This is a genomic window from Enterobacter sp. RIT418, assembly GCF_003057745.1.
Classification (GTDB): Bacteria; Pseudomonadota; Gammaproteobacteria; order Enterobacterales; family Enterobacteriaceae; genus Enterobacter.
This window is the reverse complement of sequence record NZ_QBJD02000003.1, coordinates 225,215-320,422: the sequence shown is the minus strand read 5'-3', so window position 1 is coordinate 320,422 and position 95,208 is coordinate 225,215. Positions and strand designations below refer to the sequence as shown.

General features: G+C 57.4%; 86 protein-coding genes and 4 pseudogenes (1 of these 90 running past the window's edge). 54 read left to right on the top strand and 36 right to left on the bottom strand.

Annotated features, from left to right (window positions below; all coding sequences use genetic code 11):
• The 10 genes and pseudogenes from vgrG to DBY73_RS22295 all read left to right on the top strand — a co-directional run.
• A partial coding sequence (vgrG, locus tag DBY73_RS05310) for a type VI secretion system Vgr family protein (RefSeq protein ID WP_146745748.1) occupies positions 1-1,454 on the top strand: 1,454 nt, incomplete at its 5' end.
• Positions 1,454-2,335, top strand: coding sequence for a DUF6402 family protein (locus tag DBY73_RS05305; RefSeq protein ID WP_112010148.1), 882 nt, complete (start codon positions 1,454-1,456; stop codon positions 2,333-2,335). The genes vgrG and DBY73_RS05305, both read left to right, overlap by 1 nt.
• Positions 2,332-2,763 carry a DUF6201 family protein gene (locus DBY73_RS05300; RefSeq protein ID WP_112010147.1) on the top strand — a complete coding sequence of 144 codons (432 nt, stop codon included), beginning with the start codon at positions 2,332-2,334 and terminating at the stop codon, positions 2,761-2,763. The genes DBY73_RS05305 and DBY73_RS05300 overlap by 4 nt, the downstream gene beginning before the upstream one ends.
• Before the next feature lie 116 nt (positions 2,764-2,879).
• Positions 2,880-3,185, top strand: a complete 306-nt coding sequence (locus DBY73_RS05295) for a hypothetical protein (RefSeq protein ID WP_258458376.1) — start codon at positions 2,880-2,882, stop codon at positions 3,183-3,185.
• Positions 3,175-3,405: a hypothetical protein gene (locus DBY73_RS05290; protein WP_112010146.1), complete on the top strand. Its 231-nt coding sequence runs from the start codon at positions 3,175-3,177 to the stop codon at positions 3,403-3,405. Before DBY73_RS05295 ends, DBY73_RS05290 begins: the two co-directional genes overlap by 11 nt.
• Positions 3,368-3,733: a hypothetical protein gene (locus tag DBY73_RS22065; RefSeq protein WP_146745747.1), complete on the top strand. Its 366-nt coding sequence runs from the start codon at positions 3,368-3,370 to the stop codon at positions 3,731-3,733. The genes DBY73_RS05290 and DBY73_RS22065 overlap by 38 nt, the downstream gene beginning before the upstream one ends.
• A gap of 105 nt (positions 3,734-3,838) precedes the next feature.
• Positions 3,839-4,222, top strand: coding sequence for a hypothetical protein (locus DBY73_RS05280; protein WP_112010144.1), 384 nt, complete (start codon positions 3,839-3,841; stop codon positions 4,220-4,222).
• A gap of 86 nt (positions 4,223-4,308) precedes the next feature.
• Positions 4,309-4,707 carry a hypothetical protein gene (locus DBY73_RS05275; protein WP_112010143.1) on the top strand — a complete coding sequence of 133 codons (399 nt, stop codon included), beginning with the start codon at positions 4,309-4,311 and terminating at the stop codon, positions 4,705-4,707.
• A 383-nt stretch (positions 4,708-5,090) separates the two neighbouring features.
• Positions 5,091-5,419, top strand: a pseudogene (locus tag DBY73_RS05265) (type VI secretion system baseplate subunit TssE).
• 23 nt (positions 5,420-5,442) lie between these two features.
• Positions 5,443-5,669 (top strand): annotated as a pseudogene (locus tag DBY73_RS22295) (hypothetical protein); the annotation flags it as partial.
• Positions 5,670-5,926: 257 nt separating this feature from the next.
• Here the strand turns inward: DBY73_RS22295 and DBY73_RS22055 are convergent.
• The 3 genes from DBY73_RS22055 to DBY73_RS05255 all read right to left on the bottom strand — a co-directional run bounded on the left by DBY73_RS22055 (position 5,927) and on the right by DBY73_RS05255 (position 9,506).
• The gene (locus tag DBY73_RS22055) at positions 5,927-6,067 is read right to left on the bottom strand and encodes an Ecr family regulatory small membrane protein (RefSeq protein WP_146745745.1); all 141 of its coding nucleotides are present in this window, start codon (positions 6,065-6,067) and stop codon (positions 5,927-5,929) included.
• A 72-nt stretch (positions 6,068-6,139) separates the two neighbouring features.
• Positions 6,140-7,360: a sensor domain-containing diguanylate cyclase gene (locus DBY73_RS05260; RefSeq protein ID WP_112010141.1), complete on the bottom strand. Its 1,221-nt coding sequence runs from the start codon at positions 7,358-7,360 to the stop codon at positions 6,140-6,142.
• A 16-nt stretch (positions 7,361-7,376) separates the two neighbouring features.
• Positions 7,377-9,506 (bottom strand): bifunctional diguanylate cyclase/phosphodiesterase, encoded by a 2,130-nt coding sequence (locus tag DBY73_RS05255; protein WP_112010140.1) that lies wholly within the window; start codon positions 9,504-9,506, stop codon positions 7,377-7,379.
• Positions 9,507-9,959: 453 nt separating this feature from the next.
• Here DBY73_RS05255 and DBY73_RS05250 point away from each other — a divergent pair, with 453 nt between their 5' ends.
• From DBY73_RS05250 to dbpA, 4 genes are all read left to right on the top strand, one after another.
• Positions 9,960-11,114, top strand: a complete 1,155-nt coding sequence (locus DBY73_RS05250) for a methyl-accepting chemotaxis protein (protein WP_112010139.1) — start codon at positions 9,960-9,962, stop codon at positions 11,112-11,114.
• Positions 11,115-11,258: 144 nt separating this feature from the next.
• A complete protein-coding gene (zntB, locus tag DBY73_RS05245) occupies positions 11,259-12,242 on the top strand; it encodes a zinc transporter ZntB (protein ID WP_112010138.1) in 984 nt (327 codons plus the stop codon).
• A 278-nt stretch (positions 12,243-12,520) separates the two neighbouring features.
• Entirely contained in the window at positions 12,521-12,655 is a 135-nt protein-coding gene (locus tag DBY73_RS22290) for a hypothetical protein (RefSeq protein ID WP_258458377.1), read from the top strand.
• A 57-nt stretch (positions 12,656-12,712) separates the two neighbouring features.
• Positions 12,713-14,086: an ATP-dependent RNA helicase DbpA gene (dbpA, locus tag DBY73_RS05235; RefSeq protein WP_112010136.1), complete on the top strand. Its 1,374-nt coding sequence runs from the start codon at positions 12,713-12,715 to the stop codon at positions 14,084-14,086.
• Between the two features lie 44 nt (positions 14,087-14,130).
• On the opposite strand, the gene ttcA is transcribed toward dbpA, so the two are convergent.
• Positions 14,131-15,066, bottom strand: a complete 936-nt coding sequence (ttcA, locus tag DBY73_RS05230; protein WP_112010135.1) for a tRNA 2-thiocytidine(32) synthetase TtcA — start codon at positions 15,064-15,066, stop codon at positions 14,131-14,133.
• Positions 15,067-15,340: 274 nt separating this feature from the next.
• Here ttcA and DBY73_RS05225 point away from each other — a divergent pair, with 274 nt between their 5' ends.
• The 3 genes from DBY73_RS05225 (at position 15,341) to DBY73_RS05215 (ending at position 17,340) form a co-directional block, all read left to right on the top strand.
• Complete coding sequence (locus tag DBY73_RS05225; RefSeq protein WP_112010134.1) at positions 15,341-16,591, top strand: mechanosensitive ion channel domain-containing protein; 1,251 nt, start codon at positions 15,341-15,343, stop codon at positions 16,589-16,591.
• A 129-nt stretch (positions 16,592-16,720) separates the two neighbouring features.
• Positions 16,721-16,918 carry a hypothetical protein gene (locus tag DBY73_RS05220; RefSeq protein WP_112010133.1) on the top strand — a complete coding sequence of 66 codons (198 nt, stop codon included), beginning with the start codon at positions 16,721-16,723 and terminating at the stop codon, positions 16,916-16,918.
• A gap of 2 nt (positions 16,919-16,920) precedes the next feature.
• Positions 16,921-17,340 (top strand): GFA family protein, encoded by a 420-nt coding sequence (locus tag DBY73_RS05215; protein WP_112010132.1) that lies wholly within the window; start codon positions 16,921-16,923, stop codon positions 17,338-17,340.
• Here DBY73_RS05215 and DBY73_RS22285 read toward each other — a convergent pair.
• The 4 genes from DBY73_RS22285 to nifJ all read right to left on the bottom strand — a co-directional run bounded on the left by DBY73_RS22285 (position 17,337) and on the right by nifJ (position 22,898).
• Complete coding sequence (locus tag DBY73_RS22285; RefSeq protein ID WP_258458374.1) at positions 17,337-17,462, bottom strand: hypothetical protein; 126 nt, start codon at positions 17,460-17,462, stop codon at positions 17,337-17,339. The two genes, DBY73_RS05215 and DBY73_RS22285, sit on opposite strands and share 4 nt — an antisense overlap.
• Before the next feature lie 31 nt (positions 17,463-17,493).
• On the bottom strand, positions 17,494-17,706 hold the full coding sequence (locus DBY73_RS05210; protein ID WP_112010131.1) for a KTSC domain-containing protein: 213 nt from the start codon (positions 17,704-17,706) through the stop codon (positions 17,494-17,496).
• A gap of 134 nt (positions 17,707-17,840) precedes the next feature.
• Positions 17,841-18,986, bottom strand: coding sequence for a porin OmpC (ompC, locus tag DBY73_RS05205; protein ID WP_112010130.1), 1,146 nt, complete (start codon positions 18,984-18,986; stop codon positions 17,841-17,843).
• A 387-nt stretch (positions 18,987-19,373) separates the two neighbouring features.
• On the bottom strand, positions 19,374-22,898 hold the full coding sequence (gene nifJ, locus DBY73_RS05200; protein WP_112010129.1) for a pyruvate:ferredoxin (flavodoxin) oxidoreductase: 3,525 nt from the start codon (positions 22,896-22,898) through the stop codon (positions 19,374-19,376).
• A gap of 269 nt (positions 22,899-23,167) precedes the next feature.
• On the opposite strand from nifJ, the gene DBY73_RS05195 reads away from it, so the two are divergent.
• Complete coding sequence (locus DBY73_RS05195; protein WP_112010128.1) at positions 23,168-23,434, top strand: DUF333 domain-containing protein; 267 nt, start codon at positions 23,168-23,170, stop codon at positions 23,432-23,434.
• Here the strand turns inward: DBY73_RS05195 and hslJ are convergent, their stop codons facing one another.
• From hslJ to DBY73_RS05175, 4 genes are all read right to left on the bottom strand, one after another.
• Positions 23,435-23,872 carry a heat shock protein HslJ gene (gene hslJ, locus DBY73_RS05190; protein WP_112010127.1) on the bottom strand — a complete coding sequence of 146 codons (438 nt, stop codon included), beginning with the start codon at positions 23,870-23,872 and terminating at the stop codon, positions 23,435-23,437.
• 125 nt (positions 23,873-23,997) lie between these two features.
• Complete coding sequence (locus DBY73_RS05185) at positions 23,998-24,126, bottom strand: DUF2474 domain-containing protein (protein WP_112010126.1); 129 nt, start codon at positions 24,124-24,126, stop codon at positions 23,998-24,000.
• A complete protein-coding gene (gene cydB / locus DBY73_RS05180; RefSeq protein WP_112010125.1) occupies positions 24,126-25,136 on the bottom strand; it encodes a cytochrome d ubiquinol oxidase subunit II in 1,011 nt (336 codons plus the stop codon). Before cydB ends, DBY73_RS05185 begins: the two co-directional genes overlap by 1 nt.
• Positions 25,136-26,536 carry a cytochrome ubiquinol oxidase subunit I gene (locus DBY73_RS05175; protein WP_112010124.1) on the bottom strand — a complete coding sequence of 467 codons (1,401 nt, stop codon included), beginning with the start codon at positions 26,534-26,536 and terminating at the stop codon, positions 25,136-25,138. Before DBY73_RS05175 ends, cydB begins: the two co-directional genes overlap by 1 nt.
• Positions 26,537-26,928: 392 nt before the next feature.
• On the opposite strand from DBY73_RS05175, the gene DBY73_RS05170 reads away from it, so the two are divergent.
• The 7 genes from DBY73_RS05170 (at position 26,929) to patD (ending at position 34,228) form a co-directional block, all read left to right on the top strand.
• Positions 26,929-27,117 carry a cold-shock protein gene (locus DBY73_RS05170; RefSeq protein ID WP_112010123.1) on the top strand — a complete coding sequence of 63 codons (189 nt, stop codon included), beginning with the start codon at positions 26,929-26,931 and terminating at the stop codon, positions 27,115-27,117.
• Positions 27,118-27,199: 82 nt separating this feature from the next.
• Entirely contained in the window at positions 27,200-28,609 is a 1,410-nt protein-coding gene (locus DBY73_RS05165) for a PLP-dependent aminotransferase family protein (RefSeq protein WP_112010122.1), read from the top strand.
• Positions 28,610-28,867: 258 nt separating this feature from the next.
• Positions 28,868-30,013 carry a putative ABC transporter substrate-binding protein YdcS gene (gene ydcS, locus DBY73_RS05160; protein ID WP_112010121.1) on the top strand — a complete coding sequence of 382 codons (1,146 nt, stop codon included), beginning with the start codon at positions 28,868-28,870 and terminating at the stop codon, positions 30,011-30,013.
• A 16-nt stretch (positions 30,014-30,029) separates the two neighbouring features.
• Complete coding sequence (locus tag DBY73_RS05155) at positions 30,030-31,043, top strand: ABC transporter ATP-binding protein (RefSeq protein WP_112010120.1); 1,014 nt, start codon at positions 30,030-30,032, stop codon at positions 31,041-31,043.
• 1 nt (position 31,044) lies between these two features.
• A complete protein-coding gene (locus DBY73_RS05150; protein WP_112010119.1) occupies positions 31,045-31,983 on the top strand; it encodes an ABC transporter permease in 939 nt (312 codons plus the stop codon).
• Complete coding sequence (locus DBY73_RS05145) at positions 31,973-32,779, top strand: ABC transporter permease (protein ID WP_112010118.1); 807 nt, start codon at positions 31,973-31,975, stop codon at positions 32,777-32,779. The genes DBY73_RS05150 and DBY73_RS05145 overlap by 11 nt, the downstream gene beginning before the upstream one ends.
• A 24-nt stretch (positions 32,780-32,803) precedes the next feature.
• Positions 32,804-34,228, top strand: coding sequence for an aminobutyraldehyde dehydrogenase (patD, locus tag DBY73_RS05140; RefSeq protein ID WP_112010117.1), 1,425 nt, complete (start codon positions 32,804-32,806; stop codon positions 34,226-34,228).
• A gap of 37 nt (positions 34,229-34,265) precedes the next feature.
• Here patD and DBY73_RS05135 read toward each other — a convergent pair whose 3' ends face one another.
• Genes DBY73_RS05135 through DBY73_RS05125 form a run of 3 tightly spaced genes read right to left on the bottom strand, consistent with a single transcriptional unit; the run spans position 34,266 to position 35,157 of the window.
• Positions 34,266-34,448 (bottom strand): DUF1869 domain-containing protein, encoded by a 183-nt coding sequence (locus tag DBY73_RS05135; protein WP_063449914.1) that lies wholly within the window; start codon positions 34,446-34,448, stop codon positions 34,266-34,268.
• A gap of 3 nt (positions 34,449-34,451) precedes the next feature.
• Positions 34,452-34,805 carry a DUF1971 domain-containing protein gene (locus tag DBY73_RS05130; protein WP_112010116.1) on the bottom strand — a complete coding sequence of 118 codons (354 nt, stop codon included), beginning with the start codon at positions 34,803-34,805 and terminating at the stop codon, positions 34,452-34,454.
• A 19-nt stretch (positions 34,806-34,824) separates the two neighbouring features.
• Positions 34,825-35,157, bottom strand: a complete 333-nt coding sequence (locus DBY73_RS05125) for a DUF1971 domain-containing protein (RefSeq protein WP_112010115.1) — start codon at positions 35,155-35,157, stop codon at positions 34,825-34,827.
• Positions 35,158-35,402: 245 nt separating this feature from the next.
• Between DBY73_RS05125 and DBY73_RS05120 the strand changes: the two genes are divergently transcribed.
• Entirely contained in the window at positions 35,403-35,576 is a 174-nt protein-coding gene (locus tag DBY73_RS05120; protein WP_112010169.1) for a GhoT/OrtT family toxin, read from the top strand.
• Positions 35,577-35,662: 86 nt separating this feature from the next.
• Positions 35,663-36,427: an alpha/beta hydrolase gene (locus DBY73_RS05115; protein WP_112010114.1), complete on the top strand. Its 765-nt coding sequence runs from the start codon at positions 35,663-35,665 to the stop codon at positions 36,425-36,427.
• A 104-nt stretch (positions 36,428-36,531) separates the two neighbouring features.
• Here DBY73_RS05115 and DBY73_RS05110 read toward each other — a convergent pair whose 3' ends face one another.
• From DBY73_RS05110 to DBY73_RS05100, 3 genes are read right to left on the bottom strand one after another with little or no spacing between them, the layout of a single operon-like run.
• Positions 36,532-38,706: a virulence factor SrfC family protein gene (locus DBY73_RS05110; protein ID WP_112010113.1), complete on the bottom strand. Its 2,175-nt coding sequence runs from the start codon at positions 38,704-38,706 to the stop codon at positions 36,532-36,534.
• Positions 38,703-41,684 carry a virulence factor SrfB gene (locus DBY73_RS05105; RefSeq protein ID WP_112010112.1) on the bottom strand — a complete coding sequence of 994 codons (2,982 nt, stop codon included), beginning with the start codon at positions 41,682-41,684 and terminating at the stop codon, positions 38,703-38,705. Before DBY73_RS05105 ends, DBY73_RS05110 begins: the two co-directional genes overlap by 4 nt.
• A 4-nt stretch (positions 41,685-41,688) precedes the next feature.
• Positions 41,689-43,050, bottom strand: a complete 1,362-nt coding sequence (locus DBY73_RS05100; RefSeq protein ID WP_112010111.1) for an SrfA family protein — start codon at positions 43,048-43,050, stop codon at positions 41,689-41,691.
• A gap of 282 nt (positions 43,051-43,332) precedes the next feature.
• Here DBY73_RS05100 and DBY73_RS05095 point away from each other — a divergent pair, with 282 nt between their 5' ends.
• Both DBY73_RS05095 and DBY73_RS05090 read left to right on the top strand, forming a co-directional pair.
• Positions 43,333-44,931 (top strand): ABC transporter substrate-binding protein, encoded by a 1,599-nt coding sequence (locus tag DBY73_RS05095; RefSeq protein WP_112010110.1) that lies wholly within the window; start codon positions 43,333-43,335, stop codon positions 44,929-44,931.
• 49 nt (positions 44,932-44,980) lie between these two features.
• Positions 44,981-45,214: a DUF2526 family protein gene (locus DBY73_RS05090; protein ID WP_112010109.1), complete on the top strand. Its 234-nt coding sequence runs from the start codon at positions 44,981-44,983 to the stop codon at positions 45,212-45,214.
• On the opposite strand, the gene DBY73_RS05085 is transcribed toward DBY73_RS05090, so the two are convergent.
• A complete protein-coding gene (locus DBY73_RS05085) occupies positions 45,211-45,660 on the bottom strand; it encodes a DMT family transporter (protein WP_112010108.1) in 450 nt (149 codons plus the stop codon). The genes DBY73_RS05090 and DBY73_RS05085 overlap by 4 nt on opposite strands.
• On the bottom strand, positions 45,657-46,175 hold the full coding sequence (mddA, locus tag DBY73_RS05080) for an L-methionine sulfoximine/L-methionine sulfone acetyltransferase (protein ID WP_112010107.1): 519 nt from the start codon (positions 46,173-46,175) through the stop codon (positions 45,657-45,659). Before mddA ends, DBY73_RS05085 begins: the two co-directional genes overlap by 4 nt.
• 72 nt (positions 46,176-46,247) lie before the next feature.
• Here mddA and DBY73_RS05075 point away from each other — a divergent pair, with 72 nt between their 5' ends.
• From DBY73_RS05075 to DBY73_RS05065, 3 genes are all read left to right on the top strand, one after another.
• A complete protein-coding gene (locus tag DBY73_RS05075; protein WP_112010106.1) occupies positions 46,248-46,823 on the top strand; it encodes a helix-turn-helix domain-containing protein in 576 nt (191 codons plus the stop codon).
• Between the two features lie 65 nt (positions 46,824-46,888).
• Positions 46,889-47,917: an NADP-dependent oxidoreductase gene (locus DBY73_RS05070; protein WP_112010105.1), complete on the top strand. Its 1,029-nt coding sequence runs from the start codon at positions 46,889-46,891 to the stop codon at positions 47,915-47,917.
• 267 nt (positions 47,918-48,184) lie between these two features.
• Positions 48,185-48,853, top strand: a complete 669-nt coding sequence (locus DBY73_RS05065; RefSeq protein WP_112010104.1) for a GntR family transcriptional regulator — start codon at positions 48,185-48,187, stop codon at positions 48,851-48,853.
• Between the two features lie 103 nt (positions 48,854-48,956).
• On the opposite strand, the gene pqqU is transcribed toward DBY73_RS05065, so the two are convergent.
• Positions 48,957-51,071 (bottom strand): TonB-dependent receptor PqqU, encoded by a 2,115-nt coding sequence (gene pqqU / locus DBY73_RS05060; RefSeq protein ID WP_112010168.1) that lies wholly within the window; start codon positions 51,069-51,071, stop codon positions 48,957-48,959.
• A 244-nt stretch (positions 51,072-51,315) separates the two neighbouring features.
• On the opposite strand from pqqU, the gene DBY73_RS05055 reads away from it, so the two are divergent.
• On the top strand, positions 51,316-52,377 hold the full coding sequence (locus tag DBY73_RS05055; RefSeq protein ID WP_112010103.1) for a YncE family protein: 1,062 nt from the start codon (positions 51,316-51,318) through the stop codon (positions 52,375-52,377).
• Positions 52,378-52,468: 91 nt separating this feature from the next.
• Here DBY73_RS05055 and ansP read toward each other — a convergent pair whose 3' ends face one another.
• A complete protein-coding gene (ansP, locus tag DBY73_RS05050; RefSeq protein ID WP_112010102.1) occupies positions 52,469-53,965 on the bottom strand; it encodes an L-asparagine permease in 1,497 nt (498 codons plus the stop codon).
• Positions 53,966-54,391: 426 nt separating this feature from the next.
• On the opposite strand from ansP, the gene DBY73_RS05045 reads away from it, so the two are divergent.
• Entirely contained in the window at positions 54,392-55,375 is a 984-nt protein-coding gene (locus DBY73_RS05045; protein ID WP_112010101.1) for an aldo/keto reductase, read from the top strand.
• A gap of 1 nt (position 55,376) precedes the next feature.
• On the opposite strand, the gene DBY73_RS05040 is transcribed toward DBY73_RS05045, so the two are convergent.
• Positions 55,377-56,267 (bottom strand): LysR family transcriptional regulator, encoded by an 891-nt coding sequence (locus tag DBY73_RS05040; protein WP_112010167.1) that lies wholly within the window; start codon positions 56,265-56,267, stop codon positions 55,377-55,379.
• A 112-nt stretch (positions 56,268-56,379) separates the two neighbouring features.
• Here DBY73_RS05040 and DBY73_RS05035 point away from each other — a divergent pair, with 112 nt between their 5' ends.
• From DBY73_RS05035 to DBY73_RS22210, 11 genes and pseudogenes are all read left to right on the top strand, one after another.
• Positions 56,380-56,778, top strand: a complete 399-nt coding sequence (locus DBY73_RS05035; protein ID WP_112010100.1) for a cupin domain-containing protein — start codon at positions 56,380-56,382, stop codon at positions 56,776-56,778.
• Positions 56,779-56,945: 167 nt separating this feature from the next.
• The gene (locus tag DBY73_RS05030) at positions 56,946-57,947 is read left to right on the top strand and encodes an LLM class flavin-dependent oxidoreductase (RefSeq protein WP_112010099.1); all 1,002 of its coding nucleotides are present in this window, start codon (positions 56,946-56,948) and stop codon (positions 57,945-57,947) included.
• Positions 57,944-59,065, top strand: coding sequence for an amidohydrolase (locus DBY73_RS05025; RefSeq protein WP_112010098.1), 1,122 nt, complete (start codon positions 57,944-57,946; stop codon positions 59,063-59,065). Before DBY73_RS05030 ends, DBY73_RS05025 begins: the two co-directional genes overlap by 4 nt.
• Positions 59,066-59,081: 16 nt before the next feature.
• Positions 59,082-61,345, top strand: a pseudogene (locus DBY73_RS22280) (NtaA/DmoA family FMN-dependent monooxygenase).
• A gap of 9 nt (positions 61,346-61,354) precedes the next feature.
• On the top strand, positions 61,355-61,864 hold the full coding sequence (locus DBY73_RS05010) for a GNAT family N-acetyltransferase (protein WP_112010095.1): 510 nt from the start codon (positions 61,355-61,357) through the stop codon (positions 61,862-61,864).
• Between the two features lie 9 nt (positions 61,865-61,873).
• Positions 61,874-62,800, top strand: a complete 927-nt coding sequence (locus tag DBY73_RS05005) for an amino acid ABC transporter permease (protein ID WP_112010094.1) — start codon at positions 61,874-61,876, stop codon at positions 62,798-62,800.
• The gene (locus DBY73_RS05000) at positions 62,784-63,557 is read left to right on the top strand and encodes an amino acid ABC transporter ATP-binding protein (protein WP_112010093.1); all 774 of its coding nucleotides are present in this window, start codon (positions 62,784-62,786) and stop codon (positions 63,555-63,557) included. Before DBY73_RS05005 ends, DBY73_RS05000 begins: the two co-directional genes overlap by 17 nt.
• 9 nt (positions 63,558-63,566) lie before the next feature.
• Entirely contained in the window at positions 63,567-64,454 is an 888-nt protein-coding gene (locus tag DBY73_RS04995) for a transporter substrate-binding domain-containing protein (RefSeq protein ID WP_112010092.1), read from the top strand.
• A gap of 41 nt (positions 64,455-64,495) precedes the next feature.
• Positions 64,496-65,113, top strand: a complete 618-nt coding sequence (locus DBY73_RS04990; RefSeq protein ID WP_112010091.1) for a glutathione S-transferase family protein — start codon at positions 64,496-64,498, stop codon at positions 65,111-65,113.
• 37 nt (positions 65,114-65,150) lie between these two features.
• Positions 65,151-65,381, top strand: a complete 231-nt coding sequence (gene pptA / locus DBY73_RS04985; RefSeq protein ID WP_112010090.1) for a tautomerase PptA — start codon at positions 65,151-65,153, stop codon at positions 65,379-65,381.
• 144 nt (positions 65,382-65,525) lie between these two features.
• The gene (locus DBY73_RS22210) at positions 65,526-65,696 is read left to right on the top strand and encodes a YnfU family zinc-binding protein (protein ID WP_309300350.1); all 171 of its coding nucleotides are present in this window, start codon (positions 65,526-65,528) and stop codon (positions 65,694-65,696) included.
• Positions 65,697-65,787: 91 nt separating this feature from the next.
• Here the strand turns inward: DBY73_RS22210 and DBY73_RS04980 are convergent, their stop codons facing one another.
• From DBY73_RS04980 to DBY73_RS04970, 3 genes are all read right to left on the bottom strand, one after another.
• Positions 65,788-66,087: a helix-turn-helix domain-containing protein gene (locus DBY73_RS04980; RefSeq protein WP_112010089.1), complete on the bottom strand. Its 300-nt coding sequence runs from the start codon at positions 66,085-66,087 to the stop codon at positions 65,788-65,790.
• Between the two features lie 194 nt (positions 66,088-66,281).
• Positions 66,282-67,241 (bottom strand): hypothetical protein, encoded by a 960-nt coding sequence (locus DBY73_RS04975; RefSeq protein WP_112010166.1) that lies wholly within the window; start codon positions 67,239-67,241, stop codon positions 66,282-66,284.
• A 90-nt stretch (positions 67,242-67,331) separates the two neighbouring features.
• On the bottom strand, positions 67,332-67,946 hold the full coding sequence (locus DBY73_RS04970; RefSeq protein WP_112010088.1) for a recombinase family protein: 615 nt from the start codon (positions 67,944-67,946) through the stop codon (positions 67,332-67,334).
• A 159-nt stretch (positions 67,947-68,105) separates the two neighbouring features.
• Here DBY73_RS04970 and DBY73_RS04965 point away from each other — a divergent pair.
• A pseudogene (locus tag DBY73_RS04965) lies at positions 68,106-71,134 on the top strand (Tn3 family transposase).
• A 160-nt stretch (positions 71,135-71,294) separates the two neighbouring features.
• Positions 71,295-73,394, top strand: coding sequence for an elongation factor G (gene fusA / locus DBY73_RS04960; RefSeq protein WP_112010087.1), 2,100 nt, complete (start codon positions 71,295-71,297; stop codon positions 73,392-73,394).
• Between the two features lie 37 nt (positions 73,395-73,431).
• Here fusA and DBY73_RS04955 read toward each other — a convergent pair whose 3' ends face one another.
• The gene (locus DBY73_RS04955) at positions 73,432-74,004 is read right to left on the bottom strand and encodes a flavin reductase family protein (RefSeq protein ID WP_112010086.1); all 573 of its coding nucleotides are present in this window, start codon (positions 74,002-74,004) and stop codon (positions 73,432-73,434) included.
• A gap of 107 nt (positions 74,005-74,111) precedes the next feature.
• Between DBY73_RS04955 and nhoA the strand changes: the two genes are divergently transcribed.
• A complete protein-coding gene (nhoA, locus tag DBY73_RS04950; RefSeq protein ID WP_112010085.1) occupies positions 74,112-74,957 on the top strand; it encodes an N-hydroxyarylamine O-acetyltransferase in 846 nt (281 codons plus the stop codon).
• Between the two features lie 120 nt (positions 74,958-75,077).
• Here the strand turns inward: nhoA and narI are convergent, their stop codons facing one another.
• From narI to DBY73_RS04920, 6 genes are all read right to left on the bottom strand, one after another.
• A complete protein-coding gene (narI, locus tag DBY73_RS04945) occupies positions 75,078-75,758 on the bottom strand; it encodes a respiratory nitrate reductase subunit gamma (RefSeq protein ID WP_112010084.1) in 681 nt (226 codons plus the stop codon).
• Positions 75,755-76,450: a nitrate reductase molybdenum cofactor assembly chaperone gene (gene narW / locus DBY73_RS04940; RefSeq protein WP_112010083.1), complete on the bottom strand. Its 696-nt coding sequence runs from the start codon at positions 76,448-76,450 to the stop codon at positions 75,755-75,757. Before narW ends, narI begins: the two co-directional genes overlap by 4 nt.
• Positions 76,450-77,994 carry a nitrate reductase subunit beta gene (gene narH / locus DBY73_RS04935; RefSeq protein ID WP_112010082.1) on the bottom strand — a complete coding sequence of 515 codons (1,545 nt, stop codon included), beginning with the start codon at positions 77,992-77,994 and terminating at the stop codon, positions 76,450-76,452. The genes narW and narH overlap by 1 nt, the downstream gene beginning before the upstream one ends.
• Positions 77,991-81,731: a nitrate reductase subunit alpha gene (locus DBY73_RS04930; RefSeq protein ID WP_112010081.1), complete on the bottom strand. Its 3,741-nt coding sequence runs from the start codon at positions 81,729-81,731 to the stop codon at positions 77,991-77,993. The genes narH and DBY73_RS04930 overlap by 4 nt, the downstream gene beginning before the upstream one ends.
• A gap of 65 nt (positions 81,732-81,796) precedes the next feature.
• The gene (locus tag DBY73_RS04925) at positions 81,797-83,182 is read right to left on the bottom strand and encodes a NarK family nitrate/nitrite MFS transporter (protein ID WP_112010080.1); all 1,386 of its coding nucleotides are present in this window, start codon (positions 83,180-83,182) and stop codon (positions 81,797-81,799) included.
• Between the two features lie 210 nt (positions 83,183-83,392).
• Positions 83,393-83,968: a TetR family transcriptional regulator gene (locus tag DBY73_RS04920; protein ID WP_112010079.1), complete on the bottom strand. Its 576-nt coding sequence runs from the start codon at positions 83,966-83,968 to the stop codon at positions 83,393-83,395.
• A gap of 115 nt (positions 83,969-84,083) precedes the next feature.
• Here DBY73_RS04920 and DBY73_RS04915 point away from each other — a divergent pair, with 115 nt between their 5' ends.
• Positions 84,084-85,571, top strand: coding sequence for an MFS transporter (locus tag DBY73_RS04915; protein ID WP_112010078.1), 1,488 nt, complete (start codon positions 84,084-84,086; stop codon positions 85,569-85,571).
• A 56-nt stretch (positions 85,572-85,627) separates the two neighbouring features.
• On the opposite strand, the gene yddG is transcribed toward DBY73_RS04915, so the two are convergent.
• Positions 85,628-86,515 (bottom strand): aromatic amino acid DMT transporter YddG, encoded by an 888-nt coding sequence (gene yddG / locus DBY73_RS04910; RefSeq protein ID WP_112010077.1) that lies wholly within the window; start codon positions 86,513-86,515, stop codon positions 85,628-85,630.
• Between the two features lie 220 nt (positions 86,516-86,735).
• On the opposite strand from yddG, the gene fdnG reads away from it, so the two are divergent.
• Genes fdnG through fdnI form a run of 3 tightly spaced genes read left to right on the top strand, consistent with a single transcriptional unit; the run spans position 86,736 to position 91,328 of the window.
• The gene (fdnG, locus tag DBY73_RS04905) at positions 86,736-89,783 is read left to right on the top strand and encodes a formate dehydrogenase-N subunit alpha (protein WP_112010076.1); all 3,048 of its coding nucleotides are present in this window, start codon (positions 86,736-86,738) and stop codon (positions 89,781-89,783) included.
• An 11-nt stretch (positions 89,784-89,794) separates the two neighbouring features.
• Positions 89,795-90,679, top strand: coding sequence for a formate dehydrogenase subunit beta (fdxH, locus tag DBY73_RS04900; RefSeq protein WP_112010075.1), 885 nt, complete (start codon positions 89,795-89,797; stop codon positions 90,677-90,679).
• Positions 90,672-91,328, top strand: a complete 657-nt coding sequence (gene fdnI, locus DBY73_RS04895) for a formate dehydrogenase-N subunit gamma (RefSeq protein ID WP_112010074.1) — start codon at positions 90,672-90,674, stop codon at positions 91,326-91,328. Before fdxH ends, fdnI begins: the two co-directional genes overlap by 8 nt.
• Positions 91,329-91,363: 35 nt before the next feature.
• Here the strand turns inward: fdnI and ppk2 are convergent, their stop codons facing one another.
• Positions 91,364-92,182, bottom strand: coding sequence for a polyphosphate kinase 2 (gene ppk2 / locus DBY73_RS04890; RefSeq protein ID WP_112010073.1), 819 nt, complete (start codon positions 92,180-92,182; stop codon positions 91,364-91,366).
• Between the two features lie 144 nt (positions 92,183-92,326).
• Here ppk2 and araJ point away from each other — a divergent pair, with 144 nt between their 5' ends.
• Positions 92,327-93,502, top strand: coding sequence for an MFS transporter AraJ (gene araJ, locus DBY73_RS04885; protein WP_112010072.1), 1,176 nt, complete (start codon positions 92,327-92,329; stop codon positions 93,500-93,502).
• 11 nt (positions 93,503-93,513) lie between these two features.
• Here araJ and DBY73_RS04880 read toward each other — a convergent pair whose 3' ends face one another.
• Entirely contained in the window at positions 93,514-94,716 is a 1,203-nt protein-coding gene (locus DBY73_RS04880; protein ID WP_112010071.1) for an NAD(P)/FAD-dependent oxidoreductase, read from the bottom strand.
• Positions 94,717-94,916: 200 nt separating this feature from the next.
• On the opposite strand from DBY73_RS04880, the gene DBY73_RS04875 reads away from it, so the two are divergent.
• Positions 94,917-95,208: the 5' portion of an Rrf2 family transcriptional regulator gene (locus tag DBY73_RS04875; protein ID WP_112010070.1), read on the top strand. The gene runs 215 nt beyond the window's last position; only the first 292 of its 507 coding nucleotides appear in the window; it begins with the start codon at positions 94,917-94,919; the stop codon falls past the right edge of the window.

Here is a 95,208-nt window from a genome sequence, read left to right as displayed (position 1 = left end):
GAGATTCCCGGCTGCACGTGTCGGTCCGGGGCATGCCCTACACCGAACGTTACTGCTTCCGTCCGGCGGAAATCCCGCGCCCTGAAATCCACGGCACGCTTCCGGCACGCGTTGAGAGCCGGGAGAAGAACGACATTTACGCGCACCTGGACGAGCACGGGCGCTACCGGGTCAGGCTGGACTTCGACCGCGAAGGCACGGAGCAGGGCTTTGGGTACCTGTGGCTGCGGATGGCGAAGCCGACCGCAGGCGATACGCTGGGCTGGCACACGCCGCTTACCGACGGCACCGAGGTGGCGATAGCGTACAGCAACGGCGATATAGACCTGCCGTACATCGCATATGCCCTGCACGACTCCGAACACCCTGACCACGTCACGCGCGACAACCACACCCGGAACATCCTCAGAACCCCGGCGAACAACAAGCTGCGGATGGAGGACCGGCGCGGCGAGGAGCACGTTAAGCTCGCCACGGAGTACGGCAAAACCCAGCTCAGCAGCGGGCACCTGGTGGACGCGCAGGGGCAGCCTCGCGGCACGGGTGCCGAGCTGCGCACCGATGAGCACGGGGTTATTCGCGCCGGGACGGGGCTGTTTGTCAGCGCGGACGCACAGCCAAAGGCGCAGGGCGAGGCGCTGGACATGAGCGCCGCCCTGCAGGAAATCGAGCGGCTTAACCAGCAGCTGCAGCAGCTGGAAATGGCAGCAGAACAGGCGCAGGCGCTGAAGGCTGACGTGGATAGCCAGATAGCGATGTTTGCGCAGCGGCTGAAGCCGCTCAATGAGGCGCTGCTGATGTCCGCCCCGGAAGGGATGGCCCTGACCAGCGGGGAACATCTGCAAATAGCCGCAACCAAAAACGTCGCCATCAATGCAGGCGGGGATATCAGCGCCGGCGTCATGGGCAACATGACGGCCCTGGCGGGAGAAAAACTGGGGCTGTTCGCGCGCACCGGGCAGCTGAGCCTGAAGGCCAGCGAGGGCCCGGTGGAGATGCAGGCGCAGAATGCCAGCCTGCGGCTGTTTGCGGAGAAGAAGCTGACGATGAGCTCGGCGAATGACATCTCCTTTGCCGGGAAAAAGCGTGTCACGCTGATCGGCGGGGGCAGCTACCTGCGTCTTGAAGCAGGAAAGGTGGAGTACGGTACGACAGTATCGTATATGCGCAAAGTGAAGCGGACGATGGCAGCAGGAAGCAATACCTTGGATCAGGGACCGGCTGAAATGCCCGCTCCATTACCAAATTTATCATGTGGTCTGAATACCGCATGTTTCAGGGTCATAGATTCCTTAACAGGAACTGAAGATATGGAGTTTGCATATCAAGTTCAGACATCTACAGGCAAGGTGCAGGGAAGAACTGATTCAGCCCTAACGCATACAGTTAATTCAGACTTAGAAGAAAACGTAAACCTGGATTATGTTTTCCAGATCAGAGCGGGGACAAGGTAATGGCAGTTTCATCAACGACCACAACTAAAGAGCAGGAGCATAAGGAAAAGAAAGTCAGTGTTGATTTCTTCCACATTGATATGATCCCCAGTGCAATGAGAAAAATGGGCTGGGAAATGGCACCCAAATTAATGGAGCATTGGTTCAGCATTTCCCCAGCTTACTCGTTTAACAAAGAATCAAAAACTGAATTTCTTAACTGCGATGCAAGAAATATCCCCCTATCTAAGGTGAATGATAACATCGTGAAAATGGTATGGGCGAATCAGTTTCCCCAAGTGAAAAATGGCATCAATGAGCTTAGGTCATCGTGGAACACCATAAATAGCAGAAAGGTATTAAAGAAGCATATTTTCAATATAAAGCTTTCGGAAGGCGAAACTGTTAAATTTGGGTTTTCGGATGATGTAAAAGAATTAGATGCAACAACGCAAGCCAACTTTCTTATAATTGGCAGCAAGTTCGATACAGTTAATGATTGGTATGGCGCGATTGGAAACTGTAATTTAAAGGTATGTGTCCGTGGAACAGTCAACTTGCTCAATGGTGTACATACTCTCACCATCGAGTTTTTAGGGTTTTATATTAAAGATACATATGACTTTTTAGATGATGATAAATTCGGCATCGACATACCGGAATCATTAGGTGTTTGGGGGAAGGACCGAATTCTAAATAAGGCGGAAACGCTATCGTATATGTCATCGTATGGATCAGGTGCATTTGGTTTATTAGTGCGAATGTTTTACGGCTTTGTACCGGTTTTTAACTCGGATTTTAGAAAGTGGCAAAATAAACATAACACTGGCGGTGACTATATAGTTTTTTCTGATGTACTCTGGATGCCTCCATTAGATAAAGACCGACTGGTGATTCTATGATGAAAATGAAAAAGTTGAAATTAGTCCTAGTAATCATCCCAATTTTAATATTGTGGATGATTCTATCACCTACAGCCTTTTTTGGAGATTTCAACAAAGCACACGAACAAATTAGTGAAGATGGGAAATACAAAACTGTGGCTTACTATGTCTTGCCCACCACTCCAGTATCGTTTTTCCAATGGGCTATCGAAGGCGATGTTTTTTTGGTATTGTATGATGCAGAAAATAAATATTTAGGACAAAGCTCACCATTTGTATTTACAGATCAATATACTATCTTTGGAAATGATATACTCTTCCCTGATGATGCGGATGGTACAGAAAAATCACTATCCCTTAACGGGGTTAATGATTTCACCGAAGGCTACACAATTCCAGTAAAAAATAAAAAATGGTGGAGTGTTTTCTACTCATTTTTTTACTGAGTAGTAAATATAATTTTTTGTATAAAAATGGAATGAACTCACTGAAAGTTATGTGCGAATTTTTTTAGAAAAAATATAGCAAAACTAACGATAGCATTCCTTAATTTGCAAAAGGTATGGCGAAAGCCGGTCGTGTTGTTCAGGTTGTAGGTATAGTATTAACAGCATATGATCTTGAGCAGGCGACTGAAAAATCCATAAAAACTGGAAGTGTAAAACCTATTAGTGCAGAAGTTATTCGGCAAGCTGGTGGTTGGGGTGGATTTGTTGCTGGAGCAAAAATAGGCACTCTTGCTGGAGCCGCTGTGGGGGTGGAAACAGGACCAGGTGCAGTCATCACTGGACTTGTTGGTGGGATAATATTCGGTGCGGCTGGATATTATGGGGCAGACTGGGTTGCGGATTACATTGATGAAAATTAATTTATTAAGTTTGTTTACAAAGAAAAAGATTCAGAGTGATTTTCCCATTGGTCAGTTCAGTGCTTTGCCAAAGGAGGAGGGAGGCTATCCGTTATTTTTACCTATGGAGAAAAGTGATGTACATGCTCACTCAGCTCAATTTATGATAAAGCCTGAAGATCTGTCAGTTATTGAGCATCTTATTGAATTATTTTTTTCATGGAGCGCTAAGAATAAATGAGGAAAAAGAAAAAATTGTTTATCACAATAAAACTCTCATCTGTTATAGATTTACAGAATTTGGGCAAATCATAGTAAAAGTCATCACAAATGATAATGATTTTGTTAAATGTCTTTGTGATAAAGGCTTAGAACCTCCAGAACCAGAAAGTGTTTTCCCTGATAAGGACTTTGGTAATTATGGTAGTCTGCAAGGAGATATAGCGTTCTGGTGGGATGTATATTGGGAACCTTTTTGGAAAAGTTTGAATGAGAGAGAAAGAAATGAATACCTCGGACGAAGCAATTTTTCGGATGATATCATTGAATTTTTGAAGTTCCACGGTTAACTTAAAGACATACAACATCATTTGCTTCGAATATCCGAAATTCTCTATATAAACTTTACAAGTTAAATATGGATGAATATTCATTCTGGAAGGGGTAGGATATAAGTGAATAAGCACTTGCAAAAAGTATTCCTCCTGATCTTTATCTTAGCCATCATCCTTTCTGTGATTTTGATGGCTGTTAAGATCTTGGCTTATAGGGGCGCAATAAAGAATGATTCAGTATGGAGTCGAGATAAAAAGTGCGAGCTAGTCACTTATATTCCTGATTATCGCCCATATGGTGGAATTGGACGAGTATTGAGGTTGTTTTCTAATCAATCCTTCTTTATTGTGTATGACCAGAATGGAAAGAAAATAAAAAGCTCTGCATGGTACTTTTGGCAGTCTCAATTTTCTGATTTAGTGGCGCCAGAATGGCATGGACAGAACGCAACTTATCCTACAAGTGATGGATGGGACGGATGGAATATTCCTGAATGCGGTTAACATTATAGCAATTCATGTTTAAAACAATCAAATCACCAGATGTGACAATATTGGCATTGAAGAATATTCATTGATGGATTAAAAACATGCTTAGCTCAATCAAGTTCATAGTGAAATTGACACTCTGTTTATTTGTATCAATATCCATTATTCTCCTGTCAATAAAGACACTGGCTTATAAGAAAGCTACACCCAGCGAAAAAATATGGAGTGAAGACAGCTCTTGCTATGCCATTACTTACATTCCTAACTACAAGCCTTTTGGCGGGGTGGGTCGGGTATTGCGTCTTTTTTCAAATCAATCATTTTTCGTCGTCTATGACAAAACTGGAGAAAAAATTAAAAGTTCAGCTTGGTATTTTTGGCAATATCAGTTCTCTGACCTAGTTGCGCCTGAATGGTCAGGCATCGACTTTCTTTATCCTTCGGACAGTGGTTTTTCAGGCTGGACTTTACCTGAATGCAAGAAAATAAAAACATTATAGCAAAACTGATGATAGCCTTCCTTGGGTGCATCACCGTCCTGGTAGTTCACAATTTTGGTTACGAATGGTATAGGACATATTTTACACCAAGGAGTAGGGGGGTAGGGCTTGGATTTGTAATGTTCTACATGAGATATGTTATCATTCCTACTACATTCCTGTCTGCATTTATAAAACCAAAGCACTCTTCAGTAATTTTTGGCTTGGTTACTGTCTTCATGATTTATTTATGGCATGAAACCAATCCTCTCAGGATTATATTAATGCTTATCTCCTGTTCGGCAGGATATGTATTAGTGATTTTATTGAAGTATGTTCAGGAAAAAGCAGAATAAACCGGTCCAAAGCATAACTAGCGTAAAGTATTTGGAAACCCCATAAGCATGAGATATAAATCACCGTCTCTATACGAAATACTTACTGGCAACTTTACAGGGGATCTTCCCCTTGAAGTTGTAAACGAAGACGACCAGGTCATTTTATCTGCACTGGATAACATCCAGCGTATTTTAAACGCCCGGGCCGGTACTGTATCCCATCTACCAGATTATGGTTTACCCGATATGACCAAAATTCAGTTGCGCTACGCCATTGACGCGGAACTGGGTGGTGTCGGGCTGGTGCGGTATGGCACCGAGTTTATGACAGAGGGAAAGTCATGCTCAGGCATCTGAAACAACAGCAGTATCTTGACGCCCGTTCTGCAATGTAGCGCTTACCCTGGCGAAAACTGTGATGACAATACAATCTGAATACCACTTCTAAACCGGTGGCGACCCGCGGACGTTAGCGGATTATGCTGCATTCTGGAAGCGCTGCTCTCCCGGCAGTGGGGAAACCTCTGGACGCAGCCGGTCCATGCGCAAATGGAAATTCTCAACACCCTCAGCACACGACTTCAGCAGGTGATGAGCACGCTGACCCTGACGTACGCCGATTTGAGCCAGTTGTACCAGGCGGAAGCGCCCGAAGAACAGCCCTGGCTCTACTGTCAGTTCGCTATGACCTGCTGAAACAAAAAACGGTGGAATAGTCCTGTTATACTCCTCGCTTATTTTCATCTGACGCGAAACAGCGATACAGTCCCGCACCTGTGAATCATTCCCGCGACCGTAACCACCGGACCCCATGGATCTTTCATGAACTGTCTTTTGTAGAAAAATACTTTATAAGCGAGGACAATCTTATAGCACGTTAAGAAAATATTCGTGTGCCGGTATTACGGTGCCTCAATAGTCGGATACAGGCTATTTTCAAGATAACTTACCCAAATCCATATCTCACCGCTGAAGATAAACCATAGGCCGAAAATAATCAGGCAGGTAATGATTAAGATGAGTATTAATTCGGTTTTGCCCATTTAACGCTTTACCCACCTTAAAGTATTTTTTGAGTGGGGCATTGTAGCGGGGCTTCAATCAATACTCCAGCGTCATGCGGCAAGGACCTTATTACGGCCGTCATTCTTCGCGCGATACAGTGCGTCATCCACGCGTTTGAAAAGCTCGTCAATGCTTTCGCTTTGTTCATGCCGCGCGACGCCAATGCTGACGGTAAAACGCGGCAGGCCGGGGATTGTGATGCGCGCGACGGCGGCGCGGATCGTTTCGGCGATATGTATCGCCGCATCAAGAGGCGTACACGGGAGCAGGATCACGAACTCCTCTCCGCCCCAGCGAAACACATAGTCCTCTTCACGACAGCAGGCTTCCAGCGTGCGTGCGAGGGAGATTAGCACTTCATCCCCCTTCAAATGGCCAAAGACATCATTGATGTTCTTGAAACGATCGGTATCGACCAGCAGCAGGCTGAGCGGCTGCGGGCTGGGTATCTGGGATTCGATGATGCTGTAAAACTGTCGGCGGTTGAGCAGCCCGGTCATCGCATCATGCTGCGCCGCATGCTCAAGCTCGAGTTCAAGCCGCTTTTGTTCGGTGATATCGTGGACGATGCACAGCATCAGCTTATCGCCGTAGATCTCTATCGGCCCTGCATAGGTTTGAACGTGCCGGGTTGCTCCATCAGCAAGACGATGGACGAAATTGAGCGGTTTATGCCCACCGGGCAGGCGCGATATCTCGGTCATAATCGGCAATATATCGCGCCCCATCGTGTTAATTTCCCAGGTATGTTTGCTGCACATTTCGTCATGGGAATAACCGTAAAAATTCAGCGCCGCAAGATTTGCATCTACAATTTGGCCTTCCCGGGCCGGGTCGATTAACAGCATTGGGGCAGTGTTGGTGAAAAAAAATCGGGCGTAGAAACCCTGCTTTTTACGCTGATAGCTTGCTGAACGGCTGGCTTTCAGCCCGGTCTGTGCTCCCCGTTCAATACCTTCAAAAACGATGACCTCGCCGTAAGGCGCAAGCTCGGAAAGCGTTAAGCGACAGCTGAGGGGAGCGAGCCGCGCGTCGCGGCACACCGTCCAGATTTCAACGATTTCGCGGGCATTTTTTAAATCAGGCACATACATTGAAAGCGACGTTTGCGCGCTGGCGGAATAATGTCCACCGCGCATTTCTTCAAGCGTGCGGTTTCCCATGATCCGTGTGGCCGCCGCATTCGCAAAAAGAATGCGTTCGCAAACGGGTGAAATCACCCATACCGGCGTATGAATCAAGTTCAGCGCATCGAAGTCATGTTGCGGCATAGGTCATTCCTTTTCTTCAGCCATGATTTTTCTGCGAAACGGCAGGCGATTCGGTAGGCACTTTACCAATAGGTATAATTTGTTTATCGGAATTTTTCTGCAGCAATAGCCACGGAATTTGCTCAGCAGGCAAAGGGCGGGAGAAAAGATAGCCCTGTAAAAAATCACATCCCAGCTCCGTGAGGATGTCCCGCTGCTGCTGCGTTTCGATACCTTCCGCGACAACGTTCATTTCCATCGTCCTTGCAATCGTTACAATGGTTTCCACCAGTTTACGGTTTTTAGAATTATCAAGCATTGAGCTGATGAAGGACTTATCGATTTTAAGCTCTTTTGCAGGCAGCACGCTCAGCATCAATAAGTTCGAATAGCCTGTGCCGAAGTCATCAATAGAGACGGTAATCCCGTCCCGGTTAAACGCATTAAGCAACTCAATGCTGCGGTCGAGGTTTTTAAGCGCGGTACTTTCGGTGACTTCCAGAATCAGCCTGGAGGGGGAAAGGTTATATTTCTGCAGCGCCGCGGAGACAATCTGGAAGATATCCTGCTGCTCGAACTGTGCAGAGGATAAGTTAAGCGATAGCGTCCACTGGCTAAAGCCCTGTTCCGTCCAGAAGTTCAGCTGTCGGCACGCCGCTTCAATGGCCCAGTTCCCTACGGGGATAATTAAACCGGTTTGCTCGAGCGAGGGTAAAAACAGGTTCGGCAGCAAAACGCCTTGCTCCGGATGGCGCCAGCGAAGCAGGGTTTCGAAGCCGTGTATGGCGTTTTGTTCGGCATGCCAGATGGGTTGGTACCACAGTTCAAACTGGTCTCGCGCAAGCGCCTGCGACAGCTCCTGCAAAAACGCCGGTTCGGTGGGGGCCGCGGTGGACATCTCAGGGCGATAAACCGACCAGCCGTTACGGCCTTCGCGCTTGACATGCTGCATGGCAGCATCGGCCTTGAGCTTCAGCTCATGCAGCGTTTCACCATGGTCCGGGTAAAGACTGACGCCCGCGCTGAGCGTGCAGGTCAGCGCATGTCCGCAAAGCGTGTACGGCCTGCGCACATCCTCAAGCAGGGAAGGAAGCAGCGAGTTCAGCGTTTCGCCGTCGGCGTCTGGCAGAAGTAATATAAACGCATCACCGCCCAGACGCGCCAGCGTCATGTCGCGGCTCAGCCCGGCGGTGATGCGCTGCGTAACGTTAACCAGCAGTTCGTCACCCACCTGATGCCCCCAGGTGTCATTTACGCGCCTGAAGTGGTCTATGTCCAGAAAGGCCAGGCCAAACTGCTTCTTATTCAGCAGCGCATTATGCAGGCAGTCCTGGAGCTGCTTGTCCATCTGCTGGCGATTCACCAGCCCCGTCAGGGTATCAAAATTCGGCTGTAGGGCGAGCTGCTGGTTTAGCTGCCGCAGGTTGTCCGTCAGCCGACCGGTGCGCCAGTGGGAATCTATCAGCGAAATAATCAGCATGATCCCAAGAAGGCACAGGGTAGTGACGGACACCCAGATTGAAAGGCCCAGCTCGCTAATTCCGCCCGGCAGCGTACGGGACATATCGTGGAAATGCGCGGCGCTCATGCCGGTGTAGTGCATGGCACAAATGGCGGCGGCCATGACCAGCGCCGCCGCGATGCGGTTGATAAATACGCCTTTGTGTTTATCCCGCAGGTGAAACGCCATCCACAGCGCAGCGCCTGAGGCAACAATCGCAATCACGACAGAGAGCAGAACCATCCGTTCGTTCCAAATTATTCCCTCATCAAGCATCAGCGCCGCCATGCCGACGTAATGCATGGATACCACGCCCGCGCTGAGTATCAGCGTGGAGAGGAGAAGGCGAAGGCGTGAAAGGGATTTTCCCGGCACGACGATATTAATTGCCAGGGTAGAGGCGAGCACCGCAACGCCCAGCGAGGCCAGGGTAAGCCAAAGATGATAGCTCACGATCATCGGCATTTTCATCGACAGCATGCCGATAAAATGCATAGACCAAATTCCGATGCCTAACGTGACGCCGCCGGCTACGCGCCAGAACAGCGCGGCCCTGCGGCTGGAAAGGCGAATCTTGCCCGCGCTGTCTAACGCAACGAACGAGGCGATAAACGCCACCAGAAAAGAGATGGCTATTAAAATAGGGTCCCACGATACGTTAAGCATTATGCAATCCCGCGCCAAAAGAGTCTGAGTAGGTTTATCGGGCATGTCGGATGGCAGGAGATGACATGCTCGCTCAATAAGATTAGTGATTTATCGTTTAAAATGACCAGCACAAGAACAGATATTATGCGGGTCCTCACTATACGATATATTTTGCGTGCCCATCATTAAGCGTCGCTAAACTCTTTTCGGAGAAAGTTGCAATACGCCTTAAATAATCGCGACGTCGCATCGTATGGCTAAAGTGGAGAGTATCTCGTCTACATTATCTGAGCCAGCGGAACGGAGGAAGGTGAAAGGTATTTCTGCTAATACGATGCTTTATCGCGCCCTAAGGTAAATTGCGCCAATCAAGCAGCGAAACGAAAAACAGGCGTCGAACGTGAGGACAAACTTCTGGCGTGGTGCTATAAAACCTAATGCCGATCAAAATATAAAGTCGTGGTAACGATCATGCTTAGAAATATGAGCGTCAGAACCTTTATCGTCTATTTTTTGCTGTTTGGCTTTTTGATAAATGCGGTAGTGTTAGCTTTATTTTCAAATAACGCCGTGCTTGCCATTTCAATCAATGTGATAGACTTCACTATGTTATTCCTGCTTTGGGTATACATGACAAAATATCTTGTGACGCCGATCAATACTGTGAAAAAAAGTATTGAAGAAGTCACCTCCGGTAATCTTGCCGTTTCGATTCCAGAGTTTGGAAATAACTGCGCTGGCCGTTTAATCCCGGGAATTAATAGCTTATCCAGCAATATCGCGACGCTGGTGCGCGAGATCAGGGCCTCATCCCAAACGGCCATGACCCTCTCAGAGCAGCTTTCTTCGCGCAGCGCCCAGCTTTCGGTTAAGACCGAGCAGCAATCAGCTTCGCTCGTACAGACGGCTGCCAGCATGGAACAAATGGCGGCGAGCACAAAAAACAATGCGGATAACACCCGCATGGCCAGCGAGCAGGCAAGCGCGGCAACGCTTCAGGCGCGAAAAGGCGGCGAGCTAATGGGGCAGGTTGCGCATAACATGCAGTCCATTACCGAGTGCGCTCAGCAGATGACGGAGATCATCTCCCTCATCGACGGCATTGCTTTTCAGACCAACATCCTTGCTCTCAACGCAGCCGTTGAGGCTGCCAGGGCGGGCGATCACGGTAAAGGGTTCTCGGTTGTCGCGGGCGAGGTTAGAAGCCTGGCACATCGCAGCGCAGAGGCGGCTAAAAATATCAAAACGCTTATCGACGTCACCAGCAATAACGTGACGCAGGGGGTCACCGTGGTGTCGCAGGCTGAAAAAAATATGCAGGAGATTGTGGCGGGGTCGAGTAACGTCAGCAAACTGATGGACGACATTTCGGCCTCAACGTTTGAACAGGAGAAGGGCATTTCGCAAATTACCCTTGCGCTGTCTGAACTCGAGCGCGTTACGCAGAGCAATGTTGCGATGGCGGAAGAGCTTAACGGTTCGTCCGACGTCCTGCGTAACCAGGTAATTGAGCTGCAGAGCCGGACGCGAAACTTCCACCTCGGCAGCGACGTTCCGCAAGTTGATTTTTCACCCCGCGTTGCGCCGCAACCGCGGCTCTCCACCCCTTCACCATCCTCATTCTGATAAAGAGAAAGCCGGGCTACGCCTGGCTTTTGCGTTTCCCCGCGGTCAATTTCTCAACCTATTCAGCGTGATGCCCACATAATTATTGCTTAACGTTGAGCGAAAGCTAGACTGACACCGTAAGAGATGAAAGGTGGAGGCGGTGTGGAAAGCATTAAAGGATCTGAAGTTAACGTTCCTGACGCGGTTTTTGCGTGGGTGTTTGACGGGCGGGGCGGCGCGAGGCCGCTGGAAGACGGTGATGACATTGACGGTGAACATCCCTGCTGGCTGCACCTGAACTATACGCACCCTGAAAGCGCGCAGTGGTTAGAAACGACGCCGCTGCTGCCGAATAACGTTCGCGACGCGCTGGCGGGCGAAAGCCTGAGGCCGCGCGTCAGCCGCATGGGCGACGGAACGCTGATCACCCTGCGCTGCATTAATGGCAGCACCGACGAACGCCCTGACCAGCTCGTAGCGATGCGTCTCTATATGGATGAAAGGCTGATTGTCTCTACGCGCCAGCGCAAGGTGCTGGCGCTTGATGATGTGGTCAACGATCTGAAAGAGGGGACAGGCCCTACCGATGGCGGCAGCTGGCTGGTGGACGTGTGCGATGCGCTGACCGACCATGCCAGCGAATTCATCGAGGAACTTCACGATAAAATCATCGATCTCGAGGATAATCTGCTCGATCAGCAAATTCCGCCGCGCGGCTTTCTGGCGCTGCTGCGTAAACAGCTGATCGTGATGCGCCGCTACATGACGCCGCAGCGCGATGTTTACGCGCGCCTTGCCAGCGAGCGTCTGAGCTGGATGAATGACGATCACCGCCGCAGAATGCAGGATATTGCCGACCGTCTCGGACGCGGTCTGGACGAAATTGACTCCTGTATCGCCAGAACCGCGGTGATGGCCGATGAGATCGCGCAGGTGATGCAGGAATCGCTGGCGCGACGGACGTATACCATGTCGCTGATGGCGATGGTGTTTTTACCGAGCACTTTTTTAACCGGGCTTTTTGGCGTCAATCTGGGAGGGATCCCCGGCGGGGCTTATCGGTACGGTTTCTCCGCCTTTTGCATCATGTTAGTTGTTTTGATTGGGGGTGTAACGTGGTGGTTGCATCGCAGTAAATGGTTGTAAAATTGTGCTTTTTCGCCGCTGTACGCGCCTCAAAACGACATTTTAATTGAGCGAAGTCAATAAACATCCGCCCCGTAAGGTGCAATATTGGTCCCGCAGGTGAATGCAACGTCAAGCGATGGGCGTTGCGCTCCATATTGTCTTACTTCCTTTTTTTGAATTACTGCATAGCACAATTGATTCGTACGACGCCGACTATAATTAGTCGGCTTTTTTTTGCCTCCAGCCCGTCAGCGTCTACCCTAAAAGAGCACTTCCCAACGCTGGAGGAAATGAGAATGCTGCACTTGAACGTCCGTCAGTCCGATCCGGTACCCACCGATCCGACGCCAATGCCCGATCCCATCCCGCGTCCGCAGCCAATGCCGGACCCGCCGCCGGATGAAGAGCCGATTAAAATGTCGCATCGTTAGCGGAGATCTGCGAGGATACGCGCCATCTGTCTGCGCTAATGACCACGAGAGACTATTGTGACCGCTTTTTCTACGCTTAATGTTCTGCCTGCCGCCCAACTTGAGAACCTCAACGAGCTGGGCTATCTCACCATGACCCCCGTGCAGGCTGCCGCTCTGCCCGCCATTCTCGAAGGACGTGATGTCCGCGTGCAGGCCAAAACGGGCAGCGGGAAAACGGCCGCGTTTGGTCTGGGCGTGCTGCAACATATTGATGCTGGCTTGTTCAAAACGCAGTCCCTGATCCTGTGTCCGACCCGCGAACTGGCCGATCAGGTGGCGGGCGAGCTGCGTCGGCTGGCGCGTTTTCTGCCCAACACTAAAATTCTGACGCTGTGCGGCGGCCAGCCGTTTGGCGCGCAGCGTGATTCTTTACAGCACGCGCCGCACATTATCGTGGCAACGCCGGGCCGTCTGCTCGATCACCTGCAGAAGGGCACCGTCTCGCTCGACGCGCTGCACACGCTGGTGATGGACGAGGCGGACCGCATGCTGGATATGGGCTTTAGCGACGCCATTGATGAGGTGATTCGCTTCGCTCCGGCAGATCGCCAGACTTTGCTGTTCTCTGCCACATGGCCAGATGCCATTGCCGCCATCAGCGGGCGCGTGCAGCAAAACCCCCTGACCATCGAGATCGACAGCGTTGATGCGCTGCCGGCGATTGAACAGCAGTTTTTTGAAACGTCACAGCACGGCAAAATTCCGCTGCTGCAAAAGCTGCTCAGCCAGCACAGGCCCGCCTCCTGCGTGGTTTTTTGCAACACCAAAAAGGACTGCCAGGCGGTATGCGACGCACTGAATGCGGCCGGGCAGAGCGCGTTATCGCTGCACGGCGATCTGGAGCAACGCGATCGCGATCAGACCCTGGTCCGCTTTGCCAACGGCAGCGCGCGCATTCTGGTTGCCACGGACGTCGCGGCGCGGGGGCTGGACATTAAATCCCTGGAGATGGTGGTAAACTTCGAGCTGGCCTGGGACCCGGAGGTCCACGTTCATCGCATCGGACGTACCGCGCGCGCCGGTAACACCGGCCTGGCGATCAGCTTCTGCGCTCCGGAAGAGGCTCAGCGCGCCAACATTCTGTCTGAAATGCTGCAGCTCAAGCTTAACTGGGTCAATGCGCCTGTCGGCGTCAACGTTGTTCCGCTGGAAGCGGAAATGGCCACGCTTTGCATCGACGGCGGCAAAAAGGCCAAGATGCGTCCGGGCGACGTGCTGGGTGCACTAACGGGAGACATTGGTCTGGACGGGGCTGACATCGGAAAGATTGCGGTACATCCGGCCCACGTGTACGTGGCAATTCGCCAGCCTGTTGCGCATAAGGCCTGGAAGCAGCTGCAGAGTGGGAAAATTAAAGGCAAAACCTGCCGCGTTCGACTGCTGAAATAAGCCTGAAAAGGCGTCTCAGAGACGTATTCTGAGACGCTTTCGCATTATTTCACTTCAACAACGTTCAGACGCAGTTCGTCGAACTGCGCCTCATCGTCTTCCGGCTGCCAGCCGGCTGGCTGCATCGGGATCTCTTCGCGATCGAACGCTAAATCCCCGCCGTTTACTACGTCTGAATCGTGATTAATGCCTTTAAAGTCAAACAGCTCGGTATCCGCAAGGTGTGAAGGGACCACGTTCTGCATCGCGCTGAACATGGTTTCAATGCGGCCAGGATAGCGTTTGTCCCAGTCGCGGAGCATATCGCCGATGACCTGACGCTGCAGGTTTGGCTGAGAGCCGCACAGGTTACAAGGGATGATCGGGAATCCTTTCGCCTGCGAGAAGCGCTCGATGTCTTTCTCACGGCAGTAGGCGAGCGGGCGAATAACGATGTGCTTTCCGTCGTCGCTCATCAGCTTCGGCGGCATGCCCTTCATTTTTCCGCCGTAGAACATATTCAGGAACAGCGTCTGCAGAATATCGTCGCGGTGGTGGCCAAGCGCAATTTTGGTTGCGCCCAGTTCCGTCGCGGTGCGGTACAAAATGCCGCGGCGCAGGCGAGAACAGAGAGAGCAGGTCGTTTTCCCTTCAGGGATTTTCTCTTTAACGATGCCGTAAGTATTTTCTTCAACGATCTTATACTCAACGCCCAGCGTCTCAAGATACTCCGGCAGAATGTGCTCCGGGAAGCCCGGCTGTTTCTGGTCAAGGTTGACTGCCACCAGGGAAAACTTCACCGGTGCGCTTTGCTGAAGATTGCGCAGGATCTCCAGCATCGTGTAGCTGTCTTTACCCCCTGACAGGCAGACCATGATGCGGTCACCTTCTTCAATCATGTTGAAGTCTGCAATGGCTTCGCCAACGTTACGGCGCAGTCGCTTTTGCAGCTTATTCAGGTTGTATTGATCTTTCTTTTTAATCTCTTGATTTTGCGACATTTATAATTTACTCAAATCTCAAATGGGGCACCGGCAGGGCGCTTTGGACCGCTAAGGCGCCAACTTCGCATTATGGTACGGATTGCAGCGACGAATACCAGCACGTTTTTAGCTTAATGGCACATACCCTTGTTACGCAGCGCGGGCCACGGCGGATGCCGGGGCGTGGACTTGCTTATTCGTGTTATACCATGATGCGAATGAGTTAAATTTTTGTATAATAAATTTCGGGTTACAGATTATACAGAACGACAGGCAAAGCAGGCGAGGGACGATGGCATATCTGGACTATTTATTAACGTTTATTGAAAGCAACCCCGCGCTGGCGATTGGTTTCAACATTATCCTGCTGATTATCTCCGGATTCTTTGCGCATATTATGTGCAAATTTCTGCTGATTAAGGTCGTAAGAAGGGTATTCTTTGCAAGCCATAAGCAGGACGTACCGCTGGAGAAGGATCGCCGAATTGCTGAAAAGCTTTCCAACTTCGTTCCCGTTATTATCGTCTATTACGTTCTGCAGTTCATGCCGAATATGCCTGCGTCGCTGGTTACGGCAATAAATACCATCTGCGGGATATTGTTCTTTGTTTTTCTGTCCGTATTTTTCAACGAGATGCTGGACATTGTTAATAGCTCCTATCTACGGAAAACAAAAAGAAAAAACCACTCTATCAAAGGGTATATCCAGATCGGAAAAATTCTGGTGCATATCATTGCGGCAATAATGATTATCGCCGTGATGTCGAACAAATCACCTGCGATCATTATTTCCAGCCTCGGCGCGGTGGCCGCGGTGCTGATGCTGGTGTTCCAGCACACCCTGCTTTCCCTGGTCGCTAACGTGCAGCTTTCATCCAACGACGTACTTCAGCTGGGTGACTGGATTGAAATGCCGGACAAGGGGCTGAGCGGGGAGGTCACCGATATTGCGTTGCACACGATCACAATACGCAACTGGGATAATACGATTTCGCGTATACCAACAAAGAATTTCCTGACCGAAACCTATACCAACTGGCAGGCCATGTTTTCGTCCGGCGCGCGCCGGATTATGCGCAGCACAACAATCGATCAGCACTCCGTCACGTTTCTCACTCAGGAGATTCTGGCCCCTATGCTCGCAATACGCGGCGTGAGCGAACCGCTGGCAAAGCTGGTCGACGGGCGCGATCCGCTGGGGATCCCGGACAGCTGGTTTATTGATAACGGGCTGACAAACTTAACGCTGTTTCGCCACTATATGATGGCTTATCTCGCCGAAAGGCCGGATATCATCAAGGACATGTATATTGTCGTACGAACATTAAAACCTTCGGCGTCCGGTATTCCGCTGGAGATTTACTGCTTTACCTCTTCAACGCTCTGGATGGACTATGAAAATACCCAGTCGGCCATCTTTGAGTACATTACCGCTATCGCTGAAACATTCTCGCTCCGTTTATATCAATATCCGGCCGGTCATGATTTCTGGCGTCTTTCACGGGAAAGCATTGCCCATAAAAGCGTGCAGGCGGATGAGTAAAGAAATGCGGCCATCTGCTGAAATCAATTCAGCCTGTCATTCCTGAATGAATGCAGGGAAAAGCGGAGATGACGCGGGCATTTTACGTTACGCCTGCTACGCTTTTGTTGGGTATCAGGGAGCTTTCGCATGAAGAATAAAGATGAACAAACAGGATTAGTCGGACTGGCCATTGGTGCCGCGGTCATTGGACTCGTTGCGGCGCAAAGGCCCATCAGCTGCGAAAGTATCGTGGCGGAATTGGTCAGGCTCGGCAGGCAAAAGGGCGATGGCGTCGAGGACGAGGTATATCTGAAGGCCGCCGAACTGGTTAGAAAAGGGGTATAGCAATGACAGAAAAACGCAATGCGCAGTGCCACTGCGGTTCGGTGACGTTCACCGTGGAGTTGACCGACGGTTTTAATACCGCACGTCGATGTAACTGTTCTTACTGTCGGATGCGCGGGGCAATTGCCGTTTCAGCGCCGTTGACGGGAATCACGGTCACGCAAGGTGAGGATAAGCTCACGGAGTATCGCTTTAATACCCAACAGGCGCGCCATTTCTTTTGCTCGGTATGCGGGATTTATACGTTCCATCAGCGGCGGTCGAACCCCGATCAATACGGCGTGAACGTCGCATGCTTTGAAAATGTATCGCCCTTTGATTTTTCTGAAGTCGTAGTGACGGATGGCGTTAATCACCCAATGGATGGAGCCAGCAGCGGTATTTTGGGCTATCTGACATTTCGGAAAAAGGAAGCGAACTAGTCATCATCAAGAAGGTTAAGCAGTTCGCCGAGATGCTGAACTACGTCCCCAAAATCAAAGATCAGGGCAATCCAGACGCAGCTTAACAGTGCCAGCAGGGCCAGTGATAAACGGGTGAACACACGTACATCCTTATCGTATGAGGGGCTGCTGTTACTGTAATATGTTTTCCTTAAACTTTCCCTTAACAACCCCATCGTAAAAGCGGCCTTTTGAGACCACGCGCAAAAAATCAGAAAAAACACGGGCGGGAACGTGCTGATACTGCACGAGAGTACGATCGCGAAAGCGGATTTCCAGAGTGGCGCTGCGTTCGTCATAGCCAATCGAGGCGATACGGGAAGATTTAACGGGATGATGCACCATAGCGATGGCCTCTTACGACAAGGGCAGAACACGTATCATGTTACAGAATCGTCGAAACAGGCAAGCTGAAACAATCGGATGATGCTGTTTTACGTATATAAAGAGATAGCCCGCAATAATGCGGGCTATTGACATCAGAACTGATAAACCAGACCCAGCGCGACAACGTCATCGGTACTGATACCGTTGTCCTTGTAGAACTGTTTATCTTCGTCAAGCAGGTTGATTTTATAATCCACGTAGGTGGACATGTTTTTATTGAAATAGTAGGTTGCGCCAACGTCAGCGTATTTAACCAGATCCTGGTCGCCCTGGCCGTTTGCCAAATCTTTGCCTTTAGACTGCAGGTAGGAAATGGCAGGGCGGAGGCCGAAATCAAACTGATACTGCGCGGTGACTTCGAAGTTTTGCGTTTTATTCGCTACGCCGTCACCGTCGCCGTATGGCGTCATATTGCGGGTCTCAGAATACATGGTCGCCAGATAGATATTATTGGCGTCATATTTCAGACCGGCAGTCCAGGCATCGGCCTTATCGCCACCCGCCGTGCTGTGGATGATCTGATCGTTGGTACGGTCAGAGGAGGTGTAGGCCGCACCCGCGCTGAAGCCCATGCCGATGTCGTAAGTGGAGGAAATGCCCCAGCCGTCGCCATTGTCATAGCGATAGTCGTTGCCCGTGCTTACGCCATACTGGTCGTAGGTGTTTGCGCTGCGGCTCGCAGACCCTTCTTCGTTATTGCTGCCGCCTTCGTTAGTGCCCTGATACTGAACGGCAAAGTTCAGGCCCTGCACCAGACCGTAGAAGTCGGTGTTGCGGTAGGTCGCCACGCCGTTCGCGCGGTTGGTCATGAAGTTATCGGCTTTGCTGTAGGAGTCGCCGCCGAACTCAGGCAGCATATCGGTCCAGCCTTCCACGTCGTACAGCACGCCGTAGTTACGACCGTAATCGAATGAGCCATAGTCGCCAACCTTCACGCCTGCGAAGGCCAGACGGGTCCAGGACTGGTTGTCAGAACCCTCGGTGTTGTTGGCCTGAATGTTGTATTCCCACTGGGCGTAGCCGGTCATCATGTCGTTAATCTGGGTTTCGCCTTTGAAGCCCAGACGCATGTAGGTTTGATCGCCGTCGGCAGAGGCGTTGTCAGAGAAGTAGTGCAGCCCGTCTACTTTTCCATACAGATCCATCTTATTGCCATCTTTGTTATAAATTTCCGCAGCGTGTGCCGCGCCGGCCATTAAAATAGCCGGGATCATCAGTGCCAGTACTTTTCTTTGCATTTTGTTATTCCTTGCAGTTTTATTATTTAATTGCGTAGTGAACTTTCCTGGCTGGAAAGTTGTCCCATGCTAAATCACTCACGCGGAAGAACAATAAAATATAATTGTTACCGATTGAGTAAAACCTCAAGGAATTGCGTATTTAGAAATAGTGATAATTTCAATGAATGGTTTGAGCTTAATTATACGAAATTAAAATTATTCAACAATTACGTAAAGGAGTAATATCCCTCCCGTTATATGCCTTTAAGATTTCTTCATCCATAACAAAAATGAATATTGTTCTTATAACTAAACAGTATTCATGATTAATTTGGATTAGCCCGAAGCTGAGACTTCGGGCTTTTTTTTGTCCAAAAAATGCCCGGACTGGCCGGGCATAGACGATTATTCGCTTGCGGATTTTTCCGCTTTACCGGCCATTTGCGCCAGGAAGTCATACCGTTTTTGCAGATCGGCCGCCGCATCCTTCCAGAGCTGCTCGGCCACGTCCGGTTGCTGCGCGTTAAGGCGGCGGAAGCGCTGCTCCTGCATTAACGTTTCTGCCAGCGCGTCGGAAGGTGGACGCGAATCCAGCGCCAGCGGCAGCTTGCCTTCATCAGCGCGGCGAGGATCGAAGCGATACAGCGGCCAGAAGCCGGTTGCGGTGAGCTGGCGCATCTGATCGTGGCTGAGCGCCAGATCGTAGCCATGCTCCTCGCACGGGCTGTAGGCGATGATCAGAGAAGGCCCCGGATAGGCTTCCGCTTCCTGAATGGCTTTCACCGTCTGGTTTAGCTGCGCGCCCAGGGAGATCTGCGCAACATAAACGTGCCCGTACATCATCATGCTCACGCCGAGATCTTTACGTGCCTTGCGCTTACCGTGTTCGCCAAATTTGGTCACCGCGCCCAGCGGGGTTGCTTTCGACGCCTGGCCGCCGGTGTTGGAGTAGCACTGCGTGTCCAGCACCAGGATGTTGACGTTTTCGGTCAGGCTCATCACGTGGTCCAGCCCGCCAAAGCCGATATCGTACGCCCAGCCGTCGCCGCCAATCAGCCAGATGGATTTTTCCACCAGCGCGTCGGCGTCGGTCAGCAGCTGTTCCGCGCCGTCCACGCCCTGGAGGGCAGCGCGCAGCTCGGAAACCTGTTCACGGCGAACCTCCGGCGTCGCGTCCGCGTGCAGCGCGTCGTTCAATTCTGCCGGGATGTTATCAGCGAACTGTTCCAGCAGGCGCATGACCCGCGCGCGGTGCTGGTCCACCGTCAGGCGGAAGCCCAGGCCAAACTCAGCGTTATCTTCGAACAGCGAGTTCGCCCATGCCGGGCCGCGACCGTTTTCGTCGGTCGTGTACGGCGTGGAGGGCAGGTTACCGCCGTAAATCGATGAACAGCCGGTGGCGTTAGCAATCAGCATGCGGTCGCCGTAAAGCTGGGTCAGCAGCTTGATGTACGGCGTTTCGCCGCAGCCGGAGCAGGCGCCGGAGTACTCGAACAGCGGCGTGATCAGCTGCGAGGTGCGAATATCAATGCGCTCCAGCCTGCTGCGGTCGATTTCCGGCAGGCCGAGGAAGAAGTCGTAATTCACTTTCTCCTCTTCAACGTGCTCCAGGCGCGACATCATATTGATGGCTTTGATTTCCGGGTTTTGACGATCTTTCGCCGGGCACACCTCGACGCACAGGTTACAGCCTGTGCAATCTTCCGGCGCCACCTGCAGAACGTATTTCTGGCCGCGCATGTCGCGGGACTTCACGTCCAGCGAGTGCAGGCTGGCCGGCGCGGTTTCCATCTCGTCAGGAGAGACCACCTTGGCGCGAATGGCCGAGTGCGGGCAGGCCGCCACGCAGTGGTTGCACTGGGTGCACAGTTCCTCTTTCCAGATGGGGATCTCTTCGGCGATATTGCGTTTTTCCCAGCGCGTGGTGCCCACGGGCCAGGTGCCGTCCGGCGGCAGCGCGGAGACGGGGAGGGCATCGCCCAGCCCGGCCAGCATCGCGGCGGTCACGGTTTTCACAAAGTCTGGCGCCGCGTCGGAGACCACCGGCGGGCGATTAGGGCTCGCGGCATTAACCTGCTGCAGCGGCACTTCGAACAGCGATTCGCGGGCCAGCGCCAGCGCCTGCCAGTTACGTTCAACCAGCTCCTGGCCTTTGCTGCTGTAGCTTTTCGCGATTGCGCCCTGAAGCTCCACCAGCGCGCTGTCGCCGGGCAGAATGTGGGTCAGGTGGAAGAACGCCATCTGCATAACGGTGTTAATGCGCGCGCCAAGGCTGCATTCGCGCGCAATCTTCGCCGCGTTAACCACGAACAGTCGTGCCTTTTTCTGGTTCAGAACGGCCTGCACTTCCTGAGGCAGGCGGCTCCAGACCTCGTCCGCACCGTACGGCGTGTTGATCAGGAAAATGCCGCCCGGCTTGAGGCGCTCCGCCATCTGGTATTTATCGATAAACTGCAGCTGGTGGCAGCCGACAAAATCGGCCTGCGAGATCAGGTACGCCGAGCGGATAGGCTGCTCGCTCACGCGCAGGTGGGAAACGGTCAAGCCACCGGCTTTTTTGGAGTCATAGACGAAGTAGCCCTGGGCATACCACGGCGTTGAATTGCCGATGATCTTGATATTGTTCTTGGTTGCCGAGACGCTGCCGTCGCTGCCCAGGCCGTAGAAAAGCGCCTCCAGCTTTGCCGTTGCGGGCAGGGTATTTTCCGGCAGAGGCAGGGAAAGGTTGGTCACATCGTCGTAAATACCGACCGTGAAGCGCGGCTTCGGCTTCGCTTCGTTCAGCTCGTTGAACACGGCGAGCACGCAGTCCGGCCCAAACTCCTTGGAGGACAAACCGTAGCGGCCGCCGATGACGCGCGGCAGCGTTTCGCGCTCGCCGCTGTTGAAGGCTTCCGCCAGCGCGGTCATCACGTCGAGATAGAGCGGCTCGGCGTGCGCGCCCGGCTCTTTGGTGCGGTCCAGTACCGCTACGGTGCGCGCGGTTTCCGGCAGCGCGGAGAGCAGGTGCTTCGCTGAAAACGGACGATAGAGGCGGACCTTCAGCACGCCCACCTTTTCACCGCGGGCTAGCAGTTCGTCCACGACCTCTTCGCAGGTGCCGATCGCCGAGCCCATCAGGACGATGACGCGTTCCGCCTGCGGATGGCCATAATATTCAAACGGCTTATATGCGCGCCCGGTAGCGGCGGCAAAATCGTCCATCGCCTGCTCAACGTGGGCGTAAACCGCGTCGTACCACGGGTTGGTGGCCTCGCGGGACTGGAAATAGGTGTCCGGGTTGGCGGAGGTGCCGCGAATAACAGGATGTTCGGGGTTCAGCGCGCGCGCGCGGTGCGCGTCGATCTCCGCCTGCGGGAGCAGGTTCAGGATCGTGTCGTCGGCAAGGGGAACGATTTTGTTGATTTCGTGAGAGGTGCGGAAACCATCAAAGAAGTGAATAAACGGCACGCGGCTTTTGAGGGTTGCTATGTGCGAAATCAGCGCGAAGTCTTGTGCTTCCTGCACGCTGCTGGCGCAGAGCATCGCGCAGCCCGTCTGGCGTACGGCCATCACGTCGGAATGATCGCCAAAAATGGAGAGCGCGTGCGTGGCCACGGTACGGGCGGCAACGTGAAGAACGAACGGCGTCAGTTGCCCGGCCAGCTTGTACAGGGTCGGGATCATCAGCAGCAACCCCTGCGACGAGGTAAACGACGTCGACAGCGCGCCGGTCTGCAGCGCGCCGTGAACGGTGGCGATAGCCCCCGCCTCGGACTGCATTTCCACCACGCGTGGGACATCTCCCCAGACGTTTTTTAGCCCATTCCCGGCCCAGGCATCCGCCTGTTCGGCCATGGTTGAACTTGGCGTAATTGGGTAGATGGCGATAACTTCGCTCGTGCGAAACGCGACTGACGCGACTGCACCATTACCGTCGATAGTTTGCATAGGACAATACCCTTACATTGCGCAAAAAGAGGGGCCTGCATCCGTCCGCAGACCCTGAATATTATCCCTCTATTCTAGCAAAGCGCGGTTTTTCCGATTTTCGCTTTTGTGTCCTGGGTATTCTCGGCATCAATGAGTAGATCAAACTTTTGGCAGAAAAATTGCGAGAAATTGTTTCTAAAGCGCATAAATACGCACCTGCGCTCTCGACGGCGCGGCGGGTGATGCCTATGATGCATAGGTTTCGCACTTTTTATGGGGGAGAAGTCATGCGTTCAGCGTTTTGGGTAGGGTGTGCCGCGTTATTATTGTCAGCATGCAGCAATGAGCCCGTTCAGCAGGCCACCGCGGCGCACGTTTCGCCGGGCATGAAGGCGGCGATGTCCAGTTCGGGCCAGGCGAACTGCGCCATGATTGGCGGTACGCTGTCAGTGGCTCGTCAGCTCGACGGCAGCGCGACCGGCATGTGCGCCTTGCCAAACGGCAAGCGCTGCAGTGAACAGTCGCTCGCCGTGGGCAGCTGCGGTAATTACTGATTACTTCGCGCGCTTAAAGACCAGCGACTTATCGGCGGTTGCCAGCGTGAGCTGATCTTCAGTCAGATCGACCTGCGCTCCTTTACTCAACATGTCGCTGAGCGTCTGATCGAGTTCGTTTAGCTGCGGCTCCGTGCAGAGCCTGCGGGTCATTGCCAGGTTTTTAACCTTGAGTTCGCCCTCGGACAATTTGCCCTGTCCGGTGAACCGGTTACACATGACGCCTGAGACGGCGATGTTCTTAATCAGGCTCAGATCGTGCTCTGCACTGAAGCTGATTTCAGGCTGCGCTGACGCGGCCTTTACGGCTTTCCCGTTAACGTTTTCCAGAACAAAACGGTGGTTCTGAAGCTGGTCAGGCTGAACGGACGCTTTGCCCGGATTGACGCAGCCCGCAACGATCAGGCTGAATAAACTTACTGCAACAAGCTTTTTCATTTTTCTTCTCAAACTATTTATATCGTGAATCTTTTACCAGTGTAACGATACTCTCCCGGCTGTTAATGGGGTTTATCCGAATGTGCGAGAAGTGGCCGGGCGGCACCTGGCCGCCGGGCCCAGGCTCAGTGGGACTTAAAGCCTGCCGCTGCCATCAGCATGCGGAAGAAAAGACTTACGCCAGCCAGCGCCAGCACGCTGCCGCCCCAGATGATCGCCAGCCACATAAGCCGCTTCCAGACAGGCTGTTTCATCAGTGATAACCCTCCCCATGCCGTACTTTTCCGCGAAAAACGTAATAGCTCCAGTAGGTATAGACCAGGATGACGGGAATAATCAGCAGCGCGCCGACCAGCATAAAGCCCTGGCTCTGCGCGGGTGCGGCAGCCTGCCAGAGCGTTATGGCCGGAGGAATAATGTATGGCCAGATGCTGATCCCAAGGCCGCTGAAGCCGAGGAAAATCAGGCCGAGCGTCAGTATAAACGGCAAATTATGGCGATTCGGGTTATCCAGGCTTCGCCACTGGTACAGGCTCAGAACGACGACCAGCGCCGGGACGGGCAGCAGGAAATAGAGGTCGGGCAGCGTAAACCAGCGGTCGGCAATGGCCGGATGCGCCAGTGGGGTCCAGATGCTGACTATCGCTATTATCCCCAGCAGAACAACCAGCAGCGCTTTCGATAGCTGGCGCATTCGCTGCTGCAGCCGGTTCTCGCTTTTCATCACCAGCCAGGTCGACCCTAACAGCGCATACGCAACAACCAGCCCCGCGCCGCAGAACAGCGTGAACGGCGTAAGCCAGTCAAACGGACCGCCGCTGTAGGCGCGCCCGGTGACGGAAAAGCCGTTTATTACCGCGCCGACCGTCACGCCCTGGGCGAAGGTGGCCACAATCGAGCCGCCGATAAAGGCTTTGTCCCAGAAAGGGCGGTGCGCCGGCGTTGCCTTAAAGCGAAACTCAAAGGCCACGCCGCGAAAGATAAGCCCGATCAGCATTAAGGTCAGGGGAACGGTGAGGGCGTCAATAATGACCGCATAGGCCAGCGGGAATGCGCCGAACAGCGCCGCGCCGCCCAGCACCAGCCAGGTTTCGTTCCCGTCCCAGACCGGCGCGACGCTGTTGACCATCACGTCGCGATCGCCAGCGTCCTGAATCGCGGGAAACAGAATGCCAATCCCAAGGTCAAAACCGTCCATGACGATATACATCAGCGTGGCGAAGACAATAATCACAAACCAGATAATGGAAAGATCGATACCCATTACGGCTTCTCCTCAAGGTGTGTGGTGACGGCGGAAAGCGGGCGAGCGGGACGTCCGTCGGCTTCGGTGGCGAAGGTTTCATGAGGCTGCGGGCCTTTTTTGATCAGCCGCACCATGTAGCTGTACCCCACGCCGAATACCGAGGTGTACACCACGAAGAAAGCCAGCAGGCTGATGCTCATATGCAGGTCGCCGTGCGCCGATACGGCATCCTTCGTGCGCTGAAGCCCATAAACGACCCACGGCTGACGGCCCACCTCGGTCGTCACCCATCCGGCAAGGATGGCAATCAGCCCCGATGGCCCCATCAGCAGCGCAAACCACAGGAAGGGGCGAGAAGAGTACAGGCGCTTTTTGTAGCGAAGCCACGCGGCGGCGACGCCCAGCGCCAGCATCAGCATGCCGAGCCCCGCCATAATGCGGAACGACCAGAAAACGATGGTGGCGTTGGGGCGATCCTCTTTCGGGAACGCCTTAAGTGCAGGAACCTGCTTGTCCAGGCTGTGGGTCAGGATCAGGCTGCCGAGCGCGGGAATTTCCAGCCCGTAGCGCGTGCGCTCCTGTTCCATATCCGGCCAGCCGAACAGTAGCAGCGGAGTCGGTTCGCCCGGCGGATTTTCCCAGTGCCCCTCAATGGCCGCAATTTTGGCCGGCTGATGCTTTAGGGTATTCAGCCCGTGCATGTCTCCGACCAGCGCCTGCAGCGGCGCGACGATGAGCGTCATCCACAGCGCCATCGAGAACATGGCGCAGATCGCCGGAGTGTTGTTCCCGCGCAGCAGATGCCACGCCGCCGACGCGCCGACAAACAGCGCGCTGCTCAGAAACGCGGCGATGGACATATGCAGCAGGCGGTAAGGGAAGGAGGGATTAAAGACCACGGCAAACCAGTCCACGGGGACAACCTGCCCGCTGACGATTTCATATCCCTGCGGGGTCTGCATCCAGCTGTTGGAGGAAAGTATCCAGAACGTTGAAATGATGGTCCCGAGCGCCACCATGCAGGTCGCAAAGAAGTGCAGCCCCGGCCCAACCTTATTCCAGCCGAACAGCATCACGCCGAGGAACCCGGCTTCGAGGAAGAACGCGGTGAGCACTTCGTAGGTCAGCAGCGGGCCGGTAATGCTGCCCGCAAACTGGGAGAAACCGCTCCAGTTGGTGCCAAACTGATAGGCCATTACCAGGCCGGACACCACGCCCATGCCGAAGTTAACGGCAAAGATTTTGGACCAGAAGTGATAAAGCGAACGCCAGACGGGGTTCTTAGACTTAAGCCACAGGCCTTCCAGTACCGCGAGATAGCTCGCCAGGCCGATAGTAATCGCCGGGAAAATAATGTGAAAGGATACGGTAAACGCGAACTGTATCCGCGCAAGGTGAAAAGCATCTAAACCAAACATGCACAGCCTCAATGTCAAACGGTGTGCTGTTATGGTATAGGGCCTCCGAAAAGCGTATCAGAAGCAGAAAGGGGAAATTTAGGTATAACAGTTGGCAATGAGCGGCTTTTTTCTTTATCTGATATACATCTGTGAAACGAATAAAAAAATTCTTTTTATGATTTTTACGCATTAAACCGCTTGCTTTGTCACCACCCCCGTGCGTTAATGGTTCTCTGGTTTTGATTTCAAAAGAATATCTGACGTAGTTTTTTAAAAGCAGTTCTCATCACGTTGTGCCTCTCCGCAGCCTCTTGGGTCTTTTTCTACACTCCGATTCATTTTTGTTTCAGACCACTATCGCCTGATAGGCCCATTAGTAATTTACGTTTTTACGTTTACAGGAGAATCTTATGACTTCTAATATCCATTTCCGCTGCCCATGCTGTCATGGCTCGCAGTATCGTATCTCAGCCTTTGATGTGTCTGAGAAGAATCCTTTCGGTGCGAAATGCATTTTTTGCAAATCGTCCATGATTACGCTCGACCATTTGGCCGCCGTGCGTTTTGCCGCCAACGCGGTAACCGAGTACCGTAAGTAATTCGCAACCCCAACCATAACAGTTAGCAAAATCTTCTCTTTTTCTCCTGCTGATATAGACTATCGTGCATAAGGAGAATCTGATGAAAAAATACCAGCGTCTGGCGCAACAAATCATTTCACAAATTGAGCTTGGCGTGTGGTTGCCGGGCGATAAGCTGCCCTCGCTGCGAGAGCAGGTGGCAAGCAGCGGCATGAGCTTTATGACCGTTGGCCATGCGTATCAGATGCTGGAAAGCCAGGGGCACATTGTCGCCAGGCCGCAGTCGGGCTATTACGTTGCCTCGCGCCCGACGCTGCAACTGCCTTCTCCCCCCGCGCAGGTTATCCGCGACGACGTGGTCGATATCAATACCTATATTTTTGATGTCCTCCAGGCCAGCCGCGACGCCTCCGTGGTGCCATTTGCCTCCGCGTTTCCCGATCCCCGCCTCTTTCCGCTCCAGCAGCTCAACCGTTCGCTCGCCAACGTGAGTAAAACCGCCACGGCGATGAGCGTGATCGAAAACCTGCCGCCCGGAAACGTCGAGCTCCGCCACGCCATCGCCCGCCGCTACGCGCAGCAGGGGATGAATATTTCCCCCGACGAAATCGTGATCACCGCCGGCGCGCTTGAGGCGCTCAACCTCAGCCTGCAGGCCGTCACGGAGCCTGGAGACTGGGTGATTGTGGAAAATCCCTGCTTTTACGGCGCGCTTCAGGCGCTTGAGCGCCTCAAGCTAAAGGCGCTGTCGGTGGCCACCGACGTGCGGGAAGGGATTGACCTCAACGCGCTCGAGCAGGCGCTGAACGAGTATCCGGTAAAAGCCTGCTGGCTCATGACCAACAGCCAAAATCCGCTGGGCTTCTCCCTGAGCGCTGAAAAAAAAGCGCGGCTGATTGCGCTGTTAGCCAGCCATAACGTCACGCTAATTGAAGACGATGTCTACAGCGAGCTTTACTTTGGCCGCGAAAAGCCGCTCCCGGCAAAGGCCTGGGACACGCAGGACATGACGCTTCACTGCTCGTCCTTTTCTAAATGCCTGGTGGCGGGCTTTCGCATCGGCTGGGTGGCGGCGGGAAAACATGCGCGGCGCATTCAGCAGCTGCAGCTGATGAGCACGCTTTCGACCAGCTCACCGATGCAGCTGGCGCTGGTGGACTATCTGGCGACCAAACGCTATGACGCCCACCTGCGCCGACTGCGGCGCACGCTCGCCGAGCGCAAACAGCAGGCCTGGCAGTCGCTTTTGCGCCACATGCCCGCGGGCGTCAACATTCACCACAGCGACAGCGGCTATTTTTTGTGGCTGGAGCTTCCCGCGCGGCTTGATGCGGGCGCGCTAAGCGAAAAGGCGTTAGCTCACCATATCAGCATCGCGCCCGGTAAGATGTTTTCGACTTCAAACGTCTGGGCGCCGTTTTTCCGGTTTAATACGTCATGGGCCTGGGGAGAGCGCGAGGAGCTCGCGGTGCAGCAGCTGGGAAAATTAATACGCGAGATGATGGAATAACCGTTACGCCGTCTTCCCCCCGTTTTGAATAATGTCCGAAGGGGCCATTGCGGCCCCGTCATACGAAATCATGATGTCCTCTCTCCTGGCTAACCCCTTGTCTATAATCCAGTTAACGGGGAATGCGCCCTCGGTCACACCTTGACGAAATTTCCTTGAGCCGCCCATCGCGGCGCATTGGCGCGGGCTACGTTTAATTCAGGAGATATTTTTACGGCACGGCTGCCGCCAAATTTCATTGCGACAGGAGTAAACCTTATGAGCAAAAAATTTGCCCGCAGCAGCCTGTGCGCGCTCGCGATGACGATCGTCACCGCACACGCCGCGGAACCCCCAAAAGCGATTGGCGACGGCGAGGGGCGGCTGGATATTATCGCCTGGCCCGGATACATCGAGCGCGGGCAGACCGACAAAAGCTACGACTGGGTCACGCAGTTCGAAAAAGAGACCGGCTGCGCGGTCAACGTCAAAACCGCCGCCACCTCGGACGAGATGGTCAGCCTGATGGCGAAGGGGGGCTATGACCTGGTGACCGCCTCGGGCGACGCCTCTCTGCGCCTGATCATGGGCAAGCGCGTTCAGCCGATTAACCCCGACCTGATCCCCAACTGGAAAACGCTCGACCCGCGCCTCGTCAAAGGCGAGTGGTTCAACGTCGACGGTAAAGTCTACGGCACGCCGTACCAGTGGGGGCCAAACCTGCTGATGTACAACACCAAAACCTTCCCAACCCCACCGGACAGCTGGAGCGTGGTGTTCGTTAAGCAGAACCTGCCGGACGGCAAAACCAACCAGGGACGCGTACAGGCCTACGACGGTCCGATTTACATCGCCGACGCCGCGCTGTTCGTCAAAGCCACCCAGCCCGCGCTCGGCATTACCGACCCGTACCAGCTCACGGAAGCACAGTATGGCGCCGTGCTGAAGGTGCTGCGCGACCAGCACGCGCTGATCCACCGCTACTGGCACGACACCACCGTTCAGATGAGCGACTTCAAAAACGAAGGCGTGGTGGCCTCAAGCGCCTGGCCGTACCAGGCGAACGCGCTGAAGGCGGAGAATCAGCCGATCGCTACCGTCTTCCCGAAAGAGGGCGTGACCGGCTGGGCGGACACCACCATGCTGCACGCGCAGGCTAAGCATCCGATGTGTGCCTACAAATGGATGAACTGGTCGCTGACGCCAAAAGTGCAGGGCGATCTGGCCGCGTGGTTCGGCTCCCTGCCGGTGGTGGCGGAAGGATGCAAGGCCAGCACGCTGCTGGGCGATAAGGGCTGTGAAACCAACGGCTACACCTATTTCGACAAAATCATGTTCTGGAAAACGCCGATAGCGGAAGGCGGCAAGTTTGTGCCCTACAGCCGCTGGACGCAGGATTACATCGCCATCATGGGCGGGCGCTGATTGCCGGGAGCAGAGCATGACCTACGCGGTAGAGTTTTGTGACGTTTCCCGCCTGTACGGCGACGTGCGGGCGGTGGATGCGGTCACCATTGGCATTCATGACGGAGAGTTTTTTTCCATGCTGGGGCCTTCGGGCTCCGGCAAAACCACCTGCCTGCGCCTGATCGCCGGGTTCGAACAGCTAAGCGGCGGCGCTATCAAGATTTTCGGCCAGGAGGCCAGCGCGCTTCCCCCGTGGGAGCGCGACGTCAACACGGTGTTCCAGGACTATGCGCTGTTTCCGCATATGTCGGTCCTCGACAACGTTGCCTACGGCCTGATGGTTAAAGGCATCGATAAGAAAACGCGCCGCGCCCGGGCGGGTGAGGCGCTGGAGAAGGTCGGCCTGAGCTTTGCCGCCGCGCGCAAACCGTCGCAGCTGTCGGGCGGCCAGCGCCAGCGCGTGGCGATTGCCCGGGCGCTGGTCAACGAGCCCCGCGTGCTCCTGCTCGACGAGCCGCTGGGGGCGCTCGACCTGAAGTTGCGCGAGCAGATGCAGGTTGAGCTGAAAAAGCTCCAGCAGGATCTCGGCATCACCTTTATCTTCGTCACCCACGATCAGGGCGAAGCGCTCTCCATGTCCGACCGGGTTGCGGTCTTCAACAACGGCCGCATTGAGCAGGTCGACACGCCGCGCGAGCTGTATATGCGCCCGCGCACGCCGTTTGTGGCGAGCTTCGTGGGGACCTCGAACGTGTTTGACGCCGCGCTCTCGCACCGCGTCTGCGGCATGGAGGGCATGTACTCGCTTCGCCCGGAACATATCCGCCTTAACGAAGGCGGTGAGATTCAGGTTCAGGGGGTAATCCAGGCGGTGCAGTATCAGGGGGCGGCCACGCGCATAGAGCTTAAGCTGAGTGATGGCGCAAAGCTGCTGGTGAGCCAGGCTAATCTCACCGGCGCTCTGGTTTCTGACGGGCTGGCACCGGGCCTGCCGGTGCAGGTGGCCTGGTCGCGCGAGGCCATGGTGCCGCTGCACGAGGAGCGGTGAGATGACGATGCGCCTTTCGTCCGCACCGCGCGGCACCCTAAGCCGCGCCTCCGCGCTGTTCTGGCGCAGGCCGTCGCTTGGGCTGTTCCTGCTGCTGCTTGCCCCGCTGATGTGGTTCGGCATTGTCTACCTGGGATCGCTGCTGACGCTCCTGTGGCAGGGCTTTTACACCTTCGATGACTTCACCATGTCGGTGACGCCGGACCTGACCTTCGCCAACGTGCAGGCGCTGTTTAACCCGGCCAACTACGACATCATTCTGCGCACGCTGGTGATGGCCATTGCGGTCACGGCGGCCAGCGCGGTGCTGGCCTTTCCTATGGCCTGGTATATGGCGCGTTACACAACCGGCAAGTGGAAAGCGTTTTTCTATATTGCCGTCATGCTGCCGATGTGGGCGAGCTACATCGTCAAAGCCTACGCGTGGACGCTGCTGCTGGCGAAGGACGGCGTGGCGCAGTGGTTTCTCAGCCATCTGGGGCTGGAGCCGGTTCTACTCTCCGTGCTTACGCTGCCCGCCGTTGGCGGCAACACGCTCTCCACCTCGGGGCTTGGGCGCTTTCTGGTGTTTGTTTACATCTGGCTGCCGTTTATGATCCTGCCGGTTCAGGCGGCGCTGGAGCGGCTGCCCCCGTCGCTGCTGCAGGCCTCTGCCGATCTCGGCGCCCGGCCGCGGCAAACGTTTCGACACGTGGTTCTGCCGCTTGCCGTGCCGGGCATTGCGGCGGGTTCTATTTTCACCTTTTCGCTGACGCTGGGCGATTTTATCGTGCCGCAGCTGGTCGGCCCGCCGGGGTACTTCATCGGCAACATGGTCTACGCCCAGCAGGGCGCCATTGGCAACATGCCGATGGCCGCCGCGTTCACGCTGGTGCCGATTGTATTAATCTCTCTCTATCTGGCGTTCGTGAAGCGCCTGGGAGCCTTCGATGCACTCTGAGCGCGCGCCGTGGTTCCTGAAGATCGCCGCGTGGGGCGGCGTGATTTTCCTGCACTTTCCGCTGCTGATCATCGCCATTTACGCCTTTAATACCGAGGATGCGGCCTTTAGCTTCCCGCCGCAGGGCTTCACCCTGAAGTGGTTTAGCGTGGCGGCGGGGCGCGGGGATATTATCGAATCCGTGACGTTGTCACTTAAAATTGCCGCGCTCTCAACGGCTATCGCGCTGGTGCTCGGCACGCTTGCCGCCGCCGCGCTGTGGCGAAGCTCGTTCTTCGGCAAAAACGCGATCTCGCTGCTGCTGCTATTGCCGATTGCCCTGCCTGGCATCATCACCGGCCTGGCGCTACTCACGGCGTTCAAAACCGTCAACCTTGAGCCGGGCTTTTTCACCATCGTTGTCGGGCACGCCACCTTCTGCGTGGTGGTGGTGTTTAACAACGTCATCGCCCGGTTCAGGCGCACCTCCTGGAGCCTGGTGGAAGCGTCGATGGACCTGGGCGCAGACGGCTGGCAAACGTTTCGCTACGTGGTGCTGCCCAATCTGGGCTCCGCGCTGCTGGCGGGCGGCATGCTGGCCTTTGCGCTGTCGTTTGACGAAATTATCGTCACAACGTTTACGGCAGGCCACGAGCGCACGCTGCCGCTGTGGCTGCTGAACCAGCTGGGCCGCCCGCGCGACGTGCCCGTGACCAACGTGGTTGCCTTGCTCGTCATGCTGGTGACCACGATCCCCATTTTGGGAGCCTGGTGGCTCACCCGCGACGGCGACAACACCGCCGGGGACGGGAAATAACCTTGATTTCAACAGGATAAAGCTATGCAAACTCAACTGCTGATTAATGGTGAACTGACTGCCGGCGAAGGGGAAAAGCAGCCGGTCTATAACCCCGCTACCGGAGAGGTGCTGCTGGAGATTGCCGAGGCCTCTGCGGCGCAGGTTGATGCCGCCGTACTTGCCGCCGATCGCGCGTTCGCCGAATGGGGGCAAACCACGCCGAAAGCCCGCGCCGAATATTTATTAAAACTGGCGGACGCGATTGAAGAACACGCGGAAGACTTCGCGCGCCTGGAATCCCTCAACTGCGGCAAGCCGCTGCACTGCGCGCTGGGGGATGAAATTCCGGCGGTGGTGGACGTATTCCGCTTCTTCGCGGGCGCGGCGCGCTGCCTGAACGGGCTGGCGGCGGGGGAATACCTCGAGGGACACACGTCGATGATTCGCCGCGATCCGGTGGGCGTGGTGGCCTCTATCGCGCCGTGGAACTACCCGCTGATGATGGCGGCGTGGAAGCTTGCGCCCGCGCTGGCGGCAGGCAACTGCGTGGTGCTCAAACCCTCGGAGATCACGCCGCTGACGGCGCTGAGGCTGGCGGAGCTGGCAAAAGACATCTTCCCGGCTGGCGTGCTCAACGTGCTGTTCGGGCGGGGGGAAACCGTGGGCGATCCGCTGACCGGTCATGAAAAAGTGCGGATGGTCTCCCTGACGGGCTCGATTGCCACCGGGGAGCACATTATCGGACACACCGCGTCGTCGATTAAGCGCACCCACATGGAGCTGGGCGGCAAAGCGCCGGTAATTGTCTTCGACGATGCGGATCTGGACGCGGTGGTGGAGGGCGTGCGCACCTTCGGCTTTTACAACGCCGGGCAGGACTGCACCGCGGCCTGCCGGATTTACGCTCAGAAGGGGATTTACGCCCAGCTGGTGGAAAAACTGGGGGCCGCCGTCGCCAGCCTGAAGATGGGCGCGCCGGAGGATGAATCGACCGAGCTTGGCCCGCTCAGCTCTGCGGCGCACCTGTCCCGCGTTTGCAGAGCGGTTGATGATGCCAAAGCGTTAGGGCATATCCAGGTGGTGACCGGCGGCGATAAGCGGGAAGGGCAAGGCTACTACTTCCAGCCAACTCTGCTGGCGGGCGCCCGGCAGGAGGACGCCATCGTGCAGCGGGAAGTGTTTGGCCCGGTGGTGAGCGTCACCGAGTTTGACGACGAGGCGCAGGTGCTGGCCTGGGCCAACGACTCCCGGTACGGGCTGGCGTCTTCAGTCTGGACGAAGGACGTGGGCCGCGCCCATCGGATGAGCGCGCGGTTACAGTACGGCTGCACCTGGGTAAACACGCACTTTATGCTGGTCAGCGAAATGCCGCACGGCGGGATGAAGCTGTCGGGCTACGGAAAGGATATGTCGGTTTACGGACTAGAGGATTACACGGTCGTTCGCCACGTGATGTTGAAGCACTGACGCAAAAGCCCGGCAGCGCGCCTGCCGGGCAGGACGTTTACCAGCCGCAAACGTCGTGTTCATTTTCTGTGTCGTAGGCGCGCACGGTGTTCACCAGATCTTTCACCACGTCGGCGGCAACGTCCGGTATCAACAGCTCCATTGGGGCTTCCGTTTCATAATCCACCGACACGCCGTTGCTGTTATTGGTAACGGTGACGGTATAGGTTGCTTTGCCCATGAGTTACTCCTTATGCGTGTTAACCACTTTTCCAATACCCGCGCCCTGAAGCGTCACGTTCGGATCGGCAAAAAAGTCGATGTTGAAGTAGGTATCGTCGGTTAACAGCTCAATGCGGTGCCACTTCTGCGGCGGGGAAATGCCAAACGAACCGGCTTCAATCACCAGCTCAAGGTCGGGTTCGGTTGCGTCGGCGTCCGGAAAGCCAAAATAGCGCACGGCGCCCTGCATCACGGAAAGACGGCCATAGACGCCAGCTTTGGTGTTGTGGTGGGTAAAAAGCGCTTTCGGCGCGCTCTCTTTGTTCCAGAACGGCGTGGCGCGGGTGTGAACAAAATTCTCAGGAATAGGTAGCATAGGGGTTTCCTTCTTAGCGTCAGAAGCTCATAGACTTCAGCACGTCAGGTTCGACAAAGAAGTCGATATTGAACAGCGTATCGTCGGTCATCACCTCAATGTGGTGCCATTTCTCAGGTGGAAAGACGCCGAAGTGACCGGCCTCGATAATCAGCTCGCTGTCGGGCTCGGGCGTAAACTGATCGGCGTAGCCTAAGTAACGCACGGTGCCCCGCATGACGGAGAGGCGCGGATAAACGCCGGGGCGCGTGCCCTTGTCGAGATGGCGCTGAAAAATCCCTGCGGGGGCGGTGTCTTTATTCCAGAACGGCGTGGAGCGGGTGTGAATACAGCCTTGCGGAATGCGCAACATGTCTTATCCCTCTTGAAGTCCTGCCTTATTAAACGCCTTTCTCTTAGCGTCAATTTATCAAAAAGTGCATTTATAATGCATCTTATCAATAAAGGTAAGGTGAGCTCCTCCAGGGATGTAACGTGAATTACCTCGTTGTTATTATCCTTGTTATTTAAGTGGTTATGATGTGACAAAAAAACTTGATCTGTATCAACATATGGCGCATATTGCGCGCGGTTATTTTTTCAGCCTGGGTAATAGAAATGACGTTGTATCAAAAGATGCTGGTGTTCTACGCAATTATGGCCTTCATCTGCGCGCTTATTACCTGGTTCCTCTCTAAAGACCGCAAGCGCATCCGCTTTCTGAGCGCGTTTCTGGTCGGATCGACCTGGCCGATGAGCTTCCCCGTCGCGCTTCTGATCTCGCTTTTCTGACGCACGCTTCCATTTTTAAACGTTGAATATGGCATTCCTGATACGATAACTGTATAAATAAACAGTATCTCGTAAATGGAGTGCTTATGAACAGCTTTTATTCACAGCAGGCCGGTTGCAACGTTCGCTGGCATGATTTGCCCGGCTGCGGCGATCCCGTGGTATTCATCCACGGGTTGGGCTGCGCCTCTTCCTATGAATATCCCCGCGTCGTTCGTGACCCGCTGTTTGGCGCGCGCAGAGCGATTCTCATTGATTTGCCCGGCAGCGGTTACAGCGATAAGCCCGAGCGTTACAGCTACAAAACGACTGACCAGGCGCGCGTTGTCGCGGAGCTGATTCGTCATCTTCATCTGGATGCTTTCTGGTTATACGGCCACAGCATGGGCGGAAGCATTGCTATCGAGACGGCGGGGCTGCTGGCACCGCACGTGAAGGGGCTGATGGTGTCGGAACCCAATTTTCACGCGGGTGGGGGGATGTTCAGCCGGTCTATTGCGGCACAAACCGAGCAACAGTTTTTATTGCAGGGCTATGACGCCTTGCTCAGCGCAGAAAAAACGGCGTGGGCGGGGTGTTTACAAAGCAATGCCCCGTATGCCGTCTGGCGCGCTGCAACGAGCCTCGTGGAGGGCGTTTATCCTGACTGGGAGGCGCAATTCCTCTCGCTAACTTGCCCCGTGACGTTGATTTTCGGCGAGCTTTCACTGCCTGATAGCGATGCCGAACGTCTGAAGCAAAAGGGCGTAGAGGTGAAAATTATTCCTGCCGCAGGGCATTCAATGTCGTGGGAAAATCCCGCCGCACTGGCGCAGACCTTAGCCGGGTGCATAGCGGAAAGTGGATGTTAAGCGTATCGCCCGGCGGCGCTACGCCAGCACGGGCCGACAGTGTTGCAAAATGACGAACGCAGGCCGGGTAAGCGCAGCGCCACCCGGCAAGAAAGACAGCGGCTTCAGCGCAATATCGCGCTTAGAGCCTTGCGTGCGGCGGGCTGCACGTCGTGCGGGTGCTGATAATCGATATTCTCAATCGCGCGGGTGTAGAGCGCGACCAGCCAGTCGTAAACATAGCTCGTCGCCGCGTGTACCGGCTGCTCGCCCAGGCGCGTCAGGCGCGGTGAGGCGCTGCTGACAATCGGCGTGACGAAGATCGCCTGGCCTTTACGCACGCGGCTGGCGGGGCGCTGCTCCACCGGCGTCTGCTCGTAGCCCAGCCAGCCGATAAAGTTCCCCATCACCGCGTGCAGCTGCGCCGCGCTGCTTTTGTCTGCCTCAACGATGCGCCGCAGCTGCTGGACCAGATCCAGCCGGTAGCTTGCCGTTACCAAAACGTCGGCAATCTGCTGGAGCGTTGCGGCGTCCAGGCCTAAGCGGGCTGCGGCGGCGTCGCTGCGGCTCCACTGGCGAAGATGGTTGATCCACACGCCGTGCGCCAGGCGGGCCTTATCTTTGGTCTGCGGCGCGCCGGGCGCGTCCGCTGCGCTATCGGCAAACAGGTCAATCACGTCGGTAAACAGCCCGCTGACGTGCTCCTCGCGCGGCTGCTGGAAGGCGAGCAGCGTCTCAAACGCCTTCATCGGCGGCAGAAGCCCTTCAAGTATTTCACCGTGGCGCGACGCGCAGCCCTGCAGGGCCCGCACCATGCTTTCGGCCTGCGCGCGTTGCGCTTCCGGGGTTTGCGTCAGGGGCGCAGTCCACGGCTGCATCAGCGTGGAAAGCTCGAGACGCAGATTCGATTTCAGCGTCTGTAGCCGCTTCTGGCGCAGCGCGGGCAGCGTGGCCTGGGAAAGCCACTCGATAACGCGCTGCAGGCTGTGGCTGTCCAGCGCCTGCAGGGTGCCCCAGCGCGCGCCGGGATGGCCTAACAGCTGCTGCACGGCCTCGTCGAGATTGCGTTTGGTGGAGAACCGCGCGTCCTGCGGGGTGATTGCCCACACCAGGCCCGGCAGGGCCGCCTCTTCCGCCGGCTGCGTCTCTTTGGCCCAGTTGAGCAGCGCTTTTGCCGTTTTGGTCGTCTGCTCCGGCCTGGCGGTGGCGTTACAGATAACCAGCACGTCCGGCTGGAGCTGCTGGCGGTAATGCTCCAGCAGCCACTGGCTCTTGGCCTGCGCCAGCAGCGGCGCGCTATCGTCAGTTAATGCAGGAATATCAATGATATCAACCGTGTCCAGAACGCAGCTTTCGACCGGCAGAACCAGCTCGCGCGTCAGAAACGCCAGCACGTCCACCGGGATGCTGACGGCGTTAAGCATGTCGCCGTTGTTCAGCGGGTGAAGCAGGAACGCCTGTGCCCGATCCGATTCGAACTCTCCCTGCGTCAGGAAGCCTTCTCCCGGCAGGCCAAAATTATCGACCAGCAGGCTGAGCGGGGCGGCTAGCTCCTGCGCGTGGCTGGTCTGATGCAGCACGTGCGCCAGCTTCAGCCACTGCTGGGTCAGTTCCTGCTGTTCGCCCCACAGCAGCGACCAGACGCTGGCGCGGGAGCTGAGATCCAATGACGGCACCAGCTGCGCCAGCTGGTGCCACAGCACATCGTCAATTTGCTGGCGGGCGGCGGGCACCAAACTTTGCCAGAAGCGGGCAATCGCGCCAACCTCCCGGGCCGTCATCCCCGGCACGCCCTGCGGCTGGCGCAGCGCGCGCCATTTTTCCAGACGGCTTTCCACCACCGATTTTTCAACCGGGCGGATCTGCGGGTGAAGCGCGGTGCGGGCGATAAACAGCTGCACCAGCTCCGCCTCGGTTATCAGGCGCAGGCGCAGGGGAAACGCATCGTCGGTAACGTCAGCTTGCGCGGTGCTGAAGCGAATCGCCATATTCGTCGCCGCGTGCCCGGGATTGACGTGCGAGAAGTAGTCGAAGGTTCGCTGCCCCAGCGCGACGTTTAAGCGTCCGCTGCCGCTCCCGCAAAGCGTAGAGAGCAGGTGGGCTTTCGCCGCCTGGGCGTGGCCGTACAGGCCAATTGCGCTGCGCCCGGCAAGCGCGCGTTCGATTGCCTCTTCGCGCGCCTGTAGGGACGTAATCCGTGCCAGCAGGGCATCGGCGTCGTTATCCAGCATTGGAGCGTGCTGTCGCGTCTCGTTAATCCACCCGATCAGGGCCCGGGTGGTGGTCATCGTCGCACTCATTTCAGGTATACGCTCCCGCTGTCGATCCAGTAGTGGCTGCCGCTGTGGCGGCGATCGGCCAAAGTATTCAGTTTAAAGGTCAGGGCGTCCGGCGGGACCGGGGTACCGTCCTGCAGCCAGGCGTCGCTCAGTTCGAAGGCTTCAGGTCCTTCCTGCCTGCTGCCGCCGCAAAGCTTCAGCCGAACGTTAAGCACGCCGTCACCGGCGATCGCCTTCGCCAGCTCGGCGGAGTTGATGCTGAGGGTGTAAAGCGGCGTCGCGGGCCAGCGGGCGTTCTCCAGCTGGCGGAAGCCGAGCGTGACGTTGCCGCGCAGCGGGAAGTGCAGGCGCGCGTCGAGCTTCGCGCCCGGCTTGTCCAGATCGATATCCTGATACCAGACGTTTTCATCCCGCAGGGTATTCACCGTATTATCGAGCACGCCCAGATAGCGCACGGTGGAGTAAGCGCCAATATCCGCCGCCTTAAAGTTGAAGCGCGGCAGGCGCAGATCCAGCGCCAGGCTGCACAGCATCGCGCCCACGGCGGCGGTGGATTTCGGGTTACCGATGCGCCCCTGCTGGCTGAACGGATACCATTCATGGACCTGATATTTATCGAGCCAGACGATGCGGTTAACGGGCACCGGCTGCAGGTGGCGAATCAACGCCTGCACGCCCGGCAGGCAGCCGGGGCGGCCGGTAATCAGCAGGATATCGCAGCCGTAGTGGGATATGGCTTCGCATACCGCGTGCAGCGGCGCGGTCAGCGTAAACTGCCCGGCCAGCATCGCGTCCTGCATCTCGCGGAAGCTGACCTGAACCGGCACGGCGAAGAGGTCGAACGCGTCGGACCCGGCGGGCAGCGCGTGATCGATCGCCTGCTGGAGGTAGTTCATCACGTTGCGGGTCGGCCTGCCTGTCAGCAAATCGCCAAAGGTGGCGTGCAGCCCGGCAAGCGGATCGTCCACGTCGCTGGCTTCCCAGGCCGACAGGATCGCATGGCCGATCGGCATAAAGAGCTGCAGCGCCGTTTGCTGGCGCAGCACCGCCTGGGTATCGATGCGGCCCGAATCGCCAAACAGGGACGCCATCAGCAGAGACGCGTCGGCGATGCCGGATTTTTGCAGCTGGGTTTGCAGCGCGGGGAGCACGTAGCGCTGGATCACGTCGAGGAGCATGTCGTCGCCTGCCACCTTAAACCCTTCGCGGAACAGCAGCTGCGGAGTGATTTTGACGTTGTTGCCGGAGCCGTCGTCCAGCTGGTAGTGGGTGATCGCCATGTCCGTCGTGCCGCCGCCGATGTCGATAGAGGCGACGCGCAGCGCGCGCCCGGGCTGCACGCCGGGCTCAGGCTCGCGGTCCGGGCGGGCGAGGGAGGCAAAAAAGGCTTCCGTCTGGCCGCCGAAGTGGGAAATGGCTTCGTTATAGAGCCAGACCAGCTGGCCGCAGCTGGCTTCGTCCCACTCCATCTGGATCTCAGGTACCGGCACCACGCTTTTTTCCTGCTGCTTGCGGGTGGCAAAATCCTCGTCCTGCGGGTGCCAGCCCATCGCTTTCCAGACGATGGCAATCGCCTCGAACATGCGGCGGCGGAAGATCTCGCGCTCCTGTTTCGGCATCGCCGACGGGAGCGTCAGGATCAGCGTGCGCAGCTGTCGCGGCGAGGCCGGAAAGCCGAGGCGCAGGCGGGTGGCGACGCTGTTGATCTGCCCCAGCGCCTGCGCCAGCAGCTCGCACAGCATGTGCGTCATCAGCGTGCTGCGGCTGTACTGCGGTGAGAAGACCGGCAGGCGCTCGTCCTGCGGCAGGGTAAAGAGCGGCTCGCCGTCGTCGTTCATCAGGTTCATCAGCGGGAACGCGGTCGCCAGCGGCTCGCGCTGGGTTTTGCCGTTCATCTGGCTGAAGCGCCAGTCCTGGACCACCGGCGTTTCATCCCACAGGTAGCGGCGCGGGCTGGAAATGCCGCTGTTGCCTTCCGTGCCCAGACGCTGCGTGGCCAGCTTGCGCGCCTCGTCGCCGACGCGAACGATGGAGGGCCAGACAAAGGCATCCTCGCGGCCGCTCTCCACGGAGAAGTGCTGCTTGCCGAAGCGGGCTTCTGAGAACTCGAGGCGGCTGGTAAACAGTGGCTCGTTGAGGAACTGCGGCTCGCTCAGGGAACGCACCTGAAGCTCGGCGGTCTGGCGCAGGCCGTCGTTCGCATCCCCGTGATCTTCAATAATCACGCCGCAGGTATGGGTGTTGCCCACGTCGAGGATCAGATCGACCGGAATCGCCGGGGTGCTGAGCGTATGGGTGACAAATTTCACTTCCGGCACGGTGAGCTGCTCGCCGAGCATCGACAGGATGTTCAGCCAGTGTGCCTGGTACTCAAAGCCGCGCATCGCCTGGTGCAGGTCGCGCTCGGAGCGATGCTCAACGTCCGCGGCGTAGTGGGTGAAGGCCTCGCGCAGCCAGCCGTCGATCCACGTCTGGTCGAGGAAGTTTTCCACTTCGCCGTCGCGCCAGGCGAGCGCAAAGCGGGTGCCGTTGAGAATATCGTTGGCGACGGGGGAGAGATCGCCGGTGGCATGGTCGGCAATCTGGCTATCGAGCGCGAGCGTCACGCGGTGCGTATTCCCGGCACCGTCCGGCGCCTCCAGCCTGCGCACCTGCACGCGCGCCCAGTTGTCCGGGCCGTCGACAAAGGTGCGCGGCGGGTTAAAGCGCAGGAAGGGAACGGGAAGCCAGACGCCGTCCAGCACCGTCAGCGAGTGGTGCAGCGGGATCGTGCTTTCGGGCTTCACCACTTCCGCCTGGCTGCCCTCCGTGGCCGGAAGGGTGTAGCGGTTGTTTACCAGATCGTAATCCAGGCGCAGCAGCGGGCCATTGGCGGTTTTACGCACGAAGCGGCCGTTGCTGGCGGTGTCCTGAGGCGTGAGGCCAAAATCAAGAAACTGTACGCCGCTGTTGGCAATGAGCGTGACGCTCTGTTTATAGTCGCAAAGATTTACCAGCATAGGATCAGGCACCTGCTTTCTTGAACGTCAGGGGAACAACGGTGTTGGCATCATAGCGGGCGGTGCATTGCGCGATATCGCTGGTCCCGGCCCTGCACGACACTTCCGGCATCGGGTAACGCGACCCATCCACGCAGCGCGCGTTGCCGCGGCTTTTAATCAGCAGCTCGCCGCTGCTGTGCAGGCCCGAGAAAACCTCGGCGCGGCAGACAACGTTGTCGCCGTGCACCACGCGGGCGGTGCCTTTGTTATTCTGAATCTGGTAGCGCACCGACGGCGGCTTTCCGGTAATCGGATCTTTGACGTCCAGCACGGCGCGCCAGGTGCCGTTCAGGAAGCGGGTTGAGCCCGCCTTAACCTGGCCCGCGTCCATCACCATCGCATCTTTGGGGATCGCGGCAATGACCACCGGTTCCGCAGAAGGCGCCGGCGCTTTAGCCTTCGGCTCAACCACCTCGGCCTTGTGCAGCGGCAGCGTCATCGCCAGCGGTTCGACAACCTTAACGGGCTGAGGCGCAATCGCCACCGGTGCGGCGACGGCAGCGGCTGCGGGCGCAGATTCCGCCGAAGGGGCATCCTTAGGCCAGAGCAGCGGGGCGGCGACCGCGGCGACGATGACGGCAGCAGCGGGCAGCGCCCACAGCGCCACGCGGCGTTTTTTAGCGGCCACCGCGGGTGCCTCTGCCGGTTCGTCCATCGTCGGAGCCGGTGCGGGCAGCGGCTCGGGCGTATAGAGATCGTCTACGGTAATGCGTACCGAGGCCGCAGGCGTCGCGGGGGCGATAAGCGGCTCATCGCCCCTTTCAAAGGTGACAATAGGGTCCGGCGCAGGCGCGGGCTCCGGTTCAGGCGCTTCGATAAGCACGGGCGCGGGCTCGGGGAACAGCGATTCTCGCAGGCAGTCGAGAACGTCATCGCGCGCGTTCTCGTTAAGATTCACAAAGCCCCAGAAGCAGAGGACGGGCTTGCCATCAACCAGGTACAGGAAGTTTTCACCGGGGAACTGGAACGCTTTCGACAGCAGCGAGCCAAACAGCTGCTGCGAGGTTTTCGGGGACTGAAGACATTTTTTACTCAGCGATTCAACGCTGGCGAGGGTATTTTCCAGATAGCTCAGGGCGCGAACGCGCGCGTCTTCGTCTGCGGCTTTCCAGGTGCTGACCTGTCCGTCAACGGGGGAGTACCAGTCAACGCGATCGCCGCCGTCGTTCACCTGTGGAATGGCCAGACAATCGACAATTGCCTGCTGTTTGCGCAGCCGGAGAGCCTCACGGATTTGCAGCGCTGATTCAAAAACGGCCTGTCCGCCGCCGCCAACGGCCTGAAAATCATCCAGATTACCGCTTCGTAAAAGTGTTTTTGCCACGATCTGTTCCCATAGACTTCTTCACGCCGTTACTTTAACGAAACCGGGAGGCAAACAAATGGATGAAGAGACGTACAAATCGCCGATTTCTTAGGGCATAGATCGCGACGGTTGTGCTTGACGCATAACGGCACTTAAGGCAAATCCGCGTTTGCGAGCGGGTGGAAAAATCAGCGGAAAATGCGTCTTTAGAATAACCTGATAGTGTTTCGTTATTTGCCAGGCCAAAACGGCTGTGCTGTTATTACCTTGCTGAATAATAAAACCGAAAGGGTTATAACCATGTCTACAGGGAAAACGCTGCTCGCGCTTGCGCTGAGCACACTTCTACCGGCAAGCGCTGCGCTGGCAGCAAATAACGATACCCTCATTTACTGCTCTGAAGCCTCGCCTGAATCATTCAACCCGCAAATCGCCAGCTCCGGCCCGTCTTTCGTGGCCAGCTCGCAGGTGCTTTATAACCGGCTGATCAACTTTGACCCGGTGAAAAATACGCCGGTGCCGTCGCTGGCGGAATCCTGGACCATTTCGCCGGACGGCAAAACCTATACCTTTGCGCTGCGCAAAGGGGTGAAATTCAACAGCAATAAATTCTTCAAGCCGACGCGTGATTTTAACGCCGACGACGTTATTTTCTCCGTGATGCGTCAGAAAGACCCTAAGCATCCGTACCACGCCGTTTCGCAGGGTAACTATGAGTATTTTAACGACGTGGGGCTGGACAAGCTGATTCAGGACGTTAAGAAGATCGACGATTATCACGTCCAGTTCACCCTCAGCGAACCTAACGCCGCGTTCCTGGCCGACTGGGGGATGGATTTTGCGTCCATTCTTTCGGCGGAATACGGCGACGCGATGCTGAAAAAGGGCACGCCGGAGAACGTCGATACCTGGCCAATCGGCACCGGCCCGTACGTGCTCCAGCAGTACAAGGTGGACTCGCTGATTCGCTACGTAGCGAACCCGAACTACTGGGACGGCGAGGTGCCGACGAAGCACCTTATCTTCTCCATCACGCCGAACGTGGAGACGCGGCTGGCGAAGCTGCAGACCAACGAGTGTCAGATTATCCCCGCGCCGTCGCCGGTCCAGTTTGACGTTATCAAGAAAAACAAGGATCTGACGCTGCACTCCGTCGACGCGCTTAACGTCGGCTATCTGGCGTTTAACACCGAGAAAAAGCCGTTTGATAACGTGCTGGTGCGCCAGGCGCTGAACTATGCCACCGACAAAAAGGCCATCGTGAACGCGGTATTTATGGGCTCCGGCACGGTGGCGAAATCCCCGATCCCGCCGAACATGCTGGGCTTCAACAAAGAGCTAAAAGACTACGAATACGATCCGGAAAAAGCGAAAGCGCTGCTGAAGCAGGCGGGGCTGGAGAAGGGGGTGGAAGTCACCCTGTGGTCGATGCCGGTGCAGCGTCCGTATAACCCGAACTCGCGCCGCATTGCGGAGATGATCCAGAGCGACTGGGCGAAGGTGGGCGTGAAGGCGAAAATCGTGTCCTACGAGTGGGGTGAATACCTCTCCGGCATGCGCAAGGGCGAGCACGACACCGCGCTGTTTGGCTGGATGTCCGACAACGGCGACCCGGATAACTTTGCCGACGTGCTGCTGGGCTGCGACAGCATTAAAACCGGCTCGAACGCCGCGCGCTGGTGCGATAAAGGGTATGATGAGCTGGTGAAAAAAGCGAAGCTGACCAGCACGCCAGCGGACCGCGCGAAGCTGTACGGCCAGGCGCAGGCGATTTTCTACCAGCAGGCCCCGTGGATCGCCCTGGCGAACGGCAAAACGTTCTATGCCACGCGCAGCAACGTGTCCGGCTATAGCGTAAGCCTGATGGGCAGCGATTTCTCGAAAGCGAAGCGGAACTGATCCTATGCCCGGTGGCGCTGCGCTGCCGGGCAATCTACAAGGAGTGACAATGTCACATTTAAGCGATGTTATCTCCCGCGTTGATGCCGCCATCGACGAGGGCGTGATTAGCCACATGAACGAGCTGCTGATTGAGCTGAGCGATGATGCCGCGCTCAGCCGTGACGATCGCTATACCCAGCAGCAGCGCCTGCGTACCGCCATTTCCCACCACGGCAAGCAGCACAGGGAAGAAGAGGAGGCGCGCCACGAGCAGCTGACGAAGGGCGGCACGATCCTCTAGAACTGCCTGCGCGCCACCAGCCAGGCACCCACCACCAGCATCACCGCGCCGCAAACGGGGCCAACCAGCGCGCGCAGCGGAATGCCGTGGCTTCTGAGAATATCCAACGCCAGCCCGCCAATCAGCTGGCTGGCGACCAGCACGGCGATCGTGGTGGCCGCGCCCACGTTCTGATACCCGCTGATGCTGGCAAACACGAAAAATGAGCCCAGCAGGCCTGGGATCAACGTCCACCAGCGCACCGTGGACGCCAGCTCATGGAAGCCGCTAACGCCCTGCTTGATAAGCAAAATGCTGACGAACAGCACAATACCCACCAGCGAGTTAAGCAGCATCGCGATCAGGATCGTGGAAGAGGATTGGGTAATTCGCACCATCAGCGTGTTTTGTACCACCAGGCCAATGCCCGCGGCGACGAGAAACGCCAGGGTTAACGACTGGTTCATGGCCGGGCGTCCGGCTCGCTGCGCTCGTCAAGCTGCAGCTGCATGAAGGTTAAATCCAGCCAGCGGCCGAACTTGGTGCCAACCTGCGGCATTTGTCCGGTGGTGATAAAGCCGAGCGTTTCATGCAGGTGAATGGAGGCGCGGTTTTGCGTTTCGATCCCGGCCACCATGACGTGTTTGCCTAACCTGCGCGCCTCGACGATTAGCGCCTTCATCAGCTGCCTGCCGATGCCTTTGCCCTGATGGTCAGGGTGAACATAGACCGAGTGTTCAACCGTGTGGCGAAACCCGTCAAACGCGCGCCAGTCGCCAAAGGAGGCGTATCCCGTTACCGCGCCGTCCTCCTCGCTCACCAGCACCGGAAAGCCCGCAAGCGTTCGCGCTTCATACCAGGCGATGCGGTTATCGGTATCGACGGTTTTATCGTTCCAGATAGCCGCGGTGTGGAGCACCGCGTGGTTGTATATTTCACCGATGGCGGCGCAATCTTCTTTGCTGGCATGACGGATAATCATCGCTAACCTCTGGCTGTGTTGTTCACTATAGTATTACGCATCTGTCACGATATTACACTATAGTGTAGCGCTATGAATACGATAACCGACACTATGAACCAACGGATCAGCGCCCGGATCCGCATTGAGCGCGAGTCGCGCGGCTGGTCTTTAAGCGAGCTGGCCGAGCGGGCGGGCGTTTCGCGCGCCATGATCCACAAAATTGAGCGCGGGGACAGCAGCCCGACGGCGACCCTGCTCGCGAGGCTATCCGGCGCGTTTGGCATCAGCATGTCGACGCTGATTGCCCGCGCGGAAATGCAGGAGGGGAAACTGCTGCGGCGGGCGAACCAGCCCGTCTGGCGCGATCCGCAGTCGCACTACCTTCGCCGCCACGTATCCCCGCGAACCGATCTTCCTATCGACCTTGTGCAGGTTGAGCTTCCGCCCGGCAGCGACGTGCCGATGCCGGCTTCATCCTATGCGCTGGCGCGCCAGCTGATCTGGCTGCAGTCCGGCGAGCTGGTGTTTCAGGAGGGCGACACTCGCCACGAGATGCAGGCCGGAGATTGCCTGGAGCTGGGGCCGCCCAATGACTGCCGGTTTATTAATCAAACGGATGCCCCGTGCGTCTATCTGGTGGTGAGGCTTAATCAGTCCGGCTCGTAATGCTAAAGCAGTTTGCGTGATAAATGACTAGGCTCTAATGACATTTGCATAAAAAGGAGCGAACGATGAGTCAATCTTCCACGCAAAACCGCCGCTGGGTGCTGGCCTCGCGACCGCACGGCGCCCCGGTGGCGGATAATTTTCGTCTTGAAGAACAGCCGATCCCCACGCCCGCAGAGGGGCAGATCCTGCTGCGCACGGTATGGCTGTCGCTCGACCCTTACATGCGCGGCCGGATGAGCGATGAGCCATCCTACTCGCCGCCCGTGGAGCTGGGTGGGGTGATGGTGGGGGGCACGGTCAGCCGGGTCGAAACGTCTCATCATCCGGACTTTAAGGAAGGTGAGTGGGTGTTGGGCTACAGCGGCTGGCAGGATTACGATCTTTCCGACGGCAGCGGCCTGGTCAAGCTTGGCGACAACCCCGCGCATCCGTCCTGGGCGCTGGGGATCCTCGGGATGCCGGGCTTTACCGCGTACATGGGGCTGTTGGATATCGGCCAGCCGAAAGCGGGCGAAACGCTGGTCGTTGCGGCGGCGACCGGCCCGGTTGGCGCAACGGTTGGGCAGATCGGTAAGATTAAGGGCTGCCGGGTTGTCGGGGTCGCGGGAGGTGCAGAGAAGTGCCGTCACGCCGTTGAGGTGCTGGGGTTTGACGCCTGCATCGATCATCGCGCCGAAGACTTCGCGGCGCAGCTGGCTGAGGCCTGCCCGCACGGTATTGATATCTACTATGAGAACGTCGGCGGCAAGGTCTTTGACGCCGTGCTGCCGCTGCTGAACACCTCTGCGCGCGTTCCGGTGTGCGGGCTGGTCAGCGGCTATAATGCGACGGGCCTGCCGGACGGACCGGATCGCCTGCCGCTCCTGATGGCAACCCTTCTGAAAAAGCGCATCCGTATGCAGGGCTTTATCATTGGCCAGGATTACGGGCACCGCATCGACGAGTTCCAGAAGGAGATGGGTGGCTGGGTAAGCGAAGGCAAAATCCACTATCGGGAACAGGTCACCGACGGGCTCGAAAAAGCCCCTGAGACGCTCATCGGCTTGCTTGAAGGGAAGAACTTCGGCAAGGTGGTGATTCGCGTCGCCTAGTCTAGGTATTACATCCATTAATGGCAGGTATTGTTATATGTTATGGCGAGAAGCGTCGCCATAATATATTCTATTCTCTGTCGGTAACGTTCCTCTGAGTTCAAACATTACCGAATACCAAACAGGCAGTTTGGTAGCAGGAATAAAAATAATAGTGTCGCTCTGAATTTTGATTCCAGGCATAAGAACAAACATCATATTTCATGTTTTAGCGTTAATAACGCTGAAATAAAGAACCGCGTCTTGATTGAGTAACAGGAAATAAACATGCTTGATTTAGAAAATTTGGAAAAAGCACAACGCGTCAGTCTGACTATGCAAGTTGAACTTAGCCTGAAAGGGGCATTAATTACCGGTTCACTCAAGCCAGGCGCGCGACTGATCACAAAAGAAATTGCTGATAAATTAGGGACCAGTATTACGCCGGTCCGTGAGGCATTATTGCGGCTGGTTTCCGCAGGGGCGCTGCAAGCCACGCCTGCACAGGCTTTTTTGGTGCCGGAAATCACGATGGAACGCTATAACGAAATTAACAACATCAGAAAACAGCTTGAGCCGATGGCCGTTGCCGCAGCCTGCCTGCGCATCACGGATAGCAAGCTCGACGCGCTGCGCGAGCTGGCCGCCAGTTTTGCTGATGCCCTGGAAAAGGGAAGCATTCAGAACGCGCTGAATGCTGAACGTCTTTTCCGCTTCACGCTTTACCAATATGCCGAGATGCCAACCCTCAGCGCGCTGATTGAGCAGCTCTGGATCCGCGTGGGGCCGTGCACCAATTATTTGCACAGAGAGCGCCAGGATATTGCATGCCTTATTTCTCATTATGAGGATCTGCTTTCGGCCCTGAAGGAACGCGATGTTGAAGCCAGCCAAAAGGCAATTGATACGTTAATTGATCAATCCAGCGTCATTTTGCAGCGTCAGTATTTGAATTAATAACGCTTTCCACCGGTAATTATTTCTTTAAGACGATTTAATTGAATACAACGTTACCCTTCATTATGGATCTCCCGGCAGCATAACGCTGCCGGGAGACGCCTTATTCAAAGCGATAGGACACTGACATCCCAACGCCATAGTTACGGCCCGGAGCAGGTTCGTAATAACGGCCGTTTGATTCGTTGACGATTACCGAGCCGGCATACTCTTTGTCAAACAGGTTATCAACGCGGCCAAATACGTCCATGCCCCAGTTGCCGTAGCTGAACTTATAGCCCGTATTCAGGCCCACCACGGTGTACGAGGGCGCTTTAGCCGTGTTTGCGTCGTTTGCCATAATGTCGCTCATGTAGCGCACGTCCGTTCCGGCGTACCAGCCTTCTTCCGGCTGCCAGCCAAACGAGGCGAAGCCCATGTTGCGCGCAATACCCGGCATGCGGTTGCCGCTGCAGTCGCCCGTGCGGCAGACGTTGGTTCGGTAGGTCGCGTCCAGATAGGTCCACGCCATTTTCAGCTTCCAGCTTTCGGCAAACTGCTGGTCCAGCGAGACCTCAACGCCCTGACGGCGGGTTTTACCGGCATTTTTATAGCTGGTGCGGCCGTCTTTGTTCTTGTCGACGACAATCTCATCATCCGTATCGGTGCGGAACAGCGCCGCGGTGAGCACGCCATTGCCGATGCGCGTTTTGCTGCCCACCTCATAGGTATTATTTGTGGAGGGCTTAAGGCCAAAGTTGAGACCGCCGCGATCGTCCGAACGGTAGGAGAGCTCGTTGATGGTTGGCGTTTCAAACCCGCGTCCGGCAGCCGCGTAGAGGTTCCACGCGTCGGTCATCGCGTACTTCACGGCACCGGCCGGGAGCCATTTGTGGTAGCTCGCGTCGCCGCTGTCGTCACCGTTGCCCGGCGTCACGTAGTGGTCGTTCGAGTCGAACCAGACGGAGCTGTAGCGTACGCCCGCATCGACGGACAGCTTCTGCGTCAGCTGCCAGCGGGTTTGCAGATAGGGGTCAACGTTCCACATCAGATTGCGCTCGTTGCGGCGCTTGTCGCCCTTCACGCCGTACTCCGGCACGCCGCCGTGCATCACGAAGTTTTCATACCCGCGGCGGTCTTCGCTCATGGTTTCGTAGTTCAGGCCGGTGGTGAACGTGACCGGCACCAGCAGCTCGCCGCGGTGCGTCCAGCGGGTATCAATGCCCTGATAGTGGCGCTGCATGTCAATCACGCCGCCCGCGTGGGTCGGCTTGAGCTGCGGCTGATACGGAATCGACTGGTACTGCGTCATTTCGCGCTCTCCGGCGTACATCATCACGCTGAGATCGTCCTGCTCGCCAAGCTGGCGATCGTAGCGCAGCCCGGCCTGGGTCTGCTTAATGGTCTTGCGGATGTTGTATTGCTCCGCGCGAGGAGACTGGCGCGGGTTATCCTGCCACTCCTGGTAGGTTAGCCCGCCGGGATCGTTGGCCTTCATGTCCACGCTGTTGAAGATCAGCGTTAGCTTGCTGGCATCGTCGATACGCACGCCCAGCTTCGCGTTGGCGAGGTTCTTCCGCGCGCCGCTGTGGTCGCGGTAGCCTTTGGTGGTGAAGCGAGTGGTAGAGACGGTGTAATCCACGTCGCCCGCGTGCGTCCCGTCGCCCATTGCGCCCGTCGCCTTCATGCCGTAGCGCCAGGTGCCGTAGCTGCCGTAATAGCTGCTGGCCTCAACGGTCGGCGGTTCTTTGCCGGTTTGGGTCGTCATATTGATGACGCCGCCGGATGCGTTGCCGTAGAGGGCGGAGAAGGGGCCGCGCAATACCTCGACGCTCTCCAAGCTGGAGAGGTCAATGTTCGAGGTTTGACCCTGTCCGTCCGGCATGGTGGCGGGAATGCCGTCCACGTACATGCGAATCCCGCGTACGCCAAAGGTTGAGCGCGCGCCAAATCCGCGCATCGAGATTTGCAAATCCTGAGCGTAGTTCTGGCGATTCTGAATTTGCAGCCCCGGTACGCTGCCCAGCGACTCGGACAGGTTAATGCGCGGTGCGGCCTGGCGCATATCGTCGCCGCTCACCACGCTGACCGCGGCAGGGGTATCAAGCTCGGAGATCGTTTGCGGCGCGGCGCTTACGATCATCGTTTGTTCTTCCGCACCCACCGCAGCGAGAGGGGCCATAATGCAGGGAACCAGCAGCAGGGGGAGCGTGGCCCTACGGGCAGATATGATTTTCATGAAAAGATCCAGCCATGGAATAAAACGAACCAAATGGAACATGTGCATACATGTTAAAGGTTTTGTAAAAGTTTTGAAAACTATAGCCGCACGTTGCGTTAATGCGTAAAGCATCAGCAAAGAAAAAACTCCACATCCATTGCATTAATGATTACTATTCTCATTAAAAAGGCGGCAAAGCCATGACTTTGCCCGCTGGAAGCGATGTCGGCAGTACTCTCCCTGGTTTAGAAAAGGAATTGGTATGTCTTTACGTCAACTGTGTTCGCCGCGCCTGCGGGGCTCCCTGCTTATTGGTTCACTGCTTTTCGCGGGTGCCTTCCAGGCCCACGCCGCAGAAGAGGTTCTGCGCAAAGCGGTCGGCAAAGGGGCTTATGAAATGGCCGTCAGCCAGCAGGAAAACGCGCTGTGGGTGGCTACGTCACAAAGCCGTAAACTTGATAAGGGCGGGGTTGTTTATCGCCTGGATCCGGTCACGCTGGAAGTGACCCAGGCGATTCATAACGATCTTAAGCCGTTCGGCGCGACCTTTGATAAAGCCACCCAAACGCTGTGGTTCGGCAATACCACCAGCAGCGCGGTAACCGCGATAGACGCAAAAACGGGCGACGTGAAGGGCCGCCTGGTGCTGGACGATCGCAAGCGCAGCGAAACGGTGAAGCCGCTGCAGCCGCGCCAGCTGGTGGCCGATGACGCCACCAACACCGTCTATATCACCGGGGTCGGCAATGAGAGCGTGATTTGGGTGGTGGACGGCGCGACGGTAAAACTCAAGGGCACCATCGGCAGCACCGGGAAGTACAGCACCGGGCTGGCGCTGGACGCGCAGGCTAAACGCCTGTACACCACCAACGCCGACGGCGAGCTGCTGACCATTGATACCGCGACCAACACGATCCTGAGCCGTAAGAAGCTCCAGGACGACGGCAAAGAACACTTCTATCTGAACCTGAGCCTGGACACCGCAGGGCAACGCGCATTTGTGACCGATTCAAAGCAGCCGGAAGTGCTGGTGGTCAGCCTGAAAGACGGCAGCGTGATGGAAAAAATTGCCGCGCCGGAATCGCTGGCCGTGCTGTTTAACCCGACGCGCAACGAAGTTTACGTGACCCACCGCGAGGCGGGCAAGGTGAGCATTATCGACGCGAAAACCTACAAAGTGACTCGCACCATCGATGCGCCGGTCTATCCGAACAGCCTGGCGCTTTCTCCGGATGGCAAAACGCTGTACGTGACGGTGAAGCAGAAATCGACGCGCCAGCAGGAGGCGACCCAGCCTGATGATGTGATTCGTATTACGCTGTGAGGGGGGAACTGCCCGGTGGTGAAGTGCTTGCCGGGCATGCAAAAGAGTGAAAACTGGCCGGGCAAGGCGAAGCCGCCGCCCGGCTTTTTTGTTAACGCGACGTCTCTTCCACGAGCGGCGCGTCTTTCGCGTCATCATCATGATGAACCGGCGCGGTGCTGTGAATTTCGCTCACGCGCTTGCGCACGCCGAACCAGCCCGCGATCAGCAGTACCGCCAGCAGCGGAATGGTCGCGATGGTGTAGGTCCCGTTCGGATAATCGAAGGCCATCAGCACCAGCACGCTGAGCAGGAACAGCAGGGTCAGCCAGGAGGTCACAGGCGCGCCCGGCAGCTTAAAGCTCACCTCAGCGGCTTTGCCTTCCTTGATCGCCTTGCGCAGGCGCATCTGGCAAACCACGATAAAGGCCCAGGAGGCGATAATGCCCAGCGCGGCCACGTTCAGCACGATCTCAAACACCTGCGACGGCACCAGATAGTTCAGGAACACGCCAAAGACGTAAACCACCAGCGTCGCGAGGATGCCCGCATACGGAACCTGCTGCTTGCTCATCTTCGACATGAACTTCGGCGCAGAGCCGCCCATCGACATCGAGCGCAGAATACGCCCGGTAGAGTAGAGGCCGGAGTTCAGGCTGGAGAGGGCGGCGGTCAGGACCACGATGTTCATGATGCTGCCAACGTAAGGCACGCCGAGCTTCGAGAAGAAGGTCACGAACGGGCTTTGGCCCGCCTGATAGGCGTTCCACGGCAGCAGCAGCACCAGCAGCACCACGGAGCCCACGTAGAACAGGCCGATACGCCAGATCACGCTGTTGATCGCTTTTGGCACCATGGTCTGCGGGTCTTTACATTCGCCCGCCGCGGTGCCGACCAGCTCAATAGAGGCAAAGGCAAACACGACGCCCTGAACCAGCACCAGCGCAGGCAGCAGGCCGTGCGGGAAGAACCCGCCGTTGTCGGTGATCAGGTGGAAGCCGGTGGCGTTGCCGTCGAGCGGCTTACCGCTGCCGAGGAACACCGTACCGACGACGAGGAAAATCACAATCGCCAGCACTTTTACCAGCGCGAACCAGAACTCCATTTCGGCGAACCACTTCACGCCGATCATGTTCATGGTCCCGACGATGGCCAGCGCGCCGAGGGCAAACACCCACTGCGGAACATCGCCAAACGCGCCCCAGTAGTGCATGTACAGGGCGACGGCGGTGATATCAACAATGCCGGTCATTGCCCAGTTGACGAAGTACATCCAGCCCGCAACGTAGGCCGCTTTTTCGCCGAGAAATTCACGCGCGTAGGAGACGAAGCTGCCGCTGGAAGGACGGTGTAAAACCAGCTCGCCCAGCGCGCGAAGGATGAAGAAAGAGAAGATCCCGCACACCAGATAGACCAGGGCGAGAGCAGGGCCTGCCATCTGCAGGCGAGCGCCCGCGCCGAGAAACAGACCCGTACCGATAGCGCCGCCGATGGCAATCATCTGTACCTGACGGTTGCCCATCGCTTTGTGGTAGCCCTCTTCGTGGGAGTTCAACCAGCGACGTTTCGCAGCGTGATGATCTGCTGCGCTTTTATTGCTTGTTTTCATTGAGTTACCTGTTTGCCTGTCTGAACCATTATCGTGATAGTCGTACCTGGCATGCGGCGAAACAAACGATTGCCTCTGCGCAGACACATGCTGCCTTTCCAGTCATTCTGCGTATGGATAAGGCGAAACATGGCGTCGCATCCTACCTGCAAATGATAATCGACGCAAAATATAACCGTAGTGAAAGTGATACGCGTCGAAGTTAATCGTGTGGTCAGAGCAGACGGGGCCTGTAGGGCGCTGAATCGCGGCGAAATTGTAGGCAAATGCACCAGCAGATTGATGATTTAATCATCAATTATGCTTAAGCGTTTAGCCCGGGTATTGATGAGCTGGATTCATAAGGACAAGCGGTTTTGCGCTGTAGTGTTCATAAGCAAACGCGCCTAAAGTCATTCCACCAGAGACATCATCACGAGGTGGACAATGCAACAGAGACGATTAGGCAAAAACGGACCCGACGTGTCAGCGCTCGGCCTGGGCTGCATGGGGCTAAGCCACGGCTACGGCCCGGCAGCGGATAAACAGCAGGCTATCGCGCTTATCCGCGCGGCGGTCGATCGGGGAGTCACCTTTTTCGATACGGCGGAGGTGTACGGTCCCTACCTGAATGAAGAGGTGGTCGGCGAAGCGCTGGCACCGGTGCGCGACAGGGTGACAATCGCCACCAAGTTTGGGTTTGACTGCGATAAGCCGGGGCAGGCGATCAACAGCCGGCCTGCGCATATACGCGCAGCGGTGGAAGGGTCGCTGGCGCGCCTGAAAACGGACGTTATCGATCTTTACTATCAGCACCGCGTGGATCCGGACGTGCCGATGGAGGACGTGGCGGGAACGGTCGCGGATCTTATTGCCGAAGGGAAGGTGAAGCATTTTGGCCTCTCCGAAGCGGGGCCGGAATCCATCCGACGCGCCCACGCGGTTTGTCCGGTTGCGGCGTTGCAGAGTGAATATTCGCTCTGGTGGCGCCAGCCGGAGCAGCAGATCCTGCCGCTGCTGGAGGAGTTAGGCATCGGCCTGGTGCCGTTCAGCCCGCTAGGCAAAGGCTTCCTGACCGGCGCGATTGATGCCAGCACAACCTTCGACAGTAGCGATTTTCGCAACGTCGTCCCGCGCTTTAGCGAAGCGTCGCGGCAGGCTAACCAGGCGCTGGTTGAGACGGTTAAGCGCCTGGCCGCGGAGCAGGGCGTAACCCCTGCGCAAATCGCCCTGGCGTGGCTGCTGGCGAAAGCGCCGTGGATTGTGCCCATTCCCGGCACCACCAAACTGCACCGTCTGGATGAGAACCTCGGCGCGGTAAACGTGACGTTGTCACGGGAAGAGATGAGCCACATCAACCAGGCGCTGGCGGCCGTTGACGTTGTCGGCGAACGCTACCCGGCGCACCTTCAGGCGCGGGTCGGAAAATAAGCTAGCGGTGGCGCAGCGCCTCCACCAGCAGCGCAAACGCGTTGGTGTGCTGGCGGCGGCTCGGGTAGTAAAGATGGTACCCGTCAAACGGCGGGCACCACTCTTCCAGCACGCGTACCAGCAGCCCCTGCGCGAGAGCGTCCAGCACCGTATCTTCCGGCACGTAGGCAAGGCCCAGCCCACATTGTGCGGCGTCGATGCGCTGGGGCAGGCTGTTGAGCGTCAGCTGGCCTTCCACCCGCACGCGCAGCTCGCGCCCGTCGCGTTCGAACTCCCAGGCATAAAGCCCGCCGCGCGTCGGCAGCCGCATGTTGATGCAGCGGTGATGCGCGAGTTGCTCTGGCGTTTCCGGAACGCCGGCGCGCTGAAAATAGTCGGGTGAACCGACCACCGCCATTCGCATTTCCGGCGCGATGCGCACGGCAATCATGTCTTTCGCCACCTGCTCACCGAGCCGCACCCCGGCGTCAAAGCGTCCGTCCACGATGTCCGTCAGCCCGTTATCCACCGTCACTTCCACGTTAATATCGGGATACTGCGCCATAAAGGGCCTGAGCACCGGCCAGAGCACCGCGGACATCGCGTGTTCGCCCGCCGTGATGCGTATGTTTCCGGCGGGCCGGTCGCGGGTGTCGCGCAGCGCCGCGAGCTCCTGTTCAATCTCCAGCAGGTGCGGGCCGAGGCGCATCAGCAGCTTTTCCCCCGCCTCGGTGGGGGCAACGCTGCGCGTGGTCCGGGTCAGCAGGCGCACGTCGAGCCTGGCCTCAAGGTTGCGCATGGCGTGGCTCAGGGCCGACTGCGACACGCAGAGCTGCGCCGCCGCGCGGGTGAAGCTGCGCTCGCGGGCGACGACCATAAATGAGAGCAGATCGTTGAAATTGTCTTTGAGCATCATGGTTCACCCCATTTATGAATTTAGCTCATGGTTCCATTCTGATTATGCACTCTAATCCTCAGCATGGCTTTAGGCTACCGTTAGTACATCAGTCAACGAGGAGATCATCATGAAAATTATCCGTAACGGTTCACTGCCTTCAGCGCGCGGTCCGGAAGCGTGGTTCACGGGCACGGTGCGCATCGATGCGCCTTTTCAGGCCACCGAGCCGGCAAAGGTAGGGGGCGCGACCGTCACCTTCGAGCCGGGCGCGCGCACGGCGTGGCACACCCATCCGCTCGGGCAGACGCTTATTGTCACCCAGGGGCGCGGCTGGCTGCAGGAGTGGGGCAAAGTCGCCGAGCCGCTGAACGCGGGAGATATCGCGTGGATTGAGCCCGGCGTGAAGCACTGGCACGGGGCGAGTGCCGAAACGGCGATGACGCACATCGCTATCGCCGAATCGGTGAACGGCAGCCCGGTGGACTGGCTGGAAAAGGTCACCGACGAGCAGTATTCAGACGCGTAGTTTTCTGCCTAAACGGCGTCCGCGGTGCCGCGCGGGCGCCTTAAGGCTTATTCAGTGCAGGGTTTTACATATCTGATTTCCGGCAAACCAAATGTAAATTAATTGTTTCTCACCGCTAAATTCCGCCTCTAATAATGGTGACATGTTCAGTCAAATGAGATGTCAACATGTCCTGGCGAATCAGCATATTGGATAAAAGCCCCGTCGCGGAAAATGAAACGGCAGCCGACGCGCTGGCGCGCACGCTTAGCCTGGCGCAGCAGGCGGAGGCGCTGGGCTATCACCGCTTCTGGATCGCCGAACACCACAATACTCCTCAGCTGGCGAGCCCTTCGCCGGAACTGGTGATCGCCTGGATCCTCGGCCAGACCGCGCGCATCCGCGTCGGCTCGGGCGGCGTGATGCTTCAGCACTACAGCCCTTACAAAGTGGCGGAAAACTTCAACCTGCTTGCCGCCATCGCGCCGGGACGGGTGGATATGGGCATCGGCAAAGCGCCCGGCGGGCTACCGCTCTCAACGCGCGCGCTGCAGCGCGGGCTGAACCCGCAGGAGAAAGGCAGCTTCGCGGAACAGCTGGCCCAGCTTGACGGCTGGATACGACCGGAAAACCAGGCGGAAGACGCCTCCGTTCGCGCCACGCCGCTGCCGCCGGTTCCCGCCCGTGGCTTTCTGCTGGGCGCGAGCGTTGAAAGCGCGGCGCTCGCGGCAAGCCTGGACTGGGATTTTGTCTTTGCGGCGCACCTTAACGGCGATCCGGCGCTGCTTCGGGACGTTATCAGCACCTGGCGCGAACACAGCGCCCGGGACGTAATCGTGGCCGTACAGGCCATCGTGGCGGACACCCCGCAGCAGGCCGACGCGCTGGCGCAGCGGGTTGAAGTGTGGGGCGTTGAGCTGGCAAACGGGCAGCGCGTTACCGTCGCCAGCGAGGAGCAGGCCTACGCCTTTGCGCGGCAGGCGGAAAGCGAGCCGGTGCGCATTGCCCGCCGCGCGCAGTCATTGCTGTCAGGCACCGCGGAATCGGTCATCGCCCAGCTGGACGATCTGCACCAGCGGTGGGGTATCGATGAATTTATTATCGATACCCCCGTGTCCGAAGGCGCGGCGCGGCTACGGTCCCTGCGTCTGCTGGCGCAGGCGCGCCTGGGCAGGGAGGTGAACGCATGAGTTTCGCTCAACAGCTGATTGAATGGCGCCGCGAGCTGCACCAGAACCCGGAGCTTTCCGGGGAAGAGGTTGAGACCACCCGCCGCCTGCGCGCGTGGCTGACGGCGGCGGGCATCGAGGTGCTGCCCTACGATCTGGCGACCGGCGTGGTCGCGGAGATTGGCAGCGGCGACAAGCGCATCGCCCTGCGCGCGGACATTGACGCCTTGCCGATTGAGGAGCGCAGCGGCGTGCCGTTTAGCTCGCAGCGGCCCGGCGTAATGCACGCCTGCGGGCACGATATTCACACCAGCGTGATCCTCGGCGCGGCGCTGCAGCTTAAGGCCCGCGAGGCGACGCTTGGCGGGCGCGTGCGCATCCTTTTTCAGCCTGCCGAAGAGAACTTTGGCGGCGCGAAAAGCCTGGTGCGCGCCGGGGCGCTGCGCGACGTCAGCGCCATCTTCGGCATGCATAACGAGCCGGGCCTGCCGGTCGGGGAGTTTGCCACGCGCGGCGGACCGTTCTATGCCAACGTCGATCGGTTCGCGATCCGCATTACCGGCAAAGGGGCGCACGCGGCGCGTCCGCACGAGGGCAACGACGCCATCGTGCTGGCAAGCCAGCTGGTGACGGCCCTGCAGAGCGTCGCCAGCCGCAACGTGAACACCCTGGATTCCGTCGTGCTGAGCGTCACGCGGATCGCGGGTGGCAATACCTGGAACGTGCTGCCGGAAAGCGTGGAGCTGGAAGGCACGCTGCGCACTCACCGCACTGAGGTGCAGCAGAACGTCAAGACGCGGGTAGGGGAAATTGCCGCCGGATTTGCCAGCGCCTTTAGCGCGCAAATCGATATCACCTGGTACGCCGGGCCGACCGCGCTGGTCAATGACGCGCGCTGGGCGGATTTCGCCACGTCGGTTGCCCGCGAGTCGGGTTACGAAACGCGCCGCGCGGAGCTGCACATGGGCGGCGAAGATTTTGCCGTCTATCTCCAGTCCATTCCAGGCGCATTTGTCAGCATCGGCAGCGCCAGCCCGTTTGGGTTACATCATCCGGCGTTTAATCCCGACGAGGCGTTAATTGAGCCTGCCGCCCGCTATTTTGCCCGGCTTGCGGAAAAAGCATTACAGCACGTTTAATTCAGAAGAGGTGAATATGTCTGCAACTCGTCAACTGCGGCTGGGGACCATTTTGCACGGTGCCTCCGGAAATATGTCTGCCTGGCGCCATCCCGTTGCCGCCGCGGATGCCAGCATAAATTTTGACTTCGTTAAGGAGACGGCGCGAAAAGCGGAAGAGGGCAAGCTTGATTTTATTTTCGTGGCCGACGGTCTTTATATTAACGAAAAATCGATCCCGCATTTTTTAAACCGCTTTGAGCCGCTGACGGTATTATCCGCGCTGGCGAGCGTTACTTCGCGCCTGGGGCTGGTAGGCACGTTATCCACCTCCTACAGCGAGCCGTTCACCACCGCGCGCCAGTTTGCCAGCCTCGATCACCTGAGCAACGGCCGTGCGGGCTGGAACGTGGTGACGTCGCCGCTGGAAGGCTCCGCGAAAAACTTTTCCCGTGATAAACACCCGGAGCACGCGCTGCGCTACCGCATTGCGGATGAGTATCTCGACGTGGTGAAAGGGCTGTGGGATTCCTGGGAGGGCGATGCCTTCGTGCGCAATAAGGAGAGCGGGCAGTTTTTTGATGCAGAAAAATTGCACACCCTCAACCATCACGGTGATTTCTTTAAGGTGGCCGGGCCGCTGAATATTGGCCGCACCCCGCAGGGGCGTCCGATTGTCTTTCAGGCGGGCGCATCCGATGACGGGAAAAAGCTGGCGGCGAAACACGCCGACGCCATCTTTACCCATCACGATACCCTCGGCGACGCGCAGGCGTTTTATCGCGACGTTAAGCAGCAGCTTGAACTGCACGGCCGCAGGGCGTCCGACCTGCATATTTTCCAGGGCGTGAGCGTTATTGTCGGAAAAGACGCTGACGACGTTGAAAACCAGTACCAAACCACCGCCGCGCTGGTCTCCATTCGCGATGCGCTGAACTACCTTGGGCGCTATTTCGAACATCACGACTTTAGCCAGTACCCGCTCGACGAACCGTTCCCGGACGTCGGCGATCTCGGGCAAAACAGCTTTCGCAGCACCACCGACGAAATCAAGCGCAGCGCGCGCGAGCGCGGCCTGACGCTGCGCCAGGTGGCGCTGGAAGCCGCGTCGCCGCGGCCGCGATTTTCCGGCACGCCGGAGCAGGTGGCGGATGGCCTTCAGGCCTGGTTCGACGGCAACGCGGCGGACGGCTTCATTATTCAGGGCGGAACGCCGGACGCCTTTCCGCACTTCGTGGAGCAGGTGGTGCCCGTTCTCCAGGCGCGCGGCCTGTTCCGCACCGAGTATCCCGGCACCACGCTGCGCGAAAGCCTGGGGCTGGACGAACCTAAAAATCAGTTCACACAACAATAAAAGAGACGCGTGCTATGCAGAAATCATCGCTATTCCTGGCGCTTGCGCTGGCCTTTACCCCTGCCGTCTGGGCAGAGAACGTGAATATCAACGGCACCGGCGTGAGCATCGAGGCCAATAAAACGCCGATTAACGCCGCGAAAAACGACGCCGCGGTGGCGCAGCTGCCGAAAGACTACCGCTTTGCGGTGCCGGGTAAATTTACCGTTGCCGTCGCGGGCCTGAACCAGCCGCCGCTGACGGTCTTCTCCGATGATAACAAAACGCTGCTGGGCAGCGAGGTAGACGTGGCTCGCCTGGTGGCCGACAGCCTGGGCCTCGAGCTAAACGTGGTGCCGACCTCGTGGGAAGACTGGCCGCTCGGCGTGGCGTCCGGGAAATACGATGCGGCGATCAGCAACATTACCGTGACCAAAGCGCGCAAGGAGAAGTTTGATTTTGCCACCTACCGCAAGGATTCACTCGGCTTCTACGTGAAATCAACCAGCCCAATAAAGTCGCTTGAGAAGGCGGAAGACATCGCCGGGCTGCGCATCATCGTCGGGTCGGGCACTAACCAGGAGGCGATCCTGCTGGCGTGGAATGAGGAGAACGTCAAAAAAGGGCTCAAGCCGTTCACGCCGGTCTACACCAAAGACGATGCCGCCCAAACCCTGGCGCTCCAGTCCGGGCGCGCCGACGCGTACTTTGGTCCGAACGTGATTGGCGCGTGGAAAGCGGCGCTCACCGGGAAAACTAAACTGGTGGGCAGCGTTGACGGGGGCTGGCCGAAGGCGGCGCATATCGCCGTCACGCTGAAGAAAGGCAGCGGCCTGGTTGAGCCGGTTCAGACCGCGCTGAACGGCGTTATCAAGAGCGGGGATTACGACAAGGTGCTTAACCGCTGGGGGGAAGGCGTTGAGCGCATCCCGAGTTCAGAAGTTAACCCGGCGGGCCTGGGCGATTAAGGAGCCAGCATGAGCGATCGATTTCGTGACGTTTCACCGGAAGATGCCGATCTTCAGCCCATCATCGAAGGGCTGTTTGGCGAGTACGCGGCGCGCTATGGCGATTATTTCTCTAAGGACGCGGAGGTTGAGCTGACGGAGTGGTACCTGGCGCCGCAGGGGCTGTTTATCGTGCTGGAGCGGGACGGGAACATTATCGCCACCGGCGCGTACAAACCGTTCGACGAGCGCACCGCCGAGATCAAGCGCATCTGGACCGATAAAACGCTGCGCCAGCAGGGGCTGGCGGCGCGCGTGGTGCAGGAGCTTGAGCGCCGGGCGGTGCTGGCGGGCTATAGCCAGATCTACCTGACGACGGGCTTTCGCCAGCCGGAAGCGGTCAGGCTCTATCTCAGCCAGGGCTACGCGCCGCAGTTCGATCTTCACCGCGATCCGGAGGAGTACAGCCGACCGCCGTTCGACGGCAGATTGCGCTTCACCAAAACCCTGATCCGCGAAGCGTTCAGCAAAACCGCATGAGGAGCGACGATGAGCAAGGTTGAAACCATAAAGGTAGTCCCCGCGCGCTATCCGCTGCGCGCGGCCGGGGCCGTGGCGGCACTGTTTGTGCTGGCGGTTGTCGTCCAGTCCGTTGCCTTTAACCCGCGCTGGGAATGGGCGGTCTTCGCCCGCTGGTTCTTCGATCTGACGATCCTGGCGGGCGTGGGGCAGACGCTGCTGCTGACGCTGATCGGAACGGTGCTGAGCGTTGCCATCGGCGGGCTGCTGGCGCTGGCGAGGCTCTCCTCGTCGTGGCTGCTGAGCAGCCTGGCCTGGGGCTACATCTGGCTGTTCCGCTCGCTGCCGCTGATCGTGGTGCTGATTGTCCTGTACAACTTCTCCTATCTTTACGACACGCTCTCGCTCGGCGTGCCGTTCACGGGCATCACCTGGGGCCGCTTTGAGACCATCAACGTGCTGGGGCAGTTTTCAACCGCCGTGGTTGGGCTGACGCTGGTGCAGAGCGCCTATACCGCCGAAATCATTCGCGGCGGCTTCCTCGGCGTCGATCACGGCCAGTATGAAGCGGCCGCCGCGCTTGGCCTGCCGGCCTGGCGCCGCACCGTGCGCATCATCCTGCCGCAGGCGCTGCGCACCATTCTGCCCTCCGGGTTTAACGAGATCATCAGCCTCGCGAAAGGCACCGCGATGGTGTACGTGCTGGCCATGCCGGAGCTGTTTTACACCATCCAGATGATCTACAACCGCACGCAGGAGGTGATCCCGCTGCTGATGGTGGGTGCCGTCTGGTATCTGGTGATCACCACCGTGCTCTCCGCTATCCAGTACGTCGTGGAGCGCGGTCTGGCCCGCAGCGAGCGCCGTTCCGCCGTCAATCAGAACCGCGCGTCCAGCCGCACCCGTTCCGTTACCGCCCCAACCGCACAGGAGCCCGTCCATGCAAGCCTCTCCTGAAGGACACATTTCCATTACCGGCGTGAGCAAGTTCTTTGGCCGCCACAAGGCGCTCGATGACGTTACGCTTGAGATCCCGCCGGGGTCGGTCACGGTGATCCTCGGCCCGTCAGGGTCAGGAAAATCAACGCTGCTGCGCACCATCAACCACCTCGAGCGCGTGGACGAGGGCTTTATTCAGATCGACGGGGATTACATCGGCTACCGGCGTCAGGGCGACAGGCTTTACGAGCTGAAGGAGAGAGAAATCCTGAAGCAGCGCGTCAACGTGGGCTACGTGTTTCAGAACTTCAACCTGTTCCCACATCTCACCGTGCTGGAAAACCTGATTGAGGCGCCCGTCGCCCACGGCAGGCTCAGCAGGAAAGAGGCGGTGGAAAGGGCTTACGACCTGCTTGACGTAGTTGGGCTGCGCGACAAAGCGGACGCCTGGTCGCGACATCTTTCCGGCGGGCAGCAGCAGCGCATCGCCATTGCCCGCGCGCTGGCGCTGCGTCCTCGCGTAATGCTGTTTGACGAGCCGACCTCCGCGCTGGACCCGGAGCTGGTCGGCGAGGTGCTGGACGTCATCAAAAAGCTTGCCCGCTCCGGCACCACGCTGGTGGTGGTGACGCACGAGATCGGCTTCGCCCGCGAGGTGGCGGACCAGGTGGTATTTATGGTCGACGGCAAAATCGTCGAGCAGGGCAGCAGCGACGAGGTGCTCAACCGCCCGGCGCATCCGCGCACCCGCCAGTTTCTGTCTAAAGTGCTGTAAGGAGCGCGGATGAAATATGGGCTTTTAATCGGGCTGACCATTGCGACGGCCAGTCACGCCGGGATTGATGTAAAGGCTAACGAGCAGCCGCTTCCGGTCACCGTCGACAGGCAGGCGGTAGCGAAAATCCCTGCGGGGTATAAGTTTGTTGAGCCGGGCACGCTCACGGTGGCCGTTTCCGCGCTCAACTCGCCGCCGCTGGCGCTGCTGGCGAGCGATAACCGCACCCGCATCGGTAGCGATCCGGACATTGCCCGCCTGCTGGCGGGCAGCCTGGGGCTGAAGTTAAAGCTGGTGCCTACGGCCTGGGAGGACTGGCCCCTCGGGATTGCCGCCGGGCGCTATGACGTGGCGCTGGTGAATATCGCCGTGACGGAGCAGCGCAAAGAGAAGTTTGATTTTGCAACCTACCGCGTTGATTCCCTGGCTTTTTCAGTCAAATCAACCAGCGACATTCAGTCAATCAAACGGGCGGAAGACCTGTCCGGCAAAAAGGTGATCGTCGGGTCTGGCACCAATCAGGAACGCATCCTGCTGGGCTGGAACGACGAGAACCGGAAGGCCGGGCGTGAGCCTGCGCTGCCCATTTATCTCACCGACGATGCTTCCGGCAATTTGTATATTCAGTCCGGTAGGGCTGACGTGTTCTTCGGGCCGCAGTCCGTATCGGCCTATAAGGCGGCGCTGACGGGCAAAACCCGCGTAGTGGGCTTAGGGCCGAAGAAAGCGTACGTCGCGACGACGACCAAAAAGGGCAACGGGCTGGTCTATGCCCTGCAGGCCGCGCTGGATGGGGCCATTCAGCGTGGAGAGTATCAAAAGGTGCTGGCGCGCTGGGGCGAGGAGGGCGAAGCGGTGGCAAATTCGGTCGTTAATCCGCCGGGCATAACGTATTAAGCATGCTCTACACTTAGGGTTTTAAACCCTGAGGGGGCATCATGATTAAACTTTACGGCGTACCCGGCTGGGGCTCGGCAATCAGCGAGGTCATGCTGACCCTGGCCGACATTCCCTATCAGTTCATCGACGTGGACGGGTTTGACCAGCCCGGCCCCGTGCGCGAGCGGCTGCAAAAATTGAACCCGCTGTGCCAGGTGCCGACGCTGGAGCTTGAAAACGGCAGCATCATGAGCGAAACGGCGGCGATTGGGCTGATGGTGCTCGACAGATGCCCGGACCTTGCGCCACCCGTCGGGCAGGCAGAGCGCCAGCAGTTTCAGCGCCTGCTGATCTGGCTGGTCGCCAACGTTTATCCCACCTTTACCTACGCCGATTATCCGGAACGATGGGCGCCGGACGCGCCGGAGCAGCTTAAGCAGCACTGCCTTGAATACCGAAAATCTCTCTATCTGTGGCTGGACGATCAGGTGAAGGCCGCGCCGTTCGCGCTGGGCGAGCAGCTCACCCTGATTGATGTCTATCTCGCGGTGATGCGCACGTGGGGGCCGCGCCACGCGTGGTTTGCGGCGAACACGCCGAAGATAGCGGCCATCGCAGACGCGGTGTGCCAGCTTTCAGAACTGCACGGGGTGTTAAAAGCTAACGAAATAATCTGATAACGTGGAGTTCCACTTAAAAACAGGACGCCTGCACATGCCACACGTTAATATCAAATGTTTCCCCCGCGATTTTAATGACGACCAAAAGTCCGCGCTGGCCGCGGATATTGCCGAGGTGATTATTCGCCATTTTAATAGCAAAGACGCTTCCGTGTCGGTTGCGCTGAATCAGGTGCAGCAGGAGGACTGGAAGGCGCAGGTCTGGGATACGGAGATAGGACCGAAGCTGGATGAGCTGATTAAAAAACCGGGTTATTCGATGTAAAATTTTTGCCGGGCGGCGGGTTAGCGTTGCCCGGCAACACGAGAATAGAACGCCGTATTATTCTCTTAAAAGGAGAGCGTGGAAAAATAAAAGCAAGCAACTGATTGATTTAGCGTGTATGGTGGCAGTCCCTTAAATCAGGAGATGCCTATGTCTGGACGTAAAAACACGCTAGCTCGTCGTAACTATTTAGTTAAATGCCCATGCCCAAACTGTTCTAAGGATTCTGAACACAGCTTTACCCGCGTTCAAAAAGGGGCCCAGCTTGTCTGCCCTCACTGCAGTACCTTATTTAAATCCACGCAGCGACTCTAACCGTCCGCGATTGCCATATGACAGACGGCGGAAGCAGGCGCACTGAATCATTTGGCAATTAATTTTACCTGCTCGACATACAATATCCGCGTTAGCTTTTCCTCAGCAATATGTCCATCAGCCCCGGGAAGCGGGCATCCAGATCGTCTCTTCGCAGCGAAATGATATTTTCACGCCCCTGCGGGCGCTGCCAAATCACGCCGCTATCGCGCAATACGCGCCAGTGGTGGGTCATGGTCGATTTGACCACTTCCTCCGGGCGCAGCGCGTTACAGCTTAGCTCGCTGCCGTCGGCAAGGCGGCGAACGATCGCCAGGCGCAGCGGGTTTCCCAGCGCAAACAGGACGTTTTCCAGCAGTATTTGTTCAGTCTCGGGATGGTTTGGGATCATGGTTTTCCTGCATCGGTCATCAGAATGAGCTAAATGGGGTTCTACGCCGGAATCCCAGAAATTTCCGCGGTACAAAGGCGACAACATTCGAACCAGTCTGCACAATAACTTACGCTCGTTATTAGTGCTGTTGTCCAACTGCTGCTGCGATTTTATCCAGAAAAGACCCTACAACATGATCTCGCGACTATTACCTATTTTTTAGTCAACCAGGGAGACGTCGTGCTCCAGAAGATGATATCTGCACCGAGATAATCTTCTGCGAATTGTACAAACTCATCCTTGCTAAATGGCTTACCGGTATTAGGGTTCCTGTAAGTCAAGGTCGGCTCCTGTACAGCCATAGCAATGAGTGCTAGCTTGCTTTTGTATTTATTGAAGAACGGATATGAGTTCTTCATTTGCGCCTTGCGGTTGGGGACGATATCCGGGCCACCAAGTCCAATATTGTTGGCACTGGCAAACTCAAACAGCCGCCCCATGTAATTGTGGTCGTTGTTCCATTCGCACGGCCAAAAATTGACATATTGTACTACGTGTGATTTGACGAACACCCTTCGCGCAAAGGTGAGATTTTCCATTTCTCCTGCGAAATAGTTATCGCAGGAGAATCCTTTAGGTAGCTTTTTCTTGTCAAGATCAATAGCTGTTTCGGGTAAGTTCACACCATAGACTTGACCATCGAAACGCTTTGCAATAGCTGCCAACAAAGCCTGATAACGTTGGCGTACAGCAGGATCCCATTGCTGTGCCACCCAACCGGCCCCAATTGGCTTCCCTTCGCCTGGATTATCAAATTGTGGCGATATTCCACCACCATACCGGGCGTCATTCATCAGATAATCAGGAACGTACCGGGCATCTTGTTCGAAAAAACGGTCCTGAATTTGGATGAAGAGTTTTTTATTGGCTACCCTGAGACGAGCCAGATCCTTTTCAATCTGCGAGAAGTCGTATTTGTTCTTCTCAGGTTCGAGTGAACGCCAATTGTAAACGATCTGAGCGCCACCAATGTCGCTACGCCCCATAATGGCAGATGCTGCTTCGAGGTCGCCAGAGCTGGTATAGATAAAGTTTTCTGGCGTTTTAGCGAATATTGGCAGCGTCACAGCAAGGAGTGTTACTGCAATAGTCAGCCGAATGTTTATGGTCATGAGATTGTCCCTTTTTGACGGTTCAATGAAGGTAAACATGATCTCCAGTCGCCAGTACTGGTGAGTTATCAAGGTGATAGAAGTACATAATCAGACCCGGCCAAGCAGTTTTTTCCCATCAGGGCGCAACTCCCCATTTGGGGAAACATGCCTGTACAGAGTCTGGCGTGTGATTCCTAGCTCCTGGCATAGAGCACTGATTTTAGTTTCTGACTTCCCCATTGAGGCCAACGCCAGGCGCAATTTAGCGGGTGTCATCTTATATGGGCGTCCGCCTTTCCGTCCACGGGATCTTGCTGATGCCAGACCTGCCGTCGTTCGCTCAGCAATCAGTTCGCGCTCAAACTCGGCCAGTGCTGCAAAGATACCAAAGACAAGCTTGCCAGCAGCAGTTGTGGTATCGATAGTCGCACCGTGACCAGTCAACACCCTCAGACCAATACCTCTACTGGTCAGGTCGTGCACTGTATTAATGAGGTGACGAAGGTCGCGCCCGAGTCGATCCAGTTTCCATACAATCAGGGTGTCATCTGGCCGTAGGGCCTTAAGACAGGCAATAAGTCCAGGGCGATCTTCTCGCTTGCCCGATGCCCGGTCTTTATAAAGATGGGCAGCGTCAACGCCGGCAGCGATCAGCGCATCACGCTGTAAATCATTCGCCTGAGAACCATCTGCTTTTGATACCCGCATATAACCAATTAAAATTTTTCACCTGTCACATATACGTTCGATTATGTGACATTCTGATTTTGGTGCTGATGTCTGTCAACAATAGTCACATTACCCGTCATTTAATTTATGACACGTAAAGGTTGCATTTTAATGATAATGTTACATTTGCGTGTATAAGCATAAGGATCAGGGATGGCCAACAAAAATAAACCCCTCAGCATTCTTTCGGTCGCTGAGCAGGAGGCGCTTTATGGCCTTCCTGACTTCGATGATGCTCAGCGACTGGAGTTTCTGGCGCTGAATGAATCCGAACTGGCGCTGGCCTGCAGCCGTCGGGGGCTTCACGTGCAAATGTATTGCATCATCCAGATCGCTTACTTTAAAGCCAAGCACCTGTTTTTCCGCTTCGGGTGGGACGATGTTCCGGACGACTGCAGCTTTGTCCTAAGCCGTTATTTCCCCGGAGAGTCACTGCCTGACAAACTGCCCTATAAGCAGGAACGCTATGCTCAGCGGGAAAAAATCTGCGCGCTCTATGGTTACCGCCCCTGGTCATCGGCCCTGTCTTCACCGCTTGAACAACAGGCCGCCCACATTGTTCACCGCGATATCACTCCCGCCTTTGTCGCCACGGAGTTGATCATCTGGCTCAACGCGCACAAAATCATCCGACCTGGCTATACCACACTTCAGGAGCTGGTAAGCCGGACTCTTTCTGATGAAAGGCAGCGGCTGGGGCGTATCCTGACGGAGCAGCTTGATGACGCCACCATCGATGGTCTGAACACGCTGATTGAACGTGATGATACCCTTTCCCGGCTGGCGGTCCTCAGGCAGGATGCTCGTGATTTCGGCTGGCGCCAGATTGTCCAGGAACGGGAAAAACGGGCCATACTGGCGCCATTGCACCGTAAAGCCTGCGACATCCTGCCAGCCCTGAATATTTCTCAGCAGAATCTGCTTTACTACGCCAGCCTGGCAAATTTCTATACCGTTTATGATCTCCGAGAGTTGAAGCCCGATCAGGCCCGCCTTTACCTGCTGTGCTATTCATGGGTTCGTTACCGCCAGTTCAGCGATAACCTGGTGGATGCGATGTTTTTCCATATGAAACAGCTCGAGGATGAGAGCCGCAGCGTGGCCAAACAGCTTCTGGCTGACGTCCAGGAAAAACACCGGCGTGAAACGTCTAAAATCGGACGGCTGTTATCGCTTTACGTTGATGATAGCGTCCCGGACCCGACTACTTTTGGCGAAGTCCGTCGTCGGCCTGGAAAATCATGCCGCGGGAGGCGCTGAAAACCACCGCACAGCGCATGAGTGTAAAACCCGTCAGTAAACTGGCGCTGTAGTGGCAGGCCGTGGACGGTATGACGGCATTAATCCGGCGTCACCTGCGGCCATTATTTTTGTCACTCGATCTCACCAGCGTGGTCCACGACAGCCCGTGGGCTGACGCGCTGAGCTGGCTCAGAATGGTGTTCAGCAAAAAGCAGACGCTTTCACAGCGGTCACTGGCGGAATGCCCGCCGGGTACATTACCGGAGCGGCTGCGCCCGTATCTACTGGAGTTCGGGGAAGATGGCGAGCCCACAGGCCTAAACGCCGGGCGCTATGAGTTCTGGCTCTACCGCCAGATAAGAAAGCGTTTTCAGGCGGGTGAATTCCACCTCAATGATAGTCTCCGCCACCGCCATCTTTCTGATGAACTGGTGCCGGAAGGGGAACAGGCCGCTGTGCTGGCTGAAATGAATATCCCGTTTTTGCAAAAGCCGGTTAAATCGCAGCTCAAGGCGCTGGAGTCCGAACTGCACCGGCAGTGGAAAGCCTTCAACCGCGAGCTGAAGCAGGGGAAGCTTAAACATCTGGAATACGATAAAGAAACGCAGAAACTGACCTGGCATAAATCCGTGGTCGGCCGTCATAAGGCGCAGGAGAGGCGATTTTATGAGCAGTTACCATTCTGCGATGTAACAGACGTCTTCCGGTTTGTTAACGGCCAGTGCCGGTTTCTTCATGCCATGAAGCCGCTGCAGCCACGCTATGCCAAAAAGAATGCCGATGCAGACAGCCTGATGGCAGTCATCGTTGCCCAGGCAATGAATCACGGTAATCAGGTGATGGCACGAACCAGTGATATTCCGTTCCATGTGCTGGAAACCACGTACGAACAGTACCTCCGTCTGGCTTCACTGGTCACGGCCAATGACTGCATCACCGATGCCATAGAGGCACTGCCGATTTTCCCGCACTATTCGTTTGATCCGGAAACGCTTTATGGTGCCGTTGACGGGCAGAAGTTTGGCATTGAGCGGCCGACAGTAAAGGCCCGGCATTCACGTAAATACTTCGGCCGCGGTAAAGGCCTGGTGGCCTACACGCTGCTGTGTAACCACATCCCGATCAACGGTTATCTGATTGGCACAAACGACTATGAAGCCCACCATGTCTTTGATATCTGGTACCGCAACACCTCAGAGGTGAAACCCACGGCCATCACCGGCGACATGCACAGCATAAATAAAGCCAACTTTGCGATCCTGCACTGGTTTGGCCTGCGCTTTGAGCCTCATTTTACGGGCCTGAACCGGCAGTTTCAGGAGCTGTACTGCATCAGTGATCCGTCGGCCTATAAAAAATGCCTGATCCAGCCCGCCGGACAGATTGACCGGGACCTTATCATCCGCGAGAAAAGCAATCTCGATCGCATCGTCGCCACGCTGGGGCTGAAAGAAATGACGCAGGGAACGCTGGTCCGCAAACTGTGCACATACACCACGACCAATCCGACCCGGCAGGCACTATTCGAATATGATCGGCTGGTACGCAGCATCTATACGCTGAAGTACCTGCGCGATCCGCAGCTGGAACGCAACATCCGGCGCTCCCAGAACCGGATTGAATCTTATCACCAGCTGCGTGCCGCAGTGGCCAAAGTCGGCGGAAAGAAGGAGTTAACCGGAAAAAATGACATTGAAACAGACATCAGTAACCAGTGCGGGCGGCTGATTTCCAACGCGATCGTGTATTACAACTCGGCGATCCTGTCGCGATTGCTGGAACGACTGGAAGCGGAAGACAATGCCAAGGGCATTGAAGCTCTGGCCCGAATATCACCGGTTGCCTGGCAGCACATTTTGCTGAACGGGCATTATACCTTCCAGAGCAGCAATGAGATTATTGACCTGGATGCGCTGGTTGCCGGGCTGAAACTGGGATAACGGAAAAATCTGGGGTTCCGGCGTAGAACCCCTATATCAACGATAGGCTAATCGCGAATAAATAGTTCGATAATACTCGTACAATAGGACTATTATAGCAAACGAACGTACAGGCGACCATCCCGGTCGTCACATCTGTCTTAATGACTAAGGATCTATCATGCCCCGACCCATCCCTCTCGAACGTTATCGCAACATCGGTATCTCCGCGCATATCGATGCCGGTAAAACGACCACCACCGAGCGCATCCTGTTTTATACCGGGATGAGCCACAAGCTGGGCGAAGTACACGATGGCGCGGCAACCACCGACTGGATGGCGCAGGAGCAGGAGCGCGGGATCACCATTACCTCTGCGGCCGTGAGCTGCTTCTGGCCGGGCATGGACAGAAGCTACGAGCCGCACCGGATCAACATCATCGACACCCCGGGCCACGTTGACTTCACCATAGAAGTTGAACGCTCCATGCGCGTGCTCGACGGCGCGGTGATGGTGTATGACTCCGTTGGCGGCGTGCAGCCGCAGTCCGAAACCGTGTGGCGACAGGCGAATAAATACCGCGTGCCGCGCCTCGCGTTCGTCAACAAGATGGACCGCCCCGGCGCCGATTTTTTCCGCGTAGTGCGGATGATGCGGGAGCGGCTGAAGGCCAATCCGGTGCCGATTGCGATCCCCGTTGGCGCGGAGGATCGCTTCAGCGGGGTGGTGGATCTGATCAAGATGCGCACCATCATCTGGGACGATGCGACGCAGGGCATGGCCTTTAGCTATGCCCCAGTGCCGGATGATTTGGTCAGCACCGCCCGTGAATGGCGAGAAAAAATGGTTTCCGCGGCGGCAGAGGCCACCGAGGCGCTAATGGATAAATACCTGGAAACGGGCGATCTGGACGAGGCCGACATTATTAAGGGCCTGCGCATCCGCACCATTTCGGGTGAAATCCAGCCGATGCTGTGCGGCAGCGCCTTCAAGAACAAAGGCGTGCAGCGCATGCTTGACGCGGTTATCGAGCTGATGCCGTCCCCGCTTGACGTGCCCGCCATCGACGGCGTGGATGAGAAAGGTCAGCACGCGGAGCGTCACCCGAGCGATGACGAACCGTTTTCGGCGCTGGCGTTCAAGCTGATGAGCGACCCGTACGTCGGGCAGCTGACCTTTATCCGCGTCTATTCCGGCATCCTGCGTAAAGGCGATGCGGTGTACAACCCGGTAAAGGGCAAGAAAGAGCGTATCGGACGGATCGTGCTGATGCACGCCAACGACCGCCACGAGGTAGACGAGCTGCGGGCGGGTGATATCGCGGCCTGCGTCGGGCTGAAGGATGTCACCACCGGCGATACCCTGACCGATCCGAACGCGGTGATTACCCTCGAACGGATGGAGTTCCCGGATCCGGTGATTTCGCTCGCCATCGAGCCGAAAACCAAGGCTGACCAGGAGAAAATGGGGATCGCGCTGCAGCGTCTGGCGGCAGAAGATCCGTCGTTTCGCCTGCACACGGACGACGAATCCGGGCAAACGATCATCTCCGGCATGGGCGAACTGCACCTGGAAATCATCGTTGACCGCATGAAGCGCGAGTTTGGCGTAGAGGCGAGCATCGGGCGTCCGCAGGTGACCTACCGTGAAACCCTGCGCAGGGCGGTGAAGGATATCGAAGGAAAATTTGTCCGTCAGTCCGGCGGTAAAGGGCAGTATGGCCACGTGGTGCTGAGCCTGGAGCCGCGAGAGCCCGGCAGTGGCTTCACATTTGAAGATGCCACCAAGGGCGGCGTGGTGCCGCGCGAGTATATTCCTTCCGTTGAGAAGGGATTGCGCGAGGCCATGAACTCCGGCGTGCTGGCGGGGTATCCGGTGGTTGACGTGAAGGCGACGCTGACGTTTGGTTCGTACCACGACGTGGACTCCTCGGAGATGGCGTTCCGCATGGCGGCGATCCTCGGGTTCAAAGAGGGGGCGCGCAGGGCGGATCCGGCAATCCTTGAGCCGGTGATGCACGTAGAGGTCGAAACGCCAGAGGAGTACGCCGGGAATATCATGGGCGACCTCTCTTCCCGCCGCGGGATGGTGCAGGGCATGGAAGAACAGTACGGCAGCCAGATTATTCGCGCTGACGTGCCGCTGGCGGAGATGTTCGGCTACGCCACCACGCTGCGCTCAATGTCGCAGGGGCGCGCGACGTACACGATGGAGTTCCATCATTTTGCGCAAGCGCCACAGCACGTTGCGGATGAGATAATTGCGCGGCGTGCGAAGTAGCTTTCGGCAAGGGGGAACATGCGTTCCCCCTTTTTTCTTAATCCGGAGCGTTCACTATCCTGCCGCTCGCCACAAACGTTCCCGCGCCCAGATGATGCAGCGTATTAAGCTTATCCCCGTCAAACTGCCAGCGGCCTGCGGCAAACGCTCGTGCATCCGCGGCGGCGGAAACCACCTCGCCAAACAGCGTGTCGTATTTCTCTGCCGCTGCGGTTGCGGGCAACAGCCGGCACTCCATCCACGCCAGACACTTCTCTTCAATCACCGGCAGGCCCAGTTCCGGCCCGTTGACCGCCGGAATACCGTAGCAGTTGAATTTGTCTTCCTCGCGCCCGCTGACGCTGCCGACGGCGTAGGTCCAGTTTGCGGCGGCTACGCCGGGGATCACGATGCCAAATTTTCCGCTGCGCTCAATCAGCTCCCGCGACCAGGCGCTTTTATCGACCACAATCGCGATGCGCGGCGGATTGAACTCGACGGGCATCGACCAGGCGGCCGCCATCACGTTGCGCCTGTCGATCGTTTCATCGCGGCTGGTGATCAGTACGGTAGGGCCGTGGTTCAGCAGGCGGCTGGCGTGGCGTAGCTCAACGGGCTTGAAGTGGCTCATAGTGTCTCCTCATGTATAACGATGAGTATGGCGAAAAAGCACTTTTGCGCATCTGGATAGGAAAAAATAGTTTATAAACAGGGAATATCTTACTAAGGAATTACACCATGTCCCCATTTCTGAGTGCCTATTTTGCCCGCATCGGCTGGAAGCAACCGCCTTCTGTCGATATCGACACCCTGCGCGGGCTGCATCTGCACCACAACTGCGCCATCCCTTTTGAAAATATCGACGTGGTTCTGCCGCGCGAGATCCACCTTGACGATCAAAGCCTGGTCGACAAGCTGGTCACGGCGCGACGCGGCGGCTACTGCTTTGAACAAAACGGCCTGTTCGAACGGGCGCTGCGCGAAGTGGGCTTCACGGTCCGCAGCGTGCTGGGAAGGGTGGTATTGGCCAACCCGCCGCAGATGCCGCCGCGCACGCACCGCCTGCTGCTGGTTGAGCTAAACGGCGAACGCTGGATCGCAGACGTCGGCTTTGGCGGGCAAACGCTGACGGCGCCGATTCGCCTGATCGCCAACGAGGAACAGGCCACGCCGCACGGGCTTTACCGGCTGCTGAGCGAGGGCAACGACTGGGTGCTCCAGTTCCGTCATCACGAGCACTGGCAGTCGATGTACCACTTTGACCTCGTGACGCAGTATTTCAACGATTACGTCATGGGGAACTTTTGGTCAGCGCACTGGCCGCAGTCGCACTTCCGTCACCACCTGCTGATGTGTCGTCATTTGCCGGACGGCGGCAAGCTCACGCTGACAAATTTCAACTTCACCCACTGGCAGAACGGGCACGTGGAGGAGCAGATTCATTTGCCGGACGCCGGAGCGCTTTATTCGCTCATGCAGGCGCGGTTTGGTCTGGGCGTAGACGATCCGAAGCATGGATTTTCACTGGCGGAACTGACGGCGGTGATGGCGGGGTTCGACACGCATCCGCAGGCGGGGAAATAGCCCGGAACGGCGGGGAATGTAGGCCGGGGAAGGCGTAGCCGCCACCCGGCAAAAGATCCCTGTGCGGGCTGATGCCCTCACTCCGGCCCTCTCCCACAGGGAGAGGGGGAAAAACGCCGATTAGCGGCGCGAGCGCACCACCTGGTAGCGACGGGTGAAATATTCGAACGGCGCGCTCCAGACGTGCACCAGACGGGTGAATGGGAAGATCAGGAAGATGGTCATGCCCAGCACGAGGTGGATGCGGAAAATGGGCGCAACGCCGCTCAGCATTTCCGACGATCCGCCTTTGAAGGTTACGATGCCCTGCGCCCATCCCACCAGCTTCATCATTTCGCTGCCGTCAGGATACTGCGCCGAGAAGGGGATCGTCGTCAGACCGAGAATGCACTGAATCAACAGGATACTCATGATAATGATATCCGGCGTGGTCGAGGTGGCGCGTACGCGCGGGTTAAACAGGCGGCGGACCAGCAGCATGGAGCCGCCGATCAGCGTCAGCACGCCGCAAATCCCCCCGGCGATCATCGCCAGCTGCTGCTTAACGGCCACGGGTAAAAACCAGGCGTACATCCAGTGCGGAGTTAACATCCCGAACAGATGCCCAAAGAAAATCCCCAGGATCCCGATGTGAAACAGGTTCGACGCCCAGTTCATGCCGCGCTTGCTGAGCAACTGGCTCGACGAGGCGCGCCACGTGTACTGCCCGTAGTCGTAGCGAAGCCAGCTGCCGAGGAAAAAGACGGTGGCGCAGATGTAGGGGTAAATGTCATAGAAAAACACGTTGAGGTAGTGCGTCATTTTGGGCCTCCGGCGCCGACGTCGACGTACTGCGGGGCGACGTCCTGGCTAAAGCGTCGTTGATAATGCTGCATCGGCGAGCTGTCGCACGACGTAGCGTTGTCCTCAATAAACTTAACCTGTTCTTCTTCCCAGACCGCGTCCAGCGCCTGGCGGGTGTCGTCGCGCTTTTCGCCCGAGACCTGTTTGGTGACACTGTCACTTGAGAGGCGGCTTCCTGCCAGGGCGAGCAGGGCGTCAAACAGCTGATAGTGCGCCACGCCGCGCTGCTTGAGGCGTCCGCCAATCAGCGCCAGGATCGGCGCGACGTTTTGCAGCCCGTCGCGCGCCTCGTCGTCCGTGACGATGCTGAGGTATTCCAGATACAGCGGCAGATAGTCCGGCAGCTCGCGGCAGTCCAGCTGCAGGCCCGCCTTCTCATACTGACTCATCAGGTCGACCATCGCCTGGCCGCGGTCGCGGGACTCGGCGTGAACGTGTTCGAACAGCAGCAGCGACGTGGCGCGCCCCCGCTCGAATACTTCGCACCACTCCGCCTGCTTGTCCAGCAGGGCGGCGCTCAGGTGCTGCTGAGCAAAAGGTAGCAGCACCGGCGCGTCGTGCGCGAGCAGCGAAAGCGCTTCGTCACGGCTTTCCCACAGGGTCTCATCGGGATACTCGATCAGCAGCGCGATGATTTTGAGGATCTGCATTATTCTCCCTCCCCGTGTTCGCGCACCTCGGTGATGTTGATCGCATCAATGCGGCTGCTGTTGAAGAGGTTGAACCTGGTGTCGGAGCCGTGGCAGCCGTCGCCGAAGGTAAAGCCGCAGCCGTTTTTCTCCGGGAAGGCATCGCGCGCCATTTCGCGGTGGCTGGTCGGGATCACGAAGCGGTCTTCGTAGTTGGCGATAGCCAGATAGCGGTACATCTCCTCAACCTGCGCTTCGGTCAGGCCGACCTCTTCAATGGCGCGGGTATCGGTGACGCCTTCAACGGTCTGGGAACGCTTGTAGTGGCGCATCGCCATCATTCTCTTGAGCGCGCGCAGCACCGGGCCGGTGTCGCCCGCGCTGAGCATGTTCGCCAGATACTGCACCGGAATGCGCAGGTTCTCAACCGCAGGAAGCACGCCGTCGCTCATCGGCAGGCCGCCGGCATCGGCGTAGGACTGAATCGGCGACAGCGGCGGCACGTACCAGACCATCGGCAGGGTGCGATACTCCGGGTGCAGCGGCAGGGCCAGCTTCCAGTCCATCGCCATTTTGTAGACCGGGGACTTTTGCGCGGCTTCAATCACGTTTTGCGGAATACCTTGCTTCAGCGCTTCTTCGATGACCGCCGGATCGTGCGGGTTCAGGAACACGTCGCACTGGCGCTCGTAGAGATCGGTTTCGTGCTCGGTGCTGGCCGCTTCCTCAATGCGGTCCGCGTCGTACAGCAGCACGCCGAGGTAGCGAATACGCCCGACGCAGGTTTCCGAGCAGACGGTAGGCTGGCCGGATTCAATGCGCGGGTAGCAGAAGATGCATTTTTCCGACTTGCCGCTCTTCCAGTTGAAGTAAATTTTTTTGTACGGACAGCCGCTGATGCACATGCGCCAGCCGCGGCATTTGTCCTGGTCGATCAGCACGATCCCATCTTCTTCACGCTTGTAAATCGCGCCGCTCGGGCATGTCGCCACGCAGCTTGGGTTCAGGCAGTGCTCGCACAGGCGCGGGAGATACATCATGAAGGTGTTTTCGAACTGGCCGTACATTTCCTTTTGAATTTTGTCGAAGTTGCGGTCGCGCGCGCGCTTTTCAAACTCGCCGCCGAGCAGCTCTTCCCAGTTAGGTCCACCGACGATTTTGTCCATGCGCTTGCCGGTAAGCAGCGAGCGGGGGCGGGCGGTCGGCAGATGATCGCCTTCCGGCGCGCGGTGCAGATCCTGATAATCGAAGGTGAACGGTTCGTAATAATCATCAATCTGCGGCATAACCGGGTTCGAAAAGATTTTCGACAGCACGCCGACGCGGCCGCCGAGGCGAGGCGTCAGCTTGCCGGTAATGCCGCGCACCCAGCCGCCTTGCCACTCCTCCTGATCCTCCCAGTTTTTCGGGTAGCCGATGCCGGGCTTGGTCTCCACGTTGTTGAACCACGCGTACTCCATGCCTTCGCGTCCGGTCCAGACGTTTTTACAGGTCACCGAGCAGGTGTGACAGCCAATGCACTTGTCGAGATTCAAAACCATGCCAACCTGTGAGCGTATTTTCATTTTTTCGCCTCCTGAACCTGATCCCGACCTTCGCCGTCCAGCCAGTTAATGTTTTTCATTTTGCGGATCATGATGAACTCGTCGCGGTTGGAGCCGACGGTGCCGTAATAGTTAAAGCTGTAGGCGAGCTGCGCGTAGCCGCCAATCATGTGCGTCGGTTTAGGACAGACGCGCGTCACCGAGTTGTGGATCCCGCCGCGCCGCCCGGTCACTTCAGAGCCTGGAATGTTCAGGATGCGCTCCTGGGCGTGGTACATCATGGTCATGCCCGGCGGGACGCGCTGGCTCACCACCGCGCGGGCGGTGAGGGCGCCGTTGGCGTTGAAGGCTTCGATCCAGTCGTTATCCTCAATGCCCAGCTCGCGGGCGTCGGTTTCGCTGATCCAGACGATCGGGCCGCCGCGCGACAGGGTTTGCATCAGCAGGTTTTCGCTGTAGGTGGAGTGAATGCCCCATTTTTGGTGCGGCGTCAGGAAGTTCAGCGCTTTCTCAGGGAAGCCGTTCGGCGGGATCTCGCGCATCTGAGACACGCTGCGGGTGTCAATCGGCGGGCGATAGGCCACCAGGCTTTCGCCAAAGGCCCGCATCCAGGCGTGGTCCTGATACAGCTGCTGGCGGCCGGAAAGGGTGCGCCACGGGATCAGCTCGTGCACGTTGGTGTAGCCCGCGTTATACGAGACGTGCTCGCTCTCAAGGCCAGACCACGTCGGGCTGGAGATGATTTTGCGAGGCTGCGCCTGAATGTCGCGGAAGCGAATCTTCTCATCTTCCTTGTTGATCGCCAGATGGGTATGGTCGCGGCCGGTTAACTCTCCCAGCGCCTGCCAGGCCTTCACTGCCACCTGACCGTTGGTTTCCGGCGCGAGGGCGAGGATCACTTCCGACGCGTCAATCGCCGTCTCAATCAGCGGGCGGCCTTTTGCCGGGCCGTCGAGCTTGACGTAATTGAGCTTGCCGAGGAAATCGACCTCGTTCTCGGTGTTCCACGAAATGCCTTTCCCGCCGTTGCCGAGCTTATCCATCAGCGGGCCCAGCGAGGTAAAGCGCTCGTAGGTTTCCGGGTAGTTTCGCTCGACCACCGCAATGTTCGGCGCGGTTTTGCCGGGGATAAGATCGCATTCACCCTTGCGCCAGTCCTGAATATCAAACGGCTGTGAAAGCTCCGCCGGAGAGTCATGCTGCAGCGGCTGGAGCACTACGTCGGTTTCGGTGCCGAGATGCCCGACGCACACTTCAGAGAAGACTTTGGCGATGCCCTTGTAAATCTCCCAGTCGCTGCGCGATTCCCACGCCGGATCGACGGCGGCGGAGAGCGGGTGGATAAACGGATGCATGTCCGAGGTATTCATATCGTCTTTTTCGTACCAGGTCGCGGTCGGCAGGACGATGTCTGAGAACAGGCAGGTGCTGGACATGCGGAAATCGAGCGTCACCAGCAGGTCCAGCTTGCCCTCGATGGCTGCGGTCTGCCACTCCACTTCCTCAGGCTTCACGTCGTCCGTTGAGCCTAAATCTTCCCCCTGAATACCGCTCTCGGTGCCAAGCAGGTATTTCAGCATGTACTCGTGGCCTTTCCCGGACGAGCCAAGCAGGTTCGAGCGCCAGACGAACAAGTTGCGCGGGTGGTTATTGCCGCTGTCGGGCTGCTCGCAGGCAAAGCGCACGTCGCCGGACTTTAGCGCCTGAACGGTATAGTCCTGGGGCGTCATGCCCGCCGCATCAGACCGCGCCTTGATGTGCAGCGGGTTGAGGTTAAGCTGCGGGGCCGAAGGCAGCCAGCCCATGCGCTCGGCGCGGACGTTGAAGTCAATCAGGTGGCCGCTGAACTTCGAGGTATCCGCAAGCGGGGAGAGCAGCTCCTGCGCGGTCAGCTTCTCGTAGCGCCACTGGCTGGCGTGGTTGTAAAAGAATGACGTGCTGTTCATCTGGCGCGGCGGGCGGTTCCAGTCCAGCGCGAAGGCCAGCGGCAGCCAGCCGGTCTGCGGACGCAGCTTCTCCTGTCCGACGTAGTGCGACCAGCCGCCGCCGCTCTGCCCGACGCAGCCGCAGAAGACCAGCATGTTGATCATCCCGCGGTAGTTCATGTCCATGTGGTACCAGTGGTTCACCCCGGCACCGAGGATGATCATCGACCGGCCGTGGGTTTTGTGCGCGGTGTCGGCAAACTCGCGGGCGATCTTTTCGATCAGGTACGCCGGAACGCCGGTGATCTGTTCGCCCCAGGCCGGGGTATAGGCTTTCACGTCGGCATAGCTTGCCGCCGCGTTGTCGTCCTCCAGGCCGCGATCGAGGCCGTAGTTAGCCAGCACCAGGTCGTACACGCTGGCCACGCGCTTTTGGCTGCCGTCGGCGAGCGTCAGGGTTTTGCTCGGCACGCGGCGCCAGAGCACCGGCTCCTGCTTCACGCTGCGGAAGTGCGGATTTTCGTTGCCGCCAAAGTAGGGGAACGCCACCTCGGCGATACTGTCCTGCGCGGTGAGGAGGGAGAGCGCAAGCTCGGTTTCATTGCCTGCCGCCAGCGGCTCCAGGTTCCATTTGCCTTTCTCTCCCCAGCGAAAGCCAATTGAACCGTTTGGCGCCACCAGATTGCCCGCGACGTCAAAGGCGATGGTTTTCCACTCCGGGTTGTTGGCTTCGCCGAGCCCGTCAGCGAGGTCGGACGCGCGCAGCATGCGCCCGGGCACCGTGCGGCCGTCGGCCTGCTCGTCGAGCAGCACCAGCATCGGCATGTCGGTGTAGCGGCGGCAGTAGTTGAGGAAGTAATCGCTCGGGTTATCGAGGTGGAACTCTTTGAGGATCACGTGGCCCATCGCCATGGCGAGGGCACTGTCGGTGCCTTGCTTCGGCGCCAGCCACTGGTCGCTGAGCTTGGCAACCTCGGAGAAGTCCGGCGTGATGGCGACGGTTTTGGTGCCCTTATAGCGCACCTCGGTGAAGAAGTGGGCGTCCGGGGTGCGCGTCTGCGGCACGTTCGAGCCCCAGGCGATGATGTAGCTGGAGTTGTACCAGTCGGCAGACTCCGGCACGTCGGTCTGTTCGCCCCAGGTCATCGGCGACGCGGGCGGCAGGTCGCAGTACCAGTCGTAGAAGCTCAGGCAGGTGCCCCCCAGCAGTGAGAGGTAGCGCGTGCCCGCGGCGTAGGACACCATCGACATCGCCGGGATCGGCGAGAAGCCCGCCACGCGGTCCGGGCCGAAATTTTTGATGGTCCAGACGTTGGCGGCGGCAATCAGCTGGTTAAGCTCTTTCCAGTTCGAGCGGACAAATCCGCCGTGGCCGCGCGCCTGCCTGTAGCTTTGGCTCTTCTGCGGGTCGTTTTGAATCGCATCCCAGGCCATAACCGGATCGGGATGCTGCGCCAGCGCCTCGCGCCATAGCTCAATTAGCCTGCGGCGCACCAGCGGGTACTTCAGGCGGTTGGCGCTGTAGAGATACCAGGAGTAGCTTGCCCCGCGCGGGCAGCCGCGCGGCTCGTGGTTGGGCAGGTCAGGGCGGGTGCGCGGATAATCGGTCTGCTGGGTTTCCCAGGTGACGAGGCCGTTCTTAACGTAAATCTTCCAGCTGCAGGAGCCCGTACAGTTTACGCCGTGGGTCGAACGCACGATTTTGTCGAACTGCCAGCGCTGGCGGTAGCTGTCCTCCCAGTCGCGGTTGGTGTGATACACCTGCCCGTGCCCGTCGGCGAAGCTGTCGCCTTTTTGTTTGAAGTAACGAAAGCGGTCCAACAGTTTGCTCATGACATTTCTCCTGCTTCGATAACGTGGCCGCAGGGCGCCGTAGCGCCTGCGGCGAAGAGGTATTCTTATTTTTGTGAGGATTTGCGGCCGTAAACCAGCCAGGTGACAAGCACGCAGACGATGTAGAACACCAGGAAGACTTTCATCGCCCCGACCGGGGAGCCGGTCATCGCCAGCGACGTGCCGAAGGCTTTAGGAATGAAGAACCCGCCGACGGCGCCAATGGCGGAGATAAAGCCCAGCGCGGCGGCCGTTTCGGTCACCGCCTCGTGCTGCGCCTGCTCGTCGCTGCCGCCCTGCTGCTTGACGCGCGTAAGGGTGATTTGGCGGAAAATAACCGCAATCATCTGGAACGTGGAGCCGCTCCCCAGCCCCGCGGTGAGGAACAGACCCATAAACACCAGATAAAAGGCCATGAAGCTGCCCGAGCCCGTGCCGGGTAGCGTGAGGAAAATCAGGGCGCTGAAGATCGCCATAAAGACGAAGTTGATCAGCGTGACGCGCACCCCGCCGAGCCTGTCGGAAATCATCCCGCCCGCAGAGCGCGCCAGCGCGCCGATCAGCGGTCCGAAGAAGGCAAGGTGCAGGATATTAACGTCCGGGAACTGGGTTTTCGACAGCATGGCAAAGCCCGCCGAGAAGCCGATAAAGGAGCCGAACGTCGCCAGATAGAGCAGGCTCAGCAGCCACAGGTGAAAGCGCTTGAGCACCGGAAGCTGGCTGGCAATCGTCGCCTTTGAGCTGGCGATATCGTTCATGCCAAAAAATGCGGCAAGGGTTGCCAGCAGCAGCAGCGGCGCCCAGATCCACGCCGCGTTGGCGAGCCACATCGTGGAACCGTCCTCCTGCGGCACGCCGTGAACGCCGAGGAAGGTAAACATCGGCAGGAAAATCACCAGCGGGGCGACCAGCTGCATGACGCTGACGCCGAGATTGCCCAGCCCGCCGTTGATGCCCAGCGCGCTGCCCTGTTTGGCTTTCGGGAAGAAAAAGCTGATGTTGCCCATGCTGGAAGCAAAGTTCGCGCCGGCAAAGCCGCACAGCAGCGCAATGATGATAAATACCCAGTACGGTGTGGCGGTGTTTTGAATCGCGATCCCCAGCCAGACGCAGGGGATAATCAGGATCACCGTGCTCAATACCGTCCAGTAGCGTCCGCCAAATATCGGCACCATAAAGGAATAGGGCACGCGCAATATCGCGCCGGAAAGAGAAGGAAGGGCGGTTAACATGAAAAGCTGGTCGGTAGTGAAATTAAATCCAACTTTATTAAGATTGACCGCAATGGCGCTAAATAACATCCAGACGCAGAAGGCGAGAAGCAAACAGGCGACGGAGATCCACAGATTTCTTCGCGCGATTGGCTTTCCTTTATTCTCCCAGAATTGCGTGTTTTCAGGTTTCCAGTCGCTAAGCAGATAATGATTTTTTTTCTCAACTTGTTGTGACATATCGCCCTCTTGCTTCACCAAATAAAGATAAAAGTAAAGTTAAATCAGATAGATGACAGGATATGAAGTACTGATGTTATTGGAAGTTTTTGGATGCTTCTGAAAGGATAGATAAAAAAGCGAACCCACGAGTTTGGAATGGGAATAGGGTATCGCTTTATGTGTTACTAATTGTAACGTTTTGCGGATTTTAATACCTCGTTGGAGGTATTAATACAATTCGAGGGTGATAGATTTATCGAGATGGGTATTAAACGCGTCATCGTCCATTTCGGGCATATTTAAAACGTATATCCCGTCAAGCCCGCATACCAGCCCGATCAATCGCCAGGCAATATTTTCAGCCCGGTCCGTAAGGGTAAATTCGCCTGCCGACTCCCCGGCCTGAATAATGGCAACGGTATCCTGATGCCACATTTCCATCGTCAGCACGTAGGCGCCCTTTATGTCTTCATCGCGGCTCGCCAGGATCTGCGCTTCGCGCCATAACCGGATATAAGGTTCAAACCCGCCCTCGTCGCTGCCGAGCATCGCCCGCAGGCGCTCGCGCCAGCTGGCCTCGTCGCCGACCACTTCCGCATCCAGCAGGTCGCGGATCAGCCTGACGAACGTCAGCGACTTTAGCTCCCCGACGGAGGCAAAATGGTGGTGAACCTGGCCGGTCGCGACGCCAGCCTCCGCCGCAATGCGCCGCACCGTCATTGCCGCCAGCCCTTCCGCCAGCGCCACGCGCATGGCGGCCTGTAAAATCGCTTCTCGCCGTTCGTCCTTGGTCAGATACCGCATAGTGACTCTCTCTCAATGGGAACGAAACGAGTGTAACAAAAAGCTGGACAAGTGTTCAACATTACGTAGGATCGCCTCCTGGACATGTGTCCAGCTTTAGGTGAAAAGGAAATTTATGTTTCGTCAGTGGTTAGCGTTGGTAATTATCGTGCTGGTCTATATCCCGGTAGCGATTGACGCGACGGTGCTGCACGTGGCTGCGCCGACATTGAGCATGACGCTGGGTGCCAGCGGCAATGAATTGCTGTGGATTATTGATATTTACTCGCTGGTGATGGCGGGTATGGTGCTGCCGATGGGGGCGCTTGGAGATCGCATTGGCTTTAAGCGTCTGCTGATTATCGGCAGCACCCTGTTTGGCCTGTCGTCGCTGGCCGCGGCGTTTGCGCCGTCGGCGGGGTGGCTGATTGCCGCCCGCGCGTCGCTGGCGATTGGTGCGGCGATGATCATTCCCGCCACGCTTGCGGGTATCCGCACGCTGTTTGTTGACGCTAAAGATCGCAATATCGCTCTTGGCGTCTGGGCGGCGGTCGGCTCCGGCGGCGCGGCGTTTGGCCCGCTGATTGGCGGCATGCTGCTTGAGCACTTCTACTGGGGCGCGGTCTTCTTGATCAACGTGCCGATCGTGCTGGTGGTGGTGATGCTGGCCGCGCGCTTTGTGCCCGCACAGCAGGGGCGGCCCGAGCAGCCGTTGAACATCAGCCACGCGATTATGCTGATAATTGCGATTCTGCTGCTGGTCTTCAGCGCGAAAACGGCCCTGAAGGGGGCGCTGTCTCCGTGGCTGGTGGCGGGCACGCTGCTGGTTGGCGCGGCGATGCTCATTACCTTCGTGCGCATCCAGCTTCGCGCCCGCGTGCCGATGATCGACATGCGCCTGTTCTGCCACCGCATCATTCTGAGCGGCGTGGTGATGGCGATGACGGCGATGATCGCGCTGGTAGGCTTTGAGCTGCTGATGGCGCAGGAGCTTCAGTTTGTTCACGGCTTCACGCCGTTTGAGGCGGGCATGTTTATGCTGCCGGTAATGGTCGCCAGCGGCTTTAGCGGCCCGATTGCCGGGATCCTGGTCGGGCGGCTGGGGCTGCGCCTCGTTGCGGCGGGCGGCATGGGGCTTAGCGCCGTCAGCTTTATCGGGCTCTCAACGCTCGACTTCAGCACCCAGCAGTGGCAGGCGTGGAGCCTGATGGTGCTGCTCGGCTTCAGCGCCGCCAGCGCGCTGCTGGCGTCAACGTCAGCGATTATGGCGGCCGCGCCGAAGGAGAAGGCGGCGGCGGCGGGCGCAATCGAAACCATGTCCTACGAGCTGGGCGCGGGGCTGGGGATTGCGATCTTTGGCCTGCTGCTGACCCGCAGCTTCTCGGCGTCAATCGTGCTGCCGCAGGGGCTTAACGAAGCGCTTGCCGATAAGGCCTCGTCGTCGATTGGCGAAGCGGTGAAGGTAGCGCAGGAGCTCACGCCGTCGATGGCCGATGCGGTTATCGGGGCCGCGAAGGCCGCGTTTATTACCTCCCACAGCGTGGCGCTGGGCAGCGCGGGCGCCATGCTGCTGGTGCTGGCGGTGGGCATTTGGTTTAGCCTCGCGAAAGCGCCGCAGCAGTAACCGCGCGACGCGCGCATCAGGGCCTCCTTGTTATCAGGGAGGCCTTTTTTATGAGGCTATTTCGCGGTGCTTCGCGTGGCGTACCAGCAGAGGAGCGAACCCGCGCACACCATCAGCGCGCCCTGCCAGAAGGAAAAGGAGAGAGGAGAACTTAACACCGCTGCCGCCAGCGCGGCGGAGAGCACGGGCGTAAAATAGGACACCGCGGCGAGCACCGTGACGTTGCCGTGCAAAATGCCGATATTCCATGCCGCATAGCCGAAGCCAAGCGCCACGCCGCAAAGCAAAAGTTTCACCACCACCGGCACGCTAAAGACCATTTCTGGCTGATCGCTCAAGGCATATTTCACCCACAGGCTCAGGGCCGTCAGCAGCACGAAGAGGGTAATGCCATTCTGGCCCTTCGCGTATCTGCTGGTGACGGTGCAGTACGCCGCCCAGATGAAGGCACCAGCAAAGGCCAGCGCGTAGCTTAGCGGGCTTGAGACGATATTGCGGACTATGTCCTCGACGTTCAGCCCCTGGTCGCCTCCCAGCACCCAGCAGACGCCGAGAAGGGAAACGAGCAGGCCGGGGATCACCCACAGCGTCGATTTCTGCCCGTTGAACAGAATGGCAAACACGATCGTCAGGCTCGGCCAAAGATAGTTGACCATGCCCACCTCGATGGCCTGCGCGCGCGTGGCCGCATAGCCCAGGGACAGCGCCAGACAGATCTCATAGCTGACGAACAGGACGCTGCCCGCCATCAGGTAGCGCGGAGAAAAACGTTTTATATCGGGAAGCCCTACCGTGACCAGGCACAGTAATCCGCTCACGGTGTAGATCATCGCCGCACCGCCCACCGGGCCGAGCCCCTCGCTGACGCTGCGAATAAGCCCCACCATAGTGCTCCACAGCAGGATCGCCGCCAGCCCGATCAGCGTTGCTCTCTTTCTGTCCATCTCTTCGCCATTATCCTCATATTCAAAGGGAAAACTTATAGCATCGATTGCATACGCGCGGCGAATAGTCCGTTAAGAAATTAGCCCTTAGGGAGTACGCAAAGCCAGCAAGCGTGACTATTTAGGGGGCTAAATCAGGCGTCCTTGATTTGACGCAAAAAAAACAGGGGCTTTGCTGATAGTTTGCGGCGCGAAGTCTCATTAGATAACGAGGACAGCAATGGACGTCAGCCGCAGACAATTTTTCAAAATCTGCGCGGGCGGTATGGCCGGAACAACAGTCGCCGCACTGGGATTCGCTCCCAAAATGGCGCTGGCTCAGGCGCGCAACTATAAACTGCTGCGCGCCAAAGAGATCCGCAACACCTGCACATACTGCTCCGTGGGTTGTGGGCTACTGATGTATAGCCTGGGCGATGGCGCGAAGAACGCCAAAGAAGCGATTTACCACATTGAAGGTGACCCGGATCATCCGGTGAGCCGTGGGGCATTGTGCCCGAAAGGGGCGGGCCTGCTGGACTATGTCCACAGCGAAAACCGCCTGCGCTATCCGGAATACCGCGCGCCGGGTTCCGATAAATGGCAGCGCATCTCGTGGGATGAAGCCTTCTCCCGCATCGCGAAGCTGATGAAAGCCGACCGCGACGCCAACTTTATCGAAAAGAACGAGCAGGGCGTGACGGTTAACCGCTGGCTCTCCACCGGGATGCTCTGCGCGTCTGCGGCAAGTAATGAAACCGGCATGCTGACGCAAAAATTCGTGCGCTCGCTCGGCATGCTGGCGGTAGACAACCAGGCGCGCGTCTGACACGGACCAACGGTAGCAAGTCTTGCTCCAACATTTGGTCGCGGTGCGATGACCAACCACTGGGTTGATATCAAAAACGCTAACGTCGTAGTGGTGATGGGCGGTAACGCCGCTGAGGCCCATCCGGTGGGATTCCGCTGGGCGATGGAAGCGAAAAACAACAACGATGCGACGCTTATCGTCGTCGATCCGCGCTTTACGCGTACGGCATCGGTGGCCGATATCTATGCGCCCATCCGCTCCGGTACGGACATTACGTTCCTCTCCGGCGTGCTGTTGTACCTGATCGAAAACAACAAAATAAACGCTGAATACGTTAAGCATTACACCAACGCCGGCCTGCTGGTGCGGGAAGATTTTGCCTTTGAAGACGGCCTGTTCAGCGGCTATGACGCGGAAAAACGCCAGTACGATAAGTCTTCCTGGAACTACCAGTTCGACGAAAACGGCTACGCGAAACGCGACGACACGCTCACCGATCCGCGCTGCGTGTGGAACCTGCTGAAGCAGCACGTTTCCCGCTATACGCCGGAGGTGGTGGAAAACATCTGCGGGACGCCAAAAGCGGACTTCCTTAAGGTGTGCGAAGTGCTGGCCTCAACCAGCGCGGCCGACAGAACCACCACGTTCCTGTATGCGCTCGGCTGGACGCAGCACACCGTGGGCGCGCAGAACATCCGCACCATGGCGATGATCCAGCTGCTGCTGGGCAACATGGGAATGGCGGGCGGCGGCGTAAACGCGCTGCGCGGTCACTCCAACATTCAGGGCCTGACCGATCTCGGCCTGCTGTCGACCAGCCTGCCGGGCTATCTGACGCTGCCGTCGGAAAAACAGACTGATTTCCAGACCTGGCTCACGGCGAATACGCCAAAAGCCACGCTGCCGGATCAGGTGAACTACTGGAGTAACTATCCGAAATTCGCCGTCAGCCTGATGAAATCCTTCTACGGCGATGCGGCGCAGAAAGAGAACGACTGGGGCTTTGAGTGGCTGCCGAAATGGGACCAGGCCTACGACGTCATCAAGTATTTCAACATGATGGATAAAGGCAACGTCACGGGCTACATCTGCCAGGGCTTTAACCCTGTTGCGTCGTTCCCGGACAAGAACAAGGTGGTTCGCAGCCTCAGCAAGCTGAAGTACATGGTGGTTATCGATCCGCTGGTGACCGAAACCTCGACCTTCTGGCAGAACCACGGGGAATCCAACGACGTCGACCCTGCGTCGATTCAGACCGAGGTGTTCCGCCTGCCGTCGACCTGCTTCGCGGAAGAGGACGGCTCCATTGCCAACTCCGGCCGCTGGCTGCAGTGGCACTGGAAGGGCCAGGACGCACCGGGTGAAGCGCGCAACGACGGCGAAATTCTGGCCGGTATTTACCACCGCCTGCGCGATATGTACCGCACGGAAGGCGGTAAGGGCGCCGAACCGCTGCTGAAGATGAGCTGGAACTACAAGCAGCCGGACCATCCTGAGTCAGAAGAAGTGGCCAAAGAGAACAACGGCGTTGCGCTGGCGGATCTCTATGACGCCAACGGCAACCTGCTGGCGAAGAAAGGCCAGCTGCTGAACAGCTTCGCGCTGCTGCGTGACGATGGCACCACGGCCTCCTCGTGCTGGATTTATGCCGGCAGCTGGACCGAGCAGGGCAACCAGATGGCTAACCGCGATAACGCCGACCCGTCAGGCCTGGGCAATACGCTGGGCTGGGCCTGGGCGTGGCCGCTGAACCGTCGCGTGCTGTACAACCGCGCGTCTGCGGACATCAACGGCAAGCCGTGGGATCCAAAACGGATGCTGATCGAGTGGAACGGATCGAAGTGGGAGGGGAACGATATCCCGGACTTCAACACCGCCGCGCCGGGCAGCAAAACCGGGCCGTTCATCATGCAGCCGGAAGGTCTGGGGCGTCTGTTTGCCCTCGACAAGCTGGCGGAAGGGCCGTTCCCGGAACACTACGAGCCGATGGAAACGCCGCTGGGCACCAACCCGCTGCATCCGAACGTGGTCTCCAGCCCGGTGGTGCGTATCTACGAAGACGACGTGCTGCGTTTAGGCAAGAAGGACAAGTTCCCGTACGTCGGAACGACCTATCGCCTGACCGAGCATTTCCACACCTGGACCAAGCACGCGCGGCTTAACGCCATCGCCCAGCCGGAACAGTTTGTGGAGATCAGCGAAACGCTGGCGAAGGCGAAGGGCATTGCCAACGGCGACCGCGTGACGGTCAGCAGCAAGCGCGGGTTTATTCGCGCCGTGGCGGTGGTGACCCGCCGTCTGCAGACGCTGAACGTACACGGTCAACAGGTGGAAACCGTCGGTATTCCGCTGCACTGGGGCTTTGAGGGCGTGGCGCAGAAAGGCTACATCGCCAACACCCTGACGCCTAACGTCGGCGATTCCAACTCGCAAACGCCGGAGTACAAAGCGTTTCTGGTCAACATCGAGAAAGCGTAAGGAGCGAATAAATGGCGATGGAAACACAAGACATTATTAAACGCTCCGCGACAAACGCCATGACCCCCGCGCCGCGCGCGCGGGATTACAAGGCCGAAGTCGCCAAGCTTATCGATGTCTCCTCCTGCGTGGGCTGCAAAGCCTGCCAGGTGGCATGCTCGGAGTGGAATGACATTCGCGACGAGGTGGGGCACTGCGTCGGGGTTTACGATAACCCTGCCGATCTCAGCGCCAAGTCGTGGACGGTAATGCGCTTTAGCGAAACCGACCAGAACGGCAGGCTGGAGTGGCTGATCCGCAAAGACGGCTGTATGCACTGCGAAGATCCGGGCTGCCTGAAGGCGTGCCCGTCCGCGGGGGCGATCATTCAGTACGCCAACGGGATCGTCGATTTCCAGCAGGACCACTGCATCGGCTGCGGCTACTGCATCGCCGGGTGTCCGTTTAACGTCCCGCGCCTCAATAAAGAGGATAACCGGGTCTATAAATGCACCCTGTGCGTGGACCGCGTCAGCGTCGGGCAAGAGCCTGCCTGCGTGAAGACGTGCCCAACGGGCGCCATCCACTTCGGCACCAAGAAAGAGATGCTCGAAGTGGCGCAGCAGCGCGTGGACAAGCTGAAGGCGCGCGGTTACGAAAACGCGGGCATTTACAACCCGCAGGGCGTGGGCGGAACGCACGTGATGTACGTGCTGCACCATAACGACCAGCCGGAGCTGTACCACAACCTGCCGAAAGATCCGGCGATCGATACCTCGATCAACCTGTGGAAAGGGGCGCTCAAGCCGCTTTCCGCGGCGGGCTTTATCGCCACCTTTGCCGGGCTGATTTATCACTACATCGGCATTGGGCCGAACAAAGAGGTGGACGACGACGAGGAGGAGCATCATGAGTAAGTCGAAGATGATTGTGCGCACGAAGTTTATTGACCGCGCCTGTCACTGGACGGTGGTGATCTGCTTCTTCCTGGTGGCGGTTTCGGGAATTTCGTTCTTCTTCCCGACGCTGCAGTGGCTGACGGAAACCTTTGGTACGCCGCAGATGGGTCGCATCCTGCACCCGTTCTTCGGCGTGCTGATTTTCGTGGTGCTGATGTTTATGTTCGTACGCTTCGTCCACCACAACATCCCGGACAAGCAGGACATTCCGTGGGTGAAGGGGATTATCGAAGTTCTGAAAGGCAACGAGCATAAGGTCGCAAAAGTCGGCAAATACAACGCCGGGCAGAAGATGATGTTCTGGACCATCATGAGCATGATTTTCGTGCTGCTGGTGACCGGGGTGATCATCTGGCGTCCGTATTTTGCGCACTATTTCCCGATTCAGGTGGTGCGCTACGCGCTGCTTATCCACGCCACGTCGGCCATCATTTTGATCCACGCCATCCTGATCCATATGTATATGGCATTCTGGGTGAAAGGCTCGATTAAGGGGATGATCGAAGGGAAGGTGAGCCGCCGCTGGGCGCAGAAACACCATCCGCGCTGGTACCGCGACGTTGAGCGCATGGAGGCGCAGGAAGAGAGCACGAAAGGGCTGAAATAGCGTAAGCGCCGCCGGTGTTGACCGGCGGCGTTTTGCTAAAACCGTTCTTCGACATACCTGAACGGGTATTTTGTCGGCTTCACCTTGCCGATTTTACGCTTCGGTAAATCCATCGTTTCGATATGCAGGTCTTTATAGGGGATCTGTGAAAGCAGATGCGAAATAATATTGAGCCGCACGCGTTTTTTATCCTCCGACCGGGCAACAAACCACGGTGCCCACGCGGTGTCGGTGGCTTTGAACATCTCATCCCGCGCGACGGTATACTCATCCCACAGGTTGAATGATTTAATGTCCATCGGCGACAGCTTCCACGTTTTACGTCCGTCGTTAATCCGGTCGCGAAGGCGGCGCTCCTGCTCTTTTGGCGTCACTTCGAGCCAGTATTTCAGTAAGATGATCCCCGCATCAACCATCGCTTTTTCCATCACCGGCGTGCCGTCGAGAAATCTCTCCACCTGTTCCTCGGTACAAAAGCCCATGACGCGCTCAACGCCCGCGCGGTTATACCAGCTGCGATCGAAGATGACGATTTCTCCCGCGGAAGGCAGGTGGGAAACGTAGCGCTGCAAATAGAGCTGGCTCTTTTCCTTTTCCGTGGGGGCCGGCAGGGCGACAACCCGGAAAACTCGGGGGCTGACGCGCTCGGTGATGGCTTTGATGGTTCCTCCTTTGCCCGCGCCGTCTCGCCCCTCAAACACGATGCACACCTTCAGGCCTTTGCTGACCACCCATTGCTGGAGCTTCACCAGCTCCACGTGCAGGCGGCGCAGCTCTTTTTCATACTCTTTGGTTTTGAGGGGCGCTTTTGCTGCGTCATCAACCCCTTTGCTCGCGTTCTTCTTGCTGACCATAGCTGTCATCCTCTTTGCGGGTCTCTCTGAAGTGTAATCGACCTGAATAAATGGACTAACGTGTCAGAGATCGGTTTTGAACTGGTTCACCATACCAGTTTGGTCAATAATGCCGGTTGCCTCTCTTTTCTTTGTGGTTGCGGTATGAAAAAAACGATCTTTTCGCTGGCGCTCGGCACGTTCGGTCTTGGTATGGCCGAGTTCGGCATTATGGGCGTCCTCACCGAGCTGGCGCACGATACCGGGATATCCATTCCCTCCGCCGGGAACATGATCTCGTTCTATGCGTTTGGCGTGGTGATTGGCGCGCCGATTGTGGCGCTCTTTTCTAACAGGTTCTCGCTGAAATCCACGCTGCTGTTTCTGGTGGCAATGTGCGTCATCGGTAACGCCATCTTCAGCCTGTCGACGACGTACACCGGGCTGGCGGTCGGGCGGCTGATTTCCGGCTTCCCCCACGGCGCTATCTTTGGCGTCGGCGCGATCCTCCTGTCGAAAATTGCGCCGCCGGGCAGGGTGACGGTGGCCGTTGCGGGCATGATTGCCGGGATGACGGTCGCCAACCTGGTGGGCGTACCGCTCGGCACCTGGCTTGGACATGCGTTCAGCTGGCGCTACACCTTCTGGCTGATTGCCGCCTTCGACGCGCTGGTGATTTTGTCCGTGCTGGCGTGGGTACCTAACGTCTATGACAAAACGGAAAACCGGCTGACCGAACAGTTTCATTTTCTCAAGCGCCCGGAGCCGTGGCTTATCTTCGCCGCCACCCTGTTTGGCAACGCCGGGGTCTTTGCCTGGTTCAGCTTCGTTAAGCCTTTTATGCTCAACGTATCCGGTTTCTCCGAAGGGGGAATGACGGCCATCATGATGCTGATGGGGCTAGGGATGGTGCTCGGCAACCTGATGAGCGGGAAACTCTCCGGCCGCTTTAGCCCGTTACGCATTGCGGCCACCACCGACCTGGTCATCGTCGCCTCGCTGCTGCTGCTCTTCGCATTTGGCGAGCACCCGACCGCGTCGCTGACGATGGGGTTCATCTGCTGCGCCGGGCTGTTTGCGCTCTCTGCGCCGCTGCAAATCCTGCTGCTGCAAAACGCGAAGGGGGGAGAATTGCTTGGGGCGGCGGGAGGCCAGATGGCGTTCAATCTGGGCAGCGCGATTGGCGCCTATTTTGGCGGAATGATGATCACGTTCGGCTTTAGCTGGAGCTACGTCACGCTGCCCGCGGCGCTGCTCTCCTTCCTGGCAATGGGATCGCTACTGATCTACGGCTACCGACAGGCTAAACGTACGCAGGCTAACGCGCGGGCGCTAGCCTGACGGGATACTCCCTACACGAATTTCGCCAGCGGATCGGCCGCCGCAAACGCGACGCTGCGGTCTGCCGCGGGCGGGTAAATCAGCTCGTTGGTGATGGCGATTTTGATTTTCTTCGCCTCATCGCGAACCGATTTCACCTGCTGATCCCAGCCCTCGGTATAGACCGCGCCCCAGCCCCCTAAATCAAGACAGGTCACATAGTTCACCTGACGGTAAGGCAGCGGTGGCTGATTAAGCAGGCTGGCCGCGGCGTTATGGCCCGCAAACTTGCCGAGCTGAATAGCGTGCTGGCAGGTCATCAGCGCCGTGTTGCCTACGTCGTCGGTTTTGGCATGCGCCATATCGCCGGTGGCGTAAACGTCCGGGTGCTGCGGCACCTGCAGGTTTTTATTGACGATAAGGCGTCCCTGGCTATCGCGTTCGCCGCCGATCTGCCGGCTCAGCGGGTTGGCTTCGACGCCAGCGGTCCACACGACGGTGGATGTCGCAATACGCTCGCCGTTCTTCAGCGTCACGCCGCCGTCATCTATCGCTTCAATTTCGCTGTTCAAACGCCACTCTACGCCCAGCTCAAGGCTTGCATCCGCAATGGTTTTACGCAGCGCCTCGCTGTAGCGTCCGCCGATGACCGCGCCCCTTTCAACTACGATGACTTTAGTCTGCGTATCTTCGCCGAAACGGTCGCGAAGACGGGCAGGCAGTTCGGTCGCCAGCTCGATACCGGTAAAACCACCGCCGCAGACCACCACGGTGTTACGCTCGGGCGTCGAAGGGCGCGCAACCAGCGAATCAAGGTGCTGCTCAAAGACCTGAGCGGATCCAAGCTGGTCGATATCGAACGCATATTCAGCCAGCCCGGCAATCGGTGGACGTCTAGTCTGGCTACCCGTTGCCAGCACCAGGCGCTCATAGCTTACGGTCATTTCCTGGCCATTCGCATCGCGCCAGACCACTATTTTATCATTTGTATCAATACGTTCCGCGCTACCCGCAATAAATTCAATGTCCAGTTCGCTAAAGAGATCGCTCAGCGGCGCAACCAGCGTGGCGACCTTTTCTTCATAAAAACGTGGACGAACGCGCAACTCTGCGACGGGTGCCAGAACGGCAATCGACAGAGCGTTATTTCCCGTCAGCGCGGACAGGCGAGCGGCACTGACCGCAGCCCACATACCGGAAAAACCACTACCCACAATTAAAATCTGCTTTTTCATCTTCGATCCTTTTGGTCGTCAGGCTGGGTGTCTGACATAACTGCAACTATACTTGTCGGAGTTAACTGCGACAACTCCTTTCTGAGTTAAATTTAAATGGTGCCATAAATCAGCAGGTTAATCAGTTGCGGTAACGATCGCGGTGTTTATCATGCCGAACGTAGCTATAATGACCCGGATAAATAATTTCGGAGTTAATCATGGCTTTTTACAGTTCCGGCGTGGAATACGGCATTCATAGCCTGATGTGCATGGTCGATGCTAAAGGGAACGAGCGCGAGATGAGCGTCCGGGAGATGGCGGCGCTGCAGGGCGTGCCTTACGACTACCTGGGCAAGATCTTCACGCGCCTGTCGCGCGCCGGTCTGGTGAGCAGCACCGAAGGCAAGGGCGGGGGCTTCAGGCTGGCGCGTCCGGCCGAGCTGATCTCGGTGCTGGACGTGGCGCACGCCATTGACGGTGAAAAAAACATGTTTGAATGTCGGGAAGTGC

Coding starts and splice junctions, on each gene's coding strand:
- DBY73_RS05305 (WP_112010148.1), top strand. CDS start 1,454: ATGGCAGTTTCATCAACGACCACAACTAAAGAGCAGGAGCATAAGGAA.
- DBY73_RS05300 (WP_112010147.1), top strand. CDS start 2,332: ATGATGAAAATGAAAAAGTTGAAATTAGTCCTAGTAATCATCCCAATT.
- DBY73_RS05295 (WP_258458376.1), top strand. CDS start 2,880: ATGGCGAAAGCCGGTCGTGTTGTTCAGGTTGTAGGTATAGTATTAACA.
- DBY73_RS05290 (WP_112010146.1), top strand. CDS start 3,175: ATGAAAATTAATTTATTAAGTTTGTTTACAAAGAAAAAGATTCAGAGT.
- DBY73_RS05275 (WP_112010143.1), top strand. CDS start 4,309: ATGCTTAGCTCAATCAAGTTCATAGTGAAATTGACACTCTGTTTATTT.
- DBY73_RS22055 (WP_146745745.1), bottom strand. CDS start 6,067: ATGGGCAAAACCGAATTAATACTCATCTTAATCATTACCTGCCTGATT.
- DBY73_RS05260 (WP_112010141.1), bottom strand. CDS start 7,360: ATGCCGCAACATGACTTCGATGCGCTGAACTTGATTCATACGCCGGTA.
- DBY73_RS05255 (WP_112010140.1), bottom strand. CDS start 9,506: ATGCTTAACGTATCGTGGGACCCTATTTTAATAGCCATCTCTTTTCTG.
- DBY73_RS05250 (WP_112010139.1), top strand. CDS start 9,960: ATGCTTAGAAATATGAGCGTCAGAACCTTTATCGTCTATTTTTTGCTG.
- DBY73_RS22290 (WP_258458377.1), top strand. CDS start 12,521: ATGCTGCACTTGAACGTCCGTCAGTCCGATCCGGTACCCACCGATCCG.
- ttcA (WP_112010135.1), bottom strand. CDS start 15,066: ATGTCGCAAAATCAAGAGATTAAAAAGAAAGATCAATACAACCTGAAT.
- DBY73_RS05225 (WP_112010134.1), top strand. CDS start 15,341: ATGGCATATCTGGACTATTTATTAACGTTTATTGAAAGCAACCCCGCG.
- DBY73_RS05220 (WP_112010133.1), top strand. CDS start 16,721: ATGAAGAATAAAGATGAACAAACAGGATTAGTCGGACTGGCCATTGGT.
- DBY73_RS05215 (WP_112010132.1), top strand. CDS start 16,921: ATGACAGAAAAACGCAATGCGCAGTGCCACTGCGGTTCGGTGACGTTC.
- DBY73_RS05210 (WP_112010131.1), bottom strand. CDS start 17,706: ATGGTGCATCATCCCGTTAAATCTTCCCGTATCGCCTCGATTGGCTAT.
- ompC (WP_112010130.1), bottom strand. CDS start 18,986: ATGCAAAGAAAAGTACTGGCACTGATGATCCCGGCTATTTTAATGGCC.
- nifJ (WP_112010129.1), bottom strand. CDS start 22,898: ATGCAAACTATCGACGGTAATGGTGCAGTCGCGTCAGTCGCGTTTCGC.
- DBY73_RS05195 (WP_112010128.1), top strand. CDS start 23,168: ATGCGTTCAGCGTTTTGGGTAGGGTGTGCCGCGTTATTATTGTCAGCA.
- hslJ (WP_112010127.1), bottom strand. CDS start 23,872: ATGAAAAAGCTTGTTGCAGTAAGTTTATTCAGCCTGATCGTTGCGGGC.
- DBY73_RS05185 (WP_112010126.1), bottom strand. CDS start 24,126: ATGAAACAGCCTGTCTGGAAGCGGCTTATGTGGCTGGCGATCATCTGG.
- cydB (WP_112010125.1), bottom strand. CDS start 25,136: ATGGGTATCGATCTTTCCATTATCTGGTTTGTGATTATTGTCTTCGCC.
- DBY73_RS05175 (WP_112010124.1), bottom strand. CDS start 26,536: ATGTTTGGTTTAGATGCTTTTCACCTTGCGCGGATACAGTTCGCGTTT.
- DBY73_RS05170 (WP_112010123.1), top strand. CDS start 26,929: ATGACTTCTAATATCCATTTCCGCTGCCCATGCTGTCATGGCTCGCAG.
- DBY73_RS05165 (WP_112010122.1), top strand. CDS start 27,200: ATGAAAAAATACCAGCGTCTGGCGCAACAAATCATTTCACAAATTGAG.
- ydcS (WP_112010121.1), top strand. CDS start 28,868: ATGAGCAAAAAATTTGCCCGCAGCAGCCTGTGCGCGCTCGCGATGACG.
- DBY73_RS05155 (WP_112010120.1), top strand. CDS start 30,030: ATGACCTACGCGGTAGAGTTTTGTGACGTTTCCCGCCTGTACGGCGAC.
- DBY73_RS05150 (WP_112010119.1), top strand. CDS start 31,045: ATGACGATGCGCCTTTCGTCCGCACCGCGCGGCACCCTAAGCCGCGCC.
- DBY73_RS05145 (WP_112010118.1), top strand. CDS start 31,973: ATGCACTCTGAGCGCGCGCCGTGGTTCCTGAAGATCGCCGCGTGGGGC.
- patD (WP_112010117.1), top strand. CDS start 32,804: ATGCAAACTCAACTGCTGATTAATGGTGAACTGACTGCCGGCGAAGGG.
- DBY73_RS05135 (WP_063449914.1), bottom strand. CDS start 34,448: ATGGGCAAAGCAACCTATACCGTCACCGTTACCAATAACAGCAACGGC.
- DBY73_RS05130 (WP_112010116.1), bottom strand. CDS start 34,805: ATGCTACCTATTCCTGAGAATTTTGTTCACACCCGCGCCACGCCGTTC.
- DBY73_RS05125 (WP_112010115.1), bottom strand. CDS start 35,157: ATGTTGCGCATTCCGCAAGGCTGTATTCACACCCGCTCCACGCCGTTC.
- DBY73_RS05120 (WP_112010169.1), top strand. CDS start 35,403: ATGACGTTGTATCAAAAGATGCTGGTGTTCTACGCAATTATGGCCTTC.
- DBY73_RS05115 (WP_112010114.1), top strand. CDS start 35,663: ATGAACAGCTTTTATTCACAGCAGGCCGGTTGCAACGTTCGCTGGCAT.
- DBY73_RS05110 (WP_112010113.1), bottom strand. CDS start 38,706: ATGAGTGCGACGATGACCACCACCCGGGCCCTGATCGGGTGGATTAAC.
- DBY73_RS05105 (WP_112010112.1), bottom strand. CDS start 41,684: ATGCTGGTAAATCTTTGCGACTATAAACAGAGCGTCACGCTCATTGCC.
- DBY73_RS05095 (WP_112010110.1), top strand. CDS start 43,333: ATGTCTACAGGGAAAACGCTGCTCGCGCTTGCGCTGAGCACACTTCTA.
- DBY73_RS05090 (WP_112010109.1), top strand. CDS start 44,981: ATGTCACATTTAAGCGATGTTATCTCCCGCGTTGATGCCGCCATCGAC.
- DBY73_RS05085 (WP_112010108.1), bottom strand. CDS start 45,660: ATGAACCAGTCGTTAACCCTGGCGTTTCTCGTCGCCGCGGGCATTGGC.
- mddA (WP_112010107.1), bottom strand. CDS start 46,175: ATGATTATCCGTCATGCCAGCAAAGAAGATTGCGCCGCCATCGGTGAA.
- DBY73_RS05075 (WP_112010106.1), top strand. CDS start 46,248: ATGAATACGATAACCGACACTATGAACCAACGGATCAGCGCCCGGATC.
- DBY73_RS05070 (WP_112010105.1), top strand. CDS start 46,889: ATGAGTCAATCTTCCACGCAAAACCGCCGCTGGGTGCTGGCCTCGCGA.
- DBY73_RS05065 (WP_112010104.1), top strand. CDS start 48,185: ATGCTTGATTTAGAAAATTTGGAAAAAGCACAACGCGTCAGTCTGACT.
- pqqU (WP_112010168.1), bottom strand. CDS start 51,071: ATGAAAATCATATCTGCCCGTAGGGCCACGCTCCCCCTGCTGCTGGTT.
- DBY73_RS05055 (WP_112010103.1), top strand. CDS start 51,316: ATGTCTTTACGTCAACTGTGTTCGCCGCGCCTGCGGGGCTCCCTGCTT.
- ansP (WP_112010102.1), bottom strand. CDS start 53,965: ATGAAAACAAGCAATAAAAGCGCAGCAGATCATCACGCTGCGAAACGT.
- DBY73_RS05045 (WP_112010101.1), top strand. CDS start 54,392: ATGCAACAGAGACGATTAGGCAAAAACGGACCCGACGTGTCAGCGCTC.
- DBY73_RS05040 (WP_112010167.1), bottom strand. CDS start 56,267: ATGCTCAAAGACAATTTCAACGATCTGCTCTCATTTATGGTCGTCGCC.
- DBY73_RS05035 (WP_112010100.1), top strand. CDS start 56,380: ATGAAAATTATCCGTAACGGTTCACTGCCTTCAGCGCGCGGTCCGGAA.
- DBY73_RS05030 (WP_112010099.1), top strand. CDS start 56,946: ATGTCCTGGCGAATCAGCATATTGGATAAAAGCCCCGTCGCGGAAAAT.
- DBY73_RS05025 (WP_112010098.1), top strand. CDS start 57,944: ATGAGTTTCGCTCAACAGCTGATTGAATGGCGCCGCGAGCTGCACCAG.
- DBY73_RS05010 (WP_112010095.1), top strand. CDS start 61,355: ATGAGCGATCGATTTCGTGACGTTTCACCGGAAGATGCCGATCTTCAG.
- DBY73_RS05005 (WP_112010094.1), top strand. CDS start 61,874: ATGAGCAAGGTTGAAACCATAAAGGTAGTCCCCGCGCGCTATCCGCTG.
- DBY73_RS05000 (WP_112010093.1), top strand. CDS start 62,784: ATGCAAGCCTCTCCTGAAGGACACATTTCCATTACCGGCGTGAGCAAG.
- DBY73_RS04995 (WP_112010092.1), top strand. CDS start 63,567: ATGAAATATGGGCTTTTAATCGGGCTGACCATTGCGACGGCCAGTCAC.
- DBY73_RS04990 (WP_112010091.1), top strand. CDS start 64,496: ATGATTAAACTTTACGGCGTACCCGGCTGGGGCTCGGCAATCAGCGAG.
- pptA (WP_112010090.1), top strand. CDS start 65,151: ATGCCACACGTTAATATCAAATGTTTCCCCCGCGATTTTAATGACGAC.
- DBY73_RS22210 (WP_309300350.1), top strand. CDS start 65,526: ATGCCTATGTCTGGACGTAAAAACACGCTAGCTCGTCGTAACTATTTA.
- DBY73_RS04980 (WP_112010089.1), bottom strand. CDS start 66,087: ATGATCCCAAACCATCCCGAGACTGAACAAATACTGCTGGAAAACGTC.
- DBY73_RS04975 (WP_112010166.1), bottom strand. CDS start 67,241: ATGACCATAAACATTCGGCTGACTATTGCAGTAACACTCCTTGCTGTG.
- fusA (WP_112010087.1), top strand. CDS start 71,295: ATGCCCCGACCCATCCCTCTCGAACGTTATCGCAACATCGGTATCTCC.
- DBY73_RS04955 (WP_112010086.1), bottom strand. CDS start 74,004: ATGAGCCACTTCAAGCCCGTTGAGCTACGCCACGCCAGCCGCCTGCTG.
- nhoA (WP_112010085.1), top strand. CDS start 74,112: ATGTCCCCATTTCTGAGTGCCTATTTTGCCCGCATCGGCTGGAAGCAA.
- narI (WP_112010084.1), bottom strand. CDS start 75,758: ATGACGCACTACCTCAACGTGTTTTTCTATGACATTTACCCCTACATC.
- narW (WP_112010083.1), bottom strand. CDS start 76,450: ATGCAGATCCTCAAAATCATCGCGCTGCTGATCGAGTATCCCGATGAG.
- narH (WP_112010082.1), bottom strand. CDS start 77,994: ATGAAAATACGCTCACAGGTTGGCATGGTTTTGAATCTCGACAAGTGC.
- DBY73_RS04930 (WP_112010081.1), bottom strand. CDS start 81,731: ATGAGCAAACTGTTGGACCGCTTTCGTTACTTCAAACAAAAAGGCGAC.
- DBY73_RS04925 (WP_112010080.1), bottom strand. CDS start 83,182: ATGTCACAACAAGTTGAGAAAAAAAATCATTATCTGCTTAGCGACTGG.
- DBY73_RS04920 (WP_112010079.1), bottom strand. CDS start 83,968: ATGCGGTATCTGACCAAGGACGAACGGCGAGAAGCGATTTTACAGGCC.
- DBY73_RS04915 (WP_112010078.1), top strand. CDS start 84,084: ATGTTTCGTCAGTGGTTAGCGTTGGTAATTATCGTGCTGGTCTATATC.
- yddG (WP_112010077.1), bottom strand. CDS start 86,515: ATGGACAGAAAGAGAGCAACGCTGATCGGGCTGGCGGCGATCCTGCTG.
- fdxH (WP_112010075.1), top strand. CDS start 89,795: ATGGCGATGGAAACACAAGACATTATTAAACGCTCCGCGACAAACGCC.
- fdnI (WP_112010074.1), top strand. CDS start 90,672: ATGAGTAAGTCGAAGATGATTGTGCGCACGAAGTTTATTGACCGCGCC.
- ppk2 (WP_112010073.1), bottom strand. CDS start 92,182: ATGGTCAGCAAGAAGAACGCGAGCAAAGGGGTTGATGACGCAGCAAAA.
- araJ (WP_112010072.1), top strand. CDS start 92,327: ATGAAAAAAACGATCTTTTCGCTGGCGCTCGGCACGTTCGGTCTTGGT.
- DBY73_RS04880 (WP_112010071.1), bottom strand. CDS start 94,716: ATGAAAAAGCAGATTTTAATTGTGGGTAGTGGTTTTTCCGGTATGTGG.